This window comes from Pseudomonas sp. OVF7 (assembly GCF_030644265.1).
In the GTDB taxonomy this organism is placed as follows: domain Bacteria; phylum Pseudomonadota; class Gammaproteobacteria; order Pseudomonadales; family Pseudomonadaceae; genus Aquipseudomonas; species Aquipseudomonas gorinensis.
This window is the reverse complement of record NZ_CP128996.1, coordinates 4,868,789-4,984,131: the sequence shown is the minus strand read 5'-3', so window position 1 is coordinate 4,984,131 and position 115,343 is coordinate 4,868,789. Positions and strand designations below refer to the sequence as shown.

Annotated in this window: 75 protein-coding genes; 45 read left to right on the top strand and 30 right to left on the bottom strand. The window is 63.0% G+C overall.

Going from position 1 to position 115,343, the window contains the following annotated elements; translation table 11 throughout:
- Positions 1-219 precede the first annotated feature (219 nt).
- The 3 genes from QU606_RS22450 to QU606_RS22440 all read left to right on the top strand — a co-directional run bounded on the left by QU606_RS22450 (position 220) and on the right by QU606_RS22440 (position 2,333).
- Positions 220-969 (top strand): hypothetical protein, encoded by a 750-nt coding sequence (locus tag QU606_RS22450; protein WP_069076487.1) that lies wholly within the window; start codon positions 220-222, stop codon positions 967-969.
- 142 nt (positions 970-1,111) lie between these two features.
- Positions 1,112-1,381: a hypothetical protein gene (locus QU606_RS22445; RefSeq protein WP_069076486.1), complete on the top strand. Its 270-nt coding sequence runs from the start codon at positions 1,112-1,114 to the stop codon at positions 1,379-1,381.
- 439 nt (positions 1,382-1,820) lie between these two features.
- Positions 1,821-2,333, top strand: coding sequence for a hypothetical protein (locus QU606_RS22440; RefSeq protein ID WP_081329432.1), 513 nt, complete (start codon positions 1,821-1,823; stop codon positions 2,331-2,333).
- A 57-nt stretch (positions 2,334-2,390) separates the two neighbouring features.
- Here the strand turns inward: QU606_RS22440 and QU606_RS22435 are convergent, their stop codons facing one another.
- Together QU606_RS22435 and QU606_RS22430 are read right to left on the bottom strand one after the other, a co-directional pair.
- A complete protein-coding gene (locus QU606_RS22435) occupies positions 2,391-3,017 on the bottom strand; it encodes a helix-turn-helix domain-containing protein (protein WP_069076485.1) in 627 nt (208 codons plus the stop codon).
- A 5-nt stretch (positions 3,018-3,022) separates the two neighbouring features.
- Positions 3,023-3,181 carry a hypothetical protein gene (locus QU606_RS22430; RefSeq protein WP_168233656.1) on the bottom strand — a complete coding sequence of 53 codons (159 nt, stop codon included), beginning with the start codon at positions 3,179-3,181 and terminating at the stop codon, positions 3,023-3,025.
- A 245-nt stretch (positions 3,182-3,426) separates the two neighbouring features.
- On the opposite strand from QU606_RS22430, the gene QU606_RS22425 reads away from it, so the two are divergent.
- The 3 genes from QU606_RS22425 (at position 3,427) to QU606_RS22415 (ending at position 7,442) form a co-directional block, all read left to right on the top strand.
- Entirely contained in the window at positions 3,427-5,544 is a 2,118-nt protein-coding gene (locus QU606_RS22425) for a TonB-dependent receptor domain-containing protein (RefSeq protein ID WP_304997538.1), read from the top strand.
- 426 nt (positions 5,545-5,970) lie between these two features.
- Complete coding sequence (locus tag QU606_RS22420; protein ID WP_024076097.1) at positions 5,971-6,513, top strand: sigma-70 family RNA polymerase sigma factor; 543 nt, start codon at positions 5,971-5,973, stop codon at positions 6,511-6,513.
- On the top strand, positions 6,510-7,442 hold the full coding sequence (locus tag QU606_RS22415) for a FecR family protein (protein ID WP_102625114.1): 933 nt from the start codon (positions 6,510-6,512) through the stop codon (positions 7,440-7,442). Before QU606_RS22420 ends, QU606_RS22415 begins: the two co-directional genes overlap by 4 nt.
- 1 nt (position 7,443) lies before the next feature.
- Here the strand turns inward: QU606_RS22415 and QU606_RS22410 are convergent, their stop codons facing one another.
- Complete coding sequence (locus QU606_RS22410) at positions 7,444-9,261, bottom strand: sigma-54-dependent Fis family transcriptional regulator (protein ID WP_024076095.1); 1,818 nt, start codon at positions 9,259-9,261, stop codon at positions 7,444-7,446.
- Positions 9,262-9,720: 459 nt separating this feature from the next.
- On the opposite strand from QU606_RS22410, the gene QU606_RS22405 reads away from it, so the two are divergent.
- The 6 genes from QU606_RS22405 to QU606_RS22380 all read left to right on the top strand — a co-directional run bounded on the left by QU606_RS22405 (position 9,721) and on the right by QU606_RS22380 (position 15,775).
- A complete protein-coding gene (locus QU606_RS22405) occupies positions 9,721-10,815 on the top strand; it encodes an ABC transporter ATP-binding protein (protein WP_024076094.1) in 1,095 nt (364 codons plus the stop codon).
- Positions 10,815-11,912 (top strand): ABC transporter ATP-binding protein, encoded by a 1,098-nt coding sequence (locus QU606_RS22400; protein ID WP_024076093.1) that lies wholly within the window; start codon positions 10,815-10,817, stop codon positions 11,910-11,912. Before QU606_RS22405 ends, QU606_RS22400 begins: the two co-directional genes overlap by 1 nt.
- The gene (locus QU606_RS22395; RefSeq protein ID WP_024076092.1) at positions 11,909-12,775 is read left to right on the top strand and encodes a carbohydrate ABC transporter permease; all 867 of its coding nucleotides are present in this window, start codon (positions 11,909-11,911) and stop codon (positions 12,773-12,775) included. The genes QU606_RS22400 and QU606_RS22395 overlap by 4 nt, the downstream gene beginning before the upstream one ends.
- Positions 12,776-12,785: 10 nt before the next feature.
- On the top strand, positions 12,786-13,586 hold the full coding sequence (locus QU606_RS22390; protein WP_003174634.1) for a carbohydrate ABC transporter permease: 801 nt from the start codon (positions 12,786-12,788) through the stop codon (positions 13,584-13,586).
- A 10-nt stretch (positions 13,587-13,596) separates the two neighbouring features.
- Positions 13,597-13,869 carry a DUF2160 domain-containing protein gene (locus QU606_RS22385; protein ID WP_102625116.1) on the top strand — a complete coding sequence of 91 codons (273 nt, stop codon included), beginning with the start codon at positions 13,597-13,599 and terminating at the stop codon, positions 13,867-13,869.
- Between the two features lie 163 nt (positions 13,870-14,032).
- Complete coding sequence (locus QU606_RS22380) at positions 14,033-15,775, top strand: ABC transporter substrate-binding protein (protein WP_024076091.1); 1,743 nt, start codon at positions 14,033-14,035, stop codon at positions 15,773-15,775.
- A 705-nt stretch (positions 15,776-16,480) separates the two neighbouring features.
- Here QU606_RS22380 and potE read toward each other — a convergent pair.
- Entirely contained in the window at positions 16,481-17,809 is a 1,329-nt protein-coding gene (potE, locus tag QU606_RS22375; RefSeq protein WP_304997537.1) for a putrescine-ornithine antiporter, read from the bottom strand.
- A 164-nt stretch (positions 17,810-17,973) separates the two neighbouring features.
- The gene (locus tag QU606_RS22370) at positions 17,974-18,405 is read right to left on the bottom strand and encodes a hypothetical protein (protein WP_304997536.1); all 432 of its coding nucleotides are present in this window, start codon (positions 18,403-18,405) and stop codon (positions 17,974-17,976) included.
- A gap of 165 nt (positions 18,406-18,570) precedes the next feature.
- Between QU606_RS22370 and QU606_RS22365 the strand changes: the two genes are divergently transcribed.
- Positions 18,571-19,584 carry an ABC transporter substrate-binding protein gene (locus QU606_RS22365; RefSeq protein WP_024076088.1) on the top strand — a complete coding sequence of 338 codons (1,014 nt, stop codon included), beginning with the start codon at positions 18,571-18,573 and terminating at the stop codon, positions 19,582-19,584.
- Positions 19,585-19,710: 126 nt separating this feature from the next.
- On the opposite strand, the gene QU606_RS22360 is transcribed toward QU606_RS22365, so the two are convergent.
- Entirely contained in the window at positions 19,711-20,499 is a 789-nt protein-coding gene (locus QU606_RS22360) for a helix-turn-helix domain-containing protein (protein WP_024076087.1), read from the bottom strand.
- A gap of 86 nt (positions 20,500-20,585) precedes the next feature.
- Here QU606_RS22360 and QU606_RS22355 point away from each other — a divergent pair, with 86 nt between their 5' ends.
- From QU606_RS22355 to QU606_RS22340, 4 genes are all read left to right on the top strand, one after another.
- Positions 20,586-21,584 (top strand): bile acid:sodium symporter family protein, encoded by a 999-nt coding sequence (locus tag QU606_RS22355; protein ID WP_069076479.1) that lies wholly within the window; start codon positions 20,586-20,588, stop codon positions 21,582-21,584.
- Positions 21,585-22,083: 499 nt separating this feature from the next.
- A complete protein-coding gene (locus tag QU606_RS22350; protein WP_304997535.1) occupies positions 22,084-23,274 on the top strand; it encodes a sugar transporter in 1,191 nt (396 codons plus the stop codon).
- Positions 23,275-23,432: 158 nt separating this feature from the next.
- The gene (locus QU606_RS22345; protein ID WP_024076084.1) at positions 23,433-24,128 is read left to right on the top strand and encodes a hypothetical protein; all 696 of its coding nucleotides are present in this window, start codon (positions 23,433-23,435) and stop codon (positions 24,126-24,128) included.
- Complete coding sequence (locus QU606_RS22340; RefSeq protein ID WP_024076083.1) at positions 24,125-25,021, top strand: hypothetical protein; 897 nt, start codon at positions 24,125-24,127, stop codon at positions 25,019-25,021. The genes QU606_RS22345 and QU606_RS22340 overlap by 4 nt, the downstream gene beginning before the upstream one ends.
- A gap of 10 nt (positions 25,022-25,031) precedes the next feature.
- Here the strand turns inward: QU606_RS22340 and tal are convergent, their stop codons facing one another.
- The 7 genes from tal to QU606_RS22305 form a co-directional block, all read right to left on the bottom strand.
- On the bottom strand, positions 25,032-25,955 hold the full coding sequence (gene tal / locus QU606_RS22335; RefSeq protein ID WP_024076082.1) for a transaldolase: 924 nt from the start codon (positions 25,953-25,955) through the stop codon (positions 25,032-25,034).
- Positions 25,956-25,979: 24 nt separating this feature from the next.
- The gene (locus QU606_RS22330; protein ID WP_102625120.1) at positions 25,980-26,933 is read right to left on the bottom strand and encodes a sugar-binding transcriptional regulator; all 954 of its coding nucleotides are present in this window, start codon (positions 26,931-26,933) and stop codon (positions 25,980-25,982) included.
- Positions 26,934-26,978: 45 nt separating this feature from the next.
- Entirely contained in the window at positions 26,979-27,779 is an 801-nt protein-coding gene (locus QU606_RS22325) for an SDR family oxidoreductase (protein ID WP_069076475.1), read from the bottom strand.
- A gap of 10 nt (positions 27,780-27,789) precedes the next feature.
- Positions 27,790-28,554, bottom strand: a complete 765-nt coding sequence (locus QU606_RS22320; RefSeq protein WP_024076079.1) for an SDR family oxidoreductase — start codon at positions 28,552-28,554, stop codon at positions 27,790-27,792.
- 386 nt (positions 28,555-28,940) lie between these two features.
- Positions 28,941-30,455 carry a sugar ABC transporter ATP-binding protein gene (locus QU606_RS22315; RefSeq protein ID WP_304997534.1) on the bottom strand — a complete coding sequence of 505 codons (1,515 nt, stop codon included), beginning with the start codon at positions 30,453-30,455 and terminating at the stop codon, positions 28,941-28,943.
- A gap of 15 nt (positions 30,456-30,470) precedes the next feature.
- Positions 30,471-31,403, bottom strand: a complete 933-nt coding sequence (locus tag QU606_RS22310; RefSeq protein WP_024076076.1) for a sugar ABC transporter substrate-binding protein — start codon at positions 31,401-31,403, stop codon at positions 30,471-30,473.
- A gap of 50 nt (positions 31,404-31,453) precedes the next feature.
- Positions 31,454-32,461 carry an ABC transporter permease gene (locus QU606_RS22305; protein WP_024076075.1) on the bottom strand — a complete coding sequence of 336 codons (1,008 nt, stop codon included), beginning with the start codon at positions 32,459-32,461 and terminating at the stop codon, positions 31,454-31,456.
- Positions 32,462-32,822: 361 nt separating this feature from the next.
- Between QU606_RS22305 and QU606_RS22300 the strand changes: the two genes are divergently transcribed.
- From QU606_RS22300 to QU606_RS22290, 3 genes are read left to right on the top strand one after another with little or no spacing between them, the layout of a single operon-like run.
- Complete coding sequence (locus tag QU606_RS22300; protein ID WP_024076074.1) at positions 32,823-33,659, top strand: transketolase; 837 nt, start codon at positions 32,823-32,825, stop codon at positions 33,657-33,659.
- Positions 33,649-34,581 carry a transketolase family protein gene (locus tag QU606_RS22295; protein WP_102625123.1) on the top strand — a complete coding sequence of 311 codons (933 nt, stop codon included), beginning with the start codon at positions 33,649-33,651 and terminating at the stop codon, positions 34,579-34,581. The genes QU606_RS22300 and QU606_RS22295 overlap by 11 nt, the downstream gene beginning before the upstream one ends.
- A 5-nt stretch (positions 34,582-34,586) precedes the next feature.
- A complete protein-coding gene (locus tag QU606_RS22290; RefSeq protein WP_069076471.1) occupies positions 34,587-36,062 on the top strand; it encodes an FGGY family carbohydrate kinase in 1,476 nt (491 codons plus the stop codon).
- Between the two features lie 156 nt (positions 36,063-36,218).
- On the opposite strand, the gene QU606_RS22285 is transcribed toward QU606_RS22290, so the two are convergent.
- Positions 36,219-37,163: an aliphatic sulfonate ABC transporter substrate-binding protein gene (locus QU606_RS22285; RefSeq protein ID WP_041161243.1), complete on the bottom strand. Its 945-nt coding sequence runs from the start codon at positions 37,161-37,163 to the stop codon at positions 36,219-36,221.
- A gap of 573 nt (positions 37,164-37,736) precedes the next feature.
- Positions 37,737-38,600 (bottom strand): LysR family transcriptional regulator, encoded by an 864-nt coding sequence (locus tag QU606_RS22280; RefSeq protein ID WP_150055176.1) that lies wholly within the window; start codon positions 38,598-38,600, stop codon positions 37,737-37,739.
- Positions 38,601-38,702: 102 nt separating this feature from the next.
- On the opposite strand from QU606_RS22280, the gene QU606_RS22275 reads away from it, so the two are divergent.
- Both QU606_RS22275 and QU606_RS33085 read left to right on the top strand, forming a co-directional pair.
- Positions 38,703-39,707 carry a quinone oxidoreductase gene (locus QU606_RS22275; RefSeq protein ID WP_304997533.1) on the top strand — a complete coding sequence of 335 codons (1,005 nt, stop codon included), beginning with the start codon at positions 38,703-38,705 and terminating at the stop codon, positions 39,705-39,707.
- Positions 39,708-39,783: 76 nt separating this feature from the next.
- On the top strand, positions 39,784-40,335 hold the full coding sequence (locus tag QU606_RS33085) for a hypothetical protein (RefSeq protein WP_370531078.1): 552 nt from the start codon (positions 39,784-39,786) through the stop codon (positions 40,333-40,335).
- 121 nt (positions 40,336-40,456) lie between these two features.
- Here the strand turns inward: QU606_RS33085 and QU606_RS22265 are convergent, their stop codons facing one another.
- Complete coding sequence (locus tag QU606_RS22265; protein ID WP_024076068.1) at positions 40,457-41,179, bottom strand: pirin family protein; 723 nt, start codon at positions 41,177-41,179, stop codon at positions 40,457-40,459.
- Between the two features lie 180 nt (positions 41,180-41,359).
- Between QU606_RS22265 and QU606_RS22260 the strand changes: the two genes are divergently transcribed.
- The gene (locus QU606_RS22260; RefSeq protein ID WP_041160963.1) at positions 41,360-42,310 is read left to right on the top strand and encodes a GlxA family transcriptional regulator; all 951 of its coding nucleotides are present in this window, start codon (positions 41,360-41,362) and stop codon (positions 42,308-42,310) included.
- A 95-nt stretch (positions 42,311-42,405) separates the two neighbouring features.
- Positions 42,406-43,911 carry a winged helix-turn-helix domain-containing protein gene (locus QU606_RS22255; protein WP_304997531.1) on the top strand — a complete coding sequence of 502 codons (1,506 nt, stop codon included), beginning with the start codon at positions 42,406-42,408 and terminating at the stop codon, positions 43,909-43,911.
- Here the strand turns inward: QU606_RS22255 and QU606_RS22250 are convergent.
- The gene (locus QU606_RS22250) at positions 43,858-46,629 is read right to left on the bottom strand and encodes a winged helix-turn-helix domain-containing protein (RefSeq protein WP_304997530.1); all 2,772 of its coding nucleotides are present in this window, start codon (positions 46,627-46,629) and stop codon (positions 43,858-43,860) included. The two genes, QU606_RS22255 and QU606_RS22250, sit on opposite strands and share 54 nt — an antisense overlap.
- A 58-nt stretch (positions 46,630-46,687) precedes the next feature.
- The gene (locus tag QU606_RS22245) at positions 46,688-47,083 is read right to left on the bottom strand and encodes a helix-turn-helix domain-containing protein (RefSeq protein WP_024076064.1); all 396 of its coding nucleotides are present in this window, start codon (positions 47,081-47,083) and stop codon (positions 46,688-46,690) included.
- A 204-nt stretch (positions 47,084-47,287) separates the two neighbouring features.
- On the opposite strand from QU606_RS22245, the gene QU606_RS22240 reads away from it, so the two are divergent.
- The 6 genes from QU606_RS22240 (at position 47,288) to QU606_RS22215 (ending at position 53,450) form a co-directional block, all read left to right on the top strand.
- Positions 47,288-48,196 carry a LysR family transcriptional regulator gene (locus QU606_RS22240; protein WP_024076063.1) on the top strand — a complete coding sequence of 303 codons (909 nt, stop codon included), beginning with the start codon at positions 47,288-47,290 and terminating at the stop codon, positions 48,194-48,196.
- A gap of 105 nt (positions 48,197-48,301) precedes the next feature.
- Entirely contained in the window at positions 48,302-49,531 is a 1,230-nt protein-coding gene (gene fmdA / locus QU606_RS22235) for a formamidase (protein ID WP_024076062.1), read from the top strand.
- A gap of 2 nt (positions 49,532-49,533) precedes the next feature.
- On the top strand, positions 49,534-49,881 hold the full coding sequence (locus tag QU606_RS22230) for a zinc ribbon domain-containing protein (protein WP_024076061.1): 348 nt from the start codon (positions 49,534-49,536) through the stop codon (positions 49,879-49,881).
- Between the two features lie 401 nt (positions 49,882-50,282).
- Entirely contained in the window at positions 50,283-50,855 is a 573-nt protein-coding gene (locus tag QU606_RS22225) for a DUF2239 family protein (protein WP_150095401.1), read from the top strand.
- A 26-nt stretch (positions 50,856-50,881) separates the two neighbouring features.
- Complete coding sequence (locus tag QU606_RS22220; protein ID WP_024076059.1) at positions 50,882-52,237, top strand: MATE family efflux transporter; 1,356 nt, start codon at positions 50,882-50,884, stop codon at positions 52,235-52,237.
- Between the two features lie 40 nt (positions 52,238-52,277).
- Positions 52,278-53,450, top strand: a complete 1,173-nt coding sequence (locus QU606_RS22215; protein ID WP_024076058.1) for an MFS transporter — start codon at positions 52,278-52,280, stop codon at positions 53,448-53,450.
- Here QU606_RS22215 and QU606_RS22210 read toward each other — a convergent pair whose 3' ends face one another.
- Together QU606_RS22210 and QU606_RS22205 are read right to left on the bottom strand one after the other, a co-directional pair.
- Positions 53,451-53,810, bottom strand: coding sequence for a type II toxin-antitoxin system HicB family antitoxin (locus QU606_RS22210; RefSeq protein ID WP_024076057.1), 360 nt, complete (start codon positions 53,808-53,810; stop codon positions 53,451-53,453).
- On the bottom strand, positions 53,807-54,058 hold the full coding sequence (locus tag QU606_RS22205; protein ID WP_024076056.1) for a type II toxin-antitoxin system HicA family toxin: 252 nt from the start codon (positions 54,056-54,058) through the stop codon (positions 53,807-53,809). The genes QU606_RS22210 and QU606_RS22205 overlap by 4 nt, the downstream gene beginning before the upstream one ends.
- Before the next feature lie 209 nt (positions 54,059-54,267).
- Here QU606_RS22205 and QU606_RS22200 point away from each other — a divergent pair, with 209 nt between their 5' ends.
- Genes QU606_RS22200 through QU606_RS22190 form a run of 3 tightly spaced genes read left to right on the top strand, consistent with a single transcriptional unit; the run spans position 54,268 to position 86,554 of the window.
- On the top strand, positions 54,268-65,202 hold the full coding sequence (locus tag QU606_RS22200; protein WP_304997529.1) for a non-ribosomal peptide synthase/polyketide synthase: 10,935 nt from the start codon (positions 54,268-54,270) through the stop codon (positions 65,200-65,202).
- A gap of 3 nt (positions 65,203-65,205) precedes the next feature.
- Positions 65,206-72,987 (top strand): amino acid adenylation domain-containing protein, encoded by a 7,782-nt coding sequence (locus QU606_RS22195; RefSeq protein ID WP_370531077.1) that lies wholly within the window; start codon positions 65,206-65,208, stop codon positions 72,985-72,987.
- 10 nt (positions 72,988-72,997) lie between these two features.
- Complete coding sequence (locus QU606_RS22190) at positions 72,998-86,554, top strand: non-ribosomal peptide synthetase (protein ID WP_304997528.1); 13,557 nt, start codon at positions 72,998-73,000, stop codon at positions 86,552-86,554.
- Between the two features lie 142 nt (positions 86,555-86,696).
- On the opposite strand, the gene QU606_RS22185 is transcribed toward QU606_RS22190, so the two are convergent.
- Both QU606_RS22185 and QU606_RS22180 read right to left on the bottom strand, forming a co-directional pair.
- Positions 86,697-89,069: a TonB-dependent siderophore receptor gene (locus QU606_RS22185; RefSeq protein ID WP_069075801.1), complete on the bottom strand. Its 2,373-nt coding sequence runs from the start codon at positions 89,067-89,069 to the stop codon at positions 86,697-86,699.
- Between the two features lie 154 nt (positions 89,070-89,223).
- Positions 89,224-90,876 (bottom strand): cyclic peptide export ABC transporter, encoded by a 1,653-nt coding sequence (locus tag QU606_RS22180; protein ID WP_024076051.1) that lies wholly within the window; start codon positions 90,874-90,876, stop codon positions 89,224-89,226.
- Positions 90,877-91,078: 202 nt separating this feature from the next.
- Here QU606_RS22180 and QU606_RS22175 point away from each other — a divergent pair, with 202 nt between their 5' ends.
- Positions 91,079-91,906 (top strand): N(5)-hydroxyornithine transformylase PvdF, encoded by an 828-nt coding sequence (locus tag QU606_RS22175; protein WP_304997527.1) that lies wholly within the window; start codon positions 91,079-91,081, stop codon positions 91,904-91,906.
- 130 nt (positions 91,907-92,036) lie between these two features.
- Here QU606_RS22175 and QU606_RS22170 read toward each other — a convergent pair whose 3' ends face one another.
- From QU606_RS22170 to pvdM, 3 genes are read right to left on the bottom strand one after another with little or no spacing between them, the layout of a single operon-like run.
- Positions 92,037-92,909, bottom strand: a complete 873-nt coding sequence (locus QU606_RS22170) for a formylglycine-generating enzyme family protein (protein WP_304997526.1) — start codon at positions 92,907-92,909, stop codon at positions 92,037-92,039.
- Positions 92,910-92,941: 32 nt separating this feature from the next.
- Complete coding sequence (locus QU606_RS22165) at positions 92,942-94,213, bottom strand: aminotransferase class V-fold PLP-dependent enzyme (protein ID WP_304997525.1); 1,272 nt, start codon at positions 94,211-94,213, stop codon at positions 92,942-92,944.
- 19 nt (positions 94,214-94,232) lie between these two features.
- Entirely contained in the window at positions 94,233-95,582 is a 1,350-nt protein-coding gene (pvdM, locus tag QU606_RS22160; protein ID WP_304997524.1) for a pyoverdine-tailoring dipeptidase-like protein PvdM, read from the bottom strand.
- Between the two features lie 142 nt (positions 95,583-95,724).
- On the opposite strand from pvdM, the gene QU606_RS22155 reads away from it, so the two are divergent.
- Positions 95,725-97,344, top strand: a complete 1,620-nt coding sequence (locus QU606_RS22155; protein WP_024076046.1) for a hypothetical protein — start codon at positions 95,725-95,727, stop codon at positions 97,342-97,344.
- Positions 97,345-97,356: 12 nt separating this feature from the next.
- Here QU606_RS22155 and QU606_RS22150 read toward each other — a convergent pair whose 3' ends face one another.
- Positions 97,357-98,031 (bottom strand): helix-turn-helix transcriptional regulator, encoded by a 675-nt coding sequence (locus tag QU606_RS22150; protein ID WP_024076045.1) that lies wholly within the window; start codon positions 98,029-98,031, stop codon positions 97,357-97,359.
- Between the two features lie 229 nt (positions 98,032-98,260).
- On the bottom strand, positions 98,261-99,505 hold the full coding sequence (locus QU606_RS22145) for a methionine gamma-lyase (protein WP_024076044.1): 1,245 nt from the start codon (positions 99,503-99,505) through the stop codon (positions 98,261-98,263).
- 123 nt (positions 99,506-99,628) lie between these two features.
- On the opposite strand from QU606_RS22145, the gene QU606_RS22140 reads away from it, so the two are divergent.
- Both QU606_RS22140 and QU606_RS22135 read left to right on the top strand, forming a co-directional pair.
- Entirely contained in the window at positions 99,629-100,099 is a 471-nt protein-coding gene (locus QU606_RS22140) for an Lrp/AsnC family transcriptional regulator (protein WP_069075795.1), read from the top strand.
- Positions 100,100-100,442: 343 nt separating this feature from the next.
- On the top strand, positions 100,443-100,880 hold the full coding sequence (locus tag QU606_RS22135) for a carboxymuconolactone decarboxylase family protein (protein WP_024076042.1): 438 nt from the start codon (positions 100,443-100,445) through the stop codon (positions 100,878-100,880).
- A 4-nt stretch (positions 100,881-100,884) separates the two neighbouring features.
- Here the strand turns inward: QU606_RS22135 and QU606_RS22130 are convergent, their stop codons facing one another.
- Entirely contained in the window at positions 100,885-103,029 is a 2,145-nt protein-coding gene (locus tag QU606_RS22130; protein ID WP_102625782.1) for a TonB-dependent siderophore receptor, read from the bottom strand.
- A 191-nt stretch (positions 103,030-103,220) separates the two neighbouring features.
- Between QU606_RS22130 and QU606_RS22125 the strand changes: the two genes are divergently transcribed.
- Positions 103,221-104,015, top strand: a complete 795-nt coding sequence (locus tag QU606_RS22125; protein WP_304997523.1) for an acetoin reductase — start codon at positions 103,221-103,223, stop codon at positions 104,013-104,015.
- Between the two features lie 56 nt (positions 104,016-104,071).
- Here the strand turns inward: QU606_RS22125 and QU606_RS22120 are convergent, their stop codons facing one another.
- Positions 104,072-105,931 carry a sigma-54-dependent Fis family transcriptional regulator gene (locus QU606_RS22120; RefSeq protein WP_277379528.1) on the bottom strand — a complete coding sequence of 620 codons (1,860 nt, stop codon included), beginning with the start codon at positions 105,929-105,931 and terminating at the stop codon, positions 104,072-104,074.
- 309 nt (positions 105,932-106,240) lie between these two features.
- On the opposite strand from QU606_RS22120, the gene QU606_RS22115 reads away from it, so the two are divergent.
- The 3 genes from QU606_RS22115 to QU606_RS22105 are packed head-to-tail and all read left to right on the top strand — an operon-like array spanning position 106,241 to position 109,377.
- The gene (locus QU606_RS22115) at positions 106,241-107,218 is read left to right on the top strand and encodes a thiamine pyrophosphate-dependent dehydrogenase E1 component subunit alpha (RefSeq protein WP_024076038.1); all 978 of its coding nucleotides are present in this window, start codon (positions 106,241-106,243) and stop codon (positions 107,216-107,218) included.
- A gap of 39 nt (positions 107,219-107,257) precedes the next feature.
- Complete coding sequence (locus QU606_RS22110; RefSeq protein ID WP_304997522.1) at positions 107,258-108,277, top strand: alpha-ketoacid dehydrogenase subunit beta; 1,020 nt, start codon at positions 107,258-107,260, stop codon at positions 108,275-108,277.
- Positions 108,274-109,377, top strand: coding sequence for an acetoin dehydrogenase dihydrolipoyllysine-residue acetyltransferase subunit (locus QU606_RS22105; RefSeq protein ID WP_069075792.1), 1,104 nt, complete (start codon positions 108,274-108,276; stop codon positions 109,375-109,377). Before QU606_RS22110 ends, QU606_RS22105 begins: the two co-directional genes overlap by 4 nt.
- 469 nt (positions 109,378-109,846) lie before the next feature.
- On the opposite strand, the gene QU606_RS22100 is transcribed toward QU606_RS22105, so the two are convergent.
- Positions 109,847-110,743 carry a helix-turn-helix domain-containing protein gene (locus QU606_RS22100; RefSeq protein WP_069075791.1) on the bottom strand — a complete coding sequence of 299 codons (897 nt, stop codon included), beginning with the start codon at positions 110,741-110,743 and terminating at the stop codon, positions 109,847-109,849.
- Positions 110,744-110,882: 139 nt separating this feature from the next.
- On the opposite strand from QU606_RS22100, the gene QU606_RS22095 reads away from it, so the two are divergent.
- From QU606_RS22095 to QU606_RS22080, 4 genes are read left to right on the top strand one after another with little or no spacing between them, the layout of a single operon-like run.
- Positions 110,883-112,241, top strand: a complete 1,359-nt coding sequence (locus QU606_RS22095; RefSeq protein WP_277379529.1) for a glutamine synthetase family protein — start codon at positions 110,883-110,885, stop codon at positions 112,239-112,241.
- Positions 112,242-112,263: 22 nt separating this feature from the next.
- Complete coding sequence (locus QU606_RS22090) at positions 112,264-113,352, top strand: polyamine ABC transporter substrate-binding protein (protein ID WP_024076033.1); 1,089 nt, start codon at positions 112,264-112,266, stop codon at positions 113,350-113,352.
- Positions 113,349-114,644, top strand: coding sequence for an FAD-binding oxidoreductase (locus QU606_RS22085; protein WP_024076032.1), 1,296 nt, complete (start codon positions 113,349-113,351; stop codon positions 114,642-114,644). The genes QU606_RS22090 and QU606_RS22085 overlap by 4 nt, the downstream gene beginning before the upstream one ends.
- A gap of 55 nt (positions 114,645-114,699) precedes the next feature.
- Positions 114,700-115,116 (top strand): SRPBCC family protein, encoded by a 417-nt coding sequence (locus QU606_RS22080; protein WP_069075789.1) that lies wholly within the window; start codon positions 114,700-114,702, stop codon positions 115,114-115,116.
- Positions 115,117-115,343 lie beyond the last annotated feature (227 nt).

Here is a 115,343-nt window from a genome sequence, read left to right as displayed (position 1 = left end):
GGATAGGGCACCACTTGAAGAAGAGATGTCTGATGTCGACGCCGCCAACTCGCTGGCGAGCGAGCATCCTGACAACTGATTCAAGCGCTTGAGCCCAGCGAACCCGGCCCGGCGCCGGGTTTTCTGCCGCCCCTCTGCACTTTTTCGAGTTTTCTGGATCTATCGTTGTGCCAGCGACACTCATACTGCGTGTGGCCAGAACAACTAGATCGGGTGCCGATGCCGCGTACTTTGCCTGTTTTTACCGCCTTTTGGACGCGCCGGCCGTTGCTGCTGGCGGTCGTGTTGATGGGGTGTGCCAGCGCTTGCACTCAGCAGCAGGGACGCGATATCGCCAAGCAATTCAGTAACGGCAAGCCCGATGAATTCTTCCAGACCAGCGTCGATCGTATGGCCACCCTGGGCATGCGCGACAACCTGCAAAGCTTGTATCTATTGATGAACAAACTTTATCTGCGTAACCCCAACCAGTGGCGTCAATCGGGGTACCCGGACGCGGTGAGCGCGGCGCGGGAAATTCGCAAGGCCATCGAGAATCGTCAACCATTGCCCGCCCTGGGGGATCGTCGTGACCTGGCGGCATTGAGCTATTCCTTGAGCCCTGAGTTTCGCGGCGACCGGGTGGGGGCGTTTATCTACGCGATTGGCAGCATGCTCGTCACCGCACACGGTGGGCGCACGCAGTTCTACATTTCCGACTCGATCAATCCGCAGTTCGTCAATAACGCTGCGCGCAACATCGAGAAGGCAACCTGGTTGCTCAGCCAACGCCAGGATGCCAATGGCGTGCTGCTGTTGTTTTCTAACGAGATCTCGGAGGAGGGCAGCAACCTCAGTTTTGCGGTGGAGTTCGGCAAGATCGTCGCGCGCCTCGACCTGCTGACCCAGATGCTCGATGAGCGCTACCGACGTATTGGCCTTAACTATGCGCAAAGCCTGTTATTGATGAATTTCCTGCCGGTGCAATGAAATCCCCCGACCTTGCGCTCTGCGCCAGATAGTGCGGTGCTTCCGTTTCCTCTGTAGGAAATGGCCTATCTTGCATCTCGCAACTTGAAACGCTTCCCGGTCGGCAATAGCCTCGGATTTTTCTTAAATATGAGGCCCTACCTTGGGTAAGCGAAAAACGGTTTGGCCCACTGATCGCGAGATTCGCCTGCGGTTTATGCTCTTTGCGGTGATCGACGCCGCGCGTGTCCATGGGGTTGCTGCCGAGCTGCTGTTGAACGCGCACACGGTGCTGCGAGATTCGCCGACGGAGATGCAATTGCGTGACGTGCTCAGCGACATCCTGGCCACCGATGAAATGCAGGGTTTCAGATTCCCGGCGGGGTCAGAGGCTGACGATTTTATGCGCGCACTGGAGCCGTCTGCCGATTAGTCACCGGGCTCAGCTTGGGTCGGCAATGTCTTGAGTCGCCTCGTCGCTGCCCGAGTTGCACGTCGGCGTCGAGGCAAGGGATGGGTGGAAATCCTGATCATCTTCACGCGGCGAGTCAGTATCACCCTGGAATTGCAGCACCGCCCGGTGTGACGCCTCGCCAGAATTTGTTCGCGCCAGTTAGATCGTTTATTTCCTTCAGGAATGGGGCTATTGCCCGATCGAATATCTATTGCGATATAGTTGATTTGATAGCAGCCACCTTGGAAGTTGCAGCGTTGTAATCGACGTTATCGCAACAAGGAGGGCTGCATTATCCGATTGAAACCCGCTCAAACGTCATTTTCCGCTGCTGGATCACCTTCTTGCGTCGTGACACCCGCGCTCTAGAATCGGCCCCAGAACTTACTCATTTCCTGTCGATTACGGAGTTTCGAACATGATGAATGCCATGCAGATGCCAATGAACACCTCCATGCCAATGATGCCGATGATGCCGATGATGGGCATGCCGATGATGATGGCGACCATGAAGTGCGAAATGGCCAGCGACGCCATGATGTGCACCATGAAGCCGGCAGCGGGCATGGATATGGCTCAGTTCAAGACCAACGCCGAAATGATGGCGATGATGATGAACTGTGGCATGCCCATGATGATGCAGTGTGCCAACCTGTCGATGATGTGCATGTCGGCCGACGCCATGGCCATGATGTCGAACATGAACATGCCGATGATGATGCCTATGGGCATGTCGATGCCGATGATGAAGTGCGTGATGGAATGCACGATGCAGGCTGACGGCATGCTCTGCAAAATGATGCCGATGCCAGGCATGAGCATGGACATGATGAACAACTGCTGCATGCTGATGAACAAGATGATGAACGACTGCGCCATGCCGATGATGATGAGCTGCAACGGCATGCCGATGATGTGCTGCACCTGCTGACAGGTTCTGCATGCTGAAAAACGCCCCGATTATCCGGGGCGTTTTTTTTGGCGCAAATTAATCCAACCGTTCCGGATAGGTGATCACCAGAAACGCCACCGCCTCGCTGTCCGATGGGTTGCGGTAGCGGTGGGGCTGGTCGGCATAGAACAGGATCGAGTCGCCAGTGGAAAGCAAATAGCGCTCGTCGTTGACGCTGACCTCCAGCACGCCCTGGGCCACCACCAGGTTTTCCTGGATGCCCGGGCCGTGGCCTGCGGAAATTTCTTCGCCCAAGGCGCGCAGGCGAATCTCATAGAATTCGGACTGGCGCGCCGTATCGTATGGAAATAACGCGCGGCTGACGAAGGCCCCGTCAGCACTCACCAGGCGCTTACTCCGTTGCGCCGGCAGTACCTCAACCCCTTCAAACGCGCGGTCTTCCAGAAACGCCGCCACCGATACCTTCAAGCCCTTGGCGATCTTGCACAGAACCTTGATCGACGGGACGCTGCGCCCGGATTCGATCTGCGCCAACATCGCCCGGCTGACGCCGCAGGCACGTGCCAGGCCGTCCAGCGACAAGTGGCGCTTGCTGCGCAGGCGTTGCAGGTTATGCGCCACGCAGAGGCTGATGACGTCATCGTCGTTGCTGGGCTTGGGCAGCGGTTCAGGTGCTTCGGGAATCACGTGCAGAAAACTCATCGGCCTTACGCCCGGCGAGTGTCGCTGGGCAGGGAAGCTTGGGCGGTGAACAGCATCAACCCGGCACGCGCTGCGTACATCGCCCACATCAACTCGGCCGCAGCTCGTGCCTGGCGGCGTTTGCGGTGGAGGGTGAAGTCGATGACGGTAGCGGATGTGTGCATGGGGGCGGTCTCGTGATGCGTGGGTGACTCAGTGGCTCCACAGTAATGCTTGCCGGTTATTTCTATAAATACTGAGTTTGCATTTGTTAATTCGATTTTGGACTTAAAAATAATCCCCGTCCGATGCTGTTGTGGGAAGGCTCTGGTCCGTTAATCAGGCGTGACCTGATGCACCGGTTTGCCTTCCCATCACTGTTCGCGTGCCAGGCCCTGGCTTCCACGCCCCCGAATTCAAAGGACTCCCCATGCTTTTGCGTCAACCTCCGCTGCTGTTTGCCGCCTTGACCCTCACTTCACTGGTGCAAGCCGAAGAACTGCAACTGGCTCCGGTCGAAGTCACCAGTAGCGAAGCCAGCGCGGGCGAAGTGGCCCAGACGCAGCTCAAGAGCGTGCCTGGCGGCACCAACTACATAGACATGAACAGCGTGCAGCAGGGGCGGGTGAGCACCAATGAAGACGTGTTCAAGTACCAGGCTGGGGTGTACGCCAAGGCGGCCAATAACGAAGGCGTGAAGCTGTCGATCCGTGGCTCGGGCCTGAATCGCAGCCCGGGTGCCCATGCCTCGGGGCTGTATGAAATGTTCGACGGCTTGCCGCTCACCGGGCCTGGCGGTACGCCCTATGAACTCAAGGACCCGCTGTGGCAAAGCCGTGTCGAAGTGCTGCGCGGCGCCAATGGGTTCGATCAAGGCGCATTGGCGCTGGGTGGTTCAGTCAACTATGTGACCCGCACCGGCTACGACGCGCCCAAGTTGCAAGTGCGCTATGAGGCGGGCAGTCGCGGTTATGGCCAGCGTGAGATCAGCTCGGGCCAGGTGCTGGGGGACGCCGACTACTACATCAGCCTCACCGGTTCAGAGTCCGACGGCTACCAGCACCAGAGCACCGGCAGCGGCAAAGGGGTCGCGGCCAATTTCGGCTATCGCTTCAACCCGGACCTGGAAACGCGCTTTTACTTCCGTTACCGCGAAACCACCAATGAGACGCCCGGCAAGCTTACGCGCGACCAGATCAACCACGATCCGCGTGCCGCCAACAGTCTTAACGCTGCCCGCAATTCGAAGCGCCTGCAACCCGGCTCCACCTGGATCGCCAACAAAACCACGCTGCAGTTGGACGATACCTCGCGGCTCGAAGTCGGCCTGGCCTACCACGACTACCCCATGGACCTGCGTGAAGGCACCAATCGCCTGAAAGTCGCCTACACCGATATCAGCAGCACCCTGAAATACATCCGCCAGGACACGCTGTTCGGGCATGCCAGCACCACCACCCTCGGCCTGCGCACCACCCAGGCGATGCCGAACAATGGTGCGTCGGAATACGTGCGAACGCCCGCTGGCAATACGGCCACCTTTGCCCCCGGCACCAAGACCCGCGACTACAGCTACCTGGGCTCCGACACCGTGCTGCACCTCGGCAACGAGCTGGAACTGGTCCCGGACCTGTGGCTGACCACTGGCCTTGCCGCGATCTACACTCGCCGCGAAACCCAAGTCACCTATCCCGAAGGCCAGGCACCGCTCAGTCAACATGACTGGGACTACGCGCCACGCATCGGCCTGCGTTATGACTTCAACCCGCAATTGCAGGTGTACGGCAACCTGAGCCGCTCGGTCGAGCCACCCCATGCCTGGTCGATGATCTGGGGGTCGAACAAATACTTCCCCGCAGGCAGTGGTGCGGCCACAGGTTTGCAACGCGAAGGCGTGAATCTGAAGAACCAGACCGCCACCACCCTGGAAATCGGCGGGCGCGGTGAAGCGGGGTTCGGCCAGTGGGACCTGGCGCTGTACCGTTCCGAAGTGCGCCACGAACTGCTCACCGTGGAAACCCAGGCGCAGACCTCGACCCGCAATGCCATCGTCGCAGAGTCCAATGCCAGCCCCACCGTGCACCAGGGCGTGGAACTGAGCCTGCTCAGCCCGTTGTGGGACGGTGGTCGCAACGGCGCGCTCGCCCTGCGCCAGGCGTATACCTTCAGCGATTTCCACTACCGCGACGATGAGCGCTTCGGCGACAACACGTTGCCGGGCATCCCCAAGCACTATTACCAGGCACAACTGCGCTACAGCCATCCGACCGGCTTCTACACCAGCCTCAACACCGAGCATTCCTCACGGGTGGCGGTGGACTACGCCAATTCCTACACCGCCGCCGCCTATACCTTGCTGGGTGCCACCGTTGGCTATGACGCGCCCAAGCAGGATTGGCAGGCCTGGGTCGACCTGCGCAACCTCACCAACCGGCGTTACGCTAACACCGTCACGCCCGGTTACGACGACAAGGGCCTGGACGTGGCCCGATCCACACCGGGCGACGGGCGTGGCATCTATACCGGGGTGTCATGGAACTGGCGCTAAGAGGGCAAACATGGGGGAGGCCCATGCCCCGGTTAGAAATGTAAACGATGTCCCCGGTTTGTAACCTCGCATAAGCCATTCCAGTCGACCGCATTCTTGTGGCGAGCGGGCTTGTTGTGGCGAGCTCGCTTGTTGTGGCAAGCGGCTTTGTTGTGGCGAGCGGGCTTGCCCCGCGTTGGGCTGCGCAGCAGCCCCAAAACCAGGCGATTCAATATGCCTGGATAAACGCGGTGGCCTTATTGGGGCTGCTGCGCAGCCCAACGCGGGGCAAGCCCGCTCGCCACAGAGGTCCCCGTCGCGCTTAGTGCAGCCACCCACATTGGGTTCGCGGTGCTTTTAGAGAGTGTGAGCCCCCTTGCCCCGATATCGTTTTACTGGCATTGTTTGCGCAATTGGTAATATTTCCCATTTGAGAAGTTTTTGCGCATGCATGACATTCCGGCCGCGCTGGGCGATTCAGTGCGTCAGCAAACCCTTACGGCAATGTACAGCGAGCACCACGGCTGGCTGCATGGCTGGCTGCGCAAAAAACTCGGTTGTTCCCAGCACGCTGCCGACCTGGCGCATGACGCGTTCATCCGCGTACTGATGCTGGCCGAGCCGCAAAACATCAAGGAACCCCGTGCGTTCCTTGCGACAACGGCGGGGCGCCTGTTGATCGATGGCGCGCGTCGCCGACGTATTGAAAAAGCCTACATGGAGGCCCTGGGAATCCAGTGCGAAGAGGCAGGCATGCCCGATCCGGCCGCGATCCACGTGGCGCTGCAAGCCCTGGAGCGCATCGCCGAGATGCTCGCCGGCTTGCCCGCCAAGGCGCGCGAAGCCTTCTTGTTGAGCCGCCTCGATGGGCTGACCTACAACGAGATCGCGACCCGCCTGGACGTATCCCCCAGCACCGTCAAAAACTACATCTCCACGGCGCTGGTGCATTGCTACCACAGCCTGCATGCGGCAGACCCATTGGCATGAGTTCCGAGCAGATCATCCAGCAGGCTGCGAACTGGCTGACGCGCCTGCACGACGAAGATGTCAGCGACACCGACCGCCAAGCCTTCAATGCCTGGTGCCAGGCCGACCCTCGCCACGCGGTGGCCATCGAACGCATGCGCAGCCTGTGGGGCAGCCTCGACACCTTGCCGGCGCAACCGGCGCGGATTGCCTTGAACCGCGCATTCGCCCCGCAACGCGCGCGCGGTGCCCAGGTGGTGGGCTTGCTCGGCGTATTGCTGTGTGGCTGGCTGGGCCTTGAGCACTTGCCGGTATGGATGGCCGACCAACGCACCGGTGTCGGTGAGCGCCGTCAAATCGCCCTGGAAGACGGCAGCCAATTGCAGCTCAACAGCAACTCGGCGGTCGACGTGAAATTCGACGGCCACCAGCGTGTGATCGAATTGCTGCAGGGCGAGTTATGGGTGGACGTGGCCAAGGATGCGCAGCGGCCGTTCGTGGTGCGTACCGATCAAGGTACGGCGACCGCACTGGGTACGCGTTATATGGTCAAGCGCGCAGCGGACGGCACGACGGTAGTGACGGTGATCGAATCCACCGTGGCGGTCAAAGGCGAGGGCGCAGACAGCGTGAAAGTCGCTGCCGGCCAGCGTTCGATCCTCGACCACGGCCATGCCCAGGCCGCGCAAGCCATCGCCAACACCGACCCGGACGCCTGGACCCGCGGCCTGCTCAAGGTCAACGACCAACCGCTGGGCGAGGTGCTGCAAACCCTGGCCAGCTATCGTCATGGGGTGGTGCGCTTCGATGCCCAGGCCCTGCGGGATGTGCGAGTGTCTGGCGTATTCAAGCTGGACGACAGTGCAGCCGCGCTCTCAGCGCTGGCGGACAACCTGCCGATCCGGGTGGAGTACTTCACGGATTTGCTGGTGGTGGTCAAACCTCGCTAGCTCAGGCTTCGTTCTGCCGCAGGCGCTTGTACAAGGTGTTGCGGCTGACTCCCAGCTCCCGTGCCAGGTGGGAAATGTTCCCGCCTGCTGCCTTCAGGCGTTGCTTCAGGTCGAGGGTCTCATCCAGGTATTCAGTGGCCGGCAGCGGTGCCGTCAGGTTCAAATCCACAAAAAAATCGTCCGGCAGATGCTCCGCGCGGATCGGCTGTTCTTCGGCCATGGCCAGGGCCACCTGCAACACGCTGCTGACCTGGCGTAAATTGCCCGGCCAAGGGTGCTGCTCGAATAGCGCCAGCACCTCGGGACTGAGCCCGGCCCACTGGGTCGGCTCGCGATGCTGCTGCCATAGCTGTTGGAACAGCGCGCGCTTGTCGGTGCGCTCGCGCAGGGGCGGTAGTTCCAAGGTCAGGCCACCGATGCGGTAGTACAAATCCTCACGAAAACGCCCGGCCTGCACAAGCTCTCGCAGTGCGCGGTTGGTGGCGGAGATGATGCGCAAGTCCACCGGGAACAACTCGCTGCTGCCCACGGGTTGCACGCAACGTTCCTGCAATACCCGAAGTAGACGCGCCTGGGTCGGCAGGGGCATGTCACCGATTTCATCGAGAAACAGCGTGCCTTTGTCGGCCTTGCGAATCAGGCCGATGCTGCCTTTCTGATTGGCGCCGGTGAACGCGCCTTTTTCATAGCCGAACAGTTCCGATTCCACCAGCTCTGCCGGAATGGCTGCACAATTCACCGCGATAAACGCCTGCCGGCTGCGCGAACTGGCCTGGTGCAGGGCTTTGACGAACACCTCCTTGCCCACCCCGGTTTCACCGTGGATCAGCAGCGGGATATCTTTTTCCAGCAGCCGCTCGGCCTGGCGTACGGCTTTTTCCACGCGGGCTTCACCGAAATGCAAGGTCTTGAGGCCCATCGCGACGGGCTTGGGCGGTATCGGTTCGCTGAACACGCGCGCCTGCACCGGCGTTTGCTTGGGCCGTTTCAACACGCATTGGAAGCGATTGCGTCCCGCCGCCTGCAACGAGAACGGCAACCCCTCCGGCTGATTGAGCAATTCCAGCAACGACACCTGGAACAAACTGTCGATCATCACCCGCGACAGGCTGATGCCCAGCAGGTTGTCGGCGCGGCGGTTGGCCGAGAGCACTTGGCCGCTTTCATCGAAGATCAGCAGGCCGGCCCACTGGCTGTCGAGGTTGCTCAGGCCAGTATTGAAGGTCAGCTGAAAATGCTCGCCGCGAAACAGGTTGAGGATCAGCCGGTTCTCCACGGTCTGGCTCATCATCTTGACCATGCCCAGGGTGTGCGAGGGCGGCAGGTAGCTGTCGCTGGACACATCCAGCACGGCGATGATTTCACGCTGGGCATCGAAGATCGGCGCCGCGGAGCCGGTCATGAAACGGTTGGCTTTCAAGAAGTGTTCATCGTGCTCGATATGCACCGCCTGGGCACAGGCCAGCGCCGTGCCGATGGCATTGGTACCGCTGGAGCGCTCCATCCAACTGGCGCCAGCGCTGAAACCGCGGGCCAGCTTGGGCTCGATAAAGCGCTGGGTGCCCCACGAAGTCAGGACCTGGCCCTGGTTATCGGCCAGCATGATCAGGCAGTTGGAGTTGCTGAGGATGTTCTCGTAGTAGGGCAGCACTTCCTGATGAGTGGTCTGTACCAGGGAATGCTGGCTTTCCAGCAACTGGCTGATGCCTTCGGCGGGGAGCTGGTCGAAGCTGGGGGGGCTCTGGTGGTCCAGGCCGTACGCACGGCAGCGGCGCCAGGATTCCTGGATTAAGGTGTCGTGAGCCAAGGGTTCGGCCATGGGGCGACCTTCTTTTTATTGTTTTGGGGTCTTGCACTATTTACCCGATGCAACGGGGACAAAATGGGGGACGGGGCAAGCTCTAAGGCTTTTTTGTAGGAGCGAGCTTGCTCGCGAAGAACTCACAGGCGCCGCGTTGATTCAGGAAACACGCGTGATCGTTGAGGTTTTTCGCGAGCAAGCTCGCTCCTACAGAAGGCCATGTACGCTTAACTGACTGGCAGCCCCCTCCCACATTTGACCTGTGTCGATCGTTCCATCGGGTTCAAAGAGTGTTGTTCATAACTGTTCATTGTCAACCCCAGGATTGTTCAATTGTTCAGCCCGATCTGTTCATTTTTGTTCGTTCCTGAACATCACGTTCAGCCCACTGCCTTGTGAATCAAGCACCTGCCGTCTTGGCATGAAACTCGCTCTGAGGACTGGCCAGATTCATTCCAATAATAAAAAGGGCGTGTCATGTCATTGACCCTGGAACATGTCTCCCGCGTTGTCGAAGGCCAGACCTGGATCGACGACGCCAACCTGCGATTCGAAGCCGGTTCCTTCAACGTCCTGCTGGGCCGCACGCTGTCCGGCAAGACCAGCCTGATGCGCCTGATGGCCGGCCTGGACAAGCCCGACAGCGGCCGCATCCTGATGAACGGCGTGGATGTCACCCACAAACCGGTGCGTCTGCGTAACGTGTCGATGGTGTATCAGCAGTTCATCAACTACCCGACCATGACCGTATTCGAAAACATCGCCTCGCCGTTGCGCCAGGCCGGTGTGTCCGACGAGCTGATCCAGAGCAAGGTGCTCGAAACCGCCAGGATGCTGCGCATCGAGAAATTCCTCCAGCGTCACCCCTTGGAACTGTCTGGCGGCCAGCAGCAACGCACGGCCATGGCCCGCGCCCTGGTCAAAGACGCCGAACTGATCCTGTTCGATGAACCGTTGGTGAACCTGGACTACAAACTGCGTGAAGAGCTGCGTCAGGAAATGCGCGAGCTGTTCAAGGCGCGGCATACCATTGCCATCTACGCCACCACCGAGCCCAACGAGGCGTTGGCCCTGGGCGGCACCACCACGATCCTTCATGAAGGCCGAGTGATCCAGAGCGGCAGGGCCGCCGAGGTCTATCACCAGCCGCAAACCGTGCTGGCCGCCGAGCTGTTTTCCGAACCACCGATCAACCTGATGCCGGGGCGTATCAGCGGTAACGAGGTGAGCTTCGCCAATTTCGTGCACTTTCCGTTGAATGTCGACCTGCGCCCCATCGGCGAAGGCGAGTTCCGCTTTGGTGTGCGCCCCAGCCATATCAGCCTGGTACCGAGCAACGACGATGACCTGGAGTTGGCGGTGACCGTGGAGGTCGCCGAGATCAGCGGTTCGGAAACGTTCCTGCATGTGCGCAGTGAACACTTCCTATTGGTCCTGCACCTGCCGGGCGTGCATGAGTACGACGTCGACGCGCCGATCCGCGTGTATATCCCCACCCATAAACTGTTTGTGTTCGATGGCCAGGGCCGTTTGGTCCAGGCCCCCGGGCGCCGTGTCGCGAGGGTTGCCTGATGGCCGAGATCCATTTGCAGAACCTGGCGCACAGCTACAGCCCTACGCCGGCCGGTCCTGAGGACTACGCCATTCGGGCAATGAACCACGTGTGGGAGCAGGGTGGTGCCTACGCCTTGCTCGGGCCGTCGGGCTGCGGCAAATCGACCCTGCTCAATATCATCTCCGGGTTGCTCAGCCCCTCGGAAGGCCAGGTGTTGTTCGACCAACAGGTGGTCAACGAGCTGACGCCGGAGAAACGCAACATCGCCCAGGTGTTCCAGTTCCCGGTGGTCTACGACACCATGACGGTGTTCGACAACCTGGCTTTCCCCCTGCGAAACCAGGGTATGGCCGAGGCGAAAATTCACAGCAAGGTGCAGGAAATTGCCGAAGTCCTCGACCTGCAAAACCTGCTGAGCAAAAAGGCGCGCAACCTCACTGCCGACGAAAAGCAGAAAGTCTCCATGGGCCGTGGCCTGGTGCGCGATGACGTATCGGCGATCCTCTTCGATGAACCGCTGACCGTGATCGACCCGCACCTCAAATGGAAACTGCGGCGCAAGCTCAAGCAGATCCACGAGCAGTTCAATATCACCATGGTCTACGTCACCCACGACCAGCTGGAGGCGTCGACCTTTGCCGACAAGATCGCGGTGATGTACGGCGGCCAGATCGTGCAGTTCGGCACGCCACGGGACCTGTTCGAACGGCCGAGCCACACCTTTGTGGGCTATTTCATCGGCAGCCCAGGGATGAATCTGATCGAAGTGCAGGCCGAAGCCGGCGGGGTGCGTTTTGCCGGTACGTATCTGCCGTTGTCGGAGGCCTTGCAGCAGCGCATTTCCGAAACGGACTACACGAAGCTGCAGGTCGGCATCCGCCCGGAATTTGTCCATGTGTGGGATGAGCACAACCCTGACGCCCTGCAGGCCGACGTCACCCATGTGGAAGACCTCGGCACCTACAAGATCGTGACCCTCAACCTCGACGGCGCCACCCTGAAAGTGCGCCTGGCCGAAGACAAACCGGTGCCGGAGGGCAGGGCGTCCATCAGCTTTCCCGCGCAGTGGCTGATGGTGTATGCCGACGACTACCTGCTGGAGGTGCTGCCATGAACAAGGTGCAGAACAACAAGGCCTGGTGGCTGGTGTTGCCGGTGTTCCTGCTGGTGGCGTTCAGCGCGGTGATCCCAATGATGACCGTGGTCAACTATTCGGTGCAGGACATCTTCGACCAGTCCAGCCGCTACTTTGTCGGCGCCGACTGGTATAAACAGGTGCTGCTCGATCCGCGCCTGCATGACTCGCTGTTGCGCCAGTTCATCTACTCGGCCTGCGTGCTGCTGATCGAAATCCCCCTGGGCATCGCCATCGCCCTGACCATGCCGACCAAGGGCCGCTGGTCGTCGTTGGTGCTGATTATCCTGGCCATTCCCTTGCTGATCCCATGGAACGTGGTCGGCACCATTTGGCAGATTTTCGGCCGCGCCGATATTGGTTTGCTCGGCTACAGCCTCAATGCCCTGGGCATCAGCTACAACTACGCGGCCAATACCCTGGACGCCTGGGTCACGGTGCTGGTGATGGACGTATGGCACTGGACGTCGCTGGTCGCGCTGCTGTGCTATTCGGGGCTGCGGGCCATCCCTGATGTGTACTACCAGGCGGCGCGGATCGATCGCGCATCCGCCTGGGCGGTTTTCCGACATATCCAATTGCCGAAGATGAAAAGCGTGCTGCTGATCGCGGTGATGCTGCGCTTTATGGACAGTTTCATGATCTACACCGAGCCCTTTGTCCTCACGGGGGGCGGGCCGGGTAACGCCACTACCTTCCTCAGCCAGACGCTGACCCAGATGGCCGTAGGCCAATTCGACCTGGGCCCGGCCGCGGCGTTTTCCCTGGTGTATTTCCTGATCATTCTGTTGGTGTCCTGGTTGTTCTACACCGCCATGACCCATTCCGACGCCAACCGCTGAGGTCGCCAGCATGAGCAAGCGCAAAGTCATCCCCCTGCTGATTTATATCCTGTTCCTGCTGGTGCCGATCTACTGGCTGTTGAACATGTCCTTCAAGAGCAACACCGAAATCCTCGGCGGGCTGACGCTGTTTCCGCAGGACTTCACCCTGGCCAACTACAAGGTGATCTTTACCGACCCGAGCTGGTACACCGGTTACCTCAACTCGCTGTACTACGTGAGCCTGAACACGGTGATTTCACTGAGCGTGGCGTTGCCGGCGGCCTATGCTTTCTCGCGTTACCGCTTCCTGGGTGACAAGCACCTGTTCTTCTGGCTGCTGACCAACCGCATGGCGCCACCCGCGGTGTTCTTGCTGCCATTTTTCCAGCTGTATTCGTCCATCGGCCTGTTCGATACGCACATCGCCGTGGCCTTGGCCCACTGCCTGTTCAACGTGCCGTTGGCGGTGTGGATCCTCGAAGGCTTCATGTCTGGCGTGCCCAAGGAAATCGACGAAACCGCTTACATCGATGGCTACAGTTTCCCCAAATTCTTCGTGAAGATTTTTATCCCGCTGATCGGCTCCGGCATCGGCGTCACGGCGTTTTTCTGCTTTATGTTTTCCTGGGTCGAACTGCTGCTGGCGCGCACCCTGACTTCGGTCAACGCCAAGCCCATTGCGGCGGTGATGACGCGCACGGTGTCGGCGTCGGGGATCGATTGGGGCGTGCTGGCGGCGGCGGGGGTGTTGACCATCCTGCCGGGCATGCTGGTGATCTGGTTTGTTCGCAACCACGTGGCCAAGGGCTTTGCCCTGGGCCGGGTCTGAGGAGTCGATGATGGAATGGATGGCCTGGACCACCCCTACGGCGCTGTTCTTTGGCGGCATTGCCCTGATCCTGGCGGGCATGACCACCTGGGAACTGCGTTCGCCGAGTATCCCTCGGCGCGGTTTGTTGCCGATCAGCACCACCCGTGGTGATCGCTTGTTTATCGGTCTTCTCGCAAGCGCCTACCTGCACCTGCTGGTGATTGGCGTAACCGACTGGAGCATCTGGGTGGCGTCCGCGCTCTCCCTGGTATGGCTGTTGAGTGTGATGCGTTGGGGCTAGTGCCTCGACACCTTGTAGGAGCGAGCTTGCTCGCGAAAATCGCCAACGATAACGCGGGCATTCTGGATGTACGCGGTGTCGTCGGGTTTTTCGCGAGCAAGCTCGCTCCTACAGGGGGGCTGTGGCGTTTGTAGTCCTTTTTGAAATTAACCAGGAGGTCTCTATGTTGAATAAAAACAATAAGCTGCGACATAGCATTTCATTGGCCGCCGTACTGGCCCTCAGCGGTTTGAGCGCCACGGCCTGGGCCGATGCGTACGAAGACGCGGCGAAAAAATGGATCGGCAGCGAGTTCAAACCCTCGACCCTCACGGCCGACCAGCAGCTTGAGGAACTCAAGTGGTTCATCAAGGCTTCGGAACCGTTCCGTGGGATGAAGATCAACGTGGTGTCGGAAACCCTCACCACCCATGAGTACGAGTCCAAGGTGCTGGCCAAGGCCTTCAGTGAAATCACCGGGATCAAGCTGACCCACGACCTGCTGCAGGAAGGCGACGTGGTGGAAAAGCTGCAAACCCAGATGCAGTCCGACAAGAATATCTATGACGGCTGGGTCAACGACTCGGACTTGATCGGTACGCACTTTCGCTATGGCAAGACCGAATCGATCACCGACCTGATGGCCAACGAAGGCAAGGCCTTCACCTCGCCGACCCTGGATATCAAGGACTTTATCGGCATCTCCTTCACCACTGCGCCGGACGGCAAGATCTACCAGTTGCCCGACCAGCAATTCGCCAACCTCTATTGGTTCCGCGCCGACTGGTTCGAGCGTCCGGAACTCAAAGCCAAGTTCAAGGAGAAGTACGGTTATGACCTCGGCGTGCCGGTGAACTGGTCCGCCTATGAAGACATCGCAAAGTTCTTCAGCGAAGACGTCAAGGAAATCGACGGCAAGCGCATCTATGGCCATATGGACTATGGCAAGAAGGATCCGTCCCTGGGCTGGCGCTTCACCGATGCCTGGTTCTCCATGGCCGGCGGCGGCGACAAGGGCCTGCCCAACGGCTTGCCGGTGGATGAGTGGGGCATTCGCGTGGAGGACTGCCACCCGGTGGGCTCCAGCGTGACCCGTGGCGGCGATACCAACGGCCCGGCCGCCGTGTTTGCCACGCAGAAATACGTGGACTGGATGAAAGCCTACGCCCCCCCGGAAGCGGCGGGCATGACCTTCTCCGAGTCCGGCCCGGTGCCGTCCCAGGGCAATATCGCCCAGCAGATCTTCTGGTACACCGCGTTTACCGCCGACATGACCAAGCCGGGCCTGCCGGTAGTGAACGCCGACGGCACGCCGAAATGGCGCATGGCGCCATCGCCGGTCGGGCCGTATTGGGAAAAGGGCATGAAGAAGGGCTATCAGGACGTGGGCTCCTGGACCTTCCTCAAGTCGACGCCTGAGAAGCAGAAACTTGCGGCCTGGCTCTATGCTCAGTTCGTGACCTCGAAAACCGTGTCGCTGAAGAAAACCATCGTCGGCCTGACGCCGATTCGGGAATCCGACATCAACTCCCAGGCCATGACCGACCTGGCGCCGAAACTCGGTGGCCTGGTGGAGTTCTACCGCAGCCCGGCCCGGGTGGAATGGACCCCGACCGGCACCAACGTGCCGGATTACCCACGCCTGGCGCAGCTGTGGTGGAGCAACATCGCCGCCGCCGCCAGCGGCGAGAAAACCCCGCAACAGGCGCTGGATAACCTGGCCAAGGAGCAAGACGCGATCATGACGCGCCTGGAACGCTCCAAAGTGCAGCCGGTGTGCGGGCCGAAAATGAACCCTGAGCGTGACGCGCAATACTGGTTCGACCAGCCGGGCGCGCCGAAACCAAAACTGGCCAACGAGAAGCCTAAAGGCGAGACCGTGGCCTACGGCGACCTGCTCAAGCAATGGGAGGCCGCGCGTAAATAATCATTCCGGAACACGCGGTAAAAACGGTGGAAGGGGGCTTGCCCTCGATGAGGGCGTGTCAGTCACCTATTGGTTAACTGACCCGGCGCCATCGGGGGCAAGTCGAATCGTCGCACCGCCCCTCCCACATTTGGATCTGCATATATCCGGTAAATTTCGGTCTGGTTTTGTTCTGGCTTTTGCGGCCCTGGAACCGACCGGTGTTGTGGCTGGTGTACTCGGTAAGAATGTGGGAGGGGGCTTGCCCCCGATGGCGGTGTGTCAGCCAACACACCTGCCAACAGCACCACCGCCTTCGAAGCCTCGCTAAAGCTCGACATCTCCCACAGGGGATTGGCGATATCCGTGAGATCTACAGCCGGGCTGCTCTCTACCTGCCACCAGCGATCAAATGTGGGAGGGGGCTTGCCCCCGATGAGGGAGTGTCAGTCACTTAGTTGTTAACTGACCTAGCGCCATCGGGGGCAAGCCCCCTCCCACAATTGGATCTCCACAGGTCAGATATCTCCACAGGTCACGTAGACCTCGGCCTGCTTTTGCTCCGTCTTTTGCTGCCTTGGAGCCGACCGGTGTTGTGGCTGGTGTACTCGGTAAGAATGTGGGAGGGGGCTTGCCCCCGATGGCGGAGTGTCAGCCAACACACCTGCCAACAGCACCACCGCCTTCGAAGCCTCGCTAAAGCTCGACATCTCCCACAGGGGATCGTCAGGCCTCGGGTGAAGCTGCTGGTTCCCCAACAAACCGCTTGGCCAGAAACCCATACAACAGATACCCCAGCGCCAACACCAGCATCGCGCCAAACACCGGCGCTTCCCCGCATGCGTAAATCGCATACAGCGAATACCCCACGGCTACTACGACCACCAGCGTGTTCCGCGCCTGTACCGTCGCACTGGCGCGCGCCTTGTGCATCATCACCAGCAAGCCGCTGAGGGCGGTCACGTAGGGCACCAGGTTGGTCACCACCGCCAGGTTCACCAGCTTGCTGAACTGCGCACTGGCGCTGGGCGAGATGGTCGACAAGGCGATCAGGCTTTGCAACGTCGCACAGGCCAGCAGCCCCAGCACCGGCGCATTGGCCTGGGTGACCCGGCTGAAAAAGCGTGGAAACAGGCGTTGGTCCGCCGACATCTTGGCCGTCTGCGCCAGGGTGAATTGCCAACCCAGCAGCGAACCGATGCAAGCCACCACCGCCAGCGCCATGATCAGCTTGCCCACCCAGGGGCTGAACATCTGCGCATAGACCAGCGCAAACGGCGCGGAGGAGGCCGCCAGCTCAGCGTTGGGGACGATGCCCTGGATCACCGACGTCGACAGCACATACACCACCGCGACCCCCAGCGTGCCCAGCAGGCACGCCAGCGGTACGGTGCGCTCGGGGTTCTCGACCGCGTCATAGCCTTGGGCGGCCGACTCCATGCCGAGGAAGGCCCACAGGGTCAGGGGAATACTCGCGCTGACGGCGTCCCACAGGTAGCGTCCGTGCGGGTTCCATGCCGCGGTGAACACCTCGGCCCGGAAATAGAACCAGCCGATCACGCACAGCCCCGCCACCGGAAGGATCACGCCCCACACCGTCACCACGCCGATGCGCCCGGTGATGCGTGGGCCGCCGAAGTTGGCCGCGGTGGTCAGCCAGATCAACGCCAGGCTGCCGATAAACAACGGCATCGGCCCACTGCCCAGCCAGGGGATAAACGCTGACAGATAACCCACCGCTGAAATCGCAATCGCCACATTGGCGATGATCAGCGAGAGAAAATACAGGAACGAACACATGAAGAACCCGGACTTGCCGTGGGCCTCTTCGGTGTAGGCCGACATGCCGCCGCTGCGCTTACAAAAAAGCCCGCATTGGGCAAAGCCGTAGGCAATTGCCATCGAACCGACCGCCGTGACACCCCACGACAGCAACGAAATGGCCCCCAATTGCGCCATGCTGGCCGGCAACATGATGATGCCCGAGCCCATCATATTGATCGCGACCAGGGCGGTCAGGCCCAGCAGGCTCATCTTTTTACTGGGTGTGGACATCGGTATTCCTTGGGGTTGAATAGCGAGCACTGTCGTTGTGGCGAGGGAGCCATGGCTTGGACACATTCGGCGCGTCCTTTGGCCTGCGTCAACCTCCGCGCCTGTCATACTGCAATGGACTCAGGTGGGGCGCCCCCTTGGGTCGGTGGTTCGGGGCCTCGGGATCAGGCCATCGCTTGTGGCTGGAGGCGCCATTCACCTTCCAGGTCCTTGACCAGGCCACTGGCCAGGAACAACGGGACCAAACGCCTGTGCAGTGGCGGTTCGACAAACTCCTTCACCGTCTCCACTGCCAGCGCCCCACTCAACGGCAGCTCGGCCTTGGTGTAGGACAACCAGGCTTTCTTGAGCATCAACAGCACATCACTGCCGGCCGTGGACGCAAAGCGACGGTGGGTCGGCTTGGCGTCGAAGGTGAACGTGTGTTGCTGTTCATAGCTGCTTTCATCGCCGCCACTGGCCGCACACCGTACGCAGGTGCACGGGCCATCGCCAAATGCGCTGCGCAGGTAGGCGTTGAAGTCCACCACGGGCTTGAGTGACAGGCGCTTATCCACCTCGAACAGGTCCCCGGTCATTTTTTCGTCAGTGTTCAACGTCCATTTCCTCGCAGGTATCAGGCGGCTTTTCAAAGCGCGGCACAATAGCAGCCGGGCGCCGATTTGGGGATGATTTGCATAACAATAGATCGCGATATTCTTTTGCGCTCTTAAAAACCGCCGCTAGGCTTCATCACCTCCTCGAAAAAGCGGCAGCCCTCCATGACTTTCAAACGTTCCTCCCTGACCCTCCTGGCCGCATCCCTGGCCGCCGCCGGTGCGTTACTCAGCCCCGGCGCCCAGGCCGAAGGCAAGATCAGTATCGCCCAGCAGTTCGGCATCGGTTACCTGATCCTTGATGTAGTGCGCGACCAGCACCTGATCGAAAAACACGGCAAGGCACAGGGCCTGGATATCCAGGTGGAATGGAACAGCATTTCCGGCGCTACGGCCATGAACGAATCGCTGCTGGCCGGCGCGCTGGACGTGGTGTCGGCCGGTGTGCCGCCGATGCTCACCCTATGGGACCGCACCCAGGGCAAACAGAACGTCAAGGCCATCGCCTCCCTTGGTTCGATGCCCAACTACCTGCTGTCCAACAACCCCAAGGTTAAGACCCTCAAGGACTTCACCGAGAAAGACCGCATCGCCGTGCCCGCCGCCGGCGTGGGCTTCCAGTCGCGCACCTTGCAGATCGAAACCGCCAAGCAGTTCGGCGACGCCCACTACAAGAAATTCGATGACATCTCCATCAGCCTGGCCCATCCCGACGCCACGGCGGCGCTGATTGCCGGCGGTTCGGAGATCAATTCGCACTTCTCGAGCCCGCCGTTCCAGTACCAGGAACTGTTGAACCCCAACGTACACAAGGTGCTCAGTTCCTACGACATCCTTGGCGGTCCGGCCACCTTCAACGTGCTCTACACCACGCAGAAATTCCACGACGAGAACCCCAAGACCTACAAGGCGTTCTATGACGCCCTGGCGGAGGCGGAGACGATCATCAAGGCTGACAAACCGGCGGCGGCCAAGGCGTATATTCGCGTCGAGCAATCCAAGCTGCCGTTGGACCTGGTGGAGAAAATCGTCCAGGACCCGGAAATCGACTTCACCATCGTGCCGCAGCGGACCTATATTTATGCCGAGAAATTGCATGAGCTCGGCGTGCTGAAAAACAAGGCGGCGAGCTGGAAAGACTACTTCTTCGAAGAGGCCCACGGCGGCAACGGCAGCTGAACGTCGATCCCCATTGGAAGTACGGTCAACATTGTGGGAGGGGGCTTGCCCCGATAGCGGTGGGTCAGCTACAGATAAGCTGACTGTTCCACTGCCATCGGGGGCAAGCCCCCTCCCACATTAGTGTCAGCGGAAGAATTCACCGGGTGTGGCATCGAACTGCTGCCGAAACGCGTTGATAAACGCCGAGGTGGACTCATAGCCACAGCTCAACGCCACATCTGTGACCCGCTCGCCTTGCTCCAAGGCGGGCAGGGCGCTCAATAACCTTAAACGCTGGCGCCAGGCCCGAAACGTCAGGCCGGTGTCACGCACGAACAAGCGGCTCAGTGTCTTTTCACTGACCCCCAGCTTCCCGCTCCAATCGCCCAATGTCGTCTGCTGTTCCGGGTGCAGGTTCAAACTGCGATAGATCTGGCGCAACCTGGGGTCGAGGGGCAATGGCAGCATCAAATCCACTTGGGGCGCCGCCGCCAATTGATCCAGTATCACCTGGGCCAGGCGACCATCGGGGCCGTCCTCGGCGTATTCCACCGGCAACGCGCTGAAGCTGCGAATCAGCTCACGCAACAGGCTGCTTACCTCCAGCACCTGGCAACGTTCGGCGGCCCAGGCGGTGACCCGGCAATCCAAGTAGAGGCTGCGCATCTCGGTGTGGGGGGAGCTGTACACCCGGTGCGGCATGCCCGCCGGAATCCACACCGCGCGCTGAGGCGGCGCGACGAAACGGCCGGCGCTGGTCTGGATCTCCAGCACCCCGGAAATCGCGTAGGACAATTGCACCCACGGGTGGCTGTGCCGACGGGTGAGGGCGCGATTGGGCAGCGATTCGGTACGCCCATACACCGGCCGTGGCAGGCTGGAAAGCCCGGGCACGCTGCGGCGCACGGTTTTGTCATGTCCTTTAGGCGGCATTTACTGGCTCATTGGCGTTAGTCGGTAACAAGGCGTTACGTTAGAGTCGCGGTGACGCTCTTGGCAACCCCCGGAAGATCCTGCTTATGACTCGCCCCCGTTTTCTGCCTGACAACTTCACATTGACGCTGATCGCCACGGTGATCCTCGCCTCCCTGCTACCCGCCAGTGGCCAGACCGCCGTGGCCTTCGGCTGGGTGACCAACCTGGCGATCGCGCTGCTGTTTTTCCTGCATGGCGCCAAACTGTCGCGCCAGGCCATCGTCGCCGGGGCGGGCCACTGGCGCTTGCACTTGCTGGTATTCAGCCTGACTTTCGTGCTGTTCCCACTGCTGGGCCTGGCGCTCAAGCCGGTGTTGTCGCCGTTGATCGGCAAAGACCTGTACATGGGCATGCTTTACCTCTGTGCGCTGCCGGCCACCGTGCAATCGGCGATTGCCTTCACCTCCCTGGCCCGCGGCAATATCCCGGCGGCGATTTGCAGCGCGGCGGCGTCGAGCCTGTTCGGCATCTTCCTCACGCCGTTGCTGGTGACCCTGTTGATGAATGTCCACGGTGAAGGCGGCTCTACGCTCGATGCGATCTTGAAGATCAGTGTGCAACTGCTGCTGCCGTTTATCGCCGGGCAGATCGCTCGGCGCTGGATCGGCGCATGGGTGGGGCGTAACAAGGCTTGGCTGAAATTCGTCGACCAGGGCTCGATCCTGCTGGTGGTGTACGGGGCGTTCAGCGAGGCGGTCAACGAAGGTATCTGGCACCAGATCCCGCTGTGGGAACTGGGCGGCCTGGTGGTGGCCTGCTGCGTGTTGCTGGGCCTGGTGCTGTTGGCGTCCACCGTGTTGGGCAAGGCGTTCGGCTTTAACCAGGAGGACCGCATCACCATCTTGTTCTGCGGCTCGAAAAAGAGCCTGGCGACGGGCGTGCCGATGGCCCAGGTGCTGTTCGCCGGGGCGACCATGGGGGTGCTGATCCTGCCGTTGATGCTGTTCCATCAGATTCAGTTGATGGTCTGTGCGGCGTTGGCGCAGCGCTATGCCAACCGGCCGGAAAGCATCCCGGAAATGATGGGGCAGGTGGATCCGTGATCCCATGACCAGGCGCCGACGAAAATAGCCGCTCGGTCAGCCGTGTCGACATGTGCATCAACATGGGGTCGTGGGTGGGGAATCTTTCCCGGCTGTAGGGCGGCTCAGGTTGTCGGTCAAGGGCCGCTTGAGTTCAGGCGCGCGCTGGCCGGGCACAGGGTGTGCGACAAATGCGCGCAGTGCTGCGGTGATTGACGCGACGGGGAGTCCCCCGCCAGCCGTGGCACTCGCTTCAATGGGCACCGCGCTGCATCGCTGGCCGGCGCCCAGGCGGCCTGTCACGCTGGGCGTTATTACCACCCGCGTTACCCGTGGGGGGCAAGCTCGGCAAGCCGATGGCGTTGCTCGCTGACGTGATGGCCCTGGCCTCGCCATGAGGGATCGGACGACGAATGCCTGGGATCAGCGTCAACAGCCGCCCGAGAAACCTATAGAATGCTGGGCGGCGGCGCTCCTCCTGGGTGGCCGCTCGATCATCGCCAGAGTGCCGTACCGTTCAATGAGCCTTTCAGCCGCAACCCCCCAAGCCAATTGGCAACCGGTCATCGCCCTGGCGCTGGCCGCCTTTGTGTTCAATACCACCGAATTCGTCCCCGTCGGGCTGCTCAGCGCCATCGGCGCCAGCTTCGACATGCCGATTGCCAGCGTTGGCCTGATGCTCACCATCTACGCTTGGGTGGTGTCGGTGACGTCACTGCCGGTGATGCTGCTGACCCGCAATATCGAGCGGCGCAAGTTGCTGATCGTGTTGTTTTGCCTGTTCATCGCCAGCCATATCCTCTCCAGCGTGGCCACCGGCTTCGGCCTGTTGATGGTCAGCCGTATTGGCATTGCCTTGTCCCATGCGCTGTTCTGGTCGATCACCGCCTCCCTCGCCGTGCGCCTGGCGCCCGCCGGCAAGCAGGTGCAAGCCCTCGGCCTGCTGGCCACCGGCACGTCCCTGGCGATGGTCCTCGGCATTCCCCTGGGCCGCCTGCTCGGTGAAGCCATGGGTTGGCGCACCACGTTCCTGGTGATCGCCGCCTTCGCCGCCGCCCTGGTGTTCTGGCTGGCGCGCACCTTGCCGCTGTTGCCCAGCCAGAACTCCGGCTCGTTGCGCAGCCTGCCACTGCTGTTCAAGCGCCCGGCGCTGGTGGCGCTGTATGTGCTCACTGCCATGACCGTGACTGCGCAATTCACCGCCTACAGCTACATCGAACCTTTCGTTGAAGGCGTCGCGGGCCTGAGCGGCAATGTGGTCACCCTGTTCCTGCTGGTGTTCGGTGGTGCGGGCATCCTCGGTTCGCTGCTGTTCAGCCTGGTACACCGCTTCAATCCCCATCTGTTCGTGATCAGTGCGGTGTTCCTGCTCGCGGCGTGCCTGGCGCTGTTGCTGCCATTGAGTGGTGCGCAGTCGTACCTGGTGGGCCTGAGTGTGTTCTGGGGCATGGCGATCATGGGCTTCGGCCTGGCCATGCAGTCGAAAGTGCTGGTGTTGGCACCGGACGCCACCGATGTGGCCATGGCGATGTTTTCCGGTATCTACAACATTGGTATTGGCGGTGGCGCGCTGATGGGCAGTTGGGTCGGCAGCCAATTCGGCTTCGCCTGGATCGGCGCGGCGGGCGGGTTGCTGGCAGCGGTGGCGTTGATCGGGTATTGCCTGGCAATCAGGCGCTTTGGGCAGGGTGTAGCGCAGACGCCGGCTTGATCGCCGCGGGCGACCATTGGTCGCCTTCGAACACCCACACTGTTATTAAGTTGACGCCATTTTTTCCTGCTTTTAATATCCCCAGCCAATGATGGCATGGTGATGGCATTTGCTCGTCAGACACTGCCGGCAATCCACTCTTTAAAAGGACTTTTCCCGTGGCATTTCGCACGTTCCGAAACTGTATCGCCCTGTTTTTCATCTGCTCCGGCCTGTTTGGTTGCGCAGCCAATATCCAAAAGCCGGTTGAACTCGACACCCAGTTCTGGAACGACAAGAGCCAGACCATTGGTGTGGCCATGACTGCCTTGCCGCCCTCGGAGCTGGTGCTCGGTGGCAATCAGGGGCTGTTGGACCTGGCGATCAACAAGGGTGTCAACAGTAAACTCAGCACCCACGTCAGTACCTGGAAGCTGCAGGACGCCGCAAGTATTCCCGATGAAATCGTCGCCAAGCTGGTGGCCAAGGGTTACAAGGCCAAGCGCGTGGACGAGTCGATCGACCTCGCCAAGTTCAAGGAAACCAAATTCCGCGAAGGCTTCTTCGGCCGTGACCTGACGCCATTGCAAGCCAAGTACGGCGTGGATCGCCTGCTGTTGATCTCCTACACCGCCAGTGGCGCATACCGCACCTACTACAGCGTGGTGCCTACCAGCGTGCCGACCCCGCAAGTGGGCGGTATCGGCCTGGTGGTCGACCTGCGTGACAATCACCTGCTCTGGTACAAGCCGTTTGCCGTGACTCAGCCGGCGCAGGGTGAGTGGGACCAACCCAACTTCAGCAACTTGTCGAACGCCTACTACCAGGCCGTGGACAGCAGCCGTCAACTGGTCATCACTCCGTTCGCCCAATGAAGGTCCTGGGCAGTGCCTTGCTCATTGTCAGCGGCCTGATGCTGGGGGCGTGCGCCCAGCATCCGCTGCCTGAACCGGGCTTCAATACACCGTCCGCGCTGTCTTATATCAATGCCCACGGCGCCAAGGTCGAAGTGCGGTGGCCGGCGCAGGGCCTTGTCACCGCGTCGATGGTGATTGATAGCAAGCGCGCGGCGGACGCCGCTCAAGTCAGTGACAATGTCACCCGCAGCGCGGTGAATGCCGGGGGCGTGGTGGGGTTGTTGATCGCCAGCGCCATTAATACCCAGACCGGCGCGGGTGTGCTCGAACGCGATGCGCGCAATAGTGCGGAACACGATGCACGCCCGATGACGACGCTGCTCGGTGAGCAAAACCTGGAAGCGGCCTTTTCCCGACGCTATCAACAGACCGGCCAGGCGGCTGGCCTGCCTGCGGCACAGGGGCCGGTCAGCGCGCTGGTGCTGGTCGAACCGCAGCTGGTGCTGAGCGCGGACCGGGGCAGCTTTACCCTGGTCAACCGGGTACAGGTCCAGGACATCGCCGGGTCGGTGCTGTATCAACGGCGCATTGACGTGGTCGGGCAGCCGTTTCGCAGCTGTGGTGCGCAATGCATCGACGATGGCCACCTGGAGTGGGCCAAGGTGAATGAGCAACTCGAAGCCTGCATTGACGAGACCATGCGCGTGCTTGCACAAGACCTGCGCGCGGGCGAGGGGGTGGATGCAGGGGAGCAGACGGTGCGTTACGTGCTGGACGGTCGCCGTGTGGTTGAACGCGGTCGGCTGTTGCCGTCAGCCGGTGTGTATCACCGGTACCGTAACCTGGATGGCGCAATCAAGTCGGTACCGATGCCATTCGAAAACATCGCGGCGCAGGCGGTTTCACCCTGACCGGGCGGGCTCAGAGCCCGCCGAGCAAGGTCTCCAGCTTTTCCTGGTCACGGGCAAACTGGCGGATACCTTCCGCGAGTTTTTCCGTGGCCATTGCATCTTCATTCGACGCCCAGCGAAATTGCGCCTGCGTCAGCCGCTGGCGCGGTTCGCCGTCGGTGCCTGGCACCAGCTTGCGTTCCAGGGTGCCCTGGTCTTCGTCGAGCTTTTGCAGCAGGTCCGGGCTGATGGTCAGGCGGTCGCAGCCAGCCAGTTGTTCGATCTGGCTGAGGGTGCGGAAGCTGGCGCCCATCACCACGGTCTTGATTTCATTGGTCTTGTAGTAGTTGTAGATGCGCGTCACCGACTGCACGCCCGGATCATCAACGCCGGTGTAGTCCAGGCCGGTGTTCTTGCGGTACCAGTCGTAGATACGGCCCACGAATGGTGAGATCAGGAACACGCCGGCATCGGCGCAGGCCACGGCCTGGGCGAAGGAGAACAACAGGGTCAGGTTGGTCTGGATCCCGGCTTTTTCCAGGCGCTCGGCGGTGCGGATGCCTTCCCAGGTGGAGGCCAGTTTGATCAGCACGCGGTCGCGGCCGATACCGGCCTGGTCGTACAGGGCGATCAACTGGTTGGCCTTGGCCCACAATGCGTCTTCGTCGAAGGACAGGCGTGCGTCGACTTCGGTGGAGATGCGCCCGGGGATCACCTTGAGAATGCCGGCACCCACCGCCACTGCAAAGTGGTCGCAGGCCAGGCCCACGTCACCCTTGGCATGGGCCACTGCGCTGCGCAGCAGCTCGGCATATTCCGGGATGGCGGCGGCCTTGAGCAGCAGGGAAGGGTTGGTGGTGGCGTCGACCGGGCGCAGGCGGCTGATGGCTTCCAGGTCGCCGGTGTCACAGACCACGGTGGTGAATTGCTTGAGTTGTTCGAGCTTGGACGTCATGAGCGGCAGTCTCCAGAATGAGGGTTAGTGGTTCAGCGCCAGGGCGGTGTCGAGGTCGGTGATCAGGATGTCGAGGTAGCCGCCCTTGAGCGCCCCACGAATCGCCTGGACCTTGTTCAACCCGCCGGCGAGGCCGAGCACGCGGTGGATCGAGCGCAGTTTGGGCAGCGCTACCGACACCACGAATTCTTCATCTTCTTCCAGCACCGGCTTGCCCTGGGCATCGAAGTAGCGCAGGCAGATATCGCCGACGGCACCGCGTTCGGCGAGCAGGCGCAGCATGTCTTCGGTGTAGTAGTTGCCGCTGTTGCGCAGCAGCTGCGAGGGTTCCAGGTCGCCGATGCCGACAATCGCCAGGGTGATGCTGTCAAAGCGTTGCAGCACCTCCTTGACCTCTTCCATTTCGATGATGCGCTGTTTGCTTTCCACCGATTGCTCGATGCTCTGTGACGGCAGCAAAAACGCCGGGCAGTTGAGCAGGGTGGCCAGGCGTTGGGTCAGCAGGGTGGCTTCGAAGGCGCCTTTGTTGCCGACGCCGCCCAACAGTTGTACCACTTCCTGGGCGCCTTGCTTGCCCGGTTGTGCATGCAAATGGCCGACCATGGCGCGAATGGTGCTGCTCCACGACGAAATACCGATATGGTCCTGGGGTGACAGGCTGGTCTCCAGGTAATGAGCGGCGGCCGAGCCGATGGCCTGCTTGATGCTTTCATCGTTGCCCGGTTCGGTGGCTTCCACCACGATCACCCGGCGCACGCCATAACGGCGCTGCAATTGGGTTTCCAGCTCCAGGTGCAGGCCTTGCAGGCGCATGACCGTGATCTTGACCACGCCTTCTTGCAGCGCCCGGCGCAGGGCGCGGCTGATAAAGGATTGGGACAGGTCCAGCTGTGCGGAAATCTCGGACTGCTTGAGCCCTTCTTCGTAATAGAGGCTCGCGATCTTGGTGATCAGGCGCTGTTCTTCGATCTGGCTCATGAAGGCCTCGGTGGTGAAATCAATGTGGGTGAGGATACCAAACCCTTACGACATGATCAGGCCGCCGTCGATATTGATTGCCTGGCCGGTCAGGTAGGCCGCGTCATCGGAGGCCAGGAATGCCACCAATCCCGCCACGTCCGAGGGTTTGCCGGCTCGGCGCAGGGGGATGTTCTTGACCCACTCGGCCATCAGTTCACCCTTGCCATAGCGCTTTTCATCGGTGCTGAGGATCTCGCCCCATACGCGGTCGTTGTAGTCCCACATCTCGCTTTCGATGATACCGGGGCAGAACGCGTTGACCGTGATGTTATGCCGCGCCAACTCCAGCGCCAGGCTCTGGGTGATGCCGATCACGCCCATTTTGCTCGCGGCGTAGTGCGGGGTGTAGATAAACCCCTGGCGGCCCTGGCCGGACGAGGTGTTGATCAGCCGGCCGCTGCCTTGCTTGACCATGTACTTGGCCGCTTCCCGGCAGCCCAGCCACACGCCGGTGGTGTTGACTTGCAGGACCTTGTCGAAGTCGGCACGGGGCATTTTGTCGTAGTGATCGATGGTGATGATGCCGGCGTTCTGTACCGACACGTCGATGCTGCCAAAGCGTGCGTGGCCTTCGCGGTAGAGCTTTTCGATATCGTCTTCACGGGTGACGTCGATGCCCAGCGCGAGGACATCGACCTGGTATTCCTGGGCCAGTTGGTCGGCGGTGAAGGTCACGCGCTCCAGGTCGTTGGAGGCCAGCACCAGGTTGGCGCCCTCCTGGGCGAAGCGCTCGGCAATGCCGGCGCCGATACCACGGCAGGCGCCGGTGATCACCACAGTTTTACCGCTGAATCGTTGCGACATGAGGGGCTCCTTACCAGCAGACAAAGCCGCCATCGACCAACAGGTCGACACCGGTGCAGAAAGACGACGCCTGGCTGACCAGGAAGATCGCCGGGCCGACCATTTCGTCCACGCTGGCCATGCGGCCCATGGGCGTGGTCTGTTCAAAGATCTTCACCTGGTCGGCGACTTCCGGGCGTGAGTTCATCGGCGTGGCGGTGTAGCCCGGGCTGATGCAATTGACCCGCAGGCCCTTGTCTGCCCACTCCATCGCCAGGCTTTTGCTCAGGTGGATCACCCCGGCCTTGGAGGTGTTGTAGTGGGCTTGCAACAGGCCACGATTGACGATGCTGCCGGACATGGAGGCGATATTGACGATCGCGCCTTTGCCCCGTGGCAACATCACCGCGGCCTGGGCCTGGCAACTGAGGAAGATGCCGGTGAGGTTGATGTCCAGGGTGGTTTGCCAGCGTTGCAGCTCCAGGTCCTCGGCGGCCTGGGCATTGGCGATGCCGGCGCAGTTGACGGCCACGCTGAGTGGGCCGAGTTCTTGTTCGGTTCGCGCGACCGCTGCATCCAGCGCGGCGCGTTCGGTGACGGTGCCGCTGAGGGCCAGGGCTCGACGGCCCAGGGCCTGGATGCGTTCTACCGTGCTGGCAATGCCGGGGCTGCCCGGGAGGTCAAAGCAGGCGACATCCGCGCCCGCTTCGGCGAGCCCGACGGCGATAGCCTGGCCGATGCCGCTGCCGGCGCCGGTGACAAAGGCCACTTGGTCTTGAAGACTAAAAAGTTGCATGAACTACTCCAATCTTGAAATCACAGTGGAACCCCTGTGGGAGGGGGCTTGCCCCCGATGGCAGTGGTTCAGTTACAGATGCATCTACTGACACTCCCTCATCGGGGGCAAGCCCCCTCCCACACTGGGATCTGTGCAGGTGTTTGGTTATGCGGTGGCCATTTCCATTACCGAAACCGGGGTGGCCTCGCCGCGCTCCAGAGTCCCCATCCGCCAAAAGCCACGACTGAAAAGCTGCATGGATAACTCCAATTTTGAAATCACAGTAGATCCCCTGTGGGAGGGGGCTTGCCCCCGATAGCAGTGGTTCAGTTACAGATGCATCTACTGACACTCCCTCATCGGGGGCAAGCCCCCTCCCACATTGGATCTGTGCAGGTGTTTGGTTATGCGGTGGCCATTTCCATTACCGACACCGGGGTGGCCTCGCCACGCTCCAGAATCCCCATCTGCCGGCCCCGGCTCATCACCATCACGCGGTGTGACAGCCCGAGCACTTCATCCAGGTCCGAACTGACCACAATCACCGCCATGCCCTTGGCTGCCAGGTCGGCGATCACTTCGTAGATCGCTGCCCGCGCGCCCACGTCAATCCCGCGCGTCGGTTCATCGAGGATGAACACCTTGGGGTTGCGCGCCAGCCACTTGGCGATGATCACCTTCTGCTGGTTACCGCCGGACAGACTGGAAATCCGCGACTGCGGCGCACCTTTCACACCCAACCGCGCCACCGCCGTGCGCGCGAATTCGCGCAGCGGGGCAGGGAACACCCAGCCGCGTTTGTCGAGCAGGTCGGTGTTGCCATAAATCAGGTTGTCTTCGATGCGATGCTCCACCACCACGCCTTGCTGCTTGCGGTCTTCCGGTACCAGCACCACACCGGCCTGGATCGCCTCGAAGGGCGAGCGCAACTGGCATGTCTCGCCATCGAGCACCATATGCCCCTGGATGTCCTGTGCCGCACCGGCAAGGGTGCGCACCAGCTCGGTCCGCCCGGCGCCGACCACCCCGGCAATGCCGAACACTTCACCGGCGCGTACGCTGAAGTCGATGCCGTGCAAGGCAAACTCGCGGCAGGTCAGATCCTTGACCTGCAACATCACGCGCTCTTGCGGCGCCTGCAACGCAGGGAAAATTCGCTCCAGGCTGCGCCCGACCATCTGCTCCACCAATTCCCGCACCGGCACTTGCGCCGTGGCATGCAGGGCGATCTGGCGACCGTCGCGCAGCACCAGCACACGGTCGGCGATGCGCGCGATTTCTTCCAGGCGATGGCTGATATAGATGAATGACACACCCTCGGCCTTGAGCCGTTCCACCTGCTTGAACAGCAGCTCGGTTTCGTCCCCGCCCAAGGCCGCGGTGGGCTCATCGAGGATCAGCAGGCTGGCCTTGAGTGTCAGTGCCTTGGCGATTTCCACCAGTTGCTGGGCCGCCACGCTCAGGCCCTCGACCTTACGCGATGCCGGCACCTTGAGCCCCAGGCGCTCCAATTGGATCTGCGCCTGGGCCTCCATGTACTCGCGGTCGACCCGCCCGTGGCGCATGGGCAGGCGGCCGACGAAGATGTTTTCGGCGATCGACAATTGCGGCAACAGACGGATTTCCTGGTGGATCAGGCCGATCCCGGCCCCCAGTGCGGCACCCGGCGAGGCTGGGGTGTAGGGCTCGCCGAGCCAGGTCATGCTGCCCCCGGCTTCGGGGTGCACGAGCCCGGCGATGATCGACGACAAGGTCGACTTGCCCGCGCCGTTTTCGCCGAGCAACGCCAGGACTTCGCCGGGGCGAATATCCACATTGATCTGCGACAGCACCTGCACCGGGCCATAGGCCTTGCTGATATTGCGCAGGCATAGCACGGCATCGGGTTCAGCTGCACGGGTATCCAGAGCGGCTTGCATGACGACCTCCACGGCTTACGGGTGCTGTTGCAGGAACGGCGCGACGTTTTCTTTAGTGGTCAGCACGGTGGGCAGCAGTTGTTCCTTGGGCACGGCCTTGCCGGCTTTCAGGTCAATGGCCGAGGCCACGGCCAGGCGCCCCATTTTCTGCGTCTGCTGGGTCATGGTCGCGTTCAGCACACCGCTTTGCACGGCCTTGAGCCCGGCCACGTCACCGTCGAAACCGACCACCACCACCGGGTGATCGAGGTTGCCGACCTTCACCGCCTGGGCGGCGCCCAAGGCCATGGCATCGGCGCGGCCGAAGAACACGGTGATATTCGGGTCACGCTGGAGCAGGTCCTGGGCCACGGCGAAGCCTTTGTCCTGGGCCCATTCGGCGGGTTGCTGGGCCACCACCTTCAGGTTCGGGAAGGCTTTCAACCCTTCTTCAAAACCTTTGGCGCGATCATTCTCGGGGGTGGTGCCGAGCTGGCCTTGCAGGATCGCGATACGGCCCTTGCCGTCGGTGATCTTGCCCACGTATTCGGCCAGGGTCTTGGCCCCGTCCACGCTGTCGCTGGCGATAAAGGTGTCGCCGGGTGCGTCGGGGGCGTTGCGGTCGACAGCGATGACCGGGATGCCGGCAGCCTTGGCGGCTTTCACCGGCACACCGGCCGCAGTGGCGCCAGCCGGGATGTAGATCAGCACATCGATCTGGCGGGTGATCAAGTCTTCAATCTGGCTGACCTGGGTCGAAGAGTTGCCCTGGGCATCCACGGTGATCACCTTGATCCCCTTGGCCTTGCCCTCGGCTTCCACCGATTGCTTGATCTGGTTGAAGAAGTCGGCCTGCAGGTTGGCCACGGCCAGGCCGATGGTCAGGTCCTTGGCCCAGGTGGTGCCGGCGGCAGTGAGGGTGGCGGCGGCGAGAGCGGTGGCTAACAGCAGTTTCTTGGGGCTGAACATGTCGGTGACTCCTGGTTTTATTGTTGGAGGGTGTCAACTGTCGAACAGGTTTAACGGGCAGTGCTGGAGCGGCGTCGCAGGGTGTCGATGGTGACGGCGAGGGCAATGACCACACCGATCACCACTTGTTGAATGAAGGGCGAAACACCCAGCAGGTTGAGGCCATTGCGCAGCACGCCAATGATCAACACGCCGACGAGGGTGCCGCCGATGCTGCCGACGCCGCCACTGAGGCTGGCGCCGCCAATCACCACGGCGGCGATGGCGTCCAGTTCCAGGCTCAGCCCGGCACTCGGTTGCGAAGAATCAAGGCGTGCGGCGAGGGTCACGGCGGCGATACCGGCGAGGGCACCGCTGATGGCGTACACCCACAAAGTAATCGCACGCACCTTGATGCCCGACAGCCGCGCCACTTCCGGGCTGCCGCCCATGGCGTAGAGGTTGCGGCCACCGGCACGAAAGCGCAGGAACACCCAGGCCACCACCAGCATCACCAGGAACAGCCCCACGGTGGCCGAGAGGAAACCAAAGTGGCGCACCGTGGCCAGGCTGGTGAACCAGTCCGGGTAGCCGACGATCTGCCGGCCTTCGGTGAGGATATTTGCCAGGCCACGGGCTACCGACATCATGGTGAGCGTGGCAATAAAGGGCGGCAGCTTGGCGTAGGTGATCAACCCACCGGACACCAACCCGGCGAGCATGCCGCTGGCAATCGAGATCGGAATCGCGAAGCCCAGCGGCACGGCCTGATCCTGATACAGCCAGCCGAGCATCATCATTGAAAAGGCCAGCACCGAGCCGACCGACAGGTCGATGCCGCCGATCACGATCACCGCCGTCATGCCAATCGCCAGGATGCCCAGTACGGTGACCTGATCGAGGATGTTCAGGCCATTGCGCAACGAAAAGAAGAATTCAGAGCTGAAGGAGAAGACCAGCACCAACAGCACCAGGCCGATCAGCGGGCCGCCGATGTTGCTGGGCAGCAGTTTCACCAGACGTGGGCGGGGTGGCGGCTTGAGTTCGGCCGGATGCTGGACAATAGCTTTGGCGTCCACAGTGTTCTCCTGATTTATTTTTTTTGGAGTGCTTTCAGGCGTCTTGAATATTTATGCGTGCCTGACTGTTAATTCAGATTCCAGTGACACCGTGTCAAAGTCAAGCGCTTAATTTTTCATGTGTGCCTCTAGGCTGGCACTTTCACACGCCACAAAGCCACGGGATAGATAAGCCCGCGTGGGATTTTGGCCGTTTGTCCGAGGGCTGTTTCCGGGGTTTATTTCATTTTTTCGCCGGTCGCTCACTTGACCTGCTGAGCGTTCGGCGTCTAAATAGAAATATATTGTCACTGCTGAATAAATATTCAAAACAGCTTTGGACACTTTTACCCCGCGTGGTCAGCCTCAAAGGAGCCGCTGCATGAATGCCTTCCAGTACGACGCCCACCAGATCAAGGAACAGGCCCGCCTGATCCGTCGCCATGTGATCCGCCTGAATGCCGACTCACCGGCCGGCGGTCACACCGGGGCTGACTTGTCGGAGACCGACATCCTGGCCACCCTGTATTTCCGCATCCTCAACACCGGCCCGGAACGTACCGAAGACCCGGAGCGGGATATCTATATCCAGAGCAAAGGCCATGGCGTGGGCGGTTTGTACTGCTGCCTGGCGCAGGCAGGCTACATCCCCACTGAGTGGCTGCCGACCTACCAGCACTTCAATTCCCACTTGCCCGGCCACCCGGTACGGCAGAAAACCCCCGGCATCGAACTCAATACCGGCGCGCTTGGGCATGGTCTGCCGGTGGCCGTGGGCCTGGCGTTGGCGGCGAAAATGTCCGGCAGCAAAAAACGCATCTATGTGCTGACCGGCGACGGTGAGCTGGCCGAAGGCTCCAACTGGGAGGCGGCGATGGCGGCGGCCAAGTACGGTCTGGATAACCTGTTTGTGATCGTCGACAAGAACAAGCTGCAACTGGCGGGGTTGACCGCCGAGATCATGCCGCTGGACCCGCTGGACGTGAAATGGGCCGCCTTCGGCTTCAGCGTCAGCGAGTGCGACGGTAACGATGTGGGCCAATTGATCGAGGCCCTGGAAACCATGCAGACCAAGACCGGCGCGCCCCAGGTACTGATCGCCCACACCATCAAAGGCAAGGGCGTGTCGTTTATCGAAGCCCGTCCCGAATGGCACCACCGCGTGCCCAAGGGTGATGAAATCAACGCGGCACTGGAGGAGTTGAACCATGGCGAGTGAACATTTGGCGAGCGTCATGGTGGACGCGTTTATCGCCGCCGTCGATGCCGGGCTGGACGTGGTGCCGGTGGTCAGTGACTCCACCTCTACGGCCAAGATCGGTCCGTTTGCCCAGCGCTTTCCCGAGCGTCTGATTAACGTCGGCATTGCCGAACAGTCCCTGGTCAGCGTCGCTGCGGGCCTGGCCCTGGGCGGCAAGATCGCCGCCACCTGCAATGCGGCGCCATTCCTGATTTCCCGCGCCAATGAGCAGATCAAGGTCGACGTCTGCTACAACCAGGCCAACGTCAAGATGTTCGGCCTCAATGCCGGCACCAGTTACGGCCCGCTGGCCAGCACCCACCACAGCCTCGACGATATCTCGGTGATGCGCGGCTTTGGCAATGTGCAGATTTTCGCCCCGGCGGATGCGCGTGAATGCCGTCAGATCGTCGATTACGCGCTGCGCTATCACGGCCCGGTGTATATCCGGCTCGATGGTAAGGCCCTGCCGGATGTGCACGATGCTGACTACCAATTCGTGCCTGGGCAGGTGGATATCCTGCGCCAAGGCGCGGATGTGAGCATCGTGGCCTTGGGCTCGGTGGTGCATGAAGCGGTGGATGCGGCCGCATTGCTGGCGGAGCAGGGCATCCAGGCGCAGGTGATCAACCTGTCGTCGATCCGGCCCTTGCAGCGCGATGTACTGCTCAGCGCATTGAGCGGCACGCGCGCGGTGATCAGTGTGGAAGAGCACAATATCAACGGCGGCGTCGGCAGCCTGGTCGCCGAAGTGCTGGCCGAAGCTGCATTGGGTATTCCCTTGATCCGCCTGGGCATTGGCGATGGTGAATACGCCGCCGCCGGCGCCCGCGAACCGACGCGCGCCTTGCATAACATTGATGCGGCTGGGATCGTGGCGGCTGCCACTCGGTTGCGGTGAATCCCATGAACAACAACACTCCGCTGATCCTGGCGCTGGATGAAGGCACCAGCAACGCCAAGGCGGTGCTGGTCAATGAACTTGGCCAGGTGATTGCGCGCGGTTCGCGGCCACTGAGCATCAGCCATCCCCAGGCCGGGTTTTCCGAACAGGACCCCCTGTTGATCTGGCAAAACACGTTGGCGGCGATTGAAGAATGCCTGGCCCAGGTGGATCGTCCGATCACTGCGCTGGCGATCAGCAACCAGCGTGAGTCGGTGGTGGCGTGGGATCGTCGTAGCGGCGAGCCGCTGTCGCCTTGCATCAGTTGGCAATGCCGACGCTCCACCGCGTTGTGCACCCAGCTGCATGCGCAGGGCCATGAAGCACTGATCCTGGAGAAGACCGGGCTGGCATTGGACCCGATGTTCTCGGCGGGCAAATTTCGCTGGATTCTCGATCACCTTGAGGATGGCCACGCCCGCGCCGCTGCCGGGCAGATCTGCCTGGGCACGGTCGACAGCTGGCTGTTGTGGAAACTCAGCGGCGGCCAGGTGTTCGCCACCGACTATTCCAACGCCGCGCGTACCCAACTGTTCAACCTGCACACCTGTGCCTGGGATCCTGAGCTTTTGCAGCTGTTCGCCATTCCGGCCGCGGCCTTGGCACCGATCCAGCCGAGCGCCGGTTTCTTCGCCGAAACGGTCGCCGTGGGCAGTTTGCCCGCCGGTATCCCGGTGATGTCGATGATCGGCGACTCCCATGCGGCGCTGTACGGGCAGGGCGGTTTTGCGCCGGGGCTGGTCAAGGCCACCCTCGGCACCGGTTCGTCCTTGATGACGCCCATGAGCGGCCCGATTGCCTCCACCCATGGCTTGTCGACCACCTTGGCTTGGCACGACGGCAGCCAGCCCACCTTCGGCATGGAAGGCAATATCGTCCATACCGGCGCCGCCGTGCAGTGGGCTTCGCGGTTGGTGGCCGGGGAGTCCCTGGACGCCTTGACCGAACAGGCCGCGCAACTGCCGGATAACGGTGGCGTGTATTTTGTGCCGGCGCTCTCCGGTCTCGGCGCACCGCACTGGAAGGCCGACGCCCGTGGGCTGATCTGCGGGTTGACCGAAGCCACGTCCGGCGCGCATATCCTGCGCGCGTCGCTGGAATCGATCGGCTATCAGATTCGCGATGTGTTCGAGGCCATGCAGCAAGACATCGGCAGCCCGCTCAAGGAACTGTGGGTGGATGGCGGCGCCACGCGCAACCGTTGGCTGATGCAGTTCCTGGCCAACCTGTTGCAACGGCCGGTGGTGCGCAGCCTGTCGCCGGAAGTCTCGGCGCTGGGCGCAGCGCACCTGGCGGGGAGGGCGCTGGGGATTTGGGCGAGTGATGAGGCGCTGGGTGCATTGGAGCGCCAGCGCGAGCGGTTTGAACCGCAGGATGACCCGGCGATGGCAGGGCGTTACACCGAGTGGAAAAACGCCCTGGCCCGCACACTCCTCTAACGTCATATGCAGATCCAAATGTGGGAGGGGCGGTGCGACGATTCGACTGCCCCCGATGCGGTGTATCAGTCAGCTCATCTGTTGCTGACCCACTGCCTATATCGGGGGCAAGTCGAATCGTCGCACCGCCCCTCCCACATTTGGCCTGTGCAAGCCTCAAGGGCGCCAGGTCTGCACATCCGTGGCATCCACGGCCTTGGGTAATAACCCCGCCTTGAAGAACGCATCGGCAATCTTCTGCTGCTCACCCAACTGATCCACCGTCACCGGCTGCACCTGATAACTGCGGTGCGCGTTCGCCGCTTCCACCGTGGCCACATCCAGGTTGCCCCACAACGGCCCAAGCACTTTCGCTGCGTCCTGGGGGTGGGTCTTTATCCATTGGCCGGCTTTTTCCAACTGTTCATACACCACTTTCAACACGTCGGGATGGGCCTTGGCGTACGGCGTGCCGGTCAGGTAGTAACGCTTGTAGCTGGCCAGGCCTGCGCCATCGGCCAGGGTGCGCGTCGGTAACTGGCGCTGCACGCTGGTGAGGAAGGGTTCCCAGGTCACCCAGGCATCCACCTTGTTGTTCTCGAACGCCGCGCGACCATCGGCCGGCGAGAGGTAGGCCGGTTCGATATCCGAGAACGCCAGGTCGGCCTTGGCCAACGCGGCAATCAACAGGTAGTGCGTGCCGGCGGCTTTGGTGACCGCGACCTTCTTGCCTTTCAAGTCCGCCAATTGCTGGATCGACGAATCCTTGTGCACCACGATCGCCTGGGCGTTGGGCGAGGGCGCTTCCTGGGCGAAGTAGGTGAGCTTGGCCTGGGCCGCCTGGGCGAAGATCGGCACGGTGTCGGCCACGTCGGCGCTGATGTCCACGTTGCCGACATTCAGTGCTTCCAACAACGGCAGGCCACTGGGGAACTCGTGCCAGGACACATCGATATGCTCGGCTTTGAGGGCCTTTTCCAGGGTGCCTTGGGTTTTCAGCAGGGTGATCAAGGTCGAGGATTTCTGGTAACCGATGCGCAGGGTTTCCTGGGCTTCGGCGCTTACGGCGACGGCAAAAGCGAGTAACCCTAATACAGCGGCGAGGGGACGGCGTATGGACATGGCGCGCTCGATGTTCAACGAAATTGCGCCAAGCATAAAGTTCTAAAAACCATTCGATAAATAATTTTTGGATCTGAGCTTAGGGCACTTTTATCCGCTTGCTGCTCATCGGGCATAACCCTGTAGTTATAGGGCTATTTCATAAAATCCAGTCATTAATATAAACAATAGATTTTTTATGCACATGCCTCTCATGGCCCCATCCCGCCAGATCCATTTCTGTTGAGCGCGCTTTCTGTGGCGAGCGGGCTTGCCCTAATGCCGTTCAGTTAAGCGTACATCGCCTTCTGTAGGAGCGAGCTTGCTCGCGAAAAACGTCAACGATAACGCGTGTTTCCTGAGTGAACGCGGCGCCTGTGAGTTCTTCGCGAGCAAGCTCGCTCCTACAAAAAAGCCTTAACTGAACGGCATTAGGGCTTGCCCCGCGTTGGGCTGCGCAGCAGCCCCAATAAGCCCACCGCGTTATTTCAGACAACACTCGGTGGCAGGATTCAGGGCCGCTTCGCCCCCCAACGTGGGTGGGGATGCCGCCGGCGGCGTATCGCAATAAATTCCTCGGCACCCTGGGCGGAATCAACGCCGCAGTTGCGGCTCGCCTTCAATGCAATCGACCAAGAATTCCATCACCACTTTCACCGACGGTGAGCGCCGCATATCCGGGTACACCGTCAACCAGATATCGCGCACCGGCCCGTCGCTGGCGGTGGGCAAGCGCGCCAGTTGCGGGTCGTGATCACCCACCAGCGTCGGCAATACCACCGCGCCCACCTGGGAGCGGGCCGCCATTTGTTGGGTGATCAACTCACTGGCGGCAAATACGATCGGGCGCTGGCCGCGCAGTTGGTGCATCCACGCTTGCTGGGGCAGGTGGTCGCGGCTGCTGTCGTAGGCGATGAACGTCCAGTGGGCGGCGGGCAGTTGCTTGAACACTGGCGCGGCATACAACCCGAAGCGCACCACACCGACCTTGCGGCGCACCAGCGCGTCCTCGTCGGGGCGTACGGTGCGCAGGGCGATATCGGCTTCGCCCTTATCCAGCGCGGCCAGTTGGGTGGAGGGCATCAGCACCAGGTTCAGCTGTGGGTACTGGGCTCGCAAGCGCGCCACGTGGGGCGCGATGCAATGGTTGGCAATGGACGGCGGGCAACTGACCCGTACCGTGCCGGCCAGTTCGATGGACGCTACCCGTGACAAGCGCATGACTTCGGTGGCCATCCCGCCCATGCCCGCCGCCAGTTCAGCCAATGCCCGGCCCTGGGCAGTGAGTGGTCGGCTGCGGGGCAGGCGGTCGACCAGTTTCACCCCGAGGGCTGTTTCCAGGGCGTCGACCCGGCGCCCGACGGTAGCGTGTTCCACCTGCAACTCGCGGGCGGCGGCCGACAGCGATTGGGTGCGGGCCAAGACGGTGAAGTAATACAGGTCCTGCCAATCGAACATCGGGTTATTTCCGCACAGGGGTTGGGAGAGTTTGGGGAATTTTCCTACTGAGAAGGTCCTTTTACCATGGCCGCTTCCCAGTGCAAACGGAGTTGTTCCCCGATGAAAGCCATCACCCTGCAAACCTATGGTGGACCCGAGGTTGCCCTGCTGCGCCATGACGCTCCCATACCCCAGGTCACGCCAGGCCATGTGCTGGTCAAGGTGGCCTGTGCCGGGATCAATTTCATGGATGTCCACACGCGCCAGGGCAAGTACGCCCAATCGGTGACGTACCCGGTGCGCCTGCCTTGCACCTTGGGCATGGAAGGCGCCGGAGTGGTCGTTGACGTAGGCGCCGGCGTCAGTCATTTGCACGTCGGTGATCGGGTCGCCTGGTGCATCGCCTGGGGGGCTTATGCCGAATACGCCGCTGTGCCGGCGGACAAAATCGCGCAGATTCCCAGCGCAATCACCTTCGATCAGGCGGCAGCCGCGATGTTCCAGGGCTGCACCGCCCATTACCTGATTGACGATGTGGCGCGCTTGCACGCCGGCAGTACCTGCCTGGTGCATGCGGCGTCCGGCAGCATTGGCCAATTATTGGTGCAGATGGCGCGGCGGTTGGGCGCGACGGTATTCGCCACCGGTAGCAGCGCTGAAAAATGCGCGATTGCCCTGCAACGCGGTGCCCACCAGGCCTGGACGTATGACGAAGGGCGATTCGCCGAGCGCGTGCGCGAGGCTACGGCGGGGCAGGGCGTGGATGTGGTGTTCGACTCACTGGGCAAAACCACCTTGCGTGACAGTTTCCGCGCTTGCCGCACGCGAGGCTTGATCGTCAATTACGGCAATGTCTCGGGCTCGCTGACGGACCTGGACCCGATTGAACTGGGGGAGGCCGGCTCACTGTTTTTGACGCGGCCACGCTTGGCTGACCACATGGCCGATGGCGCGACCGTGCAACGGCGAGCCAATGCGGTTTTTGCGGCGATGTTGGAAGGATCGCTGACGGTGGAGATCGAGGGACATTACAGCCTGGAGACGGTGAAGCAGGTGCATGCGCGCATCGAGGCGCGGCAACAAATAGGTAAGGCGGTTGTGTGGGTGGACCGCGACTTGGTTTAATGCAGACGAAAAAAAACCGGCTGATCAGGCCGGTTTGGGGTACCCCGCGAACAGCGCGGGGTCAGGCGTTGTTGCTGTGCAGGCGATCTGCACCACCTTCAGCCAGGCCGCGTTCTTGCAGACGATCAGCACCACCTTCAGCGACACGGTTGCCATTCAGGCGATCTGCACCACCTTCAGCCAGGCCGCGTTCTTGCAGACGGTCAGCACCGCCTTCAGCGACACGGTTGCCATTCAGGCGATCAGCACCACCTTCGACCAGGCCGCGTTCTTGCAGACGGTCAGCGCCGCCTTCAGCGACACGGTTGCCATTCAGGCGATCCGCACCACCTTCGACCAGGCCACGTTCTTGCAGACGGTCAGCACCGCCTTCAGCGACACGGTTGCCATTCAGGCGATCCGCACCACCTTCGACCAGGCCGCGTTCTTGCAGACGGTCAGCACCGCCTTCAGCGACACGGTTGCCATTCAGGCGGTCGGCCCCGCCTTCGGCGACGCGGTTGGCATTCAGGCGATCCGAGCCGCCTTCAGCGATGACTGGGTGGGCAAAAGCGTTTGCAGCGAGTACCGAGAAAGCGAGGCTAACCAAGAGTTGGCGTTTCATGATGGTGTGCTCCAAGTGTTTTAGTTGGGGTGTTGCCGGGTATGGGTTTGATGTTACGCGTTGCATTTTTTAAGAGAACTTCATTGGGCTGATGGTGACTATCGACGCCGGCGATGGCCCGCATGGGCGGGCCATCAAGGGGCCGTCATGGCATCTGCGGCTGTTCTTGAGGGCGCAGGTCAAACACCAGCACCTCGGCATCCTCACCCTGGCTTATGCGGATCTGGCGCTCGTCACGTACTCGGGCACCGTCGCCTTCCTGCAAGCGCTGGCCGTTGATCTCCACGCTGCCGCGGGCCACATGGATGTACACGTGGCGGTTTGGCGCCAGGTCCAGGCTGGCGCTTTCATCGCCGTTGAACAGCCCGGCATACACCCGCGCATCCTGGCGTACATGCAGCGAACCCTTGGCGCCATCCGGCGAGATGATCAACTGCAGGCGCCCACGTTTCTGTGCTTCGCTGAAGTGCTCCTGCTGATAGCGCGGCTCGGCGCCGGCCACGTTCGGCACGATCCAGATCTGCAGGAAGTGCACGCCACGGGTCTGGCTGTGGTTGAACTCGCTATGGGCCACGCCGCGGCCGGCGCTCATCAGTTGCACATCGCCGGGACGGATCACCGAGCCGGTGCCCAGGGTGTCCTTGTGTTCCAGGGCGCCTTCGAGCACATAGGAGAAAATCTCCATGTCGCGGTGCGGGTGCTGGCCGAAGCCTTTGCCGGCGGCGACGCGGTCGTCATTGATCACCAGCAGGTCGGAGAAACCCTGTTCCTTGGGGTTCCAGTAGTTGGCGAACGAGAAGGTGTGGAACGACTTCAACCAACCGTGATTGGCGGCGCCGCGTTCGGAAGCTTTGCGAAGGGTCAGCATGGTGGTGTCCTCAAGTGAGCGCGGGCTGCGACATGCAGGGCGCTTGCGTTGAGAAGAAGATTACTGGTTACCGAAATATTCATTAAGAATCTAAAAACTGAATAACTGTCTCATGTGGGTTGACAGTAAAAGACGTGCCATAATGCCGGCCGCATTCTTTTCCGATGGACGTCTCTCGTGATGAAAACCGTGGCCATGGCGCTGTTTCCGGACTTCCTCCTGCTCGACATGGCCGGGCCGCTTGAAGTGTTTTCGATTGCCAACCGCTACCTGCCGCCGGCGCAGCACTACCAGATCCTTACCCTGGGCACCGAACCGGGCCCGCTGCGTGCGTCCAACGGCGTCGTCGTCCAGCCCGACCTGCTGTTGGAGCAGGCGCACGATGCCTACGACCTGTTGCTGGTGCCCGGCGGCCCCGGTGCCTATAACGAATGCCATCCCGACTTGCTGCCCTGGCTGCGGGCCGCTGCACCTCGGTCGCGGCGTTTCGGTTCGATCTGCACCGGCGCCTTTGTGCTGGGGCATGCGGGGCTGCTCGACGGCCACCGGGTGACCACTCACTGGCACTACACCGACCGCTTGATCAAAGCCTTCCCCCAGGCCATCGTCGAGACTGACCGCATCTACCTGCAGGACGGTCGCTTGATTACGTCGGGTGGGGTCACGGCCGGTATCGACCTGGCGCTGTCGGTCGTAGCCCAGGACCATGGCAAACAGGTGGCAGTGGAAGTCGCCAAGGTGCTGCTGGTGGTGATGAAACGCCAGGGCGGCCAGGCTCAGTTCAGCCCGATGACCGCCGCCGTATCGCCCCTTGAAACCGCGATTACCCGTGTGCAGAACCAGGTACTGGCCCATTTGGATCAGCCACACACCATCGAGTCGATGGCGGCGCTGGCGGGCATGAGTGCCCGGCATTTTGCGCGGCTGTTTACCAAGGAGGTGCAGATGACGCCCATGGCCTTCCTGCAAGGCGCGCGCATCGACCGCGCGCGGCATTTGCTGGAAACCACCGACCTGCCGCTCAAGACCGTGGCCTTCTACGCCGGTTTCGGCAGCGTGCGGCATATGCGCTTTCTGTTCACTGAAAAGCTCGGCCTCAACCCCACCCAATACCGACAACAGTTCAGTTAACGACAGGATGTCCGTCTCGCGCACCTGAATGTCCGTGACGCTCCCTGTGCCAGCATTGTCCTGTCACGGGTAGCTGGCAAGATAGCGCCAGGCCCATGGAAAAGGAGGCGCAGACGCCCAAGCTCGGGTGTTTCAGCGCTGTTACGGACATGAACAACCCGCACTCGGTGAGCTTCGGCCCCTACACGTTTCACCGACAACAACGCCTGGTCAGCAAGTCTGGCTGGCCGGTGCCGCTGGGCGGGCGGGCCCTGGATATCCTGGCGGTGCTGCTGGAAACCCCTGGGCAGTTTGTCAGCAAGGACACCCTGATCGCGCGGGTCTGGCCGTGCAGCGTGGTCGAGCAGAACAACCTGCGCGTGCATATCGCGGCCTTGCGCCGGGCGTTGGATGGCCAGCGCTATATCCTCAACGACCCCCAACGCGGGTATTGCTTCGTGGCGCCGGGGCAGGGCACCGTGGCCGCGACTACCCCGAGGCACAATCTGGCCGTGCGGCTCAGCGCGGTGATCGGTCGCGATGAGTTGCTGGGCGTGCTGGTGCGGCGCCTGTCCGGGCAACGCCTGATGACGTTGACCGGAAGCGCCGGCGTGGGCAAAAGCACCTTGGCGCTGGCACTGGCCGAGCGCGTGCTGCCGCGCTACGGCGACGGCGTGTGGTGGGTGGACCTGGCGACGGTCGAGGCGCCGATGGAAATGCTCCGCCACGTGACCCGAACGCTGGGTCTTGAAGCCTGCAATAACGCCCGTGAACTGGCGCGCCAGTTGGCCTCACACCAATTGCTGCTGGTGCTGGATGGCGCTGACCTGTTGCTCGCCGCCTGTCGGCATCTGGTGCGCACGCTGCTTGAGCGGGCGCCTCGGGTGACGGTGTTGTTGAGCAGTCGTGAAGCCCTGCAGGTCCCCGGCGAATGGGTGCAACGCGTGCCCCGGTTGGCATTGCCGATGCCGTACGCCTGGGCCAGTGTCGAGCAGGCAATGATGTACCCGGCCGTGCAACTGTTTGTCGCTCGGGTTCGGGCCGGTCAGCAGGGCTTTGCGCTGCGGCCCCAGGACCTGGCACCGCTGCGTGATATCTGCCGGCGTCTGGATGGTATTCCCTTGGCCCTCGAACTGGCGGCTGCCCAGGTCGATGCCTTGGGGGTACACGGTGTGCAGGCGCAATTGCGCAATGGCTTGCAGGTGCTGACCCGGGGCCGGCGCACGGCGGTTGAACGGCACCGCTCCATGGCCGCGGCCCTGGACTGGACCTACCAGCGCCTGAGCCTGCCGGAGCGCTGGCTGTTCCTGCAATTGGGTTTGTTCAAGGTGGCGGTGACCTTGCCGACCCTTGTCACGCTGGTCGCGGGTACCGAGCTGGAACACGCCGACCTGGCGTACCTGCTGGGGCGTCTGGTCGCCACTTCGTTGCTGACGGTCGAGCCCGGTCCGGGGGCGCAGCGTTATCGCTTGCTTAACAGCGTGCGCAGCTACGCGCTGATGCAACTGCGCGACCCGGTGCAGGTGGCGCGATTGCAGCAGGGTTATGGGCATTACCTGGGGCCGTTTTCAGGCCGGCCGTTGGTCCTGCAACTCGTCGAGCAGGCTGCGTGCGCGGATTAGGTCCTGGCTGGCAAAACCTTCGGTGAATCGCGCGTAAACCCCACCCAGCAGTTCGCGAGCGGCCTGCCGGCGACCTTGTTTTTGCCACAGTCGCGCCAGCGACTCCGCAGTGCGCATCTCCCAGGCCAGGGCGCCTTGTTGTTGCGCCAGGCCCAGGGCTTCCAACAGCAGGGTTTCGGCGGCGTCGGGCGTGTCCTGGTGCAGCAACGCCTGCGCGCGCACCCGCAGCAATTCCGGCGCGCACCAGCCGGCGGCACCGCTACGCACCCGCTCGACCGCGGGTTCGTCCACCGTCGCAACGCCCAGTGTAATCATGATGTCCTTGACCAGGCCGAGGCCGTTCAAATCCCCTTGGCCTGGCCCGTCGGCATAGTGCGCCGCCCAGGTCTGGAACAGCTGGGCCGAATGGCGCTGGGCATGCTGTAACAGCAGTGCCTGCAATGCCTGTGCGGCCGCGCCATCGCCGTTATAGCGGGCGATCACCACACCGGCCAGGGCCAGGGTGTAGCAGATCGAGGTGCCATGGTTGATCTGCAGGGCCAGCTCCAGCGCCTGGCTGGCGGTCCGCCAGGCGCGCTCGGGAGCCCCGCGCAGCCATTGGATGCGGGCAAGCACGGTCAGTGAGGCGACGCTCTGGTCGTATTGCACGCCGAAGCCATGGGTGAACCGATTGAGATGGCCGCTGTGGGCCATGCGCTGGATCACCTGTTCGGCATTGTGCAGGGCCAGTGTCTGGTTGCCTGCAAAATGCTGCGCCAGTACTCGCAGGCGCTGGGCGCTCAGGTCCAGCAGCGGGTCGGTACGTGGGTCGAGACGATCGAACTGCACACTCTGTTCCAGGGCTTCGCGGTAGTGACCGGCACACAGGTTGACCGCCATATGCCCGGACACGGCCCGCAATTGGCCCGCAACGTCCTGACGCGCTTCGGCCAACTGCCTGGCCTGCTCGAAGGCGGCGATCGTCTGGGGCGCCCCACCCAGGGCGTGATAGGACAGGCTGCCCAAGGCCAATTGCAGTTGCATCATCAACTGGGTGCAGGGCGCGCTCGACTGCTGCATCAATACCAGCGCCTTGCCCACATAGAACCTGTGCTCGCGCAGCAGGGATAATTCCTGCCACAGCGGCATTGCGCTGACCGTCAGGCGAATGCCCAACTGCTGCGTGCCCTGGTCGCCCAAGCCCCAATCGAGGGCGGCGCGGACGTCTTCGCGTAGCGGTGCGTAGCGGTCGATCCAGGCTTGGGTCGCCGTGCGCTCCCAGTCCTCCCGCGCCTGCTCCATCAATACCAGGCAGCGCGTGGCGTGGCGCTCGCGGGTGGTGTCGAGTTCATCGGCCTGGCTGAGTTTTTCCAGGGCATAGGTGCGGGTAATGTCCAGCAGGCGGTACACCACCTCGTCATCGCCGGGCTCCACGTTGAGCAGGGACTTGGCCACCAGTTGGCTGATCGAACCGAGCACTTCGGCCGGGGCAATCGGCTCTCCGGCGATCACTGCCGCCGCGCTGGCCAGGCTGAACCCGTCACGAAACACCGCCAGGCGGCGCAAGCAAATCTGCTCGCAGTGCGTGAGCAGGTCGAAGCTCCAGTCCAGCGTAGCGCGCAGGGTCTGCTGGCGGGGCAGCGCACTGCGCCGGCCACGGGTGAGCAGGCGGAAGTTGTCTTCCATTTGCACCAGCAGGCGTGGCAAGCCGAAGCGTTCGATTTGCGCCGCTACCAACTCGATGGCCAGCGGAATGCCGTCCAGGCGCTGGCAGATGTCAATGGCCAGGGGCAGTTCGGCTTCGCTCAGTTCAAAACTGTCCTGATGGGACATGGCCCGTTCGATCAGCAGTTGCAGGGCCGGGTAGCCCAGGGCCTGGGCACGGTTGCCAGTGGCGGGCGGGCAGGCCAGGGGCTCCAGGCGTTGCACATACTCACCCTCGGCGCGCAGGGCTTCGCGGCTGGTGGTGAGGATATGCAGGTGGGGCGCATGGCGCAGCAACGTTTCGCAGATCAGGGCCATGTCATCGAGCAGGTGCTCGCAGTTGTCGATCACCAGCAGCAACTGACGTTCGTGCAGGCTGCGCGCGAGGGCGAGCAGCGGCTCATGCTCGGTAAGCGTCAGGTCGAGCAGGGCGGCGAGGTTGGGCAGGATCATCGACGGCGCACTGAGGGGGGCCAGGTCCAGCAGGCGAATGCCATCGGCGTAGTGCCCGATCAGCAGCTCCGCGACCCGCAGCGCCACGGTGGTCTTGCCGATACCCCCGGCGCCGGTCAGGGTGATGAAACGCTGTTGCGGCAATTGCTGCACCAGCGCGTCGATCAGCGCCTGGCGGCCGATCATTCGTGTACGCCGCAGCGGCAGGTTGTGGCCCTGGCTGTGGGGAGGGCCGTCGGTGGGCAGGGTCATCGGCTCGATGCTCAGTGGGGCGACAAAACTGTAGCCGCGCTGGGCTACCGTCACGATATAGCGCTGCCCGGCCTGGCCATCGCCCAGCGCCTTGCGCAACGCCGCCATATGCACCCGCAGGTTGCCGTCTTCCACCACGCTTTTCGGCCAGACCCGCGCGATCAGTTCCTGCTTGCTCACCACATTGCCGGCCTGCTCCAGCAGGATCAGCAGAATCTCCACCGCGCGCCGTCCCAGGCGCAATGGGCGGCCGGCCTCCAGCACCAGGCGTTGGCGCGGGTGAATGCGGTACGGGCCGAAATGTACGGCCTGGTCGCTGAGGTCATTCATGCTGGCGCAGGCCCTGAAAAGACAATCGCCTGAGCATATTCCACGTCGGCAAGGATCACTAGGCGGCAATCACCTGCTTGCGGCGCAATTGGTGATTTCGCCAGGTCATCGGGTTCACCCCTTCGCTGCGGGTGAAGATATGACAGAAGTGCGCCTGGTCGCAGAACCCACATTCCAGGCTGATTTGCGTCAGGCTCAGCGCGGAGCCGATGATCAGTTCCTTGGCGCGCTGGATGCGCTGCTGGCGTATCCACTCCTGGGGCGACAGCCCCGTGGTGCATTTGAATGCGCGGGAAAAATGGCTGCGCGACAAGGCGCAGGCTTGGGCGAGGTCGGCGATTGCCAGGCTTTCGCCAAGGTTGGCGAGGATCAGCTGCTTGGCGATACGCTCGCGTCGGGGGCAGAGGCCACCGATGGAGGATAAGCGTGGAGCACAGTGCTCAAGTCGGGCCATGACGAATTTCCGCAGTCGATGGGAGCGTTCCCGGTGAATGGATGCAGTCTAGACCGCTTCATTCTTGGGGCCGAACCGTCTGGCTGACGAGTTAATCGTTGTTAATTTCGCCAGGTGCCGGCACGGAAAAGACAGCACAGGCATGCAATCCAGAGCGTGCCCTGCGTGCTTATCTGGTGGCTTGCCAACCGTTTGGATATCGCCATGAACCGCAACGACCTGCGCCGCGTCGACATGAACCTGCTGGTGATTTTCGAGGCCCTGATGTTCGAGAAGAACCTGACCCGGGTCGCCGAAAAACTCTTCATGGGCCAGCCGGCGGTCAGCGCGGCCTTGGGCCGTTTGCGCGACCTGTTCGACGACCCGTTGCTGCTGCGCAACGGGCGGGGCATGGAGCCCACGCCACGCGCGGTGGCGATACTCAAGGAGCTGCAACCGGCCATGGACACCATTTCAAGCGCGGTCAGCCGCGCCAAGGATTTCGACCCGTCCACCAGTTGCGCGGTGTTTCGCATCGGCCTGTCCGACGATGCTGAGTTCGGCCTGTTTCCGCCGTTGCTCAGCCAACTGCGCGAAGAGGCGCCGGGGATCATCGTGGTGGTGCGCCGGGCCAATTACCTGTTGATGTCGTCGTTGCTGGCCAGTGGCGAAATCACCGTGGGGGTCAGCTACACCACGGATCTGCCGGCCAATGCCAAGCGCAAGAAGCTGCGGGATATCCCCTGCAAGGTGTTGCGTGGCGATGCCGGTACAGAACCTCTGACCCTGGATGACTATTGCGAACGGCCCCATGCGATGGTGTCGTTCTCGGGTGACTTGAGCGGCAATATCGACCTGGACCTGGCCCGCATCGGCCGCGCGCGCCGGGTGGTACTGGCGGTGCCGCAGTTCAGCGGCCTGCGTGCACTGCTGGCGGGTACGCAGATTATTGCGACGGTGCCGGATTACGCCGCCTGTGCATTGACCGAGGGCACGGCGTTGCGCGCCGAAGACCCGCCGTTTGCGATCGACGCGGCGGAGTTGTCAATGGTATGGAGCGGAGTGCATGACAACGACCCGGCAGAGCGCTGGTTGCGCGGGCGGATTACCGAGCATATGGCGCGGGCGATCTGAGGCACCGGGTGACCGCGCCCATACGTCATCCAACGTATTTCCCGATTTCGCTGGCCCCCTGAGACTGGATTGAACGCATCCCGTCATCCGTCCAGGAGCCAGTCCATGACCGAAACGCTGATCAAAGTCGACCTCAACCAGCCCGTCACCGAGAACGAGCAGATCCATAACCGCTGGCACCCGGATATCCCGATGGCGTGCTGGGTGAAGCCGGGCGATGATTTCATCCTCGAGACCTACGACTGGACCGCCGGCGCGATCAAGAACAACGACGACGCCAGCGATGTGCGCGATGTGGACCTGTCCACCGTGCATTACCTGTCTGGCCCGGTGGGGGTGCACGGCGCCGAGCCGGGTGACTTGCTGGTGGTGGACTTGCTCGATATCGGCGCCAAGGCCGACTCCCAGTGGGGCTTCAACGGTTTTTTCTCGCGGCAGAACGGGGGTGGGTTCCTCACTGACCATTTTCCCAGCGCACAAAAGGCCATCTGGGATTTCAAGGGCATGTTCACGAGTTCACGGCATATCCCAGGGGTGAATTTCGCGGGCCTGATCCACCCGGGCCTGATTGGCTGCCTGCCCGACCCGGTGATGCTTGCCGACTGGAACCGCCGCGAGCAGGAACTGATCGACACCAACCCCACCCGCGTGCCGCCGCTGGCCAACGCACCGTTGGCCGCCACCGCGCATATGGGCAAGCTCAAGGGCCAGGCCCGTGACGATGCGGCCGCGACCGGCGCGCGCACCGTGCCACCGCGTGAGCATGGCGGCAACTGCGATATCAAGGATTTGTCCCGTGGCTCGAAGATTTTCTTCCCGGTCTATGTCAACGGCGCCGGGCTGTCGGTGGGCGACCTGCACTTCAGCCAGGGCGACGGTGAAATCACCTTTTGCGGCGCTATCGAAATGGCCGGCTGGGTGCATATGAAAGTCGAGCTGATCAAGGGCGGCATGGCCAAGTACGGGATCAAGAACCCGGTGTTCAAGCCGAGCCCGATCACCCCGAACTACAAGAACTACCTGATCTTCGAAGGCATCTCGGTGGACGAGCAGGGCCAGCAGCACTACCTGGACGTCAACATCGCCTACCGCCAGGCCTGCTTGAACGCGATCAACTACCTGACCAAGTTCGGCTATTCGCCGGCCCAGGGTTATGCGTTGCTCGGCTCGGCACCGGTGCAGGGGCATATCAGCGGTGTGGTGGATATTCCGAATGCCTGCGCGACCTTGTGGTTGCCCACGGAGATCTTCGAGTTCGACATCAACCCCACCGCCAACGGCCCGACGAAATACCTCGACGGCAGCATCGACCTGCCCATTGCCCCGGACCTGTAGCCATGCCGACCTACGAATACGCCTGCGAGGCGTGTGGCACTTTCACGCTGCTGCGGCCGATGGCCCAGCGCAACGAGCCCAGCCAGTGTCCGTACTGCGAAGGACCTGGCGGGCCGTTGAGGGTGTCGGCGCCGGCGCTGCAAACGCTGTCGGCCAACCAACGCAAGGCCATCGCCGGCAACGAGCGCAGTGCCCACGCACCGCAGACCGTCGGCGAATACCGGGAGAACCGTCGCCATCCGGCCGGATGCAGTTGCTGCGGCACCGGTAAAAAAGTCGAGCCGAGCAAGGCCAACCCCTTGGGCCTCAAGACCCAGACCGGGCCACGGCCTTGGATGATCAGTCACTAGACCAGGAGCGTTGTCCGGTACGCATGCCTCAGGCGATGGTGGCATGGGTGGCTACACAACTCTTCAGATCCTGACCAATCTCCCTGTGGCGAGCGGGCTTGCCCCGCGTTGGGCTGCGCAGCAGCCCCAGTAAGATCACCGCGTTTTTTCAGACAAAATGCGGTGCGGGATTTGGGGCTGCTGCGCAGCCCAACGCGGGGCAAGCCCGCTCGCCACAACAAGCCCGCTCGCCACAACAAGCCCGCTCGCCACACAGGCCCGCTCGCCACGACAGCCCTATCTGTCGGGCGCCAGTCCGGGCGGCGCTCAGTGGCGGGAGGTTTCACGAGAATCGCCTTGTAAGTTGAAGCGTTATGGCTAATATGATCCGGGTAAAATAAATAATATCCGGGTAATAAGTCATGCCTGCACACATCACTCCCCAATGCAGCGCCTTTGTTCGTCACCAACGCGTGGCGGCCGGTTCCTATGCCCAGGTGGCTGCCGCCCTGGTTGACCTTGGCCTGTCGGCGGGCAGTTTCCTGGTCTTTGACGACGCCACCGGCACCCAGGTCGACTATCCCTGGCCGGCAGGTTATGCGCCGGAACAACCCGCACCGACAGACACCGATGACGAGCCCCCCGCGGTGCCCACAGTCGGGCGCCCAAAGCTGGGCGTGGTCGCGCGGGAAGTCACCTTGCTGCCTCGCCACTGGGCGTGGTTGGGCCAGCAGCGTGGCGGCGCTTCGGCCGCGTTGCGCCGATTGGTCGATGAAGCGCGCAATGTCCATGCCTGCCGTGATCAAATGCGCCATGCCAAGGAGGCCAGCTATCGCTTCATGAGCGCCATTGGCGGCGACCTGCCGGGTTTCGAGGATGCCGCGCGGGCGCTGTTTGCCCAGGATGCGGCGGACTTTTCCAAGCAGATCGCGCACTGGCCGGTAGACGTGCAGACGTACCTGGCCTGGCTGTCGCGCAACGCTTTTACTGCCTGATCATAAATCCAGGGACTCGAACTACCATGGAAGTCACCCAACAACGGCCGTTGTGGCAGATCTACCTGATCTTTTTGGCACCGATGGTGCTGTCCAACTTCCTGCAGAGTTTTTCCGGCACGCTCAATGGCATCTATGTCGGGCAAATGCTCGGTACCCAGGCGTTGGCGGCGGTGTCGGGGATGTTTCCCATCGTCTTCTTCTTTATTGCGCTGGTGATCGGCCTGGGCGCGGGGGCCTCGGTGCTGATCGGCCAGGCCTGGGGCGCCCAGGAAACCGGGATGGTCAAGGCCATCACCGGGGCCACCTTGACCCTCGGCGCGCTGGTGGGCTTGATCGCGGCGGTACTCGGCAGCCTGTTCGCGCGCCCGGCCTTGCAGGCACTGGGCACCCCCATCGATGTGCTGGATGACGCGGTGGGTTATGCCCAGATGATGATGCTGATCATGCCGCTGCTGCTGGTGTTTATCCTCTACACCCAACTGTTGCGCGGGGTGAGCGACACGGTTTCGCCGTTGTTGGCGCTGATGGTCTCGACCCTGGTCGGCCTGCTGCTGACCCCGGCGCTGATCCGCGGCTGGGTTGGCTTGCCGCCGATGGGCATCCAGAGTGCGGTGTATGCCGGGCTGGTGGGTAACGCGTCGGCGATGCTGTTTCTGATCCTGCGCCTGCGTCATAAAAACCATGTGATGGCGCCGGATCGTGAACTGCTTGCGGCCTTGCGTCTGGATCGGGTGATTCTAGGCAAGGTGCTACGCATCGGACTGCCTACCGGTTTGCAGATGGTGGTGCTGTCGCTGTCGGAATTGGTCATCCTCGCCCTGGTCAACAGCCATGGTTCACAAGCCACGGCGGCCTATGGCGCGGTCACCCAAATCGTCAACTATGTGCAATTCCCGGCGCTGTCGATTGCCATTACCGCGTCGATCCTGGGCGCCCAGGCGATTGGTGCCGGTCGACTGGAACGCATCGGGCCGATCCTGCGTACGGGGTTGCTGATCAACCTGTGCCTGACAGGTGGCCTGATCCTGCTGGGCTACCTGTTATCCCACTGGTTGCTGGGCTTGTTCATCACGGACGACGCCGCACGGATCAACGCCGAACACCTGCTGCATATCATGCTGTGGAGCATCCTGGTGTTCGGCTTCCAGGCGGTGATCGGCGGGATCATGCGTGCCAGCGGCGTGGTGCTGATGCCGGTGGCGATCTCGATTTTCTGCGTGCTGGGCGTTGAACTGCCAATGGCGTATCTGTTCAACGCGCATTTCGGCCTGGAAGGGGTGTGGATGGCGTTTCCCGTGACGTACCTGGCGATGCTGGCATTGCAGACGACGTACTTTCGGTTGGTGTGGCGGCACAAGCAGATCAAGCGGCTGGTGTGATAAAAGGTTGCGCACCTCCTTATAAGAAGACAGTGCAGTGATGGCAAACCCCTACGCCGAATTGTTCCAGGCGCCCGGTGCCCGGGCTTTTGTACTTGCCGGGATGCTGGCACGCATGCCCGTGTCCATGGCCGGTATCGGCCTGATCACCATGCTCTCGCAGGTCCACGGCGGTTATGGCTTGGCCGGGTCGGTGGCGGCGATATTTGCCCTGGCTACGGCATTCTGCGCGCCGCAGGTGTCACGGCTGGTCGACCGCTACAGCCAGGGCAGGGTGCTGCCGATCGCTGCGCTGATCGGTGGCGGGGCGTTGTTGTTGCTGTTGCTGTGTACGCGTTTCCAGGCCCCCAGCTGGACGTTGTTCCTGTTCGCCGCCCTGGCCGGTTGCATGCCCAATATGTCGGCGATGGTACGGGCGCGCTGGACCGCGCTGTACCGCGGCCAGCCCAAGCTGCAGACCGCGTTTGCCCTGGAGTCGGTGCTCGATGAGGTGTGTTTTATCATCGGCCCACCGATCTCCGTCGGCCTGAGCGTCGTGCTGTTCCCGGAAGCCGGGCCTTTGGTGGCGGCGCTGCTGCTGGCAGTGGGCGTCACCGTCTTTGTGTTGCAACGCGCAACGGAACCGCCGGTGCATGAGCACCAGGGCCATCATGGCCGCTGGTTGATCGCTTCACCGTCGGTACTGATCCTGATGATCCTGCTGTTGGCCATGGGCGTGATCGTCGGCGTGGTGGATGTGGTCAGTGTCGCCTTTGCCCAGCAGCAGGGCCAACCCGCAGCGGCGAGCATTGTGCTGTCGGTGTATGCCATCGGTTCGTGCCTGGCGGGGTTGGCGTTCGGCGCGCTCAAGTTGAAGGCGCCGCTGCCCCGGCAGTTTCTGTGCTGCGGGGTGGCCACGGCGTTGACCACCTTGCCACTGCTGTTGGTGACGAACATCCCTGGGTTGGCGGTGGCGATCTTCGTTTCCGGCCTGTTCTTCGCCCCGACGCTGATCGTGTCCATGGCCCTGGTGGAACAAATCGTCCCGCCGAGCCGCCTCACCGAAGGCATGACCTGGCTGATCACCGGTCTCAGTATCGGCGTGGCCATCGGCGCCGCCAGCTGCGGCTGGATGATCGACCAGTTTGGCGCGGCCAGCGGCTTCTGGGTGTCGCTGGCGGCGGGCGCCGTGGTGTTGGGGGCGGCGGTGCTGGGTTATCGGCGACTGGGCTGATCAACCGATCGCCGGGTCTGCGCCGTGGTGTTGCAGGAACTCGTTCAACGCCTGGCGCGTCAGGTCGTTGAGCGTGACTTTCTTACGGGTTGCCGCCAGGGCCGCTGCCAGGTGCAGGTCATGGCCGACCCGCACATTGAACGAGCCTTTGCATGGCTTCTCCGGGGTTTGCCCCAGGGTCTGGCAGGTCGCGAGATAGTCATCCACGGCCTCGCGGAAGGCCGCGTCTAACTCGGCGACGGTTTTCCCTTCATAGCTGACCAGCGCCTTGATGAAGAGGATTTTGCCGAACAGGCAGTTGTCTTCGAGGCTGGCTTCGATAGAGCCGATGTAACCGTTGTATTTCAGTTGGTTGTTCACTGAATCAGGTCTCCTGATCTCAATTGTTCGATGACCTGGCGACGAATGTAGTGTTTCAGTTCGTTGCCGGGGTGAGGCTTGTGCAAGGTGATCATTGCCGTGGGGTCGCCGATGTCGAACTTGACGCGGCTTCCCGCCCCCTCGATTTGTGTGTAGCCAAGCCGACGCAGCAGCGTGACGAGCTCGGGCCAGGTGAATGTCATGTGTTCATTGAGCAGTTTGGCGAGCAGCTTTTCATTTTTGGACACGGCGTTCCCTGCGTGTAACTAAATGTAGTTGCAAAAAGTGGTGTGCGTCAATGCTAGCCCGAGTTGGCGTAACTCAGCGGAGATTGATGTAACCCTTGATGACGCGCTGCTCGACGCCTCCCGCCCTCCGCTAATTTTTCCTTCTCCGGTTCGTTTTATAGGGACGACGTGCCTTTGTGCTTCCCGCCTATTGCTCCGGACTCCAAGAAATGAATGCTGAAGACTCCTTGAAACTTGCTCGCCGGTTTATCGGGTTGCCCCTGGAAAAACGCCAGCTGTTCCTGCAGGCGTTGCAGAAGGAAGGGGTGGATTTTTCCCGGTTTCCGATTCCGGCAGGGGTGGAGGCGCAGGATCGCCAGGCGTTGTCCTACGCGCAGCAGCGCATGTGGTTTCTGTGGCAACTGGACCCGACCAGCGGCGCCTACAATTTGCCGGGGGCGGTGCGGCTCAAGGGCGCATTGAACCTGCGCGCCATGGAGCAGGCATTCGCCAGCCTGGTGGCGCGCCATGAAACGTTGCGCACGGTGTTCCAGCGCCAGGCCGATGAGCGCCTGGTGCAGGTGGCCGTCGAGCCATCGCTGGCCATCGAACACCTGGATTTCAGCGCATTGGAGCCGACGGCGCGCGAGCAGGCCATCAACCAGGCGGCAACCCGCCAATCGCTGCTGCCGTTCGACCTGGAGCACGGGCCGTTGCTGCGTGTGCAGTTGCTCAAGCTCGATGCACAGGAACACGTGCTGCTGCTGACCCTGCACCATATCGTCTCCGATGGCTGGTCGATGAACGTGCTGATCGACGAGTTCATCCGCTTTTACGACGCCCACGAGCGCAACGACACGCCGCAACTGCCGCCATTGCCGATCCAGTACAGCGACTATGCCCTGTGGCAGCGCTGCTGGCTGGAAGCCGGGGAGCAGGCGCGCCAGCTCGACTACTGGCAAGCGCGCCTGGGCGATGAGCACCCGGTACTGGAATTGCCGACCGACCGTCCACGCCCGGCCATGCCGAGCTATCAGGGTACGCGCCATACCTTCGCAATCGACCCGGCACTGGCGGTACAACTGCGCAACTGCGCGCAAAAGCACAATGTCACGCTGTTCATGCTGCTGCTTGGCGCGTTCAACATGTTGTTGCATCGCTACACCGGGCAGGTTGATCTGCGCATCGGCGTGCCCATCGCCAACCGCAATCGCAGCGAAGTCGAAGGGTTGATCGGCTTCTTCGTCAACACCCAGGTGCTGCGCACCGAGCTGACCGGGCAGACCCGCGTGGCCGAGTTGCTGCACGCCATCAAGGAGCATGCCCTGGGCGCCCAGGACCACCAGGAGTTGCCGTTCGAACGCTTGGTAGAAGCCCTGAAGGTCGAGCGCAGCCTCAGCCATACGCCGCTGTTCCAGGTGATGTACAACCACCAGCCGGTGGTGGCCGACATCGCCTCGGTCCGCACTGCCTCTGGCCTGGAACTGGCCCTGGTGGAGTGGCAGGGCCGCACCACCCAGTTCGACCTGACCCTTGATACCTATGAAAAGTCCGGCACCCTGCATGCCGCGCTGACTTACGCCAACGACCTGTTCGACGCGCCCTCCATCGCCCGTATGGCGCGCCACTGGATCCGTCTGTTGCAGGCCATGGTGGCCGATGGTGAGCAGCGCATCGGTGAGTTGCCGATGCTGGCCGCCGACGAGCAGCACCTGCTGGTGCAGGCCTGGAACCAGACCGCCGCGCCGTACCCGACTGAGCGTGCCATGCACCACTTGATCGAAGACCAGGTGCAGCGCACGCCGGATGCCCCGGCGCTGGTGTTCGGCACCACCACCTTGACCTATGCGCAACTCGACGCGCACGCCAATCAACTGGCCCACGCCTTGCGCGAGCAGGGCGTCGGCCCGGACGTGCTGGTGGGGATTTGTGTCGAGCGCTCCCTCCACATGGTGGTCGGCCTGCTGGCGATCCTCAAGGCCGGTGGCGCCTATGTACCGCTGGACCCCGAATACCCCCAGGAACGCCTGGCCTACATGATCGAAGACAGTGGCATTGCGCTGCTGCTCAGCCAACAGAGCCTATTGCCGTTGTTGCCTGCCGCTGGCCTGCGGGTGATTGCCCTGGACCAGCCCGCGCTGTGGCTGGAGGGCTATAGCAGCGCCTCGCCGGCGGTGCCCATGCAGGCGCAGAACCTGGCCTACGTGATCTACACCTCCGGCTCCACCGGCAAGCCCAAGGGCGCCGGCAACAGCCACCGTGCACTGGTCAACCGCCTGTGCTGGATGCAGCAGGCCTACGCGTTGGATGCCAGTGACGCGGTCCTGCAGAAAACTCCGTTCAGCTTTGACGTATCGGTATGGGAGTTCTTCTGGCCGCTGATGACCGGCGCTCGCCTGGTGGTGGCCGCGCCAGGCGAACACCGCGAGCCCGCGCGCCTGATCGAGACCATCGGCCAGCACGCCATCACCACCTTGCACTTTGTGCCGTCGATGCTCCAGGCGTTTATCCATGAGCCGGGCGTGCAGCGCTGTACCCGCCTCAAGCGCATCGTGTGCAGCGGCGAGGCATTGCCCCTCGACGCGCAACGCCAGGTGTTCGCCAAATTGCCGAACGCCGCCCTGTACAACCTCTACGGCCCGACCGAAGCCGCCATCGACGTGACCCACTGGACGTGCGTCGACGAAGGCGCCGATAGCGTGCCCATTGGCCGCCCGATCGCCAACCTCGCCACCTATGTGCTCGACGCCCAGCTCAACCCCGTGCCCGCTGGCGTATCCGGCGAGCTGTACCTGGGCGGCACCGGCCTGGCGCGCAGTTACCATCGGCGCCCTGGGTTGACGGCGGAGCGCTTTGTACCGAGCCCGTTCGTTGCGGGGGAGCGCCTGTACCGTACCGGCGACCGCGTGCGCCAACGGGCCGACGGCGTGCTCGAATACCTGGGCCGCCTCGATCATCAGGTCAAGTTGCGCGGCCTGCGCATCGAGCTGGGCGAAATTGAAGCGCAACTGATGCAGCACCCCGGCGTACGTGAAGCCGTGGTGCTGGTTCACGGCGGCAAGCAGTTGGTGGCGTACCTGGTGCCGAATGGCGACGCGCCAATCGACCTCAAGGCCTGGCTGCTCGACAGCTTGCCGGAGTACATGGTCCCCACCCACTTGATCACCCTGGACCAGCTGCCGGTGACCGCCAACGGCAAGCTCGACCGCAAGGCCTTGCCAGTGCCGGAAGCCGTGGCGCAGCAGGCATTCGCGGCCCCGCAGGAGCCTGTACAGAAAGCGTTGGCGGCGATCTGGCGCGATGTGCTCGGGGTCGAGCAGGTCGGCCTGGACGACAACTTTTTCGAACTGGGCGGCGACTCGATCATCTCCATCCAGGTGGTCAGCCGTGCGCGCCAGGCGGGCATACGCCTGAGCCCGCGCGACCTGTTCCAGTACCAGAGTGTGCGCAGCCTGGCGCGGGTAGCGAGCCAGGACGCGTCGATCGTTATCGATCAGGGCCCGGTGAGCGGGGAGGTGATCCTGACCCCGGTGCAGCAGGGTTTTTTCGCCCAGGCGATCCCGGCGCGCCAGCATTGGAACCAGTCACTGTTGCTGACCCCGCGCGAGGCGCTGGAGCCTGCGCGGCTGGACGCCGCCTTGACGCACTTGATCAACCATCACGACGCCCTGCGCCTGCGTTTTACCCCACAGGGCGACGGCTGGCAGCAAGCCTACGCCGTGCCGGTGACGGAGGCGGCGTTGTGGCAATCCCACGCGAGCACCGATGCTGAGCTGGCAGCGCTGTGTGACGAAGCCCAGCGCAGCCTCGACCTGGCGCAAGGCCCGCTGCTGCGTGCCGCGTTGGTCAGCCTGGCCGATGGCACACAACGCGTGCTGCTGGTGGTGCACCACCTGGTGGTCGATGGCGTGTCCTGGCGCATTCTGCTGGAGGACCTGCAACAGGCTTATCGCGAGCAGCCCTTGCCAAACAAGACCAGCGCCTACCAGCACTGGGCGCGGCAGTTGCAGGCCCATGCAAGCACCCTCAGCGCGCAATTGCCGTACTGGCAGGCCCAGTCCAGCGACACCGAGCTGCCGTGCGACACCCCCCAGGGCGGCCTGCAAAACCACCTGGAGGGCAGGCTCGAGACCCGCCTCAATGCCGAGCAGACCCGCCGGTTGTTGCAGGACGCGCCGCTGGCCTATCGCACCCAGGTCAATGACCTGCTGCTGACCGCGTTGGTCCGCGTGATCTGCCGTTGGAGCGGCCAGCCTGCCGCGCTGATCCAGCTCGAAGGCCATGGCCGCGAAGACCTGTTCGATGGGCTCGACCTGACCCGCACCGTCGGTTGGTTCACCAGCCTGTTCCCGGTCCGCCTGCAAGCTGAGGGCGAGTTGTCGAGCGCGATCAAAGCGGTCAAGGAGCAACTGCGTGCCGTGCCCGACAAGGGCCTGGGCTACGGCCTGCTGCGTTATCTGGGGACGCCCGAGGCCCGCGCGTCCCTCGCCGGGTTGGCTGCGCCGCGCATTACCTTCAACTACCTGGGCCAGTTCGACCGCCAGTTCGATGAGTCGGCGCTGTTCGTGCCCGCCAGCCAAGGCAGCGGCCAGGCCCAGGACCCCACGGCACCGCTGGCCAACTGGCTGACGGTGGAGGGCCAGGTGTACGGTGGCGAACTGGCGCTGCAATGGGGCTTCAGCCGCGAGATGTTCCAGGCCTCGACCCTTCAGGGCCTGGCGGACGATTACCAGCGCGAGCTGTTGGCGCTGATCGAGCATTGCGTCGATCCGCAACACGGTGCTTTCACGCCGGCCGATGTCAGCCTGGCCCGCCTCACTCAACGGCAACTGGACGACCTGGCGCTGCCATCGCGCGACGTGCAGGACCTGTACCCACTGTCACCGATGCAACAGGGCATGCTGTTCCACAGCCTGTACCAGCAGGGCCAGGATGCAATCTATGTCAGCCAGCTGCGCGCCAATCTCCACGGCCTGGACGTGCCGCGCTTCAAACGCGCCTGGGAGCAGGTGCTGGCGCGGCACGACATGTTGCGCACCGGGTTTATCTGGCAGCAGGACCAGGCGCAGCCGTTGCAAGCGGTGTATCGCGAGAGCGCCTTGCCCTTCGTCGAGTGCGACTGGCAGGCGCAACCAGACCCGCAAGCGGCATTGGATGCGTTGAGCGAATCCACGCGCGCACAAGGTTTCGTGTTGGATCGGGCGCCGTTGCTCAGCCTGAAACTGGTGCGTATCGGTGTCAATCGTTTCCACCTGATCCTCACCAACCATCACATCCTGTTGGACGGTTGGAGCCGGGCGCAATTGCTGGGGGAGGTCTTGCAGCACTATGTCGGCCAGCCGTTGCCGGCGCTGCAAGGGCATTACCGCGACTACATTGGCTGGTTGCAAGGCCAGGACTCGTCGGCCAGCGAGGCGTTCTGGAAAGGCCAGTTGGCCACGTTGCAGGCGCCGACGCGCTTGGCGCGCGCCACCCCGACCGAGCATTCTTCGGCCAAGGGCAGCTACGCCCTGGCCCTGAGCGTCGCGCAGACCGCGCCACTCAAGGCGTTTGCCCAGGCCCACAAAATCACCCTGAACACGCTGGTGCAAGCCGCCTGGCTGTTGCTGCTGCAACGCCAGACCGGCCAGGACACCGTGGTGTTCGGCGCCACGGTGGCCGGGCGGCCGGCGGGGTTGCCGGGTGTGGAGCAGCAGGTCGGGCTGTTCATCAATACCTTGCCGGTGATCGCCACCCCGAACCCGACCTTGTGGGTCAGTGAGTGGTTGCAACAGGTACAGGCACAGAACCTCAGCTTGCGTGAGCACGAGCACACGCCCTTGTTCGATATCCAGCGTTGGGCGGGCGCCAGTGGCGCGGCGTTGTTCGACACGCTGCTGGTGTTTGAAAACTATCCGGTTTCCGCCGCGCTGGCCGCTGGCGCGCCGGCCGGGTTGACCTTCAGTGATGTGCAGAACATCGAGCAGACCCACTACCCGCTGACCGTCTTGTTGGGGGCAGGCGCGGGCCTGGAATTCGAGTTCAGCTTTGATGTGCAGGTGTTCAGTGAGGCGCAGATCGAGCAACTGGCCACGCACTTCCAGTACCTGTTGCAAGGCTTGGCCAGCACCACAGCGCAGCGCCTGGGGGATTTGCCGTCGCTGACGGAGGCCGCGCGCCGCCAGGTGCTCGGCGACTGGAATGCCACCGCGCGGGACTACCCGTTGCAGCGTTGCGTGCATGAGCTGATTGAAGCGCAGGTCGCGCGTGCACCGCAGGCGCCAGCGTTGCGTTTCGGCGATGTGTCGCTGAGCTATGCCGAGCTGAACCGACGCGCCAATCGCCTGGCCCATCGTTTGATCGAGGCAGGCGTCGGGCCGGATGTGCTGGTGGGGCTGGCGCTGGAGCGCTCCGTCGAAATGGTGGTTGGCCTGCTGGCGGTGCTCAAGGCCGGCGGTGCATACGTGCCGCTGGACCCGGAATACCCGCGCGAACGCCTGGCCTACATGCTCGAAGACAGCGGCGTGAAGCTGCTGCTGACCCAGGCGCAGGTGCTGGCGCAATTGCCGATCCCCCAAGGTTTGGAAACCCTGGTGCTGGGTGAATCAACATTCGAAGGCTACAGCGAAGAGAACCCCGGCATCGCCTTGGACGGCGAAAACCTGGCCTACGTGATCTACACCTCCGGCTCCACCGGCCAACCCAAGGGGGCGGGCAACCGGCATGCGGCGTTGCTTAACCGCCTGCACTGGATGCAGGAAGCCTACACCCTGGATGCCAGTGACAGCGTGTTGCAAAAGACCCCGTTCAGCTTCGACGTGTCGGTGTGGGAATTCTTCTGGCCGCTGATGACCGGTTCGCGCCTGGTTGTGGCAGCCCCAGGTGATCATCGCGATCCAGCCAAGCTGATCAGCCTGATCAAGGCTGAACAGATCACCACGCTGCACTTCGTGCCGTCGATGTTGCAGGCGTTTCTCCAGGACCCGGACGTCGCCCATTGCCACAGCCTGCAACGCATCGTGTGCAGTGGCGAAGCCTTGCCGGTGGACGCACAGCAACAAGTCTTCGCCAAACTTCCGCAAGCCGCGCTGTACAACCTGTACGGCCCGACCGAAGCGGCCATCGACGTGACCCACTGGACCTGCCTCGACGAAGGTCGCGACGCCGTACCGATTGGCCGTCCGATTGCCAACCTCGGCTGCTACATCCTCGACAACAACTTCGAGCCCGCCCCGGTCGGCGTGTTGGGCGAGTTGTACCTGGGTGGCGTCGGCCTGGCGCGCGGTTATCACCGTCGTCCGGCGCTGACCGCCGAGCGTTTCATCGCCAACCCGTTCGTAAAAGGTGAGCGCCTGTACCGCACCGGCGACCTGGCGCGCTACCGCGACGACGGCGTGATCGAATACGCCGGGCGCATTGACCATCAGGTGAAATTGCGTGGCCTGCGTATCGAACTGGGCGAAATCGAAGCGCGCCTGCTGGAGCACGACTGGGTGCGTGAGGCCGCAGTGTTGGCGGTCGACGGCAAATACCTGGTCGGCTACCTGGTGCTGCAAGGCGCCGAGGAGGATTGGCGTGAGGTCTTGAGCGCCCACCTGGCCAGCCATTTGCCGGACTATATGGTCCCGGCGCAATGGATGCTGCTGGAGCACATGCCCTTGAGCCCTAACGGCAAGCTGGACCGCAAAGCCCTGCCCAAGCCCGATGTCGTCGGCCGTGAGTACCTCGCGCCGAGCAGCGAGTTGGAGCAACAGGTCGCCGCGATCTGGGCTGAGGTACTCGACGTGGAACGTGTCGGGATGCACGACCATTTCTTCGAGCTGGGCGGCCATTCCCTATTGGCCACCCAAGCTGTGTCACGTATGCGCCATGGCTTGGGCCTGGACGTGAATGTGAAGGCGTTGTTTGAGCAGCCCGTGCTGGGCAACTTTGTCCGCGCCTTGACCCAGGCCCGCGTTGCAATCACCCGGATTGAGCGGGCCGAACGTGACCAACCCTTGGCCCTGTCCTATGCCCAGGAGCGCCAGTGGTTCCTTTGGCAGTTGGACCCGCACAGCGCCGCCTACCATGTGCCCCGCGCCTTGCGCCTGAAAGGCCGGCTGGATCGCGACGCCCTGCAGCGCGCCTTCGATACGCTGGTGGCGCGCCACGAAAGCCTGCGTACCCACTTCCAGCCAGAGGCCGGTCGTACCGTTCAAGTGATCAGCCCGCGGGCGCGGATCGAATTGCACCCGGTCGACACCGATGAAGCCCACCTCAAGGCGCAGGTCGAGGCGCGCATCACCCAGCCGTTCGACCTGCGCCAGGGCCCGCTGATGCGTGTGACCCTGTTGCGCCTGGCCGAGGACGAGCATGTCTTGGTGCTGGTGCAGCACCACATCATCTCCGATGGCTGGTCGATGCAGGTGATGGTCGATGAACTGGTGCAACTCTACGCCGCCTATAGCCAGGGCCAAATGCTGCAACTGCCGGACTTGCCGATCCAGTACGCCGATTACGCGCAGTGGCAGCGCGACTGGATGGAGGCGGGGGAGAAGGCGCGCCAGCTGGCTTACTGGCGAGACCTGCTGGGGGGCGAACAACCGGTGCTGGAGCTGCCGTTCGATCATCAGCGCCCGGCGGTGCCTACCCATCGTGGCGCGCGCCTGAATATTGCGCTGCCGGTGCCGTTGGTCGAGCGTCTCCAGGCCCTCGCCCAGCGTGAAGGCGTGACCGTGTTCATGCTGTTGCTGGGGGCTTACCAGGCGCTGTTGCATCGTTACAGCGGCCAACGGGATATTCGCGTCGGCGTGCCCATCGCCAACCGCAACCGCGTGGAGATCGAGGGCCTGATCGGCTTCTTCGTCAACACCCAGGTACTCAAGGCCGACATCGATGGGCACACCACCGTCCGCCAGTTGCTGGCCCAGGTCAAACAGCGTGCGCTGGAGGCCCAGGCCCACCAGGACCTGCCGTTCGAGCAGTTGGTCGAAGCCCTGCAGCCGGAGCGCAGCCTGAGCCTTAGCCCGTTGTTCCAGGTCGCGTTCAACCACCATATCAGCCAGTCCGGCCGGCATTTACGCGGCCTTGCGCAGTTGGACATGAGCCCGGTGAGCTGGGACGAAGCCGTCGCGCAATTCGACCTGACCCTGGATATCGAAGAGTCCCCGGAGCAACTGGGCGCCTCGCTGAGTTATGCCACTGATCTGTTCGACGCCTCAACCATCGAGCGCATGGCACGCCATTGGCAAAACCTGTTGCAGGCGATGGTCGATGATCAGGCGCAGAGCATTGGCCAATTGAACCTGCTGGACCGCGACGAGCAGCAGCACATCTTGCAGTTGTGGAACCGCACCGATTCAGGCTTCCCGGCCACGCGCCTGGTGCACGAATTGGTCGCCGACCGTGCCGCTGAAACACCGGAGGCCGTGGCGGTGAAGTTCGACGCGCAGACCCTGACTTACGGCGAGCTGGACCGCCAGGCCAACCGCCTGGCCCGTGCGCTGATCGCCCGTGGTGTGGGCCCGGAAGTGCGCGTAGCGATTGCCATGCCACGCAGCGCCGAGATCATGGTGGCGTTCCTCGCGGTGCTCAAGTCGGGCGGGGTGTATGTGCCGCTGGATATCGAATACCCGCGTGATCGCCTGCTGTACATGATGCAAGACAGCCGCGCCCGGTTGCTGCTGACTCACTCGCGGGCGTTGCAGCAACTGCCGATCCCTGACGGCTTGGATACCCTGGCGATCGATCGCACCGAGGAATGGGCCGATTACAGCGACACGGCTCCAGACGTGAAGCTGCACGGCGACAACCTCGCCTACGTGATCTACACCTCCGGCTCCACCGGCCTGCCCAAGGGCGTGGCGGTGTCCCACGGCCCGCTGGTGGCGCACATCATTGCCACCGGCGAGCGCTATGAAACCTCGCCGGCCGATTGCGAACTGCACTTCATGTCGTTCGCCTTCGACGGTTCCCACGAAGGCTGGATGCACCCGCTGATCAACGGTGCAAGCGTGCTGATCCGCGATGACAGCCTGTGGTTGCCCGAATACACCTACGCGCAGATGCATCGCCACCAAGTGACGATGGCCGTATTCCCGCCGGTGTACCTGCAACAGCTGGCCGAGCATGCCGAGCGCGACGGCAACCCACCGGCCGTGCGGGTGTACTGCTTCGGCGGCGATGCGGTGGCGCAAGCCAGCTACGACCTGGCCTGGCGTGCGCTGAAACCGACCTACCTGTTCAATGGCTACGGCCCAACCGAAACCGTGGTCACGCCGTTGCTGTGGAAGGCCCGCAAGGGGGACCCGTGCGGTGCGGTCTATGCGCCCATCGGCACATTGCTCGGCAACCGCAGCGGCTATGTGCTGGACGCGCAACTCAACCTGCAACCCATCGGCGTGGCCGGCGAGTTGTACCTGGGCGGGGAGGGCGTGGCCCGGGGGTACTTGGAACGTCCGGCCCTGACCGCCGAACGCTTCGTGCCAGACCCCTTCGGCAAACCCGGCAGCCGCGTGTACCGCAGCGGCGACCTGACCCGTGGCCGTCCGGATGGCGTGGTGGATTACCTTGGCCGCGTCGACCATCAAGTGAAGATCCGCGGCTTCCGCATCGAACTGGGTGAAATCGAAGCGCGCCTGCGAGAGCAGGACAGCGTCGGCGAAACCGTGGTCGTGGCCCAGGACGGCCCGACCGGCAAGCAACTGGTGGCCTATGTGGTGCCTGCCGACCCCGCCCTGATCAACGCGGTGGAGTTCCGCGATGCCCTGCGCCGCGCCCTCAAGTCCCGCCTGCCGGACTACATGGTGCCGGCGCACTTCATGTTCCTCGCGCAGATGCCGCTGACCCCCAACGGCAAGCTCGACCGCAAGGGCTTGCCCGCGCCGGACCCGAGCCAGTTGCAACAACACTACGTGGCGCCTGAAACCGAGCTGGAGCAACAGATCGCCGCGATCTGGGCCGAGGTGCTGCGTCTGCCGAAGGTGGGCTTGAACGACAACTTCTTCGAAGTCGGCGGCCATTCGCTGCTGGCCATCCAGATCACCTCGCGGGTCCAGGCTGAACTGGGCCTGGAAGTGCCGCTGGTGGAAGTGTTCCAGACCGATTCACTGCGCGCCTATGCCCAGGCGGCTGCCACCTTCCGCGCGGGTACGGCGGAAGATTTTGATGACCTTCGTGACTTTTTGAGCGAACTAGAGGCGATTTGAACCATGCTTTCCAACCCGAATATCGACCTGGTCTCGCGCTTTCTTCGCTTGCCGCTGGAACAGCGCCAGCAGTTCTATCAACGTCTGCAAAGCCGTGGCATGAGTTTCGCTCAATTGCCGATTGCCGCGATCCGCGAGGACGGCCAACACTTGCCGCTGTCCTACGCCCAAGAGCGCCAGTGGTTCCTCTGGCAGCTCGACCCGGACAGCGCCGCGTATCACGTCCCCGGAGCCCTGCGCCTGAGCGGGCGGCTGGACAAGGCTGCCCTGCAACGCAGCTTCGATGCCCTGGTGGCGCGGCATGAAAGCCTGCGCACCCGTTTGCACCTGGGCGATGAACAGCGTTCCCAGGAAGTGCTGGCCCATGCCGTGGTCCGGATCGCTGAAAGCCCGGTCGACGAGGCCCGGCTCAAGGCGCGCGTGGAAGTCGAAATCGCGCGGCCGTTCGATTTGCAGCAAGGTCCGCTGCTGCGGGTCAGCCTGCTCACCCTGAGTGAAGACGAGCATGTGCTGGTGCTGGTGCAGCACCATATTGTCTCGGACGGTTGGTCCATGGGCGTGATGGTGCAGGAGCTGATGCAACGCTACGCGGCCTACAGCCAGGGCGAGGACTGCACCCTGGCGCCGTTGCCGATCCAGTACGCTGACTACGCCCTATGGCAACGCCGCTGGATGGAAGCGGGCGAGAAGGCGCGGCAGTTGGCCTATTGGCGTGAGCTACTCGGTGGCACGCAACCGGTGCTGGAGCTGCCCCTCGATCACCCGCGTCCGGCGCAACAGAGCTTCCTGGGCGCGCGCCAGGACATCGCCCTGGAACCCGCGCTGGTGGCCGGGGTGAAAGCCTTGGCCCAGGGTGAAGGCGTGACGCTGTTCATGCTGCTGCTGGCGTCGTTCCAGGCGTTTCTGTATCGCTACAGCGGCCAGCAGGACATCCGGGTCGGCGTGCCGATTGCCAACCGCAACCGCGTCGAGACCGAATCGCTGATCGGCTTTTTCGTCAACACCCAGGTGCTCAAGGCCGATCTCGACGGCCAAATGAGCTTTGCTCAATTGCTCCAGCACACCAAGCGCCGCGCCTTGGAAGCCCAGGCCCACCAGGACCTGCCCTTCGAGCAGTTGGTCGAGGCGTTGCAACCGGAACGTACCTTGAGCCACAACCCGTTGTTCCAGGTGATGTTCAACCATCAGGCCAACACCCAGGCGAGCGCCCGGCAACTGCCGGGCCTGCGCGTGGCCAACCTGGAATGGGAGACCCGCAGCGCCCAGTTCGACCTGAGCCTGGACACCCAGGAAAGCGCCGACGGCGTGCGGGCCTCGTTGACCTACGCCACCGACCTGTTCGGCGCCGCCACGGCGTCGCGCATGCTGCGCCACTGGCTGGGCCTGTTGCGCGTGGCCGTGGCCAACCCGGCGTTGCCGTTGCAGGACCTGGCGGTGCTGGACGCGGCTGAGCGCGAGCAAATCGTTTACCAATGGAACGCCACCGCGCGGGACTACCCAGTGCAGCGTTGCGTGCATGAGCTGATTGAAGCGCAGGTCGCGCGTGCACCGCAGGCGCCAGCGTTGCGTTTCGGCGATGTGTCGCTGAGCTATGCCGAGCTGAACCGCCGCGCCAATCGCCTGGCCCATCGTTTGATCGAGGCAGGCGTCGGGCCGGATGTGCTGGTGGGCCTGGCGCTGGAGCGTTCCGTCGAAATGGTGGTCGGCTTGCTGGCGGTGCTCAAGGCCGGCGGTGCGTACGTGCCGCTGGACCCGGAGTACCCGCGCGAACGCCTGGCCTACATGCTCGAAGACAGCGGCGTGAAGCTGCTGCTGACTCAAGCGCAGGTGCTGGCGCAACTGCCGATCCCCCAAGGTTTGGAAACCCTGGTGTTGGGTGAGTCAACATTCGAAGGCTACAGCGAAGAGAACCCCGGCATCGCCTTGGACGGCGAAAACCTGGCCTACGTGATCTACACCTCCGGCTCCACCGGCCAACCCAAGGGGGCGGGCAACAGGCATGCGGCGTTGCTCAATCGCCTGCACTGGATGCAGGAAGCCTACGCCCTGGATGCCAGCGACAGCGTGTTGCAAAAGACCCCGTTCAGCTTCGACGTGTCGGTGTGGGAATTCTTCTGGCCGCTGATGACCGGTTCGCGCCTGGTTGTGGCAGCACCGGGGGATCACCGCGATCCAGCCAAGCTGATCAGCCTGATTCAGACCGAACAGATCACCACGCTGCACTTCGTGCCGTCGATGTTGCAGGCGTTTCTCCAGGACCCGGAAGTCGCCGATTGCCACAGCCTGCAACGCATCATCTGCAGCGGCGAAGCCTTACCGGTGGATGCGCAGCAACAAGTCTTCGCCAAACTTCCGCACGCCGCGCTCTACAACCTCTATGGCCCGACCGAAGCCGCCATCGACGTGACCCACTGGACCTGCATTGAAGAGGGCCGCGACGCCGTACCGATTGGCCGTCCGATTGCCAACCTCGGCTGCTACATCCTCGACAACAACTTCGAGCCCGCTCCGGTCGGCGTACTGGGCGAGTTGTACCTGGGGGGTATCGGCCTGGCGCGCGGTTATCACCGTCGTCCGGTGCTGACCGCCGAGCGTTTCATCGCCAACCCGTTCGTAAAAGGCGAACGCCTGTACCGCACCGGCGACCTGGCGCGTTATCGCGACGATGGCGTAATCGAATACGCCGGGCGCATTGACCATCAGGTGAAATTGCGTGGCCTGCGTATCGAACTGGGTGAAATCGAAGCGCGCCTGCTGGAGCACGACTGGGTGCGTGAGGCCGCGGTGCTAGCGGTCGACGGCAAATACCTGGTTGGCTACCTGGTGCTACAAGGCGCCGAGGAGGATTGGCGTGACGTCTTGAGCGCCCACCTGGCCAGCCATTTGCCGGACTACATGGTCCCGGCCCAATGGCTGAGACTGGAGCAGATGCCGCTCAGCCCTAATGGCAAGCTGGACCGCAAGGCCCTGCCAAAACCCGAAGCCGCGCAACCGTACGAAGCCCCGCAAAGTGCGCTGGAACAACGGATCGCCGCGATCTGGGCGCAAGTACTCGGGGTCGAGCACGTCGGCTTGAACGACAATTTCTTCGAACGCGGCGGCGACTCGATCATCTCGATCCAGGTGGTCAGCCGCGCCCGTGCCGAAGGTATCCACTTCAGCGCCAAGGCCCTGTTCCAGCATCAGACCGTGCGCAGCCTGGCGCGCGTGGCGCAGTTGCAGACCGCCCACGTGATCGACCAGGGCCCGGTGCAGGGCGTGACGCCGTTGCTGCCGTTCCAGCAACTGTTTTTCGAACGAAAACTGCCGCACGCGCATCACTGGAACCAATCGCTGCTGCTGACCCCGCGCCAGCCGCTAGAGGCCGAGCGGTTGACGGCAGCCCTGCAAGCCATCACCCGGCATCACGATGTGCTGCGCCTGAGTTTCAGCCAGCAGGCCGATGGCTGGGTCGCGCGCCATGACGCACCGAGCGCGAGCCTGCTGTGGCACGAGCGCGTACAAGATGCCAGCGAACTCCTGGCCCTCTGCGAACGGGCCCAACGTAGCCTGGACCTGCAACATGGCCCGTTGCTGCGCGCGGTACTCGCCGAGTTGGCCGATGGCTCCCAGCGCCTGTTGCTGGTGATGCACCACTTGGTGGTGGACGGCGTGTCCTGGCGGGTATTCCTTGAAGACCTGCAAAGCCTGTATCGCCAACATACGCTGCCGGCCAAGACGTCATCGTTCAAGGCCTGGGCCGAGCGCTTGCAGGCCCACGCGCGCGGCCCCTCGATGCAGGCGGAAAAAGACTTCTGGCTACAGCAGTTGCAGGGCGTGGCCACCGACTTGCCGTGCCGCGATCCGCAAGGTGCGTGCCCCGGCCGGTTGGCGCAGACCGTGGTCAGCCAACTGGATGCCGAACACACCCGGCAACTGCTGCAACAGGCACCCACGGCCTATCGCACGCAGATCAACGATCTGCTGCTGACCGCCCTGGCACGGGTGATCTGCCAGTGGAGCGGGCACGCTTCAAGCTTGATCCAGCTTGAAGGCCATGGCCGCGAAGACTTGTTTGACGACCTCGACCTGACCCGCACCCTGGGTTGGTTCACCAGCCTGTTCCCGGTCCGCCTGACCCCGGCCGCGACCCTGGCCGGCTCGATCAAGCAGATCAAGGCGCAACTGCGTGCTATCCCCAACAAGGGCCTGGGCTTTGGCGCGCTGCGCTACCTGGGCGATGCGTCGACACGCCAGGCCTTCAGCCAATTGCCGCAGCCGCGTATCACCTTCAACTACCTGGGCCAGTTCGACGGCAGTTTTGATCAGCCGGACGGCCTGTTTGCCCCCGCGTCGGAACCTGCCGGCGCCGAGCAGAGCCCCGATACCCCGTTGAGCAACTGGTTGACCCTCAATGGCCAGGTGTATGGCGGTGAGTTGCAGATCGGTTGGACCTTCAGCCCATTGATGTTCGAGGCCCGTGAGATCGAAGCGCTGAGCGAGGCGTTTACCCGCGAATTGACGGCCCTGATAGAGCACTGCTGCACTCCGGGCAACAGCGGCTTCACCGCCTGCGACTTCCCATTGTCGCGCCTGGACCAGGCACAACTGGAGTCGCTGCCGCTGGCCGCCGAGGGCGTGGAGGATATCTACACCTTGTCGCCGATGCAGCAGGGCATGTTGTTCCACACCTTGTATGAACAGGCTGCGGGCGACTACATCAACCAGGTCCGCGTCACGGCCGACGGCCTGGACGTGGCACGCTTCCAGCAAGCCTGGCAGGCCACGGTGCAGGCCCATGAGGTGTTGCGCACGGGGTTCTTCTGGGAAGGCCAGTTGGAGTGGCCGTGCCAGGTGGTGTACCGCGATGCGCCAGTGCGGATCGAAGTGCTGGACTGGCGCGCCATGCCCGAACGTGAACTGGAACTGCACAACCTGCAGCGTGCCCAGCGCCGCCAGGGCTTCGACCTGGCCAAGGCGCCACTGCTGCGTTTGCTGCTGGTGCGCACCGATGAGCAGCGCCATGAGCTGATCTACACCTATCACCACATCCTGATGGATGGCTGGAGCAACTCGCGTCTGTTTGGCGAAGTGCTGCAACGCTATGCCGGCGTGGCCGTCCCCGAGGCTGGCGGACGCTATCGCGACTATATTGGCTGGCTGCAACAGCGGGATGCCGACGCCACTGAAGCCTTCTGGCGCGCGCAGTTGAGCGCGCTGCAAACGCCGACTCGCCTGGGCAGCCGCCAGCCCGACGCTATCGACGGCTATGGCGACTACCGGTACAGCCTGGCGCAATCGCTGACCGCGCGGCTGGAAGCCTTTGCACGTTGCAATAAGGTCACCCTCAATACGCTGGTGCAGGCGGCCTGGTTGATTCTGCTGCAACGCCATAGCGGCCAGGCGGTGGTGTCTTTCGGCGCCACCGTGGCCGGGCGTCCGGCGGAGCTTTCCGGTGTAGAGCAACAGCTTGGCCTGTTCATCAACACCCTGCCGGTGATCTGCGCCGTGGACGGGCAACACACGGTGGCGGACTGGTTGCAGGCGGTCCAGGCGCAGAACCTGGCGCTGCGCGAGCATGAACACACTGGCCTGTATGACATTCAGCGTTGGGCCGGGCAGGGCGGGGCGGCACTGTTCGACAACATCCTGGTGTTCGAAAACTACCCGGTGTCCAAAGCCCTGGAACAGAGCGGCGACAGCGGTATTCGCTTCGGCCTGCCCAAGGCCCATGAACAAACGAGTTACCCGCTGACCGTGCTGGTGGACCTCGGCGAGACCCTGTCGCTGCACTTCAGTTTTGCCCATGGCTATTTCAAGGCTTCGACCGTGCAAGATTATGGCCGGCACCTGGTCAACCTGTTGCAGGCCATGGTCGATGACGGCCAACAGCGCCTGGGCGATTTGCCGATGCTGGATATCACCGAGCGTCGGCAGGTGCTGCAGGACTGGAATGCCACCGCACGGGACTACCCGTCGCAGCGTTGCGTGCATGAGCTGATTGAAGCGCAGGTCGCGCGCGTACCGCAGGCCCCGGCGTTGCGCTTCGGTGACGTTTCGTTGAGCTATGCCGAGCTGAACCGCCGCGCCAATCGCCTGGCCCATCGTTTGATCGAGGCAGGCGTCGGGGCGGATGTATTGGTGGGGCTGGCGCTGGAGCGTTCCGTTGAAATGGTGGTTGGCCTGCTGGCGGTGCTCAAGGCCGGCGGTGCATACGTGCCGCTGGACCCGGAATACCCGCGCGAACGCCTGGCCTACATGCTCGAAGACAGCGGCGTGAAGCTGCTGCTGACTCAAGCGCAGGTGCTGGCGCAACTGCCGATCCCCCAAGGTTTGGAAACCCTGGTGCTGGGTGAATCAACATTCGAAGGCTACAGCGAAGAGAACCCCGGCATCGCCTTGGACGGCGAAAACCTGGCCTACGTGATCTACACCTCCGGCTCCACCGGCCAGCCCAAGGGGGCGGGCAACCGGCATGCGGCGTTGCTCAATCGCCTGCACTGGATGCAGGAAGTCTACGCCCTGGATGCCAGCGACAGCGTGTTGCAAAAGACCCCGTTCAGCTTCGACGTGTCGGTGTGGGAATTCTTCTGGCCGCTGATGACCGGTTCGCGCCTGGTTGTGGCAGCACCGGGGGATCACCGCGATCCAGCCAAACTGGTCAGCCTGATTCGGACCGAACAGATCACCACGCTGCACTTCGTGCCGTCGATGTTGCAGGCGTTTCTCCAGGACCCGGAAGTCGCCCATTGCCACAGCCTGCAACGCATTGTGTGCAGTGGCGAAGCCTTGCCCGTGGATGCGCAGCAGCAGGTGTTCGCCAAACTTCCGCACGCCACGCTCTACAACCTCTATGGCCCGACCGAAGCCGCCATCGACGTGACCCACTGGACCTGCATTGAAGAGGGTCGCGACGCCGTACCGATTGGCCGTCCGATTGCCAACCTCGGCTGCTACATCCTCGACAACAACTTCGAGCCCGCCCCGGTCGGCGTGTTGGGCGAGTTGTACCTGGGTGGCGTCGGCCTGGCGCGCGGTTATCACCGTCGTCCGGCGTTGACCGCCGAGCGTTTCATTGCCAACCCTTTCGTAAAAGGTGAGCGCTTGTACCGCACCGGCGACCTGGCGCGTTATCGCGACGACGGGGTGATCGAATACGCCGGGCGCATTGACCATCAGGTGAAATTGCGTGGCCTGCGTATCGAACTGGGCGAAATCGAAGCGCGCCTGCTGGAGCACGACTGGGTGCGTGAGGCCGCAGTGTTGGCGGTCGACGGCAAATACCTGGTCGGCTACCTGGTGCTGCAAGGCGCCGAGGAGGATTGGCGTGAGGTCTTGAGCGCCCACCTGGCCAGCCATTTGCCGGACTACATGGTCCCGGCGCAATGGATGCTGCTGGAGCAGATGCCGCTCAGCCCTAACGGCAAGCTGGACCGCAAAGCGCTGCCCAAGGTGGATGCCAACTTGCAGGCACGGCCGTACGTCGCGCCGCAGAGTGAGCTGGAGCAGCAGATTGCCGCGATCTGGGCCGAGGTACTGGAGGTGGAGCGTGTGGGCTTGCACGACAACTTCTTCGAACTGGGCGGCCATTCCCTGCTGGCCACGCAAGTGGTGGTTCGCCTGCGTGAGCAGTTGCACAGCGAATTCGACGTCAAATCGATTTTCACCACACCGACCCTGGCCGAATTCACTGCCGGCGTGGCGGCGCAACAGACAATTAATTCGCCGGTGCAGGACGCATTGGCTAAATCCTTGGAGGCCCTCAAACGTCTATCAGCAGAAGATTTGGATAAATTGATTTCCTGAGGGGCGTGGCGTGCAAGCATTAATCGAGTCGGTAGGGTCACTTTCTGCGCAACAAAAGAAAGCGTTGGCGGTCATGCTCAAGCAACAAGGCATCAACCTGTTTGAGATTGCCCCGGTTTTCAAGCGTCAGGACGGTGAGCCCCTTCGACTCTCTTATGCCCAGGAGCGGCAGTGGTTTTTGTGGCAACTGGAGCCGCAAAGCCCGGCCTACAACTTGCCGCGCGCCTTGCGGCTCAAGGGCCGGCTCGACCGTGTCGCCCTGCAACGCAGCTTCGATAGCCTGCTGGCCCGCCATGAAAGCCTGCGCACCCACCTGCATCAAGATGCCGAGCAGGTGCTGCAGGTGATCGACCCCGTGGTGCGCGTTGAAATCGCCCATGAAAACGGCGACCCCGAGCAGCTTGAAGCGCTGGTGCAAGCAGAAGTCGCCACGCCGTTCGACCTGCAGCAAGGCCCGCTGCTACGGGTCAAGCTGCTGCAACTGGCGCCGGATGAGCATGTGCTGGTGCTGGTGCTGCACCACATCGTGTCAGACGGCTGGTCGATGCAAGTGATGGTCGATGAGCTGGTGCAGTGTTATGTGGCTTACAGCCAGGGCCAGGAGGCGCGCTTGCCGGCGTTGGCGATTCAATACCCGGACTACGCCTTGTGGCAGCGCAGTTGGATGGAAGCCGGTGAGAAAGAGCGCCAATTGGAGTACTGGCGCGAGCAACTGGGGGGCGAGCAGCCGGTATTGGAGTTGCCGCTGGACCACCCGCGCCCGGCCGTACAAAGCTATCGCGGCGCGCGCCTGGACATGGGCCTGGAGGCGACGCTGGTCACCGGCCTCAAAGCGTTGGCCCAGCGTGAGGGCGTGACGCTGTTCATGCTGTTGCTGGCGTCGTTCCAGACCCTGTTGTATCGCTACAGTGGGCAGTCGGATATCCGTGTCGGCGTGCCGATCGCCAACCGCAACCGCGCGGAGACCGAACGCCTGATCGGCTTCTTCGTCAACACCCAGGTGCTCAAGGCCGATATCGACGGGCAGATGACCTTCAGCCAGTTGCTCACCCAGGTCAAGCAGCGCGCGCTGCAAGCCCAGAGTCATCAGGACCTGCCGTTCGAGCAGTTGGTGGAAGCCCTGCAACCGGAGCGCAGCCTGAGCCACAACCCGCTGTTCCAGGTGATGTTCAACCACCAGACTGAAGGCCGCAGGGTACGCGGCGAGCAGCAGTTGCCCGGCCTGGCGGTGGAGGCGCTGGAGTGGGACAGCCAGAGCGCCCAGTTCGACTTGAGCCTGGACACCCAGGAATCGCCCGACGGTATTTGGGCCTCGCTGACCTACGCCACTGACCTGTTCGACGCCGCCACCGTGCAGCGCATGGCCGAGCATTGGCAGGGCTTGCTGCGTGCCGTCGTGGGGCGGGCGGGCGCGCGCATCGCGCAACTGACGATGTTGACCGAGGCCCAGCAACGCGGGCTGTTACAGGACTGGAATCACGCAGCGCCAGTGTTGCAACACAGTGCGGGTGTGCATGGGCTGTTCGCGGCGCAAGCGCTGCAACGCCCGGAGCACACGGCACTGTGCCTGGGCGGACAGTCGCTGAGCTATGCCGAATTGAACCGCCGAGCCAACCGCCTGGCCCATGCGCTGATCGCTCGAGGTGTCGGCCCCGAAAGGCTGGTCGGCGTGGCGGTGGCGCGCTCGTTCGAGATGGTGGTGAGCCTGCTGGCGGTGCTCAAGGCCGGCGGCGCCTATGTGCCGCTCGACCCGCAATACCCGCGTGAACGCCTGCTGCATATGCTTGAAGACAGCGGCGTGCGCCTGGTGCTGACCCAGGCGACTCTCGACCTGCCGCTACCCGAAGGCTTGGCGACGCTGGACCTGACGCATACGGATTTGACTCAGTACCCCGAGACGGATCCGCAGGTAGCCGTCGACCCGCAAAACCTCGCCTACGTGATCTACACCTCCGGCTCCACGGGCAAACCCAAGGGCGTGGCGATCAACCATGGGGCGTTGACCGAGTTTTCCAGCATCGCGGCGGGCTATTCGCGGTTGACCCAGGACGATCGCGTCCTGCAATTCGCCACCCTGAACTTCGACGGGTTCGTCGAGCAGCTCTATCCGGCGCTGACCCACGGCGCCACCGTGGTGCTGCGCGGTCCAGAGCTGTGGGACAGCGCGCGGTTGTACGAGGAAATCATCGCTCAAGGCGTCACCCTGGCCGACTTGCCCACCGCCTACTGGAACCTGTTTTTGCTCGACTGCCTGGCGGCGGGGCCGCGCACATATGGCGCGCTGCGCCAGATCCATATCGGCGGCGAAGCCATGCCGCTGGACGGCCCGGCGCAGTGGTTGAAGGCCGGCCTGGGCCATGTTCGATTGTTGAATACCTACGGCCCGACCGAGGCTACGGTGGTCTCGAGTGTGCTGGATTGCACGTCCAGCGAGACCATCGGTGCCACCGCCAGCCCGATTGGTCGCTCCTTGCCAGGCCGTGCCCTGTACGTGCTGGATCGCGACCTGAACCTGGCGCCACTGGGCGCGGTGGGCGAGCTGTATATCGGCAGCCACTGCGGTTTGGCCCGCGCCTATCTGAACCGTGCGCTGTTGAGCGCCGAACGCTTTGTGCCGGACCCGTTCGGCGCAACCGGCGAGCGCCTGTACCGCACCGGCGACCTGGCGCGCTACCGTGCCGACGGGGTGATCGAGTACGTCGGGCGTGTCGACCATCAGGTGAAAATCCGCGGTTTCCGCATTGAGCTGGGGGAAATCGAAACGTTGCTGCTGGCCCAGCCCGGCGTGCGTGAAGCGCTGGTGTTGGCGGCCGACCATCAACTGATTGCCTACCTGGTCGCCGAGCAACAGGATGCCGAAGCGCTCAAGGCCACCTTGCGTGAGCAACTGCCGGACTACATGGTGCCGGCGCACCTGATCTTCCTCGACCGCATGCCGCTCAATCCGAACGGCAAGCTGGATCGCCAGGCGCTGCCGAAACCCGACGCCAGCCAGTCGCAACACGCCTGGGTCGCGCCGGTGACGGAGCTTGAGCAACAGGTCGCGGCCCTCTGGGCTGACATCCTCGGTGTCGAGCGGGTCGGGCTGGCGGATCACTTCTTTGAGCGGGGTGGCCACTCGTTGCTGGCGATGCAGGTGGTGTCGCGTCTGCGTCATGCCCTGGGGCGTGAAGTGCCGTTGAAACTGCTTTTCGAACAACCGCGTCTCGAAGGCTTTGCCGCCGCCTTGCACGCCCTGGAAGCGAGCGTTGGCGAGCCGGTTCCCGCGTTGTTGCCGGCCAGCCGTGAGCAACCACTGCCGTTGTCCTATGCCCAGGAGCGCCAGTGGTTCCTCTGGCAACTGGACCCGCACAGCGCGGCTTACCACATCCCCAGCGCCCTGCGCCTCAAGGGCGCGTTGGACCGTTCGGCGCTGCAACGTAGTTTCGATGCCCTGGTCGCTCGCCATGAGAGCTTGCGCACCTGTATTCAGGTGCTGCCAGAGGGCGCGCGCCAAGTCATTCAAGCCCAGGCCCCCGTGTCGATTGCCCTGGGTGAGGTGAGCGAGATCGATCTGCACGCGCAGGTCGCCGCCGAGATTGCCCGGCCGTTCGATCTGCAAGCCGGGCCGCTGTTGCGTGTGACCCTGCTGCGCCTGGCCGAGGACGAGCATGTCTTGGTGTTGGTGCAGCACCATATCGTCTCCGATGGCTGGTCGATGCAGGTGATGGTCGACGAGCTGGTGCAGCTGTATGCCGCCTTCAGCCAGGGCGAGATGCCGCAATTGCCGGACATGCCGATCCAGTACGCCGACTATGCGCTGTGGCAACGCGATTGGATGGAGGCCGGCGAAAAGGCGCGTCAATTGGCGTATTGGCGCGACCTGCTGGGGGGTGAACAGCCGGTGCTGGAGCTGCCGTTCGATCATCAGCGCCCGGCGCAGCAGAGCCATCGCGGCGCTCGCCTGGACGTAGCGCTGCCAGCGGCCCTGGCCACCGATCTCAAGGCATTGGCCCAGGCTCACGGTGTGACGTTGTTCATGTTGCTGCTGGCCTCGTTCCAGACGTTGTTGCACCGCTACAGCGGCCAGCAGGACATCCGCGTCGGCGTGCCCATTGCCAACCGCAACCGCGTGGAAACCGAGCGCCTGATCGGCTTCTTCGTCAATACTCAGGTGCTCAAGGCCGAGATCGATGGGCAGACGACCGTTGCCCAGTTGCTGGCCCAGGTCAAACAGCGCGCGCTGGAGGCCCAGGCCCACCAGGACCTGCCGTTCGAGCAACTGGTGGAAGCCTTGCAGCCGGAGCGCAGCCTGAGCCTCAACCCGCTCTTCCAAGTGATGTTCAACCACCAGGCCGAAGGGCGCCCGGGCGATACGCCGCCGGCACTCGCGCACTTGCGCATCGAAGGCTTGGCGTGGGAGCGCCGCACGGCCCACTTCGACCTCGACCTGGACGTGCAGGAAAACCGCGACGGGCTGTGGGCGTCGCTGGGTTATGCCACCGATCTGTTCGACGCCTCGACCATCGAGCGCATGGCGCGCCACTGGCAGAACCTGTTGCAGGCGATGGTCGATGATCAGGCGCAGAGCATTGGCCAATTGAACCTGCTGGATCGCGACGAACAGCAGCACATCTTGCAACTGTGGAACCGCACCGATTCCGGCTTCCCGGCCACGCGCCTGGTGCACGAATTGGTCGCCGACCGTGCCGCTGAAACACCGGAGGCCGTGGCGGTGAAGTTCGACGCGCAGACCCTGACTTACGGCGAGCTGGACCGCCAGGCCAACCGCCTGGCCCGCGCACTGATCGCCCGTGGTGTGGGCCCCGAAGTGCGCGTGGCGATTGCCATGCCACGCAGCGCCGAGATCATGGTGGCGTTCCTCGCCGTGCTCAAGGCGGGTGGGGTGTATGTGCCGCTGGATATCGAATACCCGCGTGCTCGCCTGCTGTACATGATGCAAGACAGCCGCGCCCGGTTGCTGCTGACTCACTCGCGGGCGTTGCAGCAACTGCCGATCCCTGACGGCTTGGATACCCTGGCGATCGATCGCACTGAGGAATGGGCCGATTACAGCGACACGGCTCCAGACGTGAAGCCGCACGGCGACAACCTCGCCTACGTGATCTACACCTCCGGCTCCACCGGCCTGCCCAAGGGCGTGGCGGTGTCCCATGGCCCGCTGGTGGCGCACATCATCGCCACCGGCGAGCGCTATGAAACCTCGCCTACCGATTGCGAACTGCACTTCATGTCGTTCGCCTTCGACGGCTCCCACGAAGGCTGGATGCACCCGCTGATCAACGGCGCGAGCGTGCTGATCCGCGATGACAGCCTGTGGTTGCCCGAATACACCTACGCGCAGATGCATCGCCACCAGGTGACGATGGCCGTGTTCCCGCCGGTGTACCTGCAACAGCTGGCCGAGCATGCCGAGCGCGACGGCAACCCACCGGCCGTGCGGGTGTACTGCTTCGGCGGCGATGCGGTGGCGCAAGCCAGCTACGACCTGGCCTGGCGTGCGCTGAAACCGACCTACCTGTTCAATGGCTACGGCCCAACCGAAACCGTGGTCACGCCGCTGCTGTGGAAGGCCCGCAAGGGGGAACCGTGCGGGGCGGTCTATGCGCCCATCGGCACACTGCTCGGCAACCGCAGCGGCTATGTGCTGGACGCGCAACTCAACCTGCAACCCATCGGCGTGGCCGGTGAGTTGTACTTGGGCGGGGAGGGTGTGGCCCGGGGTTACTTGGAACGTCCGGCCCTGACCGCCGAACGCTTCGTGCCAGACCCCTTCGGCAAACCCGGCAGCCGCGTGTACCGCAGCGGCGACCTGACCCGTGGCCGCCCGGACGGCGTGGTGGACTACCTCGGCCGCGTCGACCATCAAGTGAAAATCCGCGGCTTCCGCATCGAACTGGGCGAAATCGAAGCGCGCCTGCGAGAGCAGGACAGCGTCGGCGAAACCGTGGTCGTGGCCCAGGACGGCCCGACCGGCAAGCAACTGGTGGCCTATGTGGTGCCTGCCGATCCTGCCCTGGTCAACGCGGTGGAATTCCGTGAAGCACTGCGGCGTGCCTTGAAAGCCCGTCTGCCCGACTACATGGTGCCCGCGCACTTCATGTTCCTCGCGCAGATGCCGCTGACTCCCAACGGCAAGCTCGACCGCCGCGGCCTGCCGCTGCCCGACGTTGCCCAGGCCCAGGGGGTGTTCGTCGAGCCGGTCAGCCTTTTGCAGCAGCAGGTGGCTGCGATCTGGGCCGAGGTACTCGGCGCCGAACGGATCGGCCTGAGCGATCACTTTTTTGAACTGGGCGGGCATTCCTTGCTGGCCATGCAGGTGATCTCGCGCCTGCGCCAGTTGCTGGCGCGCGAAGTTGCCCTGCGCACGTTGTTCGAACAGCCGCAACTGGAAGGGTTTGTGCTGGCGTTGCAGGCGCAGGACGCCACGGTGCTGGCCCCGCCGATGCTCGCGCTCAGCCGTGAGCAACCCCTGGCGTTGTCCTATGCCCAGGAGCGGCAGTGGTTCCTCTGGCAACTGGAGCCTGAGAGTGCGGCCTACCACGTGCCCAACGCATTGCGCCTGAGCGGGCAACTGGATCGCGCGGCCTTGCAGCGCAGCTTTGACGCCTTGCTCGCACGCCATGAAACCTTGCGCACCGTGTTTGTCACCGACGGTGAGTCCACGCGGCAGCACATCCTGCCCGTCGCCACGCTGAAGTTGGATGAGGCGCGGCTGCTCGGTGCATCGCCGCAGCAGGTGCAGGCGCGGGTGGAAGCGGAAATCGCCCGGCCTTTCGATTTGTACCAGGGCCCGCTGCTACGCGTGACACTGTTGCAACTGAGTGAACAGGAACACGTGCTGATATTGGTCCAGCACCATATCGTTTCCGATGGTTGGTCGATGCAAGTCATGGTCGATGAGCTGGTGCAACTGTACGCCGGGTTCAGCCAGGGGCGGCCGGCGCAATTACCCGCGCTGGTGCTGCAATACGCCGATTACGCCGGGTGGCAGCGCGAGTGGATGGACGCCGGCGAGAAGCAGCGCCAGATGGAGTACTGGCAGGGCCTGCTGGGCGGCGAGCAACCGGTACTGGAGTTGCCGCTGGACCACCCGCGCCCCGCGGTGCAGAGCTACCGTGGCGCCCAGCTGGAAGTCGGCCTGGATGCCGACGTGGTTGCCCGCCTCAAGGGCCTGGCGCAACGCGAAGGGGTCACGCTGTTCATGCTGTTGCTGGCGTCGTTCCAGGCCGTGTTGCATCGCTACAGCGGGCAGTCGGACATCCGTGTCGGGGTGCCGATCGCCAACCGCAACCGGGTGGAGACCGAACGCCTGATCGGCTTCTTCGTCAACACCCAGGTGCTCAAGGCCGATATCGACGGGCAGATGTCCTTTGCCCAGCTGTTGCAGCAGGTCAAGCATCGCGCCCTGCAAGCCCAGGCGCACCAGGACTTGCCGTTCGAGCAGTTGGTGGAAGCCCTGCAACCGGAGCGCAGCCTGAGCCACAACCCACTGTTCCAGGTGATGTTCAACCACCAGGCCGAGGCGCGTGTGCCGCGTGGCGAGCAGTTGCCTGGCCTGCGGGTGGAAGGGCTGGAGTGGGACAGCCACACCACGCATTTCGATCTGAGCCTGGATACCCAGGAGTCCGCCGAAGGCATATGGGCCTCGCTGACCTACGCCACCGACCTGTTCGAGGCCGCCACCGTGGCACGCCTGGCGCGGCATTGGCAGAACCTGTTGGACGCTGTGGCGCGAGATGCCCGGCAACCCATCGGCGAGTTGAGGCTGCTCGATCGCCAGGAACACGCGCGCCTGCTGCGGGATTGGAATACCCCGGCCCCGGCGTGCTCGATTCAACAGGGGGTGCAGCATCTGTTCGAGCACCAGGCGCAACGGCGTCCGGAGCACACGGCACTGTGCCTGGGCGGACAGTCGCTGAGCTATGCCGAATTGAACTGCCGAGCCAACCGCCTGGCCCATGCGCTGATCGCGCGGGGTGTTGGCCCGGAAGGGCTGGTTGGCGTGGCGGTGGCGCGCTCGTTCGAGATGGTGGTGAGCCTGCTGGCGGTGCTCAAGGCCGGCGGCGCCTATGTGCCGCTCGACCCGCAATATCCGCGTGAACGCCTGCTGCATATGCTTGAAGACAGCGGCGTGCGCCTGGTGCTGACCCAGGCGACTCTCGACCTGCCGCTGCCCGAAGGCTTGGCGACGCTGGACCTGACGCATACGGATTTGACTCCGTACCCCGAGACGGATCCGCGGGTAGCCGTCGACCCGCAAAACCTCGCCTACGTGATCTACACCTCCGGTTCCACGGGCAAACCCAAGGGCGTGGCGATCAACCATGGGGCGCTGACCGAGTTCTCCAGCATCGCGGCGGGCTATTCGCGGTTGACCCAGGACGATCGCGTCCTGCAATTTGCCACCCTGAACTTCGACGGGTTCGTCGAGCAGCTCTACCCGGCGCTGACCCACGGCGCCACCGTGGTGTTGCGCGGCCCAGAGCTGTGGGACAGCGCGCGGTTGTACGAGGAAATCATCGCTCAAGGCGTCACCCTGGCCGACTTGCCCACCGCCTACTGGAACCTGTTTTTGCTCGACTGCCTGGCAGCGGGGCCGCGCCCGTATGGCGCGCTGCGCCAGATCCATATCGGCGGCGAAGCCATGCCGCTGGACGGCCCGGCACAGTGGTTGAAGGCCGGCCTGGGCCATGTTCGATTGTTGAATACCTACGGTCCGACCGAGGCTACGGTGGTCTCGAGTGTGCTGGATTGCACGTCCAGCGAGACCATCGGTGCCACCGCCAGCCCGATTGGTCGCTCCTTGCCAGGCCGTGCCCTGTACGTGCTGGATCGCGACCTGAACCTGGCGCCACTGGGCGCGGTGGGCGAGCTGTATATCGGCAGCCACTGCGGCCTGGCCCGCGCCTATCTGAACCGTGCGCTGTTGAGCGCCGAACGCTTTGTGCCGGACCCGTTCGGCGCAACCGGCGCGCGCCTGTACCGCACCGGCGACCTGGCGCGCTACCGTGCCGACGGGGTGATCGAGTACGTCGGGCGTGTCGACCACCAGGTGAAAATCCGTGGCTTCCGCATTGAGCTGGGGGAAATCGAAACGTTGCTGCTGGCCCAGCGCGGCGTGCGTGAAGCGCTGGTGTTGGCGGCCGACCATCAACTGATTGCCTACCTGGTCGCCGAGCAACAGGATGCCGAAGCGCTCAAGGCCACCTTGCGTGAACAACTGCCGGACTACATGGTGCCGGCGCACCTGATCTTCCTTGACCGCATGCCGCTCAATCCGAACGGCAAGCTGGATCGCCAGGCGCTGCCGAAACCCGACGCCAGCCTGTCGCAACACGTTTGGGTCGCGCCGGTGACTGAGCTTGAGCAACAGGTCGCGGCCCTCTGGGCTGACATCCTTGGGGTCGAGCGGGTCGGGTTGGCCGACCACTTCTTTGAGCGAGGCGGCCACTCGTTGCTGGCGATGCAAGTCATCTCCCGCCTGCGCAATGTGTTGGGCCGAGAGGTTGCGCTCAGAAGCCTGTTCGAACACCCACGGCTGCAGGGGTTTGTCGCAGCGCTGTCGACCGAAAGCGGCATGCCATTGGCGCCACCCCTGGTCGCGGTGGAGCGAGGGCAGCCCTTGCCGTTGTCCTATGCCCAGGAACGCCAGTGGTTCCTCTGGCAGTTGGACCCGCACAGCGCGGCCTACCATGTGCCGAGCGCGTTGCGCCTCAAAGGCCGCCTGGATCCCGTGGCGCTACAGCGCAGTTTTGACGCCCTGGTTGCGCGTCACGAAAGCCTGCGCACCCACCTGAAACCGGAGGACGGGCGTGTGGTGCAGGTGATTGGCGCGCCGGCCAGTGTTGAGATCGCCCAGGTCGATGTGGATGCGTCGGTCCTGCGCACCCAGGTGGAGGCTTACATTGCGCAGCCTTTCGACCTGACCCAGGGCCCGCTGATGCGGGTGTGGCTGCTGCGTGTGGCTGCTGACGACCACGTGCTGGTGCTGGTACAGCATCACATCATCTCCGATGGGGGATCGATGCAGGTGATGGTCGACGAGCTGGTGCAGTTGTACGCCGCCTTCAGCCAGGGCGAGGTGCCGCAATTGCCGGGCCTGCCGATCCAGTACGCCGACTATGCAGTGTGGCAGCGCCAGTGGATGGAGGCCGGCGAGAAGGCGCGCCAGCTGGCTTACTGGCGAGACCTGCTGGGGGGTGAACAACCGGTGTTGGAATTGCCGCTGGATCACGCCCGCCCGAGCCAGCAAAGCCATCGCGGCGCGAGCCTGGACATCCACGTACCGGCGGCACGGGTCACCGCGTTGCGCGCGCTGGCCCAGCGTGAGGACGTGACATTGTTCATGCTCCTGCTCGCCTCATTCCAGGCGTTGTTGCACCGCTACAGCGGCCAGCGGGACATCCGCGTCGGCGTGCCCATCGCCAACCGCAACCGCGTGGAAACCGAGCGCCTGATTGGCTTTTTCGTCAATACCCAGGTCCTCAAGGCCGATATCGACGGGCAGCAGACGGTTGCCCAGTTACTGGCCCAGGTCAAACAGCGCGCGCTGGAGGCCCAGGCCCACCAGGACCTGCCGTTCGAGCAGTTGGTGGAGGCGTTGCAGCCGGAACGCAACCTGAGCTTCAACCCGTTGTTCCAGGTGCTGTTCAATCATCAAACCCAAGCCAGTGGCCACGACCAGGCTGAGCCGCTGCCCGGCCTGCAGGTCAGTGGCCTGGCGTGGGACGGCCACACGGCCCAGTTCGACTTGAGCCTCAATACCCATGAGTCGGCCGAGGGGCTTGCCGCCTCGTTCACCTACGCCACGGACCTGTTCGAGCCGGCCACCCTGGCACGCATGGCCGGCCATTGGCTGAACCTGCTCGACGGCATGACCCAGGACACCCGGCAGCGTATCGGCCAGTTACCGTTGCTGGATGACCAGGAACAGCAAGCAGTGATCCACGACTGGAACGCTACCGCTCGCGATTACCCGTTGCAGCGTTGCGTGCATCAGTTGATTGAAGCACAGGTCGCGCGCACGCCGGATGCGCCGGCCCTGGTGTTTGGCCAGCAGCGTCTGAGCTACGCGCAACTGAACCGCCGCGCCAACCGCCTGGCCCATCGTTTGATCGCGGCTGGCGTCGGGCCGGACGTGCTGGTGGGCCTGGCGCTGGAGCGTTCCATCGAAATGGTGGTTGGCCTGCTGGCGGTGCTCAAGGCCGGTGGCGCCTATGTGCCGCTGGACCCCGAGTATCCACGTGAGCGCCTGGCGTACATGCTTGAAGACAGCGGGGTGAAGTTGCTGCTGACTCAAGCGCACCTGCTGCAACAGCTCCCCATACCCCAGGGCCTGGATCATCTGGTGCTGGGTGAGTCGTGGTTCGAAGGCTACAGCGATAGCAACCCAGGTATCGTCCTGGACGGCGAAAACCTGGCCTATGTGATCTACACCTCCGGCTCCACCGGCCAGCCCAAAGGCGCGGGCAACCGGCATTCGGCCCTGACCAACCGCCTGCAATGGATGCAGGAAGCCTATGGCCTCGGTGCCAGCGACACGGTGCTGCAAAAGACCCCGTTCAGCTTTGACGTGTCGGTGTGGGAGTTCTTCTGGCCGCTGATGAGCGGTGCGCGCCTGGTGGTTGCAGCGCCGGGGGATCATCGCGACCCGGCCCGGTTGATCAGTGTGATCACCGCCGAGCAGGTCACTACAGTGCACTTCGTGCCCTCGATGTTGCAGGCGTTCCTCCAGGATGCGGCGGTGACCCGTTGCCAAAGCCTGCAGCGCATTGTGTGCAGCGGCGAGGCGCTACCGGTCGACGCCCAGCAGCAAGTCTTTGCCAAACTGCCGCAAGCCGGCCTCTACAACCTGTATGGCCCAACCGAAGCCGCCATCGACGTGACCCACTGGACCTGCGTCGACGAGGGGCACGACACGGTGCCGATCGGCGAGCCTATTGCCAACCTGCGCACCCATGTGCTGGATGCCGACCTGTCACCCGTGCCGGTCGGAGTTGCCGGTGAGCTGTACCTGGGCGGCGCAGGCTTGGCGCGTAGTTATCATCGGCGTCCGGGCTTGACCGCCGAGCGCTTCGTGCCTTGCCCGTTCCACCCTGGGGCGCGGCTGTACCGCAGCGGCGACCGGGTACGCCAGCGTGCCGACGGCGTCATCGAATACCTGGGCCGCCTCGACCACCAGGTCAAGCTGCGCGGCTTGCGCATCGAGCTGGGTGAAATCGAAGCGCGCCTGCTGGAACACCCGGCTGTGCGTGAAGCGAGCGTGCAGGTGGTTGATGGCAAGCAACTGGTGGCTTATGTGGTGCTGCAACCGAACGGTGACGATTGGCGCGAGCGCTTGAGCACCCACCTGGCCAGCCACCTGCCGGACTATATGGTCCCGGCGCAATGGGTAGTGCTGGAGCACATGCCGCTGAGCCCCAACGGCAAACTGGACCGCAAGGCGCTGCCCAAGCCCGAGGCCGCTGGCCGCGAGTACGTTGCGCCGCAGACTGAGGCCGAACAACAGATTGCCGCGGCATGGGCGCAGGTGCTGCAAGTCGAACGTGTCGGGTTGCATGACAACTTCTTCGAGCTGGGCGGTCATTCGCTGTTGGTGCTGATGCTCAAGGACCGCATTCATCAGGTGTGCGGTGTCGCGCTGGGCGTCAACCAGTTGATGCTGCACCCGACGGTCGCGGCTCAGGCGCGTTGCCTCGAGGGCGAGGGCGAGCGCTCGTTGATCGTCCGGCTCAATAGCCAGGCCCAGGGCACGCCGCTGTACCTGTTCCACCCAAGTTTTGGCTCGGTGCATTGCTACAAGGCCATTGCCCTGGCGTTGCGTGAGCAGCGTCCGGTGTTGGGCGTGATGTGCCGGGCACTGGTGGACGAAAGCGTTGAAGTGCCGACCTGGGCGCAGATGGTCGAGGACTACACCCAGCAATTGTTGAGCGCACAGCCCCACGGCGCTTACCGCCTGGCCGGCTGGTCCCTGGGCGGCAACCTGGCCATGGAGGTGGCTTACCGCCTGGAACAGGCGGGCCGCGTGGTGGAATCGGTGGGCTGGATCGATGCGCCGCCCCCGGCCCGCTTTACTGCGTTCTGGCAGCAGGGGGCGCAGTTGGATCAGCGGGTGACGTCTGCGGCCGAGCGGCGCGTGGAGTTGCTGGCGGTGATGTTCCCGGCGTACGCCGAGCAGATCCACGCGGTGTGGCAGGCGACGTGCGGCAGCCAGGATGAGCAATGGCAGCAGGTGTCCGATTGGGCTGAGCGGACCCTGGGCGATAGCTTCCGCGTGCTCAAGGATGAGTTGCAGTCGGGCGGCGAAACCGAGCGCTCCTGGGCGCTCAAGCAGGTGCTGGATGAGCGCCTGCAAGACACCGATTACCGCGCCATCCGGGCGCCGGTCAATTGCTGGTGGGCGGCCCTGAGCGAGGGCGGTATCCACCAGGCGTTGATCGAGTCCGGTATGCGCGAGGTGATTGGCCAGGCGGGTATCCGGCGTTCGGTGGTGATCGATACGACTCACCACCGGATCGTGGATAACGCTGAGTTCATCAGCAGCTTTGTGGCGGCTATGGAGTAAGCGGTTGCTGTAAAGGGCGCCCCTGGCCAGCGATGGCCAGGGGCGTTTTGCTGTCTGATACCGCGTGTTCATCCAGGCTTGCGCAGCGGGCACAAAAAAGCCCCTGGCCACGGAGTGACCAGGGGCTTTGCGGGTTGCGGGGCTAGAAGTCCCAGCGCGTGGTGAGCATTACGTTGCGTGGGTCGCCAGGGTAAGCCGAGTCATAGAAACCGATGTTGGTGTAGTAGTGCTTGTCGAACAGGTTGTTGACGTTGAGGGTGGCCGAAAGGTTATCGGTCACTTGGTAACGGGTCATCAAATCAACCAGCCAGTACGGGTCTTGGGTGAATTTCTCGGAGCGGCCACCACCGGGGTAGCCCCAGTTGTTGACGGTCTGCCAGCCAGCGCTCTGCCAGCGCGCGCCGCCACCGACGGTGAGCCTGTCCAGGTTGCCCTGGAGTTTATAGGTGGTATAGAAACTGACCTGGTCTTCCGGCTCCCAGGTCGCGACCTTCTTGCCATCGTCATCGCGGGCGATCTTGTGGGTGTAGCCCGCTTGCAGTTGCCAGCCCTGGGCCAATTCGCCGGAGATTTCCGCTTCGTAGCCCTTGGTCTTGGTCTTGGTGCCGATGTACGAATAGTCGACGCCCGGCTGGGAGTTCCACGCCGTGTCGGCCAGCGGGCGGTTTTCTTCGTGCACTTCGAAGTAGGCGAGGCTGGAATTCAAGCGGCCGCCAAAGAATTCACCCTTGACGCCAAGCTCATAGTTCTTGCCCTCGTTGGGGGCAAGCATGGCGCGTGTGCGGGTGCGGTACTGGGTTTGGGGCTGGAAGATTTCGGTGTAGCTGGCATACGCGGTGAAATTGTCGTTCAGGTCATACGTCAGGCCCGCATACGGCACCACCTTGCCGCTTTCCTGGGTGTCGCTGGTACCGGTGACCTGGTAGTTGGCGATACGTGAGCCGAGCAACAGGTGCAGCTCGTCCGTCAGGCTGAAGCGACCCGTGACGTAGGTACCGGTCTGGCGGGTGGTTTCGTCATTGATCTTGGTGGCGGTCCACAGCGGCTCGATGGCTTGGCCATTCCAATTGTAGAAGTCATAGGAGTTGTTGAAGTAAGTGGTCGCGGTGTAGTCCTTGGCTTTCCATTTGGAAATGGACAGGGACTGGCCGATCACCAGTTCGTGTTCGCGGCCGAACAGCTCGAATGGCCCCGAGGCGTACACATCGAGGCTGTCACTGGTGGTGTCGCCCACGTATTTGCGTGCGTAGATGGAGCTGGCGGTGGCGGAGTCCTGGGAGATGTAGCCCAGAGGCGCGTTATAGCCGTTGATCTGGTGGTTGTACTGGCCTTTGGTGACCCAGCCATTGTCAAAGGTGTGTTCCAGGGTCGCGAAAGCGGTACGACTGTATTGCTCCCATGAACCCCATTTCGGGCCGTTGTTGAACGAACGCGGCAGGTTCAGCTTGTTTCCCGTTGCATCAAAGATGGTCCGTGTGCCGGTCCAGCTGGAGCCTTTCGGATCGCTGTCCTGGTAGTCGGCGCCGAGGGTCAACAGGGTGTTTTCGTCCAGGTCGAATTCGAGGATGCCGTAGAGCACACCGGTCTTGCGCGAGTAGTGGTCAAGGAACGATTGTTTGTCCTGATACGCCGCGACGGCACGGCCACGCACATTGCCGGTTTCGGTCAGGGGGCCGCTGACGTCGACCTGGGAGCGGTAGTTGTCCCAGGATCCGGCGCCCAGTTCGATGCTGCTCTTGAACTCGGAAGTCGGTTTTTTGCGGATCAGGTTGATGGTGCCCCCTGGGCCGCCAGCGCCGGTGAGCAGGCCGGTGGCGCCCTTGAGGACCTCGACACGGTCGTAGATCGCCATGTCGGTCAGGGTCTGGCCCGCTGAGTATTGGGCGTCACGCAGGGTCGGGATGCCGTCGTACTGGAAGTTGACGATAGAGAAGCCACGGGAATAGTAGTTGGTGCGTTCGGTGTCGTAGGTCGACACGGTGATGCCCGGGGTATGGCGCATGACGTCATCGATGGCGTTAAGCCCGAAATCATCCATCACTTGGCGCGTCACCACCGAGATCGACTGCGGCGTTTCGCGAGGCGTCAGCACCATGCGCGTCGCCGTGGCAATAGTGCCAGGGGTATACGAGCCGGTGCCTTCCGTCACGGTGCCCAACTGGTTAGCGGTGACTTGCGTAGCCCCCAGTTCCAGCCCCGAAGTCGCGGCTGCACTGATGGTCACGGCGTTGCCTTGCAGGCTGTAATGGACACCCGTGCCGTTGAGCAGCGAGGCGATCGCCTTGTCGGGTTCCTGCTTGCCCTTGACCGCAGTGCTGTTCTTGCCTTGCACATCGGTCGGGCTGTACAGCACTTGCAGATTGGTCTGGCGGCCAAATTCCTGCAGCGCCGTCCCCAACGGCTGTGCAGGAATATCGATCTCGAGCTCCTGGGCCTGTACATACCCGGCGATGGGCAGCGATACCGCAATCGCGAGCGCGCAAGGCGTAAGGTTGAAGTTCAGGGCCCGTCGCATGGATAGCGCTTTGCTCAGGGGGCTCAGACCGAGTCGTACTGACATGAATGCTTTCTCTTCTGTGTGTGAGGTGGGCAGTTTATAAGTATTTATTGAGTCTGGTTCTCATTACCACTAGTGAGACGTTCCTAACTGGAGAAACCGGAAAAAAATTTCACGCCGGTGCCATTTCATGCACCACCTGGCCCGCGCGCAGGCGTACCAACTGGTCGGCGATATCGAAGTAACGGTCGTCGTGGCTGATCACAATGATGGTTTTGCCCAGGCGTTTGAGGTCCGGCAGCAGCTCGGTGTAGAAGATGCGTCGGAAGGCCGGGTCCTGGTCGGCGGCCCATTCGTCGAACACCAGCACGGGGCGTTCTTCGAGCCAGGCGTTGACCAGCGCCAGGCGCTTGCGCTGGCCGGTGGACAGGTCGGTGGTGCTGAATACGCCGTCCTTGACGCTGACCTTGTGCGCGATTTCCAGGCGCTCCAGGTACCGGGTGGCGCTGTCCAGCGACTGGGTGGCGCTGCCCTGGACGAGGTCATCGAACAGGTAATAGTCGGCGAACACCGTCGTGAACAATTGGCGATAGTCATCGCGCAGCGGGTCGGTGACGGTCTCGCCATTGAGGCGGATTTCCCCGGCGTGGGGCTGATACAGGCCCAGCAACAGCTTGATCAGCGTGGTCTTGCCGCAACCGTTTTCACCGACGATAAACACGATATCGCCCTGCTTGATGCTCAGGTTGATCGGCCCCAGGTGGAATGGCTGGCTGCCTTCCACCGCCGGCGGGCTGTAGCTGACGCCGCGCAATTCCAGGCTGTGCACCACCGGTGTCGGCGCCTCGCTGCCATCCATCAGCAGGTGCGGTTCCGGCGACGAGAAGCGTTCGGACAGTTCGGTGATACGCGCAAAGGCAATCCGCGCCTTACCGATAATCGGCAGGTAACCCACTACGTGCTCCAGCGGGCCTTTCATGTAGAGCAGCACCAGCACGAAACCGGTGATCACCGCGGGGTCGGGGTTGGGGTTGTAGGCCTGCATCGCCAGGGCCAGGCCGATCACCACGAAGAACAGCATCGAGCCAAAGGTCTTGGCCACGATGTAGATATTCACCGAGCGCACCTGGATATCGCTGATGCGGTCGGCGGTTTCCTGGATGCGGTGGGTGTTCATGCGAAAGCGTCGGGGGCGGTGGATACGCAGTTCCTTGGCGCCTGACGCGATCGCCGAGTAGTAGCGCTGCAACTCGTCTTCCAGGTCGCGGGCTTCGTCAAAGCCACGAATGCCCTTGTGGCCGGCAATGAACTGCACGCTGCTGCCGATGACGATGGCCACGATCATCATCAGGAACATCGGCACCGACAGGTACGCCAGGTAGCCCAGGCAACCGAGGGTGACGGTGGTGGCGATCGCCAGGGGTGTAAAGGCGAAGGAAAAGTCGCTGATGGTGTCGACGTCGTGGGTCAGCACCGGGATCAGGCGGTGGGAGCGATACTGTTCAATCTGCTCGATAGGCGCCGACAGGACTTTTTCGCCAAGGTCCTTGCGCAGCGCGGCAATGATGCGTTGGCCGACATAGTTGGTGCCGATGTCCGACACGATCGAACTGGTCAGGGCCAGCAGGCACAGCGCGGCAAAGGCCAGGATCACGCCCTGGGTCATGCCGGTGGAGGCGTGCAGGGCATTATTGATAGTCGCCAGCAGCAAGGTGATGGCCAGGCCACCCGCCATACCCAGGGCAACGGAGACCGTCACGAGGGTGCGAAAGGGCCTGAGCAATGCGAGCAAACCGCTGAAGGCGCCGCGCTTGGGGTCGGTCATAAGTACATCCCGGAGAGTGAAAAAGAGGGGGGCTGGGCACACAGCCCCTTACCCATGACAAACGAAGCGTCGGCGCGAGTATTTAGCTCGGTATGCCCGGCGGTGGCAGTGACGGATAAATTGCCGGGCGGCTGGCTCGTTCTTGTTCTGTAGGCGCACGCGTAACGACGCGGGGCGTGGTCCCTTCAGCGAGAGCGAAACAATGACGAAGAAGAACCTGGTGTATGTCTGGTCCCTGAGAAATGCTGCCGCCGACAAGGCCGGGCAGCCGGTGGCCTACAAGGACCATGAGCGCTACATGAAGTCGGTACTGGAGTTTCTGGTGGGGTCGCTGAACGACACGCCGCTGGGCGATGCCTACCACCTGGTGGGCGTGGTGTATGACGATGACGAGCAGAACCCACGGGACCAGCAACTGGTCGCCGACTATGGCTTTGCCTGCACGCCTGGGCGCCCATGGCTGTACCCCGCGGACTTGCGGGTGCAGGGGCGCCTGGTCAATGACCTGCTGCTGAGCGTGCCGTCCACCTATCGCCGCCTGCCACGGGGCAGTGCGGAGCATATCGCCGGCAAGCAGGATTTCGAACGTCGCCTGCATGACACGCTGGTCGAGCTGAAGGCCGACATCGTGGTACTGGATGGTTTGCTGGTGATTCTCGATGAACTGGTGCGCCCAGGTGCGCCGTTCGCGCGTCGGATCATGAATATCCACCCGGGCATTACCCGTATCGAGTCGCCGTACGAGCGCCGTGGTGCCTATGCCACCTGGAATGCGCTGTACGGAGCGCGGGGGCAAGCGGTGGTGGATTGGGCGACCAGGGCGACCACACCGTGCGAGCCGCTGTACCTGACCGGCGCCTCGTTCCACTACGTGGACAATGGCATCGATTCCGGCGAAGTGTTCCACGACGTACTCAAGACCGAGATCTCGCCGGACGACACCATCCTTGAACTGCGTTGGAACAACTTCAACAACAGCCTGTTCCCGGCGTTGCATGAAGGTTTGGAGTTGCTGGCGCTCAAAGGCTGAAGCGCCGCGATCCCCTGTAGGAGCGAGCTTGCTCGCGAAAAACGTCAACGATAACGCGTGTATTCAGGATCAGCGCGGTGCCAATGAGTTCTTCGCGAGCACGCTCGCTCCTACAGGGTAGGGGCTGGGCTTAGAGATCGCGCACGACGCGGAAGCCGATCCAATCCCCGCGGGTCTGCGGGTAGATGTTGTTGCGATTGCCCGAGCGCGAGAACACCGGCGCTTCACCCCAGTCATTGCCACGAATCTGGTACAGCTCGCACGTGGGCTCGACCCAGGCACTGCCATCGGTGGGCGCGCCGAAGTAATCCGCGTGGTAACAGTCGGCCACCCGCTCATAGACGTTCCCGTGCATGTCATACATGCCAAACGCATTCGGCGGGTAGCTGCCCACCGGCGACGAATAGCTGTACCCATCCGCCGGGCCGTAGGTGTTGGCGTGCTGGGCGATGCTGTAGCCCTTGCCCTCGTCGAACGGGAAGGGGAATGGCCCGGTCGAGCCTGCGCGCGCGGCATATTCACGTTGGGACTCGCTGACCATGTGGTACTGCTGCCCGGTCTTTTTCGACAGCCAGGCCACGTAGTGTTTGATGTCGTCCATGTCCATGCACACCGCCGGTTGGCGCGGGCCCTGAGGATAGCGTGGCTTGCTGGCGATGCATTCGCGGCCGGGGCGGGTGTCGCCGTCGGCGATCTTCACCCCGGTCTGGCGCACGTAGCTGTCCCACTCGCCGGCGGTGATCTGGAAGCGGCTCATGGCGAAGGGCTTGGCGAAGGTCACGTCATGCAGTGGGCCTTCGTCCGGCTCGCGGCCGACTTCATCTGCCGGGGTGCCCATGGTGAAGGTGCCGGCCGGCAATACCACCATTTCCGGGCAGTCCTTGCAGTCCTTGAACACTTTTCCGGGTTGCGGCGTGGCTGCCTGGGCCAGGTTGGGCAGCCATGCCGTGCACAGGGCCGTCAGCGTCAGGGCGGTCAAAGGGGTGAGTCGCAATGGAGTCATGGGAGCCTCTCGTTCAAAGGGAAAAATCACCGTCACACTCGCTGGCTCAGCAGGCTTATGAAGCGTTGGATCTCATCGAGGTTATTGAGCAAGCCGGGGGCGGTGCGGATCACCGGCCCGACATCGCGGTCCACCGCATCGATCACCACGCGGTTGTTCATCATGTAATCCGCTACGGCGTCGCTGTCTTGGCCCTTGACCCGAAAAAAGGTGAAACCGGCCGACAAGCCGGGGCTGCGAGGTGTGACCAGTTCGACCTGAGGGAGGGCCAGCAGCTGGGTTTTCAGTTCGGTGTTGAGGGCATGGATGTGCGTCTGTACCTGCGCCTTGCCCAGTTGCAAATGCAGCTTGAAGGCCTCGTCCGCCGCCCAGCGATGCTCGAAGGCGTGATAGCCACCGGGCGTCATGATCGTGGCGAAGTCCTTGTCTTCGGAGAACGTGGGCACCATCGGCGTGACGTATTTATTCACCGGGTCGCGGGCGCAGACCAGCCCGGTGCCACGGGGGCCGAACATCCATTTGTGGGTGCCGGCGATAAAGAAGTCGCAGTGCATATCCGGGAAGTCGAGGTTTTCCACGCCGAAACCGTGCACGCCGTCGACCACATACAGGATGCGGTCCTGATCGTCACGGTTGCGATTATGTTCTGCGACCAGTTGGCCGATTTCGCCGATGGGCAGCTTCACGCCGCTGCCGGACTGCACCCAGGTCATGCCGAGTACGCGGGTGTTGGGGCGGATCGAGCGCTGGATATTGCCCAGCACCTCGTCGATGGAGACCTGGCTGGCCTGTTCAAACAGGCGGATGCGGCGCACCTGGGTGCCTTGCTTGGCGACACGAAAATCCAGGCAGTTCTGCGTGGCGTAATGCTCGTGAACCGTGGTGAGGATCTCCTGGTCGGGCCGCACCTTGATCCCGCCATAGATCATCGCCAGCCCTTCGGACGTACTGCCGGTGAGGGCGATCTGGGGCGGGCTGGCCTTCAAGTAACGGCCGGCCCACTCGCGCACCTGGCCTTCGCGTTTCCAGGCTTCTTCACGTCCCCAGTCCATCGCCAGGCCAGGGTTGCGGTCGATCTGTCGGCGGTAGCGTTCGATGGCCTCACGCACCGGCCTGGGGTGTGACGCCACCAGGAAGTTGGAGAAGTGCAGGTAGCTCGGATCCTGGTCGAACAGTTGCTTGAGGTCCGCCCATGGGCTGTCCGGCGCGCTGGCGGCCGATGCCTGGGGCAGGAGGGCAGCGCCCAGCGGCAGGCTGGCGGCGATTACCCCGGCCTGTTTGAGAAACGTACGGCGGTCGGTCATGGACTTACTTCACCGGTGGTTAGCGGTTGGCCAAAGGTTTGGCGGCTTTTTGGACCTGGTCCCACACCCGCAGGAAGTTGCCTCCCCACAGCTTGGCGATATCGGCTTCGGAGTAGCCGCGCTGGATCAGTTCGGCGGTGACGTTGCGCACATCGCCGACGTTCTCCCAGCCCTGCAGGCCGCCGCCGTCGTTGAAGTCCGAGGCGATGCCGACGTGATCGATACCGATCTTGCGCACGGTGTAGTCAATGGCGTCGCCCCAATCCTTGAGCGTGGCCTTGGGTTCTTCCTCCAGGATGCCGTACAGGCCCTGGGCGTACTGGCCGAACTTCTGCTCGGGCCATGCCGCAATGATCGCGTCACCTGGCATCAGGGCCATGGCCAGGTTGGGCAATGGTGGCAGGTCGAAACGAGCGCGCAGGGCGTTGAGCTTGTCCTGGGTTGGCTGGCTCAGCGGGCGCAAATAGGCGGGGAAGCCCACCACCTGCACCACGCCGCCGCTGTTCTTGATCAGTTGCAGTTCCTTGTCGCTGAGGTTGCGCGGGATGTCCACTGACGCCCGCGGCGCCGAGTGCGAGGCGACCATTGGCGTGCGGCTCAGTTGTGCCACCTGCTCCAGGGCCTGGGTCGACATCTGCGACACATCGATGATCACCCCCAAGTCGTTGAGGCGCTGTACCGCTTGCTTGCCGATGTCCGACAGGCCTTCGAGGGCATCGGTGGAATCATTGAAAAACGGCAGCGGCCGCGACGAATCGGACCAGGCGTTATTGCCGATATAGCTGAAGCCAAACATGCGCATGCCGCGCGCAGCCCATAAGTCCAGCTGGTTCAGGTCATTACCCAGCGGGTAGGCATTGAGCATGCTGATAAAGATCGCGAACTTGCCCTCGCCATGCAGGCGCCGGAAGTCGTCCGGGGTGTAGGCGATGCCGACCTGATTGGGGAAGTCGCGCACCATGCCGGAGATGATCTTGTAGCGCACTTCCTGCTCGTGGCGGGCCTCTTCGACAAACCCTTCGGTGGGTTTGTGCGGTGCATTGGCGCCGTTCCAGATTTCCGGCCAGCCGAAAATCGTCAGCGCCGCGCCGGACAACCGACCCCGCGCCGCCTTGGTCAGGTCGAACTGGCCGCCGCCATCTTTGTCGGCTTCGTTGCCGGCCGTGCCGAAATCCAGCGGCACGGTGATATGGCTGTCGAACGACAGCAAGCGATCCTGCAGGTCGTTGGCCTGCTTGATCACCGCCAACGGGTAACCGGCATTGCCCCTGAACCAGTGATCCCAGGCCAGGAAGCCGGCGCCGGCACCGATGGCCAATGCCAGCGGGAAGCCGATATACAGCGCCTTTTTCGAACGTGGTTTTGTCATTGCCGTCTCAGTCAGTTGAGGCCTTTGCTATCTGGGAAGAACGAGCCATGAGCGCGCAAATTTAGGCGTCGCGGGCGGCAAGCTAAATTTCCCCCGTGAGCAAACGTTCTAGCTCTGATAAAGGCGTTTCCTAAGGTAGACAATGACCATCTCTCGACGTGGGTTCATCGCAGGCCTGGCGCTGACCGGCGCAGCCGTGCCGGCGGCCTTTTATGCCCATCGCGAGTTGACGCGCGAAGAATTTCCCATCACGCCCGGCGAAGCCACCGTCGACCTGGCCGACACTGCCGGCCAACACCTGGCGAACACGCTGCGCGGCGTGTGGAGCCTGCGCCTGGAAGGCCGCGATGCTGGCCTCAAGGGCCTGCCGTTGCAGGGGCTGGAATTGCTGCTGGATATCGCCCCACGCGGCCGTGGCCTGCGCGGCTATCTCGACACGGCTGCAAACCTGCGTGCCGACGCTGAACCGCGCTATCGCGTCCTCGGTGATTTGCTCACGGGCGAGGGCGCCGTGCTCTATTGGCGCCTGATCGACCGCGACACCGCCGACGGCACACCGGCCTATGAATTCAAGATGACCCTGGACGAAGTCTGGGCCAACTTCGCCAATGCCGGCAGCAGCACCCTCAGCGGGCACATCCTCGACCTGGACCGGCCCCTCGCGCTGGTTGAACGCGACAACCGCTTCGTCGCGCACAAACAGGTGTTTCCCGAAGCCCGCGAACGCATCGGCCTCAACCCGGCCCTGCTGGCCTGGCTGGTTTCACCGGAGCACCGGCTGTTCCACCAGCTGTGGCACGCCACCCGTGACCAATGGCACAAACTCTCCGAAGAAAAACGCGATGCGCTGCGCGGCATCGGCTGGCAACCCGGCCCGCGCGGCAAGGAACGCGACGCCCGCGGCACACTCAAGGACCGTAACGGCTCGGGCATCGACTTCTTCTTCATGCACCGCCACATGCTCGGTACCGCGCGCTCGATGCAACACTTGCCCTCATGGGCGCAATTCCCCGAACCGCAACCGCCCCTGGAGCGCGATCGCCTGGGCTTCGTGCGTTACTTCGACAACCACGACGGCTTTGCCTTGCCCCCCACCTGGCTGGCACCGGACGACGGCGACTACACCCAATGGGTCAGCGATATCAAGGCCGCCGAGACCTACCACAGCAACTTCCAGGTGTGGGAATCCCAGTACCGCGACCCACGCTACCTGGCCAAACTGACCCTGGGCCAACTCGGCTCCGAGATGGAACTGGGGCTGCACGACTGGCTGCACATGCGCTGGGCCTCCGTGCCCCGCGACCCCTCCAACGGCGCCCCGGTACCGTTCGCCCGTGACCCCGCGGACTTTGCTGCACGCTGGTATGCGGCGGAAAACGACTTCCTTGGCGATCCGTTTTCCTCCCATGTGAACCCGGTGTTCTGGCACTTCCACGGCTGGATCGACGACCGCGTCGAAGACTGGTTTCGCGCCCATGAACGCTTCCATCCCGGTGAGGTCAGCCGGCTTGAAGTCAACGGCGTGGCATGGTTCGCAGCGGGGCGTTGGGTCGAGGTCGGCGACCCCTGGCTGGGGCCGGACACCCATGGCTGCAGCACCACGCCGGGGCTGCAGATGGGGCGGTCGATGGAGATGGACCCGGAGACCATGAAGCTGGCGTTGCGCATTACCTTCGGTGCCGAGGACGAGATGTTGAAGGGGTTGTTCAAGCGCGTGCCGAAGCGGCCCTGGTATGCGCGGCATTTGAAGGTGAAGGCTTGAGAGGCGGCCCCCTCAACTCACGGCCGCCCCTTCCTGCGTCGCATACATCCACCGCAACAACGAATGCCGCCCGCTGATACCCAGCTTGACCGACGCGCGCTTGAGGTAGCTCTCGATGGTGTTGACCTTCAGCGCCAGTTGTTCCGCCAGCTCCGGCGCGGTGCGCCCGGCCAGCAGGCCGACGCACACTTCCAGCTCGCGCTTGGACAGGTTCAGCCCCGATTGCACCAGGCGTTCTTCGATGCGTCGGCGCAGGGTGTCGAGGCCGTGGTTTTGCGCTACGACCGGGTCGCTGACAGTGCGGCAAGGCTGGATGGCGTTGATGTGTTTTTCCACCATGGGCAGCAGCAAGGTGGAGAAGTCTTGCAGCAGGCTGCGTTCCTGAGCGGAAAAACACGCTGACGGGGGCGAGCGGTACACCGACAGTACGTAGCGCATATCGTCCTTGCGCCGCGTGAGGTGCAGTTGGGCGGCGGGTGGTTCGGCGCTGCCGGCGGTCACCGAGTCGGTGTACACCGGGCTGATCTTGCGCCGGGTATGGCCTTCGGGGCTGACCTGCAGTTGCGTGATATGGGTGGCGTCCACGGCCAGTTGGGTGAGGATCAGGTCATGCAGCATGCGCGGGAAATGGCGGCTGCCGGTGCTGGCGATGACCTTGCCGATATGGGGGAACAGGTGTGCGTTCATCAACTCATCCATGAAAAGTGCGGGTATTCGGCCTTATCGCGACGGGGGGGCAAGGTGCTGGCCAATGCGAATAACCCACAGTGAAAATCGCGCCCGCCGGAAAACCTATGCTAGTACAGGCCCGGCTCGGCATGGGGATCCAATCCGCGAAAACGCGATGCAATTGCCTCAACGGCGGTCGGACTGGGCCGGCCACCGTTGTGGGATCGCTTAACCCCAGGCGTTGGCGTTATTTCAGCGCCGGTTCAGCCGTCCGGGTGTGACGGGGCGCGATACGCATGCACTGGGCCAGGGCCTGCCGAACGTCCGCCAGCAGGTCGGCGACGTCCTCCAGGCCTACCGATAAACGCACCAGGCCCTCACTGATGCCGTGCTGTGCGCGTTCTTCCGGGGTGTAGGTGGAGTGGGTCATGCTCGCCGGGTGCTGGGCCAGGGATTCGGCGTCACCCAGGCTGACGGCGCGGGTGAACAACTGAAGCGCGTTCATGAAGCGCCGGCCGGTGTCGATACCGCCCTTGAGTTCGAAGGCAATCATCCCGCCGGACTGGCGCATTTGCCGGGCCGCCAATTCGTACTGCGGGAAAGAGCGCAACCCAGGGTAAGTCACCCATGCCACGGCCGGGTGCGCCTGCAAGGCTTCGGCCACGGCCTGGGCGTTGCTGCAATGGCGATCCATGCGCAGCGCCAGGGTCTTGAGGCCGCGCATCAGCAGCGCTGCATCCTGGGGTGACATGACCGCGCCGGTCAGGTCCTTGAGCCCTTGCAGGCGAATACGATGCGCCAGGGCCTGGTTGCTCACCGCAATGCCAGCAGTGATATCGCCATGCCCGCTGAGGTACTTGGTGGCCGAATGCACCACCACGTCGGCACCGAGGTCCAGGGGGCGTTGCAGGTAAGGCGTGCAGTAGGTGTTGTCGACCACCACGGTGATGTTGGGCTGCTGATGGGCCAGCGCGGCGATGGCGGCGATGTCCACCAGTTGCAAGGTGGGGTTGGCGGGGGTTTCGCAGTAGATCATGCGCGTGGCCGGGGACAGCGCGGCTTGCAGCGCGGCCAGGTCGGTGAGGTCGACATGGCGCACCTTGATACCGAACTCGCTGATGCCATGGTGCAGCAGGGCGTAGGTGCAACCGTACACGGTCTGGCTGACGATCACCTCGTCGCCGGGGCGCAGCAGGGTCCAGAAGGTCGCGGCAATCGCGCCCATGCCAGAGCTGAACGCTATCGCGGCTTCGCCGTTTTCCAGGGTGGCCATGCGCGACTCCAGCAAGGCCAGGGTCGGGTTGGAAATGCGGGTGTAGAAGTGGCCGCTTTCTTCCCCGGCAAAACAGGCCGCGCCGTATTCCGCGGTGGGAAAGGCAAAGGTTGCAGACAGGTAGATCGGCGGCACCAGCGCGCCATGGTGGTCCTGGGGGTCGTAACCGTGGTGGATGGCACGGGTGGAAAAGCCGAAGGCAGGATGTTTATTGTTCATGTCTGGCGCTCCTTATTTCCTACAATGCTATGCTCATAACCACAGCCGAACTTTGCGAAGTTTGCTGATAAATCCCGGGTTATGGGACGAAACATCCATAAAAATAATGATCAGAGGCACGTTATGCCCGTCAGTCTGGACCGCACCGACAAAGCCCTTTTAAACGCATTGCAAGGCAATGCCCGCCTGACCGTGGCCGAACTGGCCGACCGCGTCGCGCTCACCACTTCGCCGTGCTGGCGCCGGGTCCGGCACCTGGAAGAGAGCGGGGTGATCAGCGGCTACCAGGCGATCCTGTCGCCCAAGGCCCTGGGCTATGGCGTAACCGCGTTTGTCAGCATCATGATGGAGAGCCACACCCAGGAAATCGCCCGCGCCTTCGAGCAGCGGCTGTTGGCGATACCGGAAATCGTGGCGTGCCATAACGTGTCGGGGCGTTATGACTTCCTGTTGGAGGTGGTGGCCAAAGACCTGGAGTCATTCGGCGAGTTCGCGCGGGAAGTGTTACAGACGCTGCCCTGCGTGAAGGAGATTTACTCGAGCTTTTCCTACAAATCGGTGCGGCCGCTGCGCGTGATGCCGTTGCCGGGGTAGTGCTTTTTGGGGGCGTGTGTGGGAGGGCTGTTGTGGCGAGCGGGCTTGCCCCGCGTTGGGCCGCGAAGCGGCCCCCCAACCAGCCACTGAGGCGTACCTGACACCGCGCAGGTGTCTTTGTCAGGGGCCGCTTCGCGGCCCAACGCGGGGCAAGCCCGCTGCCACAAAAATGTGGTCACTCAGGAAGAAATCTTAATCCTTGATATTCAATAACTTGTTTATGTTTGATAAGGGCGGCCTGCTCCCACAATTGGTCACCTGATCTTCTGCGCAATTGGATATTTTTCCCGACCACGGCGGTGACTAACCTAGCCACCAATCCTCACCGCCCTGGAGTTCCATCATGCAAACCCGTACCGATTTCTACACCGCCTCCCCGGACGCCATGAAAGCCATGCGCGCCCTGGAAGCTGCCGTCGGCAAACTGTCCATCGAGCTGCCGCTGCTGGAGCTGGTGCGCCTGCGTGTTTCCCAGATCAACGGCTGCGCATTCTGCCTGGACATGCACACCGCCGATGCGCGCAAGGGCGGTGAAACCGAACGGCGCCTGTACACCTTGTCGGCCTGGCGTGAAACGCCGTTCTTCACCCCGCGTGAACGCGCCGCCCTGGCCTGGGCCGAAAGCCTGACCCTGCTCAGCCAGACCCATGCCCCTGACGAAGACTACAACGCGCTGGCCGCCGAATTCAGCGCTCAGGAACAGGTCGACCTGAGCGTGGCGATCTCCACGATCAACAGCTGGAACCGCCTGGCGGTCGGCTTTCGCAAAATGCCCAAATAAGCGATCAGAAGTTCACCGTAGCACTCAGGCGCGCCGTCAGCGGCGCGCCCTGGAACAGGTAGTCATCGCCCATGTACTCGCCTGCGTCGCGCCAGTAGCGCTTGTCGAACAGGTTGTCGACGCTCAGGCGAAACACGGTTTCATACCCGTCGACGCGGGTGCTGTAGCGGCTGCCGACGTTGACCACCGCGTAATCCCCGACTTCGACATTGCCGGTGCGATTGGCGTACTTCTTGGCGCTGTATTGCACGCCGCCGAGCAGCGCCAGGCCATTGACCCATGGCAACGCATAATCGGCGTACACACTGGCGCGCAGCTTGGGCACGTTGATCGCCTGGTGGTCTTCGTAGGCCGCTGTGCCGCTGCCGCTGACCCGTGCACGAATCGCCGCCACGCTGGTTGCGATCTGCAAGCGCTCGGTCGCCCAGCCGTTGGCCGACAATTCCACGCCAGTGTTCTTCTGCTCGCCCTGTTGCACATAGGTGAAGGCCCCGGCGTCATCCGGCTTGGCGTACTGGTAGGCCTGGCGCGTCTGGAAGACGGCGGCGGCGAAGCTGATGCGGCGCCAGTCGTATTTCACCCCGGCTTCGATCTGCCGCGACACGGTCGGCGCCAGGGTTTCGCCCGGGTTGGTCGCAAACCACGGCGCCGTGCCGCCCAGGGACAAGCCCTTGCTGTAGGTGGTGTACAGCGAAATGTCTTCCACCGGTTTGTAGATCAGCGACGCTTGCGGCAGGAACACGTATTGCTGGGTATGGCGCGCCGGGTCGCCATTGTCGTCGAAGGCTTTTTCATCCAGGCGCACTTCGCGACCGCCGAGGATGGTTTGCCAGTGCTCATTGAAGCGGAGGCGGTCGGTGACGAACACGCCGTACTGGCGGCTGTCGAGGTTGCGATGGCGGGCGTTCAACGGTTTGTCGGTGGGCGTGAAGCTCGGCGCATCCTCGTCGATATTGGTCGTGCCGATGTACTCGTTGACGAACTTACGCTTGTCGATCACCCGGCGAAATGCGCTGGTGCCGAAGGTCAGTTCATGGCCGATGCCTGCGGTGTCGAACATGCCGGTCATCGCCGCCTGGACTTCATCGTCACGGCGGGTGTCGTCGGGGCTGCGGTAGTCGTAGACGTCGTAGTTGCCTTCGGGGGTGAAATAGTTACCGAGGCCGGTCGTGGCACCGCCCCACGCAAACGAACTGTAGTCATCAATCACCACTTTGCTGCGCGCCGCGCTGACACTGCCTTTCCACTGGTCGCTGAAGCGGTACTCGAACGTGCCGTTGAGGTTCAACGAATCGATGCCGACCTGCTTGGAACCGGTTTGATGGCCCAGCAGTTTTTTCGGCGAGGCGTCGTGGGGCACTTGCGTACCGCCGAGCAATTGATAGCCCGGCACCGAGCGTTGTTGCTTGTTCTGGTACTCCGCATCCAGTTGCAGCACCGCGTCGGGGCTGATGTTCCAGTCGAAGGCCAGGGACACAAAATCCCGCTGGCCGTCGGCATGCTCCACGTAGGAGTTGAGGTCTTCATGGGCGACGTTGGCGCGCAGGCCCAATTGCTGCTCGCTGCCAAACCAGCCGCCGACATCGGTGGCGAGATAGCCGCTGCCGCGATCGTCGGTGGAGACCGTCACCGAGCGTACGTCTTCCGGGCGCTTGGTCACGTAGTTGATCACGCCGCTGGGCTCGGAAATCCCACTTTGCAGGCCGGCCAGGCCCTTGAGCACTTCCACTTGCTGCTTGTTTTCCAGGGCGACGTTCTGTTCGCCGGTGATGGTGCGCCCATTGATCTTGTAGCTGCTTGCGGCATTCAGCGAGAAGCCGCGCACCACGAAGTTTTCGTAATAGCCGATCGGCGCATAGCTGTCGCCCACCGAGGCATCGTTGCGCAGCACTTCACTGAGCAGGCGGGCTTGCTGGTCCTTGATCAGCGCGGCGTTGATCACCGTGATCGAGGCCGGGGTGTCCAGTAGCGGTGCGTCATTGAAGCCGCCGACGGCGGCAGTTTCACTGCGATAACCGGACTCGTCCTGGCCCTGGACGTTCACCGCCGGCAGTTCGATCTCCGCCGCCAGGCTGTTGCCAATACCGCCGCTGAGCAGCAAGCCGAGGGCGAAGCGGGAAGTGACGACGGGGCGAAAACGCAAAACCATGGGGCAGGGCCTTAGAAGCGCGGGGCGAGGGGCGCATAAGCTAGGCATAACGGCGCGGTTTTACAAGCGTTCAGGCCAGGCGCGGGCTGAGACATCGCGTCTCAGCCCGCACGTCGATCCACTCGCGGCTCGACAGCTGCGGCGCGGACCTGCGATAGACGAGGCTTCTCTGATCATTGCAGGAGTTCGTCATGAGTACTGCTGGAAAAGTCATCGCTGGAAAAGTTGCGCTGGTGACCGGCGCCGGGCAAGGCATTGGCCGAGCCATCGCCTTGCGCCTGGCACGGGACGGTGCGGATATCGCCCTGGTCGACATCAATGGCGCCAAGCTTGAAGCGGTAGCCGCCGAAGTGGTGGCCCTGGGGCGCAAGGCTTCGGTGTTCATCGCTGATGTGTCCAAGCGCGAGCAGGTGGTGGCGGCCGTGGAGCACGCGCACCGGACCCTGGGTGGCTTCGACATCATCGTCAACAACGCCGGGGTGGCGCAGATCGATTCGCTGTTGGACGTGACCCCGGAACAGGTCGAACGCACCCTGGGCATCAACGTGCAGGGGGTGTTGTGGGGCATCCAGGCGGCCGGCAATAAATTCAAGGCGCTCAAGCAGAAGGGCAAGATCATCAACGCCTGCTCGATTGCTGGGCATGAAGGTTTCGCCCTGCTTGGCGTGTACTCGGCGACCAAGTTCGCCGTGCGCGCCTTGACCCAGGCGGCAGCCAAGGAACTGGCCAGCGTCGGGATTACGGTCAACGCATATTGCCCCGGTGTGGTGGGCACGGACATGTGGGTCGAGATCGACAAGCGCATGGCCGAGATCACTGGTGCCGAGGTGGGGGCCACCTACAAGAAGTACGTGGACGGCATCGCCCTGGGCCGTGCGGAAACCCCAGAGGATGTGGCGGGGCTGGTGGCTTACCTGGCGGGGCCGGATGCGGATTACATGACCGGGCAGTCCCCGTTGATCGATGGTGGCCTGGTCTACCGCTGATACCTCGGGGTCTGCATCGGTCCGGTGTGGGAGGGGGGCAAGCCCCTCCCACAGGTTCAGTGTTTGCCCGGCATGTCGATGCCCAACTGGTTGACGCGTCGGTAGAGTGTCGCTCTGGAAATCCCCAATGCCTGCGCCGTCGGTAATGGCTTCCAGCGATGCCGAATCAACGCATCCAGCACCACCTGGCGCTCCGGGCTGACAGGGGCTTGCACATCGGCCTCGGCCCGCTCGCCGCGCACTTCCACGGGTAAATCCGCCAGCTGGATCGTACCGCCCTCGCACACCGCACAGGCATACGCCAGTACATGGCGCAGTTGCCGCACATTGCCCGGCCAGGCATAGCCCAGCAGCAACTCCAGCGCGGCCGGGGCGATGCCCACCGAGATGCCACCGCCGCGGGCTTCCTGGGTCACCAGCCGGTTGATCAAGGCCAGCTTGTCACTGCGTTCGCGCAGGGGCGGCAGGCAGAAGCGCGCACAACCCAGGCGAAAGTACAGGTCCTCGCGAAACCGCCCCTCGCTCACCAGCGCGGCCAGGTCACGGTGGCTGGCGCAGATCACTTGGATATTCACTGCGCGGGTTTTCGCGGCGCCCAGCGGGGCCACTTCACCTTCGGCCATGACCCGCAGCAAGCGGGTCTGCAGGGCCAGCGGCATGTCGCCAATTTCATCGAGAAACAGCGTGCCGCCATCGGCCTGCACCAGTAACCCCGGCATGCCTTTGCTGGAGGCGCCGGTAAAGGCACCGGCCACGTAGCCGAACAGCTCGCTTTCGATGAGGTTTTCCGGGATCGCCGCGCAGTTCACTGCCACGAACGGTCCCTCGCGGCGCGCACTGCGCTCATGCAACTGGCGGGCGAAAACCTCCTTGCCCGCACCGGTTTCACCTTGCACCAGCACCGGCAGGTTACGGTCCTTCACGCGCACAGCCAGGCGCAGGTGTTCTTCCACGCGCGGGTCGACCTGGGTGTTTGCAACCACCCGCGCCGGTTTGCGTCGGGGTGGGTTGACCCGCACATGTAACGCGCCAGGTTCGCCGAGCCAGTTCAACTGCTGGGTCGATTGATCGGTGACGGCGTGCAAGGCGTCCAGGTCGAAAACCTCGCCGATATGCTCCGGCACTTGGCCAAAGCGCAGCCGCAGTGCCTGACGCGCTTTGCTGTTGAGGGCATGCAGGCGGCCGTCCTGGTCCCAGGCCAGCAACAGGTCGGGCTGGCTGTCGACATACCCTGGCGTGCTGTGGGCCTGGAGCACCCAGTGCTGGCGGGCGCTGTGCATGAAGAAGGCGTTCTCGATGGCCTGGGCGCTCTGCGCCACCATCTGCCGCACCAGGTGCTGGCTGCGCCGGTCATCCGGGGACTTGAGCGCCGAGGCGTCCATCACCCCCAGCAGGTTGCCCTGGGGGTCGAAGATCGGCGCGGCGGAGCAGGTCAGGCTGATAAAGGCTGCACGGAAGTGATCGCGCTTGTGCACCGTGACCGCCGCCTTGCTGGTGAGGACGGTGGCCACGCCACACGTGCCTTCCTCGGCTTCCGACCAGCAGGTGCCCAGGTACAGGCCGGCCTTGCGGCAATCGCTGCGAATGGCCGTGTCCACGCGGTGGTCGATGGTCTGGCCCTGGGCGTCGGTGAGCATCACACAGTAGTCGGCCTGGCGCACACGGTGGTGCAGCTGACCGACGGCCTCGCTGGCGATGCGCATGAACAGCTCGGCGCGCTCGCGGCATTCCTTGAGGCGTGGTTCGCTGAGGATGCGCGGGCCTTGCAGTGAGCCAGGGTCGAGGTGGTGTTGTTCCATGGAGCGCCGCCACGAATCGAAAATGAGTGACGGCACTGGCGCCTGGGGCAGGCGATCGGCATTGCGCACCACGCGACTGACGCAGTCGACATGGTCCTTGGAGTTCGCGGCGAGCATAAGGCCTCCGGTTCTCGATCTTTGTTGTTATGCCCGCCATTAAGCGCGCATGTGCGCAGAGGGACAAGGGCGGCCTGACCAACTGCCCGGCGTGAGACGCAGCGTCTCATTCGGGCTGAGACACCGCGGGCAGGTTGCAATGGCCCGTCTCATTTTGCGGCTCGGGGGTGTCGCCGCACAACCGCGGGGCACTGCTCTGGATCAAGGCTTTGCGCGGTTTTTTCGCGCCTTGGCACAGGCTGTGCTGAGCAGGTTGCAGCTGGCCGCTGCCAGCCTTTTGTGTGTCGAGACAACCTGGAGAACAACAAGATGTCCACTCACCTGTCCACCGATCAATTGCTGCATGCCTACACCGTGATGCGCACCATCCGTGATTTCGAAGAACGCCTGCATGTGGAATTCGCCACCGGCGAGATCCCCGGTTTCGTGCACCTGTATGCCGGCCAGGAAGCCAGCGCAGCGGGAGTGATGGCGCACCTCAACGATGAAGATTGCATCGCCTCCAACCACCGTGGCCACGGCCATTGCATCGCCAAGGGCGTGGATGTGTTCGGCATGATGGCCGAGATCTACGGCAAGAAAACCGGCGTGTGCGGCGGCAAGGGCGGCTCCATGCACATCGCCGACCAGGAGAAAGGCATGCTCGGCGCCAACGGCATTGTCGGTGCCGGTGCGCCGTTGGCGGCCGGTGCGGCGCTGGCCTCCAAGCTCAAGGGCAGCCAGGGTGTGGCCGTGGCGTTTTTCGGCGACGGCGGCTCCAACGAGGGGGCGGTGTTCGAAGCCATGAACCTGGCCTCGATCATGAAGCTGCCGTGCCTGTTCGTCGCGGAAAACAACGGCTATGCCGAAGCCACCGGTTCAGGCTGGTCGGTGGCGTGCAAGGACATTGCCGAGCGCGCCGTGGGCTTTGGCATGCCGGGGGTGATTGTCGATGGCAATGATTTCTTCGCCGTGCACGCAGCCCTTGGCGTGGCCGTGGAGCGCGCACGCAATGGCCAGGGGCCGACCCTGGTGGAGGTCAAGCTGAGCCGTTTCTACGGCCATTTCGAAGGCGATGCGCAAACCTATCGCGGCCCGGATGAAGTCAAGAACCTGCGCGAATCCCACGATTGCCTGGCGCTGTTTCGTCAACGCTGCAACGCCGAAGGCTGGCTCGATGCGGCGCAATTCGAGCGCATCGACGCAGAGGTCGCACAACTGATCGAAGACGCCGTGCGCCTGGCCAAGTCCGATCCCAAGCCCCAGGCCGCCGACCTGCTCAGCGATGTCTACGTGGCTTACCGCTAATCGCCACCCACTACAAAAACAATTCGTGGAGAGACCGTCATGGCTCGCAAAATCAGTTATCAGCAAGCTATCAACGAAGCCCTGGCCCAGGAAATGCGCCGGGACCAGAGTGTGTTCATCATCGGCCAGGACGTCTCCGGCGGCACCGGTTCCCCCGGCGAGCAGGATGCCTGGGGGGGCGTGCTCGGCGTGACCAAGGGCCTGTACCCGCAGTTTCCCGACCGCGTACTCGATGCGCCATTGTCCGAAGTCGGCTACGTCGGCATGGCGGTCGGCGCGGCGACCCGCGGCATGCGCCCGGTGTGCGAATTGATGTTCGTCGACTTTATCGGCTGCTGCCTCGACCAGTTGCTCAACCAGGCCGCCAAGTTTCGCTATATGTTCGGTGGCAAGACCACCACGCCGCTGGTGGTGCGCGCCATGTACGGCGCCGGCCTGCGCGCCGCGGCCCAGCATTCGCAGATGCTCACCTCGATGTGGACGCACATCCCCGGCCTCAAGGTGGTGTGCCCGGCCACGCCGTATGATGCCAAGGGCATGCTGATCCAGGCGATCCGCGACAACGACCCGGTGATCTTCCTCGAGCACAAAATGCTCTACAGCCTGCAGGGCGAGGTGCCGGAAGAGCTGTACACCGTACCTTTTGGCGAAGCCAACTTTGTACGCGAAGGCAATGACGTCACCCTGGTGACCTACGGGCGCATGCTGCATATCGCCCTGGAAGCCGCGGCCAACCTGGCGCGCCAGGGTATCGACTGCGAAGTCTTGGACCTGCGCACCACCAGCCCGCTGGACGAAGACAGCATCCTCGAAAGCGTGGAGAAAACCGGGCGCCTGGTGGTGATCGACGAATCCAACCCACGTTGCTCCATCGCCACCGATATCAGCGCCTTGGTTGCACAGCGCGGGTTTTCGTTCCTGCGCGCGCCCATCGAAATGGTCACCGCGCCACACACACCGGTGCCGTTCTCCGATGCGCTGGAAGACCTGTACATCCCCAATGCCGCGAAGATCGAGGCGGCTGTGCTGAAGATCGCCGACAAGAGGACTGCCGCATGATCCATACCTTGACCATGCCCAAGTGGGGGTTGTCGATGACCGAGGGCCGCATTGATGTGTGGCTGAAACAACCCGGCGACTCGGTGGAGAAGGGGGAGGAAGTGCTGGATGTGGAGACCGACAAGATTTCCAGCAGTGTCGAGGCGCCGTTCAGCGGGGTGCTGCGCCGGGTGCTGGCGCTGAGCGACGAGACCTTGCCGGTGGGGGCGTTGCTCGGGATCGTGGTGGAGGGCGAGGCCACGGAAGCCGAGATTGACGCGGTGATCGAAGGCTTCCAGGCCGGGTTCGTGTCCAGTGCGGCCGAGGCGGAAGCCTCGGGGCCCCGCGCGCAGAAAGTCGAGGTGGGCGGGCGCCTGCTGCGCTACCTCGACCTCGGCGAGGGCGGCACGCCGCTGGTGCTGGTGCATGGCTTTGGCGGCGACTTGAACAACTGGCTGTTCAATCACCCGGCCCTGGCCGCCGAGCGGCGGGTGATCGCCCTGGACCTGCCGGGGCACGGCGAGTCGGGCAAGGCCCTGCAAAATGGCGACGCCGACGAGTTGAGCCAGGCGCTGCTGGCGTTGCTCGATCACCTTGAACTCGACCGCGTGCACCTGGCCGGGCACTCCATGGGTGGGTTGGTCAGCCTGACAGTGGCGCGGCAAGCGCCGGCGCGGGTCGCCTCGCTGACCCTGATTGCCAGCGCCGGGCTGGGTGAAGCGATCAACGGGGACTACCTGCAAGGGTTTACCGAGGCCAACAACCGCAACGCGCTCAAGCCGCAGTTGGTGCAACTGTTCAGCGACCCGGCACTGGTCACGCGGCAGATGCTGGAGGACATGCTCAAGTTCAAGCGCCTCGAAGGCGTGGACCAGGCATTACGCCAACTCAATGCCCAGCTGTTCGATGGCGGGCGGCAGCGCCTGGATCTGCGCAACGTGGTGGGGCAGCAGCCGAGCCTGGTGATCTGGGGCGATGACGATGCAATCATCCCGGCCAGCCATGCCCAGGGGCTGGAGGCCCAGGTGGAGATATTGCCGGGGCAGGGGCATATGGTGCAGTTGGAGGCGGCGGAGCGGGTGAACCAGTTGATGGCAGCCTTCCTCAACTCCCAAGCCTGATAGCGAACCCAATGTGGGAGGCCTCACGACAGCGCTATCGCGCAGCAAACTGACCCCCCTGTGGCGAGCGGGCTTGTTGTGGCGAGCGGGCTTGCCCTAATGCCGTTCAGTTAAGGTTTTTTTGTAGGAGCGAGCTTGCTCGCGAAGAACTCACAGACGCCGCGTTCATTCAGGAAACACGCGTTATCGTTGACGTTTTTCGCGAGCAAGCTCGCTCCTACAGAAGGCGATGTCCGCTTAACTGAACGGCATTAGGGCTTGCCCCGCGTTGGGCTGCGAAGCGGCCCCAATGAAGGACGAATGCGGTGTACCAGATATTCCGCAGAGACTGGTTTTGGGGCTGCTGCGCAGCCCAACGCGGGGCAAGCCCGCTCGCCACAACCAGCCCGCTCGCCACAAGGCTCTAGTTTGCTGTGCGACAGTGCTAAGTCGGGGATTTAGTGAGACCTCCCACATTGTCGAATGCATTTCAAAGTGAGCGCTTGAGGGTCTCGCTCGGCAGTTCCTTGAACAGCGCTCTATAGCTGTTAGAGAACCGCCCCAAATGCCAGAACGACCAGTTCATCGCCACTTCGGCCACGGTCGTTCCGCTACCGCTCAACAACTCCCGCCGCGCGCCGTTCAAGCGCCGCAAGCGCAACCACTGCGCCGGGCTCATCCCGGTGTAGGTCTTGAAGCCCTGCTGCAACTGGCGCAGCGGCACGCCGGCGATACGCGCCAGTTCCAGCAGGTTGACGCTTTCATCGGGTGCATCCGCTGCCCATTCGCCAATGCGTGCCATCAACTGGCGTTCTTGGCTGCGCCGCTGCAATGAACTGCGGTCCAGGCACACGCATGCGTTATCGAGAATGAACAGGCAATCGTCGAGCAACTGTTGGGTGAGGGTGTCGCGGCTGGCCGGGTCGATCGTGCTGGACAAGCGCGTCAGGGTTCCACTGAGCCAGCGACTGAACAATGCATTCTGTTGGCAGAGCAGCGGCGCCATGAACAGCCCTTCGAGTTTCGCCACATCCAGCCCATGGCGCTGCACGAACTGCGGGCCGAACACCACCGCCACTTCACGGTAGTTCTCCGGGGTGATCCACGTGTTGCGGCTTTCACCATTCAGCAGGTACAGCGCGTTGTCGCTGCCATCGAAACAGAACGCCAGGGACCCCGGCGGCGCATTGAAATGCTGCTCCACACGGGTGTTCATGCACTCTTCGTAGACCTCGACGCCTTGCAGGTCGAGGTAGCGGATACGGCCGGCGAAATGCCCCGGGGACATCTGCTGGTACTGCTGTACCCAGCCGGGTGTCGCACGGCATTGAGCGGCCACATCACCGGTGGTGAAGGCCTGTACGCGCAAGGCGGTTGCCTGTGTCATGGGGTGATCCGTACGCACTCTATTGGTGCGTTGTGGTTCGTGCAAAGTGGATAGATGCCGTTCGACGGCTGGCCCAAGATAGACCTCAATGCGCCAGGAGTACAAGCCGGCGCAGCACTCCACCCATGACGAGGTCCTTATGAACGCCCCCTTCGATCAGCTGTCCGCCTGGCTGAAAGAACACAAGATTACCGAGGTCGAATGCGTGATCAGTGATTTGACTGGCATTGCACGCGGCAAGATCGCACCCACCAACAAGTTCCTGCATGAGCGAGGCATGCGCCTGCCGGAAAGTGTGTTGCTGCAAACGGTAACCGGGGACTTTGTCGACGACGATATCTACTACGACCTGCTCGACCCGGCCGACATCGACATGGTCTGCCGCCCGGTGGCCAATGCCACCTATGTGGTGCCGTGGGCGATTGAACCCACCGCCATCGTGATCCACGACACCTTCGACAAACAGGGTAACCCCATCGAACTGTCGCCGCGCAATGTGCTCAAGAAGGTCCTGCAGCTCTATACCGAGCAAGGCTGGCAGCCGATTGTCGCGCCGGAAATGGAGTTCTACCTGACTCAGCGCTGCGAAGACCCGGACCTGCCGCTGAAAACCCCGGTGGGCCGTTCCGGCCGTGCCGAGACCGGTCGGCAGTCGTTTTCCATCGACGCGGCCAACGAGTTCGACCCGCTGTTCGAGGACGTCTATGACTGGTGCGAAGCCCAGGGCCTGGACCTCGATACGCTGATCCACGAAGACGGCCCGGCGCAGATGGAAATCAACTTCCGCCATGGCGACGCGTTGGACCTTGCTGACCAGATCACCGTGTTCAAGCGCACCCTGCGCGAGGCCGCGCTCAAGCACAATGTGGCCGCGACCTTCATGGCCAAGCCCGTGGCCGATGAGCCGGGCAGCGCCATGCACCTGCACCAGAGCGTGGTGGAGATCGCCACGGGCAAGCCGGTGTTTGTCGACGTCGACGGCAAGATGAGCCAACTGTTCCTGCATCACATTGGCGGGTTGCAGAAGTACATCCCCAAGCTGTTGCCGATGTTCGCGCCGAACGTGAACTCGTTCCGCCGCTTTTTGCCGGACACATCGGCACCGGTCAATGTGGAGTGGGGCGAAGAAAACCGCACGGTCGGCCTGCGCGTGCCCACCTCGAACCCCGACGCCATGCGCGTGGAAAACCGTCTGCCCGGCGCGGATGCCAACCCTTACCTTGCGATCGCCGCCAGCCTGCTGTGTGGCTACCTGGGCATGATCGAACGGATCGAACCCAGCGCCCCGGTGGAGGGCCGCGCCTACGAGCGGCGCAACCTGCGCCTGCCCATCACCCTCGAAGACGCCCTGGTGCGCATGGAGGAGTGCGCGACGGTCAAGCAGTACCTGGGCGACAAGTTCGTGCGTGGCTACGTCGCGGTCAAACGCGCCGAACATGAGAATTTCAAGCGGGTGATCAGTTCCTGGGAGCGTGAGTTCCTGTTGTTGAGCGTCTAAATAATCATAAAGGGGTGTCGATATGCGTCTCGTGAAAAAGCTTCTCCCGCTGGCCCTGGTGGCGGCGTTCAGCAGTGCCAGCCAGGCGGCGCCAACCGTCAGCGTCTACAACTGGACCGACTACATCGGCGAAACCACCCTGGCCGATTTCCAGGCCAAGACGGGGATCAAGGTGATCTACGACGTGTTCGACTCCAACGAAACCCTGGAGGGCAAGTTGCTGGCGGGGCGCACCGGGTATGACGTGGTGGTGCCGTCCAACCACTTCCTCGCGCGCCAGGTGAAGGCCGGTGCGTTCCTCAAGCTGGACCGTGCGCAGTTGCCCAACTTCAAGAACCTCGACCCCAAGCTGCTCAAGCTGCTGGAGAAAAACGACCCCGGCAACGCGCACTCGGTGCCGTACCTGTGGGGCACCAATGGCATCGGCTATAACGTCGACAAGGTCAAGCAGGTGCTGGGCATCGACCATATCGATTCGTGGGCGGTACTGTTCGAGCCGGAGAACCTCAAGAAGCTCAACCAGTGCGGCGTGGCCTTCCTTGATTCGGCGGACGAGCTGTTCCCGGCGATCCTCAATTACATGGGCAAGGACCCCCGCAGCGAGAATCCCAAGGACTACCAGGAAGCCGAGGCCAAGTTGCTGACGCTGCGCCCCTACATCACCTACTTCCATTCTTCCAAGTACATCTCGGACTTGGCCAACGGTGATATCTGCGTAGCCTTTGGTTATTCCGGCGACGTATTCCAGGCCGCCAACCGCGCCAAGGAAGCCAAGAACGGGGTGAACATTGCCTACTCGATTCCCAAGGAAGGCTCCAACCTGTGGTTTGACCTGCTGGCCATTCCGGCCGATGCGAGCAACCCGAAAGAAGCCCACGCGTTTATCAACTACCTGCTGGATCCCGAAGTGATTGCCAAGGTCAGTGCCTCGGTCGGCTATGCCAACGCCAACCCGGCGGCGAAGGCGTTCATGGACCCGGAACTGGTGAACAACCCTGAGGTGTATCCGTCCCAGGAAGTCCTCGACAAACTCTATATTTCCACCACGCCGACCCCGGCGACCATGCGCCTGATGACCCGCGCGTGGAGCAAAGTGAAGACCAATAAATGACGCAGTCCCGTGACCACGCCCGTTCCTATTACCGAGCCACGGCCAACGCGGTTGTCGAGCGCCCTTCACTGGGCGCCGACTTGACCGCCGACGTGTGTGTGATCGGCGGCGGGTTCACTGGCGTCAACACGGCCATCGAGCTGGCGCAGCGCGGGCTCTCGGTGATCCTGCTGGAGGCCCGACGCATCGGTTGGGGCGCCAGCGGGCGTAATGGCGGGCAGTTGATTCGCGGTATCGGCCATGACGTGGCGGGGTTTGCCAAGTACGTGGGCGAGGAGGGCGTGCGTTACCTGGAGCGTGCCGGGATCGATTCGGTGGCGTTGGTGGGTGAACGCATTATCGAGCACGGCATCGACTGCGACTTGCGCTGGGGCTTTTGTGAACTGGCCAATACCCCGGCGCAGTTTGCTGCGTTCAACGGCGAGCAGGAGCACCTGGCGGCATTGGGGTATGCCCATGAAACCCGCCTGGTGGGCCCTCTGGATATACAACAGGTGGTGGGTTCGACGGTCTATGCCGGTGGCCTGGTGGACATGGGGTCCGGGCATTTGCACCCACTCAATCTGGTGCTGGGTGAGGCGAAGGTCGCCGAGTCCCTCGGCGTGCAGATCTTTGAACACACCGAGGTGGTGGAACTGATCCACGGCGACACGGTTAAGGTGCGTTGCGCCGCCGGCACGGTGCGTGCTGCCAACCTGGTGCTGGCGTGCAATGCACATCTGGAAGAACTGGAGCCGCGCTTGAGTGGCAAGGTGCTGCCCGCTGGCAGCTACATCATCGCCACTGAGCCGTTGTCGCCGGCGCTGGCCCGTCAACTGATCCCACAGAACCTGGCGCTGTGCGACCAGAAAGTCGGCCTGGATTACTACCGGCTATCCGCAGATCGTCGCCTGTTGTTCGGTGGCGCTTGCCATTACTCCGGACGCGATCCGGTGGACATCGCGGCCTATATGCGGCCGAAAATGCTCAAGGTGTTCCCACAGCTGGCCACCACCGCCATCGAGTTCCAATGGGGCGGCAAGATCGGTATTACCGCCAACCGCTTCCCGCAGGTCGGGCGCTTGAAGCAGTACCCCAACGTGTTCTACGCCCAGGGGTATTCCGGGCATGGGCTGAACGTCACCCATTGGTGCGCGCGACTGCTGGCCGAAGGCATTCACGCCGGTACAAGCCCAGGCCTGGATATTTTCAGCCAGGTGCCCCACATGACCTTCCCCGGCGGCAAGGCATTGCGTTCGCCGCTGCTGGCACTGGGGATGTTGTGGTATCGGTTGAGGGAATTGATGCATTGACGTGCAGGGCGTGGCAGTCTGGGCGACGTTTTCCTATGACTTCTGGAGATTTACCGTGCCAAAAGCAGCCGCAGTAATTGAAATTCCGGTATCGGCCGATCAGGTCTGGCAGCTAGTGGGTGGCTTCAACAGCCTGCCGGACTGGCTGCCGCTGATCACCAAGAGCGAGCTCGGTGAAGGCGGCCGCCTACGTCACCTGCAAACCGCTGACGGCGGCGTGGTGGTCGAGCGTTTGCAGACTTTCGATAACGTGGCGCGCACCTACAGCTATACGATTGAACAGTCGCCATTTCCGGTGAGTGCGTACCTGTCGACGCTGCAGGTCGAGGCGCTGACGGAGTCGTCGGCCAAGGTGACCTGGTCGGGCGTGTTTACCCCGGCGGCGGGTACCACGGATGCCGCGGTGGAAGCGTTGTTTGCCGGGGTTTACAAAGGTGGGGTCGAGGCGTTGCGGGCGAATTTCCCTGGCTGATCCGCTCTATCAGAGGAGCGCTGTGGCGAGCGGGCTTGCCCCGCGTTGGGCTGCGAAGCAGCCCCCAATAAGGCCACCGCATTTCTTCTGGTAGAACCGGGAGACTGGTTTTAGGGCCGCTACGCGCCCCAACGCGGGGCAAGCCCGCTCGCCACAACAAGCCCGCTCACCACAACAGGTCCGCTAGCCACAACAAGCACGCTCGCCACAACAAGCCCCCTCGCCAC

Excerpts from the sequence above, each read along its gene's own strand:
- QU606_RS22450 (WP_069076487.1), top strand. The coding sequence starts at position 220 with ATGCCGCGTACTTTGCCTGTTTTTACCGCCTTTTGGACGCGCCGGCCG.
- QU606_RS22440 (WP_081329432.1), top strand. The coding sequence starts at position 1,821 with ATGATGAATGCCATGCAGATGCCAATGAACACCTCCATGCCAATGATG.
- QU606_RS22435 (WP_069076485.1), bottom strand. The coding sequence starts at position 3,017 with ATGAGTTTTCTGCACGTGATTCCCGAAGCACCTGAACCGCTGCCCAAG.
- QU606_RS22430 (WP_168233656.1), bottom strand. The coding sequence starts at position 3,181 with ATGCACACATCCGCTACCGTCATCGACTTCACCCTCCACCGCAAACGC.
- QU606_RS22425 (WP_304997538.1), top strand. The coding sequence starts at position 3,427 with ATGCTTTTGCGTCAACCTCCGCTGCTGTTTGCCGCCTTGACCCTCACT.
- QU606_RS22420 (WP_024076097.1), top strand. The coding sequence starts at position 5,971 with ATGCATGACATTCCGGCCGCGCTGGGCGATTCAGTGCGTCAGCAAACC.
- QU606_RS22415 (WP_102625114.1), top strand. The coding sequence starts at position 6,510 with ATGAGTTCCGAGCAGATCATCCAGCAGGCTGCGAACTGGCTGACGCGC.
- QU606_RS22410 (WP_024076095.1), bottom strand. The coding sequence starts at position 9,261 with ATGGCCGAACCCTTGGCTCACGACACCTTAATCCAGGAATCCTGGCGC.
- QU606_RS22405 (WP_024076094.1), top strand. The coding sequence starts at position 9,721 with ATGTCATTGACCCTGGAACATGTCTCCCGCGTTGTCGAAGGCCAGACC.
- QU606_RS22400 (WP_024076093.1), top strand. The coding sequence starts at position 10,815 with ATGGCCGAGATCCATTTGCAGAACCTGGCGCACAGCTACAGCCCTACG.
- QU606_RS22395 (WP_024076092.1), top strand. The coding sequence starts at position 11,909 with ATGAACAAGGTGCAGAACAACAAGGCCTGGTGGCTGGTGTTGCCGGTG.
- QU606_RS22390 (WP_003174634.1), top strand. The coding sequence starts at position 12,786 with ATGAGCAAGCGCAAAGTCATCCCCCTGCTGATTTATATCCTGTTCCTG.
- QU606_RS22385 (WP_102625116.1), top strand. The coding sequence starts at position 13,597 with ATGGAATGGATGGCCTGGACCACCCCTACGGCGCTGTTCTTTGGCGGC.
- QU606_RS22380 (WP_024076091.1), top strand. The coding sequence starts at position 14,033 with ATGTTGAATAAAAACAATAAGCTGCGACATAGCATTTCATTGGCCGCC.
- potE (WP_304997537.1), bottom strand. The coding sequence starts at position 17,809 with ATGTCCACACCCAGTAAAAAGATGAGCCTGCTGGGCCTGACCGCCCTG.
- QU606_RS22365 (WP_024076088.1), top strand. The coding sequence starts at position 18,571 with ATGACTTTCAAACGTTCCTCCCTGACCCTCCTGGCCGCATCCCTGGCC.
- QU606_RS22360 (WP_024076087.1), bottom strand. The coding sequence starts at position 20,499 with ATGCCGCCTAAAGGACATGACAAAACCGTGCGCCGCAGCGTGCCCGGG.
- QU606_RS22355 (WP_069076479.1), top strand. The coding sequence starts at position 20,586 with ATGACTCGCCCCCGTTTTCTGCCTGACAACTTCACATTGACGCTGATC.
- QU606_RS22350 (WP_304997535.1), top strand. The coding sequence starts at position 22,084 with ATGAGCCTTTCAGCCGCAACCCCCCAAGCCAATTGGCAACCGGTCATC.
- QU606_RS22340 (WP_024076083.1), top strand. The coding sequence starts at position 24,125 with ATGAAGGTCCTGGGCAGTGCCTTGCTCATTGTCAGCGGCCTGATGCTG.
- tal (WP_024076082.1), bottom strand. The coding sequence starts at position 25,955 with ATGACGTCCAAGCTCGAACAACTCAAGCAATTCACCACCGTGGTCTGT.
- QU606_RS22330 (WP_102625120.1), bottom strand. The coding sequence starts at position 26,933 with ATGAGCCAGATCGAAGAACAGCGCCTGATCACCAAGATCGCGAGCCTC.
- QU606_RS22325 (WP_069076475.1), bottom strand. The coding sequence starts at position 27,779 with ATGTCGCAACGATTCAGCGGTAAAACTGTGGTGATCACCGGCGCCTGC.
- QU606_RS22320 (WP_024076079.1), bottom strand. The coding sequence starts at position 28,554 with ATGCAACTTTTTAGTCTTCAAGACCAAGTGGCCTTTGTCACCGGCGCC.
- QU606_RS22315 (WP_304997534.1), bottom strand. The coding sequence starts at position 30,455 with ATGCAAGCCGCTCTGGATACCCGTGCAGCTGAACCCGATGCCGTGCTA.
- QU606_RS22310 (WP_024076076.1), bottom strand. The coding sequence starts at position 31,403 with ATGTTCAGCCCCAAGAAACTGCTGTTAGCCACCGCTCTCGCCGCCGCC.
- QU606_RS22300 (WP_024076074.1), top strand. The coding sequence starts at position 32,823 with ATGAATGCCTTCCAGTACGACGCCCACCAGATCAAGGAACAGGCCCGC.
- QU606_RS22295 (WP_102625123.1), top strand. The coding sequence starts at position 33,649 with ATGGCGAGTGAACATTTGGCGAGCGTCATGGTGGACGCGTTTATCGCC.
- QU606_RS22290 (WP_069076471.1), top strand. The coding sequence starts at position 34,587 with ATGAACAACAACACTCCGCTGATCCTGGCGCTGGATGAAGGCACCAGC.
- QU606_RS22285 (WP_041161243.1), bottom strand. The coding sequence starts at position 37,163 with ATGTCCATACGCCGTCCCCTCGCCGCTGTATTAGGGTTACTCGCTTTT.
- QU606_RS22280 (WP_150055176.1), bottom strand. The coding sequence starts at position 38,600 with ATGTTCGATTGGCAGGACCTGTATTACTTCACCGTCTTGGCCCGCACC.
- QU606_RS22275 (WP_304997533.1), top strand. The coding sequence starts at position 38,703 with ATGAAAGCCATCACCCTGCAAACCTATGGTGGACCCGAGGTTGCCCTG.
- QU606_RS22265 (WP_024076068.1), bottom strand. The coding sequence starts at position 41,179 with ATGCTGACCCTTCGCAAAGCTTCCGAACGCGGCGCCGCCAATCACGGT.
- QU606_RS22260 (WP_041160963.1), top strand. The coding sequence starts at position 41,360 with ATGAAAACCGTGGCCATGGCGCTGTTTCCGGACTTCCTCCTGCTCGAC.
- QU606_RS22255 (WP_304997531.1), top strand. The coding sequence starts at position 42,406 with ATGGAAAAGGAGGCGCAGACGCCCAAGCTCGGGTGTTTCAGCGCTGTT.
- QU606_RS22250 (WP_304997530.1), bottom strand. The coding sequence starts at position 46,629 with ATGAATGACCTCAGCGACCAGGCCGTACATTTCGGCCCGTACCGCATT.
- QU606_RS22245 (WP_024076064.1), bottom strand. The coding sequence starts at position 47,083 with ATGGCCCGACTTGAGCACTGTGCTCCACGCTTATCCTCCATCGGTGGC.
- QU606_RS22240 (WP_024076063.1), top strand. The coding sequence starts at position 47,288 with ATGAACCGCAACGACCTGCGCCGCGTCGACATGAACCTGCTGGTGATT.
- fmdA (WP_024076062.1), top strand. The coding sequence starts at position 48,302 with ATGACCGAAACGCTGATCAAAGTCGACCTCAACCAGCCCGTCACCGAG.
- QU606_RS22230 (WP_024076061.1), top strand. The coding sequence starts at position 49,534 with ATGCCGACCTACGAATACGCCTGCGAGGCGTGTGGCACTTTCACGCTG.
- QU606_RS22225 (WP_150095401.1), top strand. The coding sequence starts at position 50,283 with ATGCCTGCACACATCACTCCCCAATGCAGCGCCTTTGTTCGTCACCAA.
- QU606_RS22220 (WP_024076059.1), top strand. The coding sequence starts at position 50,882 with ATGGAAGTCACCCAACAACGGCCGTTGTGGCAGATCTACCTGATCTTT.
- QU606_RS22215 (WP_024076058.1), top strand. The coding sequence starts at position 52,278 with ATGGCAAACCCCTACGCCGAATTGTTCCAGGCGCCCGGTGCCCGGGCT.
- QU606_RS22200 (WP_304997529.1), top strand. The coding sequence starts at position 54,268 with ATGAATGCTGAAGACTCCTTGAAACTTGCTCGCCGGTTTATCGGGTTG.
- QU606_RS22195 (WP_370531077.1), top strand. The coding sequence starts at position 65,206 with ATGCTTTCCAACCCGAATATCGACCTGGTCTCGCGCTTTCTTCGCTTG.
- QU606_RS22185 (WP_069075801.1), bottom strand. The coding sequence starts at position 89,069 with ATGCGACGGGCCCTGAACTTCAACCTTACGCCTTGCGCGCTCGCGATT.
- QU606_RS22180 (WP_024076051.1), bottom strand. The coding sequence starts at position 90,876 with ATGACCGACCCCAAGCGCGGCGCCTTCAGCGGTTTGCTCGCATTGCTC.
- QU606_RS22175 (WP_304997527.1), top strand. The coding sequence starts at position 91,079 with ATGACGAAGAAGAACCTGGTGTATGTCTGGTCCCTGAGAAATGCTGCC.
- QU606_RS22170 (WP_304997526.1), bottom strand. The coding sequence starts at position 92,909 with ATGACTCCATTGCGACTCACCCCTTTGACCGCCCTGACGCTGACGGCC.
- QU606_RS22165 (WP_304997525.1), bottom strand. The coding sequence starts at position 94,213 with ATGACCGACCGCCGTACGTTTCTCAAACAGGCCGGGGTAATCGCCGCC.
- pvdM (WP_304997524.1), bottom strand. The coding sequence starts at position 95,582 with ATGACAAAACCACGTTCGAAAAAGGCGCTGTATATCGGCTTCCCGCTG.
- QU606_RS22155 (WP_024076046.1), top strand. The coding sequence starts at position 95,725 with ATGACCATCTCTCGACGTGGGTTCATCGCAGGCCTGGCGCTGACCGGC.
- QU606_RS22150 (WP_024076045.1), bottom strand. The coding sequence starts at position 98,031 with ATGAACGCACACCTGTTCCCCCATATCGGCAAGGTCATCGCCAGCACC.
- QU606_RS22145 (WP_024076044.1), bottom strand. The coding sequence starts at position 99,505 with ATGAACAATAAACATCCTGCCTTCGGCTTTTCCACCCGTGCCATCCAC.
- QU606_RS22140 (WP_069075795.1), top strand. The coding sequence starts at position 99,629 with ATGCCCGTCAGTCTGGACCGCACCGACAAAGCCCTTTTAAACGCATTG.
- QU606_RS22135 (WP_024076042.1), top strand. The coding sequence starts at position 100,443 with ATGCAAACCCGTACCGATTTCTACACCGCCTCCCCGGACGCCATGAAA.
- QU606_RS22130 (WP_102625782.1), bottom strand. The coding sequence starts at position 103,029 with ATGGTTTTGCGTTTTCGCCCCGTCGTCACTTCCCGCTTCGCCCTCGGC.
- QU606_RS22125 (WP_304997523.1), top strand. The coding sequence starts at position 103,221 with ATGAGTACTGCTGGAAAAGTCATCGCTGGAAAAGTTGCGCTGGTGACC.
- QU606_RS22120 (WP_277379528.1), bottom strand. The coding sequence starts at position 105,931 with ATGCTCGCCGCGAACTCCAAGGACCATGTCGACTGCGTCAGTCGCGTG.
- QU606_RS22115 (WP_024076038.1), top strand. The coding sequence starts at position 106,241 with ATGTCCACTCACCTGTCCACCGATCAATTGCTGCATGCCTACACCGTG.
- QU606_RS22110 (WP_304997522.1), top strand. The coding sequence starts at position 107,258 with ATGGCTCGCAAAATCAGTTATCAGCAAGCTATCAACGAAGCCCTGGCC.
- QU606_RS22105 (WP_069075792.1), top strand. The coding sequence starts at position 108,274 with ATGATCCATACCTTGACCATGCCCAAGTGGGGGTTGTCGATGACCGAG.
- QU606_RS22100 (WP_069075791.1), bottom strand. The coding sequence starts at position 110,743 with ATGACACAGGCAACCGCCTTGCGCGTACAGGCCTTCACCACCGGTGAT.
- QU606_RS22095 (WP_277379529.1), top strand. The coding sequence starts at position 110,883 with ATGAACGCCCCCTTCGATCAGCTGTCCGCCTGGCTGAAAGAACACAAG.
- QU606_RS22090 (WP_024076033.1), top strand. The coding sequence starts at position 112,264 with ATGCGTCTCGTGAAAAAGCTTCTCCCGCTGGCCCTGGTGGCGGCGTTC.
- QU606_RS22085 (WP_024076032.1), top strand. The coding sequence starts at position 113,349 with ATGACGCAGTCCCGTGACCACGCCCGTTCCTATTACCGAGCCACGGCC.